This window comes from Actinopolyspora xinjiangensis, assembly GCF_900104475.1.
Lineage (GTDB): Bacteria > Actinomycetota > Actinomycetes > Mycobacteriales > Pseudonocardiaceae > Actinopolyspora > Actinopolyspora xinjiangensis.
The window spans coordinates 1-86,693 of record NZ_FNJR01000018.1; the positions used below are offsets into that span (position 1 = coordinate 1).

The window sequence follows — 86,693 nt, forward strand, 5'->3', positions numbered from 1 at the left end:
GACAACGCCGCACCGACCTCCACCACGACTTCCACACCCTGCCCACCAGCCTCACCCGCCGGCGCCGACTCCCCAACCAAATACGTTAGGGGCTCCAAGATGGCATTCTTGCAGTTCATTGAGTGCTCATGTATCGATCGTGCCAACACGAGCCCGTCGCAGCGGTGATCGTTGCACGGCCCGATTGGTCCGTAACCATCCGCAGGATTCGGTTTCCAGTCGATCCATGCAGGTACAGGATATCTCCGATGAGGTCGTATGCGGTAGGGAGCACGATTGGTTGGTGGTCAGTGGTAACAACGGAGTGGTACACGAACGTCGAACCGGTTATTTACAGGAAGTCGGACAACTGGGGTCGGCTGCGTTCAGGATTTCGGCGAACTCGAGTTTGTTCGGTTGACGGCAGGTGGTGGTTTGTTGTGGTCACCGCAATTCCTTTCGGTTTGAAGCGAGTTGCTGTCCGGTCGATTACTGACCTCTATTTGAGAGGGGCAACTATGCAAGCCACGCTGGTCACGTTCCCGAGTCGCACTGCTGGGACGAGCACAAAGAGCGATGCTCAGCTGACTTCTGCAGGGTCCGACTGGCCAGGACTCTCATTTTCGGCGCGCCGGCTGAGGCGTGTGCCAATGCCTAGCTGTGCCCCTGCCGCTACCAGGCCGACTGTCAGACAGCCGATCCAGAGTGGATCGACCCCCCAGGAGTGGATCACCCATCCACCCAGCAGGGGTGCCACCACCAAAGATCCCGTCCATGCCAGTTGATAAGCACCTTGATAACGACCGCGCAGGTGTTCTGGCGAGATGCGGGCCACGATTGCGAAGCTTGTCGGTGTGTTGCCGATCTCGCCGAGGGTCCACACTATGACAGAGAGTCCGTAGATCCAAGCGGAGTCGCCCAACGGGAGGATGGAGTAGCCGATCCCGATCAGTGCTGAGGAACCGGCGAGCACCCACGACTCCGGAAACCGTGTGTAGATCCGGGTGAGTGGAAGCTGCAAGACGGCGATTACGATTCCGTTGAGCGCGGCCACCTGTCCGAACGTATTAGGAGAAAACCCGTCCTGAACCATTGCGATCGGCAAGCCGCTTTCGTTCTGGAAAAGGATCGTGAGTACCAGAAATTCTGCGACGACGAACGCTATGAAGGATCGATCGCGAAGGACTACGCTGAATCCTTCACTCTTCTCGGAGGGATTTTGCGATCCTGTCGGGCGGCGTCCTGGGACTCCGATGCCGATTAATATGGCACTGATCATGATCGTAGCAGCGTTGAGCCAGAAAAGTGCGGTGTATCCGGTGTAAGAAACGATACCGACCGAGAGCATGGCCACGGAGTATCCGATGTTAATTGCCCAGAAGTTCAGCGCGTAGGCTCTGCTCTGGTTGGCTGAGGGAACCGTATCCGAGATGAGTGCGTTATGCGCGGGTCGTGTGGCGTTGTTGGCTAGGCCGACAGCGAAAGCTCCGAGCAACAGGGCCCACGGCGAGTAAGCGTAGGCGAGCACAGTCATGCTTACACCGGTAGCGACCTGCGCACCGACAAGCGTTGGCTTGTGGCCGTATCGGTCGGCCAGAATTCCGCCGAGTGGCCCCGCTGCGAGCGACCCGATGCCAGTCGCGGCTACGACGGTGCCTGCGAAGGCCGCATCGAGGTGTAGTTCATCGGTGACGTAGAACGCGAGTAGTGGCATCACAAAGCCGCACGCGCGGTTGATCAGCTGAGCGGCCCAGAGCCACCAGAAGCCGCTCGGCAAGCCTCCGAAAGTCGCGACCAGAGACGCCTGCGCCCTAGTCAGTGGCCTGAAACACATGCATGCCCCTCAGTCGTAACGATGTTGATCAAGAAGGATGCTACGGCACCTGTCTCCTGGTGACCAGATGGAGGTGGGGAGACAACACTGGGAAAATGTGAATTTCTATACTTTTGTCGTTTTTACTGTAGTGGGGTTGCCCCGGGAAGATCTGTTCAGAATGCTCCGAATGGTGGTGCGATGTACGGCCGGTAGGACGGTGGATTTGCGTTGACCTGTGGATTCTTGGATTCGCTCGTTTGTAGGTATATTTGTGATCGAGAACACTTTTGCGGGGTTGACTCTGCCTGATGGTTGCGTATGGCTACGGCCCGTGCTTCCATGATCACGAGAGCTTTCTCCGGGGTGTCGATGTGACTGCCAGAAATTGAGTCTGGTTGATGTCATTGAATGCAGCTGGTGAAGGCGACTGGGGGCTAGTCGATGGTTCCTGGACCGTTGAAGGCCCTACCTGGTAGTCGCGATCTGAGGGCGGAGACGAAGTGCGCATGACAACGACGGCACACGGTCTGCAGATGGGGAGCACCGTCGGATGAACCCGTTGACTTACTCACCGCGCCTGGTGAGAACGCTCTCGCCGGTGGAGGTGCGTGGTCGTGTATGGAAGACGTACACGATGTTCGCGAATCCGCATGATTCCGCGGTCCTGCCGGATATGGAATGGCTCCGAGAGAGCGTGGCCTCGGTGTTGAGTGAGTTGCCCCCACATGGGAGGGACCACGAAGTTGGCTTTCTGATCCTGCACTACGGGATGGAGGATGCCTACCTGTTGCTGAGCCAGTGGTATGACGCCGACATGCTCAAGCACTGGGTGCGTGGCTCGGTGATCGACGCCGACGGGAATACAACGTTCGTCCCGTTGGCCCAGCAAGATTTGATCGCCTGTGTCTGGGAGCTCGAGGTCATCAAGTTCGAGCGCGATGCCTGGGTCAACACCGTGCTGACACATGGTCAGCTCGACAAGACGTCACTCGACGCGTACCTGGATACGACCTTCTCGGGGTGGGTGTGAGTCACGAAATCAAGGTCCAACCGATCGAACCGGGTCAGCTGGACGGGCTGCTGGAATTGTGTCGTGAGCACGCGGCGTACGAGGGGGCGGAATTCCATGAGAACGGGCAGGTCGAGCGGTGGCGTTCGGCACTGTTCGAGGGAAGACCGTCACTACATGGATGGATGGCGCTGGACTGCGGGAAGCCGTGTGGCTTCATGACCGTAACGACTGATTTCGCCACGTGGAGCGCTGAACGGTTCGCTTATATGGACTGTCTTTTTCTTCGAGACGGGTACCGCGGTATGGGGATCGGGCGTATGTTTCTCGACCGATTGCGGGAGTTTTCGGCTGCCGAAGGATGTGGATGGGCCGAGTGGCAAACACCCACAGATAACGAACTCGGCATCGGCTTCTACCGACGTATGGGCGCCGAAGCCAAACACAAGATCCGCTTCCACTACGATGTTGGGATGCGTGGCGTTTCGTGACGAAGCATTCGGTACGGACAGGCTCACCGACTCCACTGCCGCCGTGGTCGATCGACCCGGTCGACCAGTCCGGCCCAGCTCCGGCGCTCGGGGACCTTGTCCATGCGGCGGCGAGCAATTGGCCGGATCGACTGGCGCTCCACGACGGACGAGGTGGACTCACTTTTGACGAATTGGAGCAGCAGGCGCGGACACTGGCGGGCTGGCTGATCGAGAAAGGGGTCGCTCCGGGGGATCGTGTTGCGATTCTAGCTGAAAAAAGTACGATCATGCCCGCCCTGGCAATCGGCATATGGAAATGCGGTGCCGTCTACGTGCCGCTCGATGGTACGCAGCCCGGCACGCGTTTACGTGGTCTACTCAGTCGATTGCGGGCGCGTGTAGTGGTCGCGCTGGACAACCGAGACCCATTGCTCGACGATGCTTATTGGGTTGACCGGATGCAACTGGACAATATTCTGTCGGGTTCAGCTCCGGACCAGCGGACAGTGGCACACCGGCCCGATGACACCGCCTACATTATCTTCACGTCAGGATCTACCGGAGAGCCCAAGGGAGTCGAGATCACCGCCGCCAACCTGGTGGCATATTTCGGAAACCACAATAGGGTACTTCGGTTCACGCCGGAATCGCGCGTATTCAGTTTGTCGCCGTTTCACTTCGATGTATCGATTGAGGATACGTTGCTGCCCTTGTCTCTTGGGGCCTTCGTGCACCAGTTTCGGGGTGTGCATGCCGGTGCCATCATGCGTGCTGTCATCATGCGCGAGCGAATTACGCACCTGATCGCGGTGTCGACATTACTCACGCTGATCACAGAGGATGGGAAACAGATCAATAGAGAGAACTTCCCGGAACTGGAGATGGTGATGACGGGCGCGGAGGTTTGCGATCCGGACGTCATCAATGCCTGGAAGAATAGCCTCCCCGAGGTTCGCGTCATCAATGTCTACGGACCGACCGAAGCGACGATCGTCTGTGTCGCCCATGAAATCGAGCGAGTCCACTCTGAGCGGTTGAGCTCGTACCCGATCGGTCGCCCCCTGCGGGGTGTAGCAGCACGAATAGTGGAGGACGATACCGAGGTCCACACACAGGGTCAGATCGGTGAGCTCTGGATTGGTGGCGAGCAGGTGATGCGCGGCTACTTCGACCAACCAGAGGAAACCGCCCGCCGTGTGGTCGAGGTGAATGGCGTCCGCTACTACCGCACGGGCGACATGTGCAGCTATGACGAGGACGGCAACATCGTTTTCCATGGCCGGAACGACGACGAGGTAAAGCTGGCCGGCCGCCGCATCCACCTGGGCGAGGTTCAGCAGGCCGCACTGGGTTGTCCGGGCGTGGAACGGGCAGCCGCCGGGATCGTCCCGCGGCGCGATCACGACGTGATCGCGCTCGTGGTGGTGGCTCGAGACAGGATGGTAGTGGCGGGTGTCGAGAAGCGGTTAGTGGAAGTGCTGCCCGAGTACATGCGCCCGACCGTCGTCGCCTGGTCACCCGAACTCACTGTGTCGTCGACGGGCAAGACGAACGAGAAACTGCTACTGCAGCGGCTCTCTGAAGTGACACGAGAGGCGAGTGCGACCCACTTCGCATTCACATCAGACGGTGACATTGAGACCGTCGAGGAGAGCCATGCCTGACATGGAAACGTGGGGCCTGAACGAGGAGTTCGGCCGTCTGGCCATGGCTCGAAAGATCATGGCGGTGCCAACGTCCACTGGTTCATATGTGGAAGATCGCGACAACGCTGCACGCTGGATCGCTCGCTTCGGAAGTGGGGCCGAGGCAGACGCTGGCACGTGGGTCGACAGCGGCGAGCACTCGGTCGTCATCCGACCGACACAGGAGTCCGTGGACAGCCCTTGCGTCCTATACATCCACGGCGGTGGGATGGTCTACTATTCGACTGCGGTCTTCCGACCATTCCTGTGTATGCTGGCCGAGGCTCTCCAAGCGCCCGTGGACGCTTTCGATTACCTAAAAGCCCCGGAGCACACTGTCGAGCAGTCGGTTGAGCAGTTGGCCCAACATATCACGGCACGGTGTCGCGGCTGGACGGATCGTCAGTTGGTCCTCGCCGGGGACAGCGTTGGCGGATTGCTCGCGCTCTACATCAGCCTGCGGATCTTACCCGAGATCTTCTCACGTATAGTGTTGATTTATCCGGTACTGGACCTGCGGACGGAGCGTGAATCCTACCGTACTTACGGAGAGGGCCACTTTCTCGACCGCGACAGCATGCGATTCTTCAAGTCGATAATAACCCCTTTCTTCTTGGCCCGCGACTTCGATCCGATGGCCCTTCAGGGGAGCGATCTGTCCAGGCTTCCGGACTGCTCGATCGTAACGGCTGGCTGCGATGTGCTCCGTGATGAGGGACTCGTATGGGCGGAGCACATGGCCGATCGGTCGATCGACTTGCGGCACCAGCACTTCCCGGATCTTCCACATGACTTCTGCCTGTATGCCGGACAACTGAATTCGGCTAGGAGGGCCGTGGCAGAAATCGTCAGGACTGCGTTTCCGATGAAAGGACAGAGTTAAGCATGGCCGCTGATGCCGATCCTGTAGCACTACCACCGTGGTCGATCGATCCTGCCGCCAAGAGCAGCACGCCACCTGCTCTTGGCGACCTGTTGGCGGCTCCGTCGCTCAAATGGCCGGACTGCCTCGCGATCGATGACGGAGAGGTCAACTACACGTTCGCCCAGCTCGAGCAGAGCGCTCAGACTGTTGCAGCCTGGTTGACCGAGCAGGGGGTCGGTGCGGGGGATCGCGTAGCGGTCCTGGCAGAGAAGCGCGCTGTCATGCCCGTGCTCGCCGTCGCAATCTGGAAATGCGGTGCCGTCTACGTCCCTCTTGATTCGACAGAGCCGAATAACCGGCTTCTGGGACTGCTCAAACGGCTTCAGCCGATGGTAGTCATCACGCTGGGCGACCAGGAGCTCGGCTCTCCCGTCGGCCGTCGGTTGGGCAAGGAGCAACTGGCTGAGATTCTGTCCGGACCGGCGGTAAGCCATGCCACTGTGGCGCGTCGGCCGGATGAGGCCGCCTACATCGTTTTTGCCTCTGGCGCGACTGGTGAGCCGCAGGGAGCTGAGATCAGCGTCGCCAACCTACTCGCCTACTTCGGCAACCACAACGAGATACTCAGGATCACCCCGGAGTCACGCGTACTGAGCATGACTCCGTTCCATTTCGACGTTTCGCTCGAGGACACCCTGCTCCCATTGTCACTGGGAGCCTTCGTCTATCAGTTCCGTAGTCTCTCGGCTGGCGCCGTGATACGATCCGTGATCGCCCGTAAGGAAATCACGCATCTGATCGCGGTCACGATGCTCCTGAACATGATTACAGGCGACGGGCGGCAGATCAGCCGGACAAAGTTGCCCAGTCTGGAGCTCGTGATGACGGGCGCCCAGGTCTGTGATCCGGGCGTATTGCAAGTCTGGACCCGGGGAATGCCGGATACCAGAATTGTCCAGGCGTTCGGCCCGCCAGAGGCGACGATCTTCAGTTTTACTTACGAGATCGAGCGCGAGGAAGCGGAACGCATGGCGGCTTGTCCTGTCGGCCGGCCACTGCGGGGAATGCAGGCGAAGATCATCCGAAATGGAGTTGAAATTCACGATTCCGGTGCGCAGGGTGAGCTCTGGGTGGGCGGAGTACAAGTAATGCGCGGCTATTTTGACCAGCCCGAGGAAACTGCCCGGCTTGTTGTCGAGATGGATGGAACCCGCTTCTTCAGGACTGGGGACATCTGCAGTTACGATGGTGATGGCAACATTGTGTTTCATCAGCACGACGACGAGTGCATCGCCTGGCTGGCCGGACGTCGTACTCACCTGAGTGAGGTTTACCGGGCCGCCTCGAACTGTTCCGGCGTTGACCGGATCCTGACGTCCGTGGTTCAGCGTGACAATCGTGACCTGGTCGCCCTGGTAGTCGAGTCGGCGAAGCGGCAGGTCGTTACTAATGTGGCGGACCACCTGCGCGGAATACTGCCCGAGTACATGTGCCCGACCCTGATGGTCTGGTCGCCCGCGACATCGGATAAATCCACCGAAAAACGCGACGACCGAAAAGTGCTTCAACAGCTCACAAAAGTAGCTCAGCAATCGAACTCAAACTATTTCGTAGTGTCGTCCGATGGTTCCCTAGAGATCATTGATGAGGTGTAAGAATGCGTGTAGTTGTTAAGGACAAGGTCGCCGGGTACCTGGAGGAAGCGCTGGGTAAGTCGGTGGAGCTTTCTTCGCTGTCCGACGATACGGAGCTGAACACCCTCGGTCTGGACTCCCTCTTGACTGTCAATGTCCTGGTTACACTCCTGGAGGACTGCGGCGTCGACCTGGGCCAGCACGCGGACTCGCTGGTAACTCCGAGTACCCTCGGCGACCTGTACGCCATCGCCGATCGGTTCGTGGGGGAGCCGGACGCGTCATCGGGAGAGACTGACCGGTCCGGCGAGTCCTCGAGGGCGAGTGACCAGTCCGAGGGACAGAGTGACCAGCTCGCCTACTACCAGGCGAAGCTTGCCTATGAGACTGATTCCGCGGATCTGAGGGATGCCCTGGCGGAGGGCCGGGATGTGGTCGTTATTGATGGCCGCAGCAGCGAGTCCTACGAGGCCGAACATATCCCCGGTGCGGTCAGCATCCCACACCGCTCGATCTCCCAGGAATCGTTGGCTGCTCTCTCCAAAACACCGTTGTATGTCGCCTATTGCGATGGAATTGGGTGCAATGCCTCCACCAAGACTGCCGTCAAGCTAGCGACCGCAGGATTCCGGGTCAAGGAACTTATCGGCGGGCTTGACTGGTGGAAACGAGACGGACATCCAACCGAAGGCAAAGCCGTTCAGGAGCATGTCCACAACGCCGAATGCGGATGCGCCGGTTAGTCGACGCGACGTGAGTGCGGAAGTAATGCAGAGAGTTAGCCCAAGAAAATGGATGGTAGTCACTCTGTGAACACTCAGAAGTATGATGATTCGTCGGTCGACGTCGCGGTGGTGGGGGGAAGTCTCGCCGGCTGCGCCATTGCGATTCACCTCAGCAAAATGGGGTATAGAGTCGCGGTCTTCGAGAAGAAGGTCATGGCCGAGCAGTCTTACAAAAAGCTGTGCACTCACTTCGTGCAGCCCCATACGGTGCCGCTCTTGGCTGGACTGGGACTGGACCACCTTTGTGAGCCCGCCTGGTCGGTGGCCACCAAGGCAGTTTTCATCACGCCAGGAGGCGTGGTCGAGACGCCGGGCAGTGACTACGACCCCGAACAGCCGGGTTCTTATGCGCTCAATCTGGAACGGCGGATTCTGGACCCTGCCATACGCGCCGCCGCCCAGCGGCAGGGCGTCGAGTATATCGAGGGCACCAGTGTGGAGAGCCTCGAGGAAGACGATTCGGGCTGGACTCTCGACACCCGCAGCCGGAACGGATCCCAACTTTACCGTGCCCGGATGGTGGTGGGTGCGGATGGACACCGGTCACGGTTGGCCCGGTTGCTGGGAAATCCAACCGAAAGCCGTCCGAATGAGCGAGCGGCTCTCTTTGGGTATTTCACGGGTATCGAGGCTCCTGAGGGGAACCGATCGATATTTGTCATGAATGACAGGGACCTGGCCTGCACGTATCCGCTCATCGACGGCAGAACAGAGCTCGTCCTTTTCGCTGAGAAATCCCGGGTCGAATCCTGGCATGGCCCGGAAGGTCGGCTCCAGGAGTTCCTGAAGTACTTCGACGGCCTGGACCAGGCGCCGTCAGTGGCCAACGCGGTCCCGGAGTCACCTCTGTTGGGGTACAGCGATTACCCGAGCCAGCTTCGCCAGCCGGTGCTGGGGTCCGTCCCATTCGTCGGTGATGCTGCTCTGTCCCTGGACCCCATGAGCGGTGTCGGGTGTGGATTTGCGTTGCTTTCTGCGGATCTGCTGGCTCGCTCGCTGGCCGACCGATCTCTGGGCGGGGCCAGTTTCCGCGAGGCAATGGATGACTATCGTCAGCGGTTCGAATCCACTGTCCTACCGCATGTCGAGGGAATCTGTGGAGACTCCCTCGTCGATAAGGATCAGGCGTCCCGTAAACGAATGTTCGAGACTATCTGTGAAAGTCAAGAACTGAGTCAGAAGTACCTGGCTCTGACTGGCCGTATGGTACTTCCCGAAGAATTTCAGCGGGCTTTTATGCGTGGTCTTATGACTCGAGGTGTGGGTGCCGTGCGGAAATAGGTACGATCTGTCCGAGGAAAAACAGGGGAAGTCTGGGCGGCCAAATCAACGAAACAGGGAAGAAAATACCTATGTCACGCGTCGCGTTCACAACTTTCGCGATATTGAAGAAACCGTACGGGAACCCTGAGGTTCAGGAGTTTGACGATCTTACACCGCCCACGTTCGAGGAGGCGGAGCGAAGCCCGGGATTCATTGCTCGGGCGAAAGAGATACCTGGTCAGGAGCACCTGACCAACTTCGAGCGAGACTGGGGGGACTGGGGGAAGTTCGACGTCCCACGCTTCTACACGGGTGGTCGAACCAACGAGACCGACAGCCGGGCCTCTACCCTGTCACTGTGGGTCGACCTGGACTCCGTTGTTTCTTTTGTCTATAGTGGACTACATCGGTCGACTCTGAGGAGGCGGCACGAGTGGTTCCTGAAACCCGAGTGGCCGACTTACGCGGCTTGGTGGGTCTCCGACGACACTATCCCCACTTGGTCGGACGCCTGCAGACGACTGGAGTATCTGCATGACCACGGCCCGACTCCATTTGCGTTCTCGTTTCGTAAACCCTTCGCTGCTGACGGCACTCCGACTCGGCTGCGCGGGAAGTCCGAGAATTGAGTGATCGATGACTGACGACAGGTCATCTCGTCCATTTCACACTATCTAGGGGATCGCTTTGATCACGCGTGCCTTTGACCGGTCGGCGATGAACTGGTCATACGATATGTACCTGCAGTCCATGCTTTCTGCGGCTGACATCGAGGGGCTTCCGTTCGGTTCCGTCTTTGGCAGCGTTCCGGCGCACACCGTCTCGAAGAGACACGCCCACCAGGACGGTGAGATGTTCATCGTCCTGGCCGGTAGAGCCGTCGTTGTGCTCGAAGACGACGAACGCGAGCTAGGACCGGGCGAGGTCGTCCACCTGTCGCCCTTCGGCTTCCATGAGATCCGCAACGAATCCGACGATTCGTTCGACATCGTTTCTATCTATTGGGAGCACATTCCCAGCGCAGTCGCCGCGCTCGACCAAGCTCCCCCGCGCAACCAACTGGCTGAGCGAACACTGGTGTTCTGCCCTCCGCCGACGCCCAATGGTGGGCTGCACTTGGGTCACCTTGCGGGCCCGTACGTCAGGGCCGATATGTTGGTGCGTGCGCTACGCAGCATGGGCCGAGACGCCCGCTTTGTCACCGGTACCGACGACCACCAGTCTCATATTGCCGCTGCCGCTCGACTGCGCAGTACGAACGCGGCTGAGTTGGCAACGGCCGAAGGTGACGCCATCGTGACGACCCTGCGCGCGGCCAGCGTCGGTTGCGACCTGCTTACCCGTCCGGTCGGCGATCCGGAGCACACCGACCGTATTCGTGAACTGTTCGCCCGCGTGGCCTCTTCACCCGCGGTGAAGGAAGAGGAGCGCGAGACGGCTTATTGCCCGACGTGTGACCTGTCGCTGCACCAAGCCTTCGCCCACGGGTACTGCCCGCATTGCAGCGAGTCCAGTGATGGCGAGATCTGTGAGTCCTGCGGCCGCCCCAATGAGGCGCGGGAGCTCGATGACTTGCGGTGTCGGATCTGCGGGACCTCGGCGGAGACCCGTTCGGAGCGGGCGCTGTGGCTGGATCTCAATGCCTATGCGGAGCAGCTTCGGAATTACCTGCAGGACTCCTACACCTCACCCGATTTGCAGACCCTGGTCGAGCGGCTGTTGGATGAGGGGCTACCATCGTACAGGCTCGCCCGATCCACCGACTGGGGCGTTTCCCTGGGGGAGGGCCAGAGTGTCGACGCGTGGGTGGACCTCGCGCTCACTTTCCTGAACGCCGCCCACAACGAGTCCGAGCACAATGGACCCGCGAAGATCACGCTCTTTCTCGGCTGGGACAACAGCTTCTATTATGCGGTTCTTCTCCCGGTCTTGGCCTTCGCCGTAGGACTCGCCGAGCAGTTGCCGGCCGCGTTCGTCACCAACCAGTTCCTGCACTTGGACGATGAGAAGTTCTCCACCAGCCGGGGCCACGTGGTCTGGGCCGACGGGGTTCTCGACGCGGTAGGGGCTGATGTTGTACGCCTGGCCCTGCTGCGCAACGCCCCGGAGGGGCGAGTCACTCGAATCACTCAGGAGCGTGCCGACCAGCTCACGGAGGATCCGCTCTATCGGAATTCGCGGGAGTGGCTGAGCGGCTTCTCGGAGCTGACCGAACGAACCGATGGCTTGGTGCCCGGTACCGGTGCCTGGACAGACGCACACCGTGAGTTCTACCGGTACCTCAACATGGCCACTCGTCAGTTCGACGGTCTGCTGTTGCCGGAGTCGTTCAGTGCACGCGGCTACATCGACTTGCTGGAATGTTTTGTGACCCGCTGCACCGAGTTCCGAGCTACTGAGGAAGTGATGCGCAAGGTTCCGTCACTGGCGGAGGAGACGCGAACAAGTCTGGCGCTGGAGTATCTGGCTGCCAAGGTTTTCGCTGCACTGGCCTGGCCGGTCACGCCTGAGCTGTCCCAGCGGGTCTGGGACTGGTTGGGTCTTCCGGCACAGCCAGTTCGCGAGGCCGACTGGGCCTTCCTGCCTTCGGGGACCCAGTGTATGTCGCCCGCACCCAGCTTCGCGCCAGTGGCTGTCGGCGATGAGAGCGGGCGGTCGTGAGCCAGATTGGTACGGGAGCGTCCTGGCGCGGTGGGGACATACCCACCCGTGTGGACGTGGTGGTGGTGGGCGCCGGCATCACCGGCGCCGCCGTCGCGCACCATCTCGCACACTGGGGTGTGTCTGTCCTCGTGCTGGAGCAGGCGTCGCAGCCGAGCGCCGGAGCCACCGGCCGCTCCGGCGGTATGGTTCGGGCCTACGATCCCGACCCCGCGATCGCAGAGTTGGCACAGTTGAGCCTAGCCGCATATCGGGACGCCGGACGATGGACGTCGGGGCGGGCTCCGCTGCACTCGGTCGGCGCGGTGACCGTGGCCGACCCCGCCGAGGAAGCTGCCCTGCGAGAAGCCGCCGAACGGATCAACGGTGCGCTTCGCACCTCGGCACACGTGGTGGCGGGGCATGCCGAAATGGCGGGCGCGCGACTGGCCGGCGGCGTCGCGCTGGTCGAGCCGGCTGCAGGCTGGGTGGCGCCGACGGAGGTCACGGCGGATTGGCTGGAACAAGCGGTCGCCGACGGTGCTGTTATCGGCTGCGGAATGCGCGTACAGGGGGTGGAGGAACGCGGTGGACGTCCGGAGGTGCTGACGGACAGGGGTGTCGTCCAAGCCGGAGCCGTCGTTTCGGCGGTGGGGCCCTGGGCAGCGCATCCGGTGCCCGGCTTGCGCCCAGCTTCGCCAGTGCGGTCGCGGTCGATCCAGGTGAGCATCGTCGAGCGTCGCCCGCCTGCATCGCCCCACTCGACATTCGTCGACCTGCGCACCGGTCTATACGCCAAACCTGTTGGGCTGGACCGGACGCTTATCGGCATGCCACACCTCGTCTGGGACGCTCCGTTCGACTCGCAACCGGACCCCGCGCACGCGCAGGCCACCGTTTCCGCGCTCACCGCTCATTTCCCATGGCTCGCGACGGCTCCGTACGTCAGTACGGTCCGCGCCGCGGACGCCTACGGCACACCGAAGGAAGTAGAACCGGTGTCCGGTCTGCTGGAGGCCACTGACGTGCCGCACGTGTGGTCCGTCCGGAGTTGGAACGGTGGGGGTGTCAAGACGGCGCCGGCGGCGGGCCACCGCATCGCCGCCGCGGTCGTGGCTGACGTCTGTTCCGATATCCGCTGACAGTCGTCGACCCGGCAACGGAAGGCCGTGGTCTTCCCACTTGTCTGGAAAGACCGTACTCAACAACCGAACGTACGACGTTTTCTGCACGAGGCCGCAGATCCTAGGCGCCTTCAACTGGATTCGACTATTCATGCTCGCCTTCCATCTAGGGAGAACTATGACCCGCTGCCACGACGTTCTGGGTATTGGATTTGGTCCGGCCAATCTGGCTCTGGCAATCGCCCTCGAGGAAGAGGGATACGATCTCGACGTGCGCTTCCTGGAAGCCAGGCCGGGACCCTCCTGGCAGAGTGCGATGATGCTCGATGGGTCGGACATTCAGAACCATCCTGTGCGCGACCTGGTGTCGCTGCGCAATCCGCGCAGTCGTTACAGCTTCATCAATTACCTCTTTGAAAACGGATGGTTGATCGAGCACCTTAATGTCCCGATGGAGTTCCCATTACGAAAGGAGTACGCACAGTACGTCACTTGGGCGGCCGATCATTTCAGTCGACTGGTGGACTACGGCGTGGAAGTTATCGGCATAGCTCTAGACCGAGATACTGATGGCAGGCCACAATACACTGTCACCACCTCAACTGGCGAAACTCTCTTGGCCCGCTCTCTCGTGATGGGCACCGGGCGTACCCCCTTCATCCCGGAGCCGTTCAACGCGGTGGACTCGCCCCGCGTCTTTCATCTGACACGGTATCTGCCGGCCCTTCAACAGCTGGAGGAATCGGGCGTGGTCCGACAGGACGAACGGTCACCGCGTGCGGTGACGGTCATCGGAGGTAGTCAGAGCGCGGTCGAGCTCACACTCGACCTCGCGCGGCGCTTCCCTCGAGCCAAGGTGAACACTCTGGTGCGGTCGCTGACACTCCGTGAGAAGGATGCCAGTCCATTCAGCGAGGAAGGGTACTTTCCTGGATTCACCGACTACTATTATCACGCTCCCCGTGAGCGAAAAGAAGTCATCGATTCGTTCACACGGCTGACGAATTATTCGTCAGCCGACGGCGATGTACTTCGTGAACTGTACCGGCTCATCTACGAACAGCGTTTGGACGGTGACCAAAGAGTGTTCGTCAGGGGCAGTCGTCAGGTCCGCGGCCTCGATGTCCGTGAAACCGGTGTTCGGCTCAGTGTCGAGGAGCTGAATACCGGGGAGTTCGAGGAGTATGAGTCCGACTTCGTCGTCCTGGCTACAGGATTCCGCGATCTCGGGCCAGCCGCTCATCAGGAGCATGTCCCCGCCCTCATGCGCGAAATCGCCGATGACTTTGCCTTCGACAGCCATGGCCATTTGGCCGTCGGGCCGGACTACGAAGTTCAATCGAAGCATCCTGATACGCCCGCGCTCTTCCTGAACGGTCTGTGCGAATCGAGCCATGGCATTGGCGATGCCGGCTCATTCAGCTTGTTGTCACTCCGAGCCGGGACCATCGCGGACAGTCTCAGGAAGCGACTTCCGTGATGGATGGAGTGGAAAACTCTGCTTCTGGCCGGATTCTCGCGCCGGGTGGGCAGGGAACAGATACCGGGGGCCGAACGGCGCGGAAGCCGGAGCTGGAGATCGGTTCCCATGTATCTCGGGCTGTCCTGGGCGCCGGGATGGTGCTCATGCCTCCTGTTGTTGAGGCGCTGACGGGTCAGCACAGCATCCTCGTCTGGTCGGCCCACATCCTACTTGGTGGATTGGTTTGCTTCATGCTAGCCGGCCTGGTTCGTGCGAGGGGTCGATCGAACTCATTGGCGGGTGCCGTTGGGGCCCTGCTGGGTCCGTGGGCGGAGCGGGTGGTGGACGGTGCCTTTACCATCGCCTTCGCGGCCGGGCAGGCGGCGATAGCCTGGTTCGTCTCCGCTTGCCTGCTCACGGCTTCCACCGGTTCGTTGCCGCGGCCGGGGACAGCGGCTTTGCTGCTCGCGCTCGGCGTGCTCGCGGTGGCTGTGCTGGCGGCGCTCAGTCCGATCAAGCCATCGGACACGGTGCTCCGAATGCGTCGCTGGGGCACCGGAGTCCTAGCGCTGGCCTGCGTTATATCGGGCTGGCCTGCTGTACCGGCGATGGGATCACCAACACCCCTGGCGCCATCGGGGCTCTCTCCCGATGCTGCTCAGTGGTTGGCGCTCGCGGCGTTGTTTTTCGCCGGTGTCGGTTGGGAATCGGTCACCAACGTTGTTCCAGCTGGCGTTACCAATCTGCGGCGCATCACCATAGGTGTCGCTCTAGGAGTGACCTGCGTGGCTGTCGTCTATCTAGGGTTGGCGTCTCTCTTGCGGCTAAGTGCCGGAGCGGCGGTCGTACCTGAGCAGCTCTCGGCGCCGCTGAACTGGGGGCTTGCCGGAGTGACGGCTATCGTACTGACCTCCTACTGCTGGACCAACCTTCGCACCGCCGCACGGATCGCGCAGCGGCTGTACGGCAGTGGGCGGCGCTCGGCTGAACGAGGGCCTGCCAAGGCAGTCGTGGCGGTCGTCGGTGCCGCTTGCTGTGCGTTCGTCTGGGTGGGGGCTCGCGATGGCGCCGTCCCCCTGCTGCTGCTTGGGCCAGCCGCTGCCGCGCTGATCGGCTACGGCCTGGCCGCTCTCGCCGCCGTGCGCTGTGGCGGGCCGTTCCTTCGGTGCTTCGCGGCGGTGATCCTATCGGTGCTTGTGTTCCTGGCGGCCCCCGCCGTGCCGTTTCTGTTCGGTGTCTGAGTAGTGGAAGCTGTTCCCACACCGATGACCTCTGATTGTCCTTACTGATTTACTGTTCCAGCTCATCTCTGAGGAGAATACTCATGAGTTTGTCCGCCATCGAATCCGAAGTGCGCAGCTATTGCAGGAACTGGCCCGTTGTCTTTGAGGGGGCGCGCGGCAGCCATATATTCGACCGCGACGGGCGTGCGTACCTGGATTTCTTTGCGGGCGCAAGCGCGCTGAACTACGGTCACAACCACCCCGTGCTCAAGCGGGCGCTGCTCGACTACATCGAGCAGGACGGCGTCACCCATGGCCTCGACATGTCGACTAACGCTAAGGAAGACTTTCTCACCGAGTTCTCGGCGCGGGTGCTCGACCCTCGCGGACTGGATTACCGAGTCCAGTTCCCCGGTCCCACCGGCACCAATAGTGTTGAGGCCGCGCTCAAGCTGGCTCGTAAGGTGACTGGGCGTCAGACAGTCGTCGCTTTCACCGGTGGCTTCCACGGGATGTCGTTAGGAGCCCTTGCTGTTACCGGTAACCGTGCCAAGCGTGCGAGCGCCGGTGTGCCACTTGAACACACCTGGTCCATCCCCTACGACGGGTTCGCTGAAGATCGGATGTCCGGGCTGAAGTTGTTGGACAGCATGCTTTCCGATAGCAGCAGCGGATTGAATCTCCCAGCAGCCGTCATCGTGGAGACGGTGCAAGGTGAGGGAGGTGTGAACCCGGCCAGCCCGAGCTGGCTCGCTGATCTCGCGGAGTTGTGCCGTCGTCGAGGCATCCTCTTGATCATCGACGATGTACAAATGGGATGCGGTCGGACAGGCCCATTCTTTAGCTTCGAAGTTGCCGGGATCACCCCAGACATTGTCTGCTTGTCCAAGTCGATCAGCGGCTATGGTTTGCCGATGTCCCTTACACTGTTCCGGACTGAACTGGACGTCTGGCAGCCTGGAGAGCACAACGGTACGTTCCGCGGCAACAACCCAGCCTTTGCTACGGCGGCCGCCACCCTGCGGGAATTCTGGGCGGACAGCGCCCTGGAGAAACAGACAGAGGAACGGGGCCACTTGTTTGAGCAGCGCCTTGGCGAACTCGCCGACCGGCACGCGGCGCACGTAGCTGCCTTGCGCGGTCGCGGCCTGGTATGGGGTCTGGCTTTCCGGGATCCGCACATGGCCAGGAAGGTCGCTGACATGGCATTTACCCGAGGGCTCCTTGTGGAGACGGCCGGTTCCAGTGACGAGGTGGTTAAGCTTATGCCACCCCTGACCACCACAGACGAAAACTTGGCCGAGGGGATTTCTGTTCTGCAGGAGTCGATGAGCTCAGCCGTCGCCGATTGAAGGAGTGCTCTTATCGGTCGGATCCGGTCGAGAACATTTCGACGCATCCTCCGAAGCACGAGAAGGTAATGTATTTCTGGTTTGGTGGCAGCCCGGTGAGTATTCGATGTCTGCGTGGGAGAGAGTCGGCCGAACGGAATCATGTTCAGGCTGACTGTATGTGCCTATATTGGAAGTGTGGATCGTGGCGTGCGGACCACTGAATACCGTAATGTTAAGCTGATACTGCACAGTAGGCGCCACGCTACGGGGGGTTAGTAGACATGGAGCGATTCAGAATGGAAACCCAATGGTCGGAAAGGTGGGAGGTTCGGTTGGATATTTTTTGATTCGCTCTTGTATTTATTGTGTTGATGTAGGTGTGGCGCTTGAAGCCGATTGGGCATGAGGTGCGCCACATCCCCACGGCATCGTAGCCGCATCGGGTGGCGTCGAACTGGAGGAATCCTGTTGAATTATTACAGTGACCGCTCATCCGCCGTAATTGTCATGAGTGACTTGGCGGCTTTGGCGCGTCAGCACCGTCTGATCACTGACATTGCAGAACGTGGGTTGGCTCCACTTGTCATCGTAGGACCGACCACCGATCTGGCGAAATTGACCAGCCACATGGAGGACAACACGCACCCGCTGTCCCGGATCGCGGCTGTCCGTCAGCTTCCGGACGCCGGGGTTTCCGGTGTACTGGCATCGGTGCAGGATTGGCTCAGGGACTTCGACGTAAGTGGTGTCATCTGCAGCGGCGAAGTCTTCGTTGATCCTGCCGGGGCCTTGTCCGAGGCACTGGGCCTGCCTGGCCCCGGATCCTGGGCGTCGCGGGTGTGTCGGGACAAGGTAATGCAGCGGGTCATCTTGCGTGACTACGGTCCATCGTGGCGTGCTTTCGCTCCTCACGAGCGGGACACCGCAGCGTCCAGCGTGTACCCGTGCGTCGTCAAGCCAGCGGGCCGAATGTTCAGCTCAGGGGTCGTCCGGGTCTCGGACGACTCACAGCTTCGAGCTGCGCTGACCGCTTACAAGCCAGACGAGACGATTTTGGTGGAGGAGCTAGTTACCGGGCCGGAGTTTTCGGTCGAGGCCCTGGTTCACAACGGTGAGCTGCTGTGGAGCGGCGTCACCGCCAAGATGACCAACGAGGCAAGTAGTCGATACTTCACAGAGGTCGGTCATACCAGTCCTGCTGACCTCCCACCTTCCCAGCGTGAAGCGCTCGTGGCGGCGAATGCCGCAATTCTGAAGGACTTGAGGTTCGAGAGCGGCATCACACACGCCGAGTTTCGAATGTGTGGCGGGCAACCGGTGTTGATGGAGGTAGCGGCCCGCCTTCCCGGGGATGCAATTACCATGCTTTGGCACCTTGCCACCGGGCAGCCTCTCGAACCGGCAATCGTAGACCTCGCTCTCGGGGTGAGGCCGGAGTACCCAGTGCCGACCCGACGAGCTGTGCAGCACTTCATTGAGCACAGCCCGGGGCGTCTAACGGATGTTCGGTGCGAGGGGCAGACGGTGTCGTGGATAGCCGATGACGGATACTGGCCGACCGTAGCGCCATCCAGCGCCAACGCGCCGGCTCGGTGTGCGTCGGTCATGGTCGGACTTCCACGGGGAGCGGAGCTTGGTCCTTTGAACGACTCGAGCGGGCGTTCTGCGTCCGTGATCGTCGATCTGCCATGGGATGCGGAGCCTGACAGCAATGTAAGCGCTTACGCGGATCAGGTCGAGTTGGTGATCGACCGAGAAGCTGAGCTCTTTTCAACTTGATTTCAGCTGGTTCGGTAAGCACGCTGGCGGCCTTGATCAGGTGAGTTGCCTGTTTTCGTGAACTGTGGATCTCACGGAGGTCCTTCCACGACTCGAGCTGGGTGATCGACCGTTTTTCCCGGGAGCTGCGGGAGAAGGGGGCATGGGGGCGGGCTCCGTGTGGTCGGGGAGCGGTGGGTTCTCACTGCTGATCGGGGCCGGTTGCGCTGTCGAGGAGAACGTCGAGGGTGTCGAGCTGTTCGGACATCGGGGGGCAGGGGTGGGAAGGTCACTCATCGGCGGTCTCCTCGCTGGGGGAGTTCTGGGGAGTAGGGAGAACATGACAACGCGAGAATTTTTCGGAACGAGCGTGACTCGCGGGGTGTGTCTCTGGGGCGGGTCAAAGGAGTGTGGGATGGGTGAGTATGGCGTGGAGGAGGTCGCAGCGGCGCCGGGCGAGGCGGAGTAGGGCTTGGTTGTAGCTTTTTCCCGGGGGATTTTTGGTGTAGTAGAGCGCGTGAGGGTGGGTGATTCGGGGAGGCGAAGGTGGCGAGGAAGAAGGCGCGTTTGAGCTGTTTGTTGTTTCGTCGGGCGGGGTGTTCGCCGCGGATGCTGCTGCCGGAGTGGCGAGTGGCTGGTGTTTAGGGTCTGTCTGGTAGGCCTGTGGTGTGGTCAGACGGCATGAGTTGACGGATGCGGAGTGCGTTGTTGGCGCCGTTGATGCCGGGTAATCCGGTTCAGAGGCACCAGCGAAACGATCCGTCGGACGATCAACGGGATTTTGTGGAAGGTTCGCGTCCGGGGCGCTGTGGTGGGATCTGCCGGAGCGTTACGGGAATTGGAGATCCGTCGGTGATCGGCACCGTCGCTGGTCACTTGATGGGATGTGGGACCGTATCGCTAAGGCGTTGCGCATCGATGCCGACACCGGCGACGCGTTGGACGCGCCCACGGTCGAGATCGACTCGGCCAGTGTGCGAGCCGGTCATCACGCTGCCAAAGCTCCGTACGAGCCTCCGGCCGAATCCCTACCAAAAGGGGCTCGTCAGCCGGAGCGGATCGTGATGGCCGCGAAGCCCCGGGGCGGTCCCAGGACGGGTTGGCCACCACGATCCCTCTGGCCGCCGACCTGCGCTGCCGCTCGATCGTGATGTTCATCAGCCCGGGCCGGCGGGACGACTCGCTGATGTTTCCCGCCGTGTCGGGCATGATCCGATCTCCCAAACCGCGGCCAGGCCGGATACGCGCCAGACCGCGCCGGGGAGCCGACAGGGCCTGCTCCAGTCGCGCTGTCCGCATCGAGTTACGGCGCGGTCATATCACGGCTGTGGCGTCTGAACACCGTGCTCACCGCGCCCGCACAGGCTCGCTCGGCGGTTGCCCAGCGAGCTTCGACGCTGCGGATTACCGACAACGCAACACCGACGACTGCTGCTGCAACAAGCTTAAACAACACGGCGCCGCGGCCACCCGCTATGACAAATGCGATTCCATCCAGCAGGGCACCCTGACCATAGCCGGCATCCGCACCTGGATCAGACACCGTCTAGAGACGGTCACGAGAAATCGCGTCTACGGCGGCGCTGACCGAGTTGGCGGCGATCGTTGCCTGGCGGATCTTTTTCAGGGCGGCGACGATCTTGTATATCTCGTTCCGATCCAATCCACGCAGACAGTCGTGGCTGACTTGATTCTCCAGTGTGATGAATTCCTGCCAGGCTGGCCTGATCTGAGGCGCTGGAGCCGGAAAGTAGTCGCCGGCCTCCTGGGCGATCCGGCCGAACTCGACGCACACGGGGCGGAGACCTGACAGGATCACGGCATCGCCGTCCGCGGAGCGCTTTGCCTCGGCCGCGAGCGCACCGAGACGGTTGACCACGTTCCTGTGGCGGGCTAACAGATCCTGTCCACCGTGGCTGTACCAGGCGACTACCTGTGTCGCCTGGATCTTGGCGGTCAGAGTCGGGTTCTTGACCTCGATGTTCGGGCGCGCTGTGGCTGGCGCTGGGACGCTCAACAGGGCCGTGGTGATTCCCACCGCGCCCGTGCACAGCACGCCCACGATCCAGCGGCTGAGGGCCAGCTTGCGATGTGGCGCGGGGATCACGTGTCGTGCGCGGGGACGCCGCGCTGCGGCTACGAGCGCGGCAGCGATGGTGGCGACAGCGGTGGAAAGAACGAGGATACCCGAGAGGGGGAATTGAAAGGCTCGCCATATCGCAACGGGGCGCCAGCCGCAGGTGGAGCTGAATGTGGTCAAGGCCGGAATGCAGCCGTCCGTCGCGGACAACAGGAACAGACCGCTGTAACCTGCCAGGACCGCGAACTGCGCGGCGATGAGGGCGACAATGAGCCGGTAGTGCTCGGCCGACATGCTCGCGACGAGCGCTGCCACGGCGGCACCGACCACCACGGTGGCCGACGTCCATCCTTGGAACATGAGGGCAGCACTCAGCCCTTGGTGTGAGGGCGAGGGCTGCCACGTGTGCATGTACGCCTTTACGGCCGCGATCGCGATCCAGCTCAGTCCGCCGCCGAGTAACGCGGACAGCGTCACGCGCCGTAGCCGAGGTAACGATGCTCCGGGGGTGGAAACTCCGTCAGCTTCCAGTGAGACGCTGGGTATCCAGCGGGCGACGCGTAGTCGAGTCGTCCACGCCAGTAGCGGTACGACCCACAGGACGGTGACCGCGGGCAGCATCAAGGGAACCGCGAGGACATGGCCCATGTTCGCCGACACGACCGTGACAGCGAACACGGTGGACGAGTGGTGTTCTGCCGGAGCACCCGGAATCCCGGGAGCGGTACCACCGAATGGATCAGCCCACAGCCCGGCAATATGAGCGAGCACGATCCCGGAGGTCTGCCACCACCAGAACCATGCGGACAAAGCCAGGAACGCCACGGCGAGTACCAGCAGCGTCGGCGGACGGATCGTCCGCCCCTGCCAAACGCTGACCCATAGGCGGGCGCACTGCGTGACCCATCCGACGAACACGATGCCCACAAACACGAGCAGCACTACGACGACCGGATCACCAGCGAGCCATTGACTGATGGTGATCCTGTTCAAGAACGATTCACCGAGAACCATCCCGGTTCCCAACCACAATCCCGACCGCAGGCTGGAGTGCACTGCCCGCGCGGTCAGCAGACCGTGAACCACGGCACGTGCCACCGCGCTCCCGGCGATCCCCGTGATCAGTGCGGCAGGTGGGAGTGCCACCACAAGATTCCACAGCGGCTGACCGACCACACCGTATTCGGGACCGAGGGCCCCCAGGTGCCCGTTGATCAGGATGGCCGCGGCCCCGCTGAGCACCATCGGCAGTGCGGGCACGCCGAACAACACTCCGGAGTTGGTCAGGGCAGCTCGGCGCAGTTCCCACCGCGGGTGTGTGTGCCACAGCTCGGTGAACAGACCCAGTGCTCGTCGTAACCGGCCGGTCGTGGGGTGGGGTGCGCCGGAGCTCCAGTTGATCGGATCCGCGCCCCACCGAAACGCCGTGACGTCAGCGTGGAGTTCGCGGGTGCGCAGCACGTCGGACCGTGCGAGATACACGAGCACAACCATGAACAGCGGGAGCAGTAGGTTGCGTGTCGTCGCGGGGACCACGAGTTCAGTGCGTGCCGGATCCTGGAGGAACGTGCTGACGACCAGCCCCGCGTATCCCACCGCGTAGGGAACCAGCACGACGGCGATGAATGCTCGCCACAGGGCGACTGTGGTGTAGGTGAGGGTGATATCGTGGTTGTGGATGTGGGCGAACTCGTGCAGCAACACAGTCCGGAAATATTCTGGGGATGTGCTCCTGCGGGCGAGTAGAGCACCATGCAGACATACCGTCGGACGTCGGTTGCGGCCGAACACCACCGCCCCTGATGAGACCGCCCCGGGGTCGACGACGAACCGCGGCACCCGCGACAGACCTGCCACCTGTGCCAGATGCTCCAGTTCCCGCAGGATCTGACCATCGTGGTCCAAGGTCTGCAAGGGGATACCCCGTCCACCTCGTTCCTTCCAGCGGGGCAGACAGAAGAACAGGACGCCGGCCGTGACCAACAACACGCCTGGCACCGCTAAGGGGAGCCATCCAGACAGCGACATCAGTGTGTAGCGGGCGACACAGGCCTGGTACGCGGTGCTCTGCGCGAGATCAGCGGGGGGTTGTTGGAAGGGGGAGTTGCCGGAAGCGAGCAGACATCCCTTTCCATCGCTGACCCCGGTGGTGACAAGCGTCGTCAGGCTCATCGAGCTGCTGCTGACCAGGATGAGGATCACCAGCGAGGTGAACCGTGTCGTTGTGCCCGCAGGCACGGCCCGTTCATCAAGCCGTATTGGGGAAGACGCTGCCGTCATTCATCGCCCTGATCGGCGGTCAGGGCGCTGCCGTTTCCCGGACCGTCTTCTCTAGTCGTGGCCAGCACCAGCCTGGCCACGACCGCGTCGGCTACCGTTTCAGCCCGCTCGGGCGACAAACCTCGCTGGATGGCTGTTTCCAGCACCCGCTTCCTTACCTCGTCGAGCTGCCCGGGGGTCAGCGGGGGGATGCGCGCAGGCGCGGTCTTCCGACGAAACACCTTGCGCAACGCCGCCTTGGCTCCCTTGACTGATCCATCCACTGTGGATGTGGCGATCCTTTGCGCCATCTGGTCCAGCGTTAGCCACACCACCGGAGTCACCGCCACCAGGACGTCGGTCCATCCGAAGCCCAACGGTTCTCGCCTGCCACGGCGACTACGCAACCGTCGCACCGCGGTGGCGTCGTCAGACTGGGTCAGCCCGTCCACCAAGGGCAGCTCTTCCGGAGCGACCTCGGCCATTACCTCCCGGACCACGTCTCGCACTCTGAGCTCGGCTGGTGCGTTGGTGTTTCCGGCGGAAGAAGCTTTCCCAGAACTCACTACGACTCCTGCGCTTCATCGTCGACGGCTACACACACGAGTGTTGCACCACCCCGATTTGTCCAGGAGAGCCTTGGTAAGAAGTCACTCGAATAGACCAACTCCCGCCAAGCTGGGGTCACGCCAGGTGTGCCGTCCGATGTTACGGTGAGGCCACCGAGGCGGCGGCGCAGCAGAGACCATACCGAAGTGTCCGCTTGTGTACTCCGCGACGGCGGCGGTGACTTCGTTGGCAGCTTCGAGCCCGCGTCGAGTTATCGTTGCTCGCAGGGAGGTCGGTGAACCGTGCTGTGGCCTACCAGGGTTTCTCGCGTCTGTGCCCACCGCTGATCGTGACGACTTCTTCCACAACCGGCGGATGAATCCGCCGGTCAGCTGGGAGCCGTGGTGGCCGAGGAAGGCCTGCGGTTGAGCAACAAGGGCCGCCGTTATGAATGGCAGGTATCTACCGGGTTGGCTGCGGCGTCGTAGGACGAGGTCGATCCGAACCGGCGTCGTCGGCGTTGCGTTGTTGTCGACGCCGATCTGCCCGGTATGGTTCGGCGTGCCCGGCGGATCACCGATGACCGGCGATTCCTTTCATCGATGATCAGCGACGGACCCTTTCACAGGCCAGCGTGACCTTCCTTCACTCCACCACTTCCGTGGCGAAACTCGCGCGGTGGCCGGCGTCTGCTGTCCCGTAGCCGATCACAAGACGGAAACCCGTATTCGCAGTCTGAAGCTGACGTCGTCGAACATTGGGTAGCTCGCCGAAATCGTGCGCAAACTTCACCGAGCGGAGCGAGCTGGTCCAGCGTGCGTCGCGGTGACACGTTTCCGACGTCGCTCCGGACACGCGGGCCGAATGTCGACTGAGGCGTATCGCGAGAGAAGCCTTGGGGGAACACGAATGTCGATAGCCTGGGTAAGTCTACTGTCAATGCCTCCGTTCAGCGGGTATCTTGATGGGTGAGGTGGAGGCGCTGGCATGGTGATCGCCCGTGGATGATCACTGTGCCACCGCTCCCAGACCACCCGTCAAGACACCCTCTTGACCCACTCGCCCCCGTCTGAAATCAGCCGCCTGTTCTAGGATCTACTGGGCATCTCGCCCGAGCGGATTACTCATATTCTGGCCTGTCCCACCCGGCGACGAGGTCACCGATATCGTAATCGCAGAGCTCACTGCCAGCGGAAATCTACAAACGAACCATGATCATCGAGAACTACGGATGCAGTGCTAGTCTAACCGAGTGAACATTGCTCCTCTTGAGTTGACCACGCTTCTCCGGTTCGATAGAAATATGTATTAGATCCACAAAATTGGAGCGGGTTTGCTTTGTCGAACTGAGAGCGAAAACATTTTGGCGCCGTAGAGCTGCTGTACAGGCGGATTGAATCCTGGGGTTCGACGCGAAAAGCAACGGTTTTTCCTGTGTGAGGGTTTTCGGTTTAGATCGAGGAGTGCTGGAGCATGTACACGATATCCGATCAATTGATAAAAACAGAGAAAATCGAGTTACTCGACTGTACGCTCCGGGATGGCTCGTATTCTGTCGATTTCCAATTCGAAGAAGATTTTGTCGTCGACCTGCTCGAGCGGATCAATGAAACACCTATCTGCAAGGTTGAAATCGGTCACGGCTTCGGTGTCGAGGCAGAAAAATCTGGAATCAGGTCATGCAATATTGACCACTACAAGTGGAGTGAAATAGCTTGTTCGGTTCTTACTGAAAAGTCTTGGGGGATGTTCGCGCAGCCAGAATTCACGCAACTGGATACCGTGGCGAAACTGTGCGATCGCGGCATGTCATTTGTTCGGGTCGGCATGGAACCAGATAGAGTTCCTGAAAACATCGAGTATATCCAGCAGGCAACTGACGTTTGCGAACAAGTCTACCTGAACTTGATGAAGTCAAGTGCTACTCCAGTAAACGATCTACTTAGCTTGCTCGATGGAGTCAGTCCGAGTATTGCTGGATTGTACATTGTAGACTCGTATGGTGCGATGCTTCCAAGAGACGTCCACGAGTACGTCAATGCGGTCAAGAAGCACTTCTCGGTGATCGGGTTCCACGGTCACAACAATCTTGGTATGGCCAACGTAAACAGCATCGCAGCTATCGAAGCTGGCGCGACAATTGTCGACGGTACGCTCAACGGTATTGGCCGAGGCGCTGGAAACGCGGAGATCGAGTCACTGGCTGGCCTTCTGACTGTCCTGGACACTGATAGATTCGACTACAAGAAGCTAGCCAAGCTTGCTGAACTCTGCCGGGTAAACATGGCTGCTATCCCAGAGGATCGAGAAATGCAGGTGCTCGGTAGTGTGATCGGGATCCACTCGGGCTACTTTTCACTGGTCGAAGAGCTTTCTGCTGAGTACGACACCGACCCCGCTCATATTATGGAAGTCGCGGTCGATATAGCAGCGCAAAGCCCGAGCAAGGCCGATATGCGGGCCGCGGCACGGCGGATCGCCGACCGTTCTGAAATGCGATCTAACTCTCACTCCGGCCAGCCGACACTAGGAGGAACACGGTGAAGCTGGCGAAGATCAAATCCGATATAAAAGGTAATCAGCTAGTAATAGGACATCATAACAGATGGTTTCCGCTCGGCGATTTCTCAGGCTATGAGAACGTTACTCGTCTCAGTGATATCGTAGCCGATCAGCAGCTACGTGAATTGACGAAGCTCGTCGAGTCTCACGGGAGTGAGCTCGATATGACGGACTTCAGCCCGGAACAGGTCGCCACAATCGCCGACCGCGACGCCAATATTTGGGGAGCCGGACTCAACTACCAGCGTCACTCCGATGATTTGGGATCCGAGCAGCCTGATTCAGGACCGGGATCTTACTTGAGGCCTGCCAGCTGTCTCATCGACAACGGACAGTATATCGAGTTGCCGAGCCAGTCCGGTCGAGTAACTGCGGAAGCAGAGCTGGGGCTGGTCATCGGTGCTGTATGCAAGAACGTGAGACGTGAACGCTGGCGATCAGTTATCGCGGGTATCACGGCGGTCCTGGACATGACTGCGGAGGACGTCATACGCGAGAATCCGCGTTACATACCTTGGGCGAAAGGTTTTGACACATTCTGTAGTATAGGTCCCGTATTGGTGACTCTGGACGAGTTCGACGAGAAAAGTCTCGACTCTCTCTGCATAGCCACCGTTCAGAACGGCGAGACCATCGCTTCAGCGGCTCCTTCCGAGATGAAATATGATCTCGGTTATCTCGTTGAATATTTCACTGCAGGTAGGACGCTTGAGCCGGGAACGGTGATTTGTACCGGAACACCAGGAGCTGCGGTAATCAGTCCCGGAGACTCGATTAATTCAGTTGTCGAACAGGTCGGAACTCTCACGCATGCAGTTCGATAACAAGATTGAATGAACACGAGCAAGAAACTGTAGGTATCAATGTATTGTCTTGATAAAAAACAAGCGCTCGTGTTGTGCGGCACCAGAGGAATTGGTTTAGGTGTCGCGCGATCGTTGGCGGGGTACGGCTGTGCCGTGACCATTTCTGGCAATGACCGAGCTCGTGCCAAGGAAGTCGCACAAAGCCTTCCCGGCTCTGATAATAGATCTTTTGCTTGCGATTTCCGAAACTCTGCCAGCGTTGGTGATAAAGTCGCCGACACGGGACCGTATGATATAGTACTGCTCAACTCGCCAGGGTTCGATCCTGGCACGGTCGACGAGCTTTCCAGCTTGCAGATCCAACAAGCGATGGAACTCATGCTGTTCTCGATTCAGCGTGCTGTCGAAGCAACTTTGCCGGCGATGAAAAAAAACCGGTGGGGTCGTTTCATCGGTATCACCTCAAGTTCTTTGTCTACTCCGGTCGATGGTCTTGCTGGATCCACGATCGCAAGATCAGCGGTGCAATCTTATCTGAAACTACTGGCAAACAGTGTGAGTCAGTTTGGTGTAACGGTCAATCATGTAATTCCGGGAAAAATTGATACTGATCGTCTACGTTCGATCGATGTCGTTGCAGCCGAGAAAACCGGTAAAAGTGTTGAATCGATAAAAAATGGAACCCTGGAAGAGATACCTTTGAAGCGTTATGGGACTCCGGATGACGTAGGAGAGTTGGTTTCTTTTCTGGCGAGCGATAAGGCGGAGTACATCACCGGTGCCGGCATTCGATGTGATGGAGGATATATGAAGTCAGTTTGATCGAGAGGTTGATAGCGGCATGTATAACCCAGTGCCGTATCAATACGGCCTTTTTGTTCAGAAAGTAGACGAGGAAGCGAGAATTCGGCAGATGTCGATCGTGGATCTTATTGACAACTCCGTGAAAAATTATCCAGACAACGATGCGGTGGATACATCCGGAGGGATTATTAATTATCGGAATTTCGGTGAAAAAATCCAGGATTTCGTGCGTCAACTCGAGGGATGCACCTCGCCCGGAGAGTTTGTCGGAATCGAGGCTGATCGAAAATTCGGTGCGATTGTTGCGATGGTCGGTGCGTTAAAAGCCAGACGTCCGTTTGTCTTTATCGATACCCGTGATAGCGAGTCGTCAAACGCGGAGAAAATTTCCTCTCTTGGTATTAAGTTTATTGCTCGAAATCATACTGGTGAAAACAGGGCGTATCTAACCGGAGTCCCAGCGGGATGGTACCTATCTTCGAGCGACCAGACGGTCGGAATCCCGTCTGTCGAAGACGAGATCGGCTACGCGATCCATACGTCAGGTTCCACCGGTGATCCCAAATGTGTTCTGGTTCGCACGGACCCACTAACTTCGGTGATCCAATACCACATGGATCGCCTGTCCGTGGGGTCGAAATCCAGGACGCTGCAGTTTGCCCGTCTAACCTTCGACGGATGTATCACCGAAATTCTCTGGACACTGGCTGCAGGAGCGTGTCTCGTCGTGCTGGACGAGGCTCAGTTGGTCCCGGGAACCGTACTCCAGAACACGTTGGAAAACTTTCGGATCACTCACCTCAAAACAACGCCCTTCGCGCTGACCGCGACAGAGCCCAGCAGTGCGATGAGCCTCAGTCATGTGATCAACGGTGGTGGAGTATGTCGACCCAGCGTAGTGCAGAAATGGTCCGAGGTGGCGAAATTCCACAACGCTTACGGGACAACTGAGACCACAGTATGCAACTTCCTAAGCGGTGAGCTGACACCTGGCGAGTGCACTCGAGCTGTACCGCTCGGGGACATCGTGGGAGACTGCGACTACTATATCCAGGGATTGGCACCAGCGGACGAGCAATCTTCCTCGGAGGAAGTTACGAGTCGAGGTGAACTCGTCATTACAGGAGAGAGCGTCGCAGTAGGCTATTTTACCGCGCAGGGCGTGCAACGGTTTACCGACATAGAAGGACGTAAAGTCTACCATACCGGTGACATCGTCGAACGTCGAGAAGATCAGCTCTACTTCGTGGAGCGATTGGATCGGCAAGTGAAAGTGCGAGGTTATCGGCTCGATCCGGGTGAGATAGAGATCGCGGTGTGCGAGATCGGCTCTATTAAGGATACGGTGGTGACCGTCGAGTCTCACGAGGGTGATAAAACTTTCGAGCCAGATGCTTTGGTGTGTTACTATCAAGGTGACGTGGAGCCTCGCGCGGTGCGGCACCATCTCGAGGACGTCCTTGATTCGTACAAGATCCCCTCAGTCATCAAACGGATTGATGCCTTTCCCTACACGCCAAACGGGAAAGTTGATCGCGATGCTCTTCAAACCATTCGCCTTGAGGTCGACTGTGTCGATGAAAAAATGTCGTCTGCTCAACAGGTTTTGCATCTTGCGCGTCAACTTACCGGGGTGGACGACGCTATGCTGCACGACAATTTCTTCGATCTTGGTGGCGACTCGGCATCGGCAGTAATCTTGATTAACAAGATAAAAGAACTAGGTTGGGTGGATGCTGGGGTGCGAGACGTGCTTCGAGCTGAAAACCTGAAGGTCCTCGCCGACCAGCTACAAGAACGGAGCGTGTAACTTAATGTGCGGCATTTGCGGGACCTTCGCTCCGGACGGCCGCTTGGACCGCACGGTCGTGACGGATATGAATTCCCGACTGCTCCATCGTGGACCTGACGAGACTTATTCTCTGGATACACCGACGCTGTCGATGAAACTCGGACGTCTTAGTATGACCGGGTTGATGGACGGCTGGCAGCCCGTAGAGGACCGTAGTGGTCGGTTCGTAGCCATGACCAACGGTGAGGTATTCAACTTCGAGGATCTTCGCAGGAGGTTCGGGGACGTCCGATGGGCCAACGGTGTCGACGTAGCGGTCATCCCGGAACTCGTCGCGCGTCACGGACTCGAAGGTCTCGAGTTGATAGACGGACAGTTCGCAACTGTGATCCACGATCGTGCGGAGAACTCGCTGTATCTTGCCAGGGATCGTTTCGGAATCTGTCCGATGTACTACACGGTGCTGGATCACCGTGTTCACTTCTGCTCAGAGCTCAAGTCGTTGGTGCACTGTGTTCCTCACATGTGGCGATTGGATATCGGTGCAGTCGACCAATATTTGGCGTTGGGGAATATAGTCGCGCCGCGGACACTGGTCGACGAAGTGCAAGCCGTCCCACCAGGATGCGTGGTCCGGTTCAGTGAGAACAGTCAGAAAACCACTCGGTATTGGCGATACGGTGAATTCGTTGCGGTGGAAGACGCTGTCGAAGCAGGGGACGTACGTGACCGCTTACAGCAGTCTGTCCGCGACCGTTTGTGTGCGGATGTGGAGATCGGTTCTTACTTGAGTGGTGGTTTCGACTCCACCGCTCTTGTCATGGAAGCGGCTCGTGTCCTGGAGAAACCGGTCAGGACATTCTCTGCGGCATTCGACAATGCCGCATTGAATGAGGGGCATTTTCAGCATGAGGTTTCGGAAGCTGTCGGAAGTGAACACCGGCGGATCCAGTGCAACCCGGTTGACATCGCCTCGGATTTCGAGAAGATGGTGCGCTACTGCTGTTACCCGCAGCGCGAGACGTACAATGTCGCGGCTATGATGTTGTCGCGTGAGGTTCAGCAGACCGGGATCAAGGGTGTCATTTCCGGGGAAGGTGCTGATGAGCTATTCTTCGGCTATGATTCCTACGCGTTCGATAGTGCGCGCAAGAGGCCGCGGGAGGCTTGCGCTGAGAATGAGCAGGCATGGGGAAGAGCAGATTTCAGCTGGGAGGTAGACTGGAACAAGGTCGCGCTACGACGAGACCAATGCCTTACTCCCGCCGCCAGGGAAGCTGTTTCGGGTAACGAGTTCTGGCGGAATCGACTAATTCCTTTTGCTGAACACGAAACCAGGTCGCTGTCGCACATGCAGCTCCGTTCGATCGCTGACGTGTATGTCCAGCTGTCTGGTCATCTCCTCGGTGACCATGGCGACGCAATGCTCATGGCCAATTCAGTTGAAGGACGCTATCCGTTCCTGGCGAACTCTGTGGTTTCCCTGGCGCTGCAGGTTAGAGACAGTGAGAAGGTGTCCGATTTTGAAGGCAAGGCCTGTCTGAAGGCAGCTTACGCAGATATCGTTCCTCAATCGGTTCTGCAACGTGCGAAGCAAGGATTCACAGCATACGAGTTGTCCACGGTCGTCGACGATTCTATCTGGACAAGTTGGCGAGAACTCGTCGCGACCAGCGGCATCTTTTCGCTGGATTGTCTGGATGATCTGAATACAAACCGTGCATCGGACAAGTGGGACCCTCGACTGAGTCTAATCAGTATCAGTATGGTGATGGACGAACTGGGGCTGAAAGTATGAATTATAACTGGAGCGACGTGATTCACGGTGACCGTTGGAACTCCCTGGAAACACTGTGGATCGAGAGCGGTACCGAGTACAGCTGGAAGCAGGTTGACGAACTGGCCCAGTCGATCGAGGAAGTCATTGACGGTCAGGACGAGATCCGGGTCGTGCTGGTCCGATCTCCCTCGAAACTGGGATGTTTTGCGGGACAGTTGGCCTCATGGCGAGCCGGTTGTGTCGCAGTGGCAGACGATGGTGATCTCGGACAGGGCGAGCTCGAGCATGTTCGTCCAGATCTCATTGTGTCTGTTGACGGTGACCGACCGAACGGGGTTGAACGCGAAACGCATGCAGCGGAACGTTCCCCCAGAAGTCGATTACCCGACGAAATTGTGGCTGTAAACTTCACTTCCGGAAGCACCGGTAGCCGGAAGGCTGTCGGAGTAACCCGGGGTAACCTGCAGGCGCTCTTTAGATGCCGTGATCTGGAAGTACCGACGAGCGGTGGACCGGTTTCCGGGAGCTTCGCGACGCCCACTTACGACGGCTGGTGGTTCGATACCTGGAAAGCAGTGGCAGCGGAAGGTGCCGTCGTTTGCATGCCGAACGTGAACGAAGACGTCTTCGACTGGCCAGAACTGTCGAAAAAGTACGGTATCGATCGTATGCTGCTTCCCGCCGCCGTGCTCGCCACTGTTGTCGAGTCTCTGCCTGGATGCATCTCGGATATTCCTTGGTTGTACAGCGGTGGTGAGCGGTTCCGAGTGTCAACCTATCAGCAGGCTCGCCGTGCCAGACTGACGAATCAGTTCATCAACCTCTACGGCCCAGCCGAAGCCACGTTCGCCACACACAAGTACGAGTTGTCCGACGACATTACTACCGGTCCCGTTCCGATCGGGAGGCCGTTGGAAGAGTGCAAGCAGATACTGGCAGACCCTGGAGATCGTGCGGATGGCTATCACGAACTCGTCATCGGCGGGCCGTTGCTCTGTCTGGGATACATCGAGCGCGGCAGTCTCGGCACCCGATTCAGTGCGGGCGACGGAGAAGCGTCTTTCCGAACGGGCGATGTTGTACAAGTCGACAACGACGGAAGTCTCGTGTTCGCTGGCCGGTTGGACAGCCAGATCAAGGTGAACGGGATGCGAGTCGACTCGGCTGCCTTGGAGCGCGATGTGGCGGCTCTCCCAGAGGTTTCCGACTGTCGAGTCGTCCAGAACGAGAAGCACACCTTCGCTTTCGTGCGAGTTGACCAGGACCAGCTAGCCGATTCCTCCGTCAGATCTCGGATCGAATCTGTTGTCAAACAGTTCTCTAATGCTGTCAAGGTAGAGCTGATGGACCGGTTTCCGGTCAAACCTGGCGGAAAGATTGACACCACTGCCCTGGTGAGTGCGAGTTTGGTGAAAAATAAGGAGCAGGAATAGTGGTTGAGATTACGGCCGAAAAAATAATAGAGTGCGTCCAGGAGTTCTCGGAAGCAGAAATCGCAGAAGATACCGACATATTCTCTGCGGGGGTCGACTCTTTGACGATCTTACGGTGTCGAGCACGTCTAAAAGAGCGGACAGGTGTAAAGATCCCTGGTCATGTCTTCTTCGGAGGGCGCACCCCGGCAGGTATAGTCGATCTGATTGGAGAAGAAAATGCTGATCGTTGAGAATAGTCCACTTTACTCGGCGGAATTTTTTGCGAACGACGATCCGTGGAAGTACCTGTCTGATCTCCGTGAGAACCATCCTGTCTCGATTCATCGTCGATCTGACGGTTATGAGTTCTACGCGCTGACGCGTTACGAAGACGTGTACTCGGCTTACATCGACTATGCCAGATTGAGTTCCTCGTACGGGACCATGATTGATGGTTCGTACCGGCCAGAGAAAGACTCTGCTTCTGGACGTATGCTGATTGTGGCGGACCCTCCTTCACACGGTGCGCTCAAGAAGCCGATCAAGTCGGCCGGGTTTAACCGGGCGATGCTCATGAAGATCGGTGACATCGTCCGTAAGAACATTCGTAGTGTACTGAACGATCTTTCGGTCGGTGATCAGATTGACTTCAGTCAGGTGGTAGCCCCGGAGTTGCCGAAGGGGGTTTTGGAGGCACTTTTCGGGATTGGTACGGACGATGCGCAGAGGCTTTTGGAAGCGACGAGAACAATGATCGGATACAGGGATGAGGTGTATGCTGGAAATTCTCCGCTTGACTCGCTGGTGGATTCGCAACTTGACGTTCTCGACTTTATGAGTGAACTAATAGATCAACGTATCAGGACAGAATCGTCCGACGACATGATTGGTTTTCTCGCTCAGTGTGTCGCGACAGGTGAGATGCCGCGTGATGTCGCTCTGCTCAACGGGTTGAATGTCGCGGTCGGTGGAAACGAGACCACGCCCCACACGGCCAGTCTGACCGTCGATACCATCAATAATGAACGGAAAGAATGGCGAAAGCTTGTCGACGGTAAGGTTTCTTGTGAAGTTGCTACACAGGAGTTCCTGAGGTGGACTTCGACTAATAGCTATGTACAGCGTCTGGCGGTGGATGATTTTGTGGTCGGCGATCATGTAATTCCTGCCGGTAGTTTCGTGACTCTGTGGAACATGTCAGCGAACCGGGATGCTTCAGTGTTCGAGCATCCCTCGTCGTTCTTGATCGATCGAACCAATAATAAGCAAATCGCTTTCGGTGCTGGTATCCACCGTTGTATCGGTGCTCCTGTAGCGACACTGGAGATTCAAACTTTCATTGAGGAACTGGCCTCTTGGGACAAGGCGTTCGTGGTGGTCGAGCCACCGCAGCGACTTCATTCCAACTTTATGCTCGGGTTGACAGAGCTGCAGGTCGAGGTAGCCAAAGCAGAGGACCTGAAATCGTGACTGAATTCGGGAAAATCGAGAGCTTGATAGTATCCTTCCCGGCCGCTGGAGCTGGCAGCACCACGTTCCAGTGGCTGGAAAGTTGTGCTGCTCGGCGCGGTGCGGTATACGTCAGCATGCTGAATGCGGATTCAGTTGACGCTCTCGTATCACGAGACTGGCATGAAGGTACTCTTGACGAAATTCAGCAGGTCGTGGATCGAACGCGCCCAGAGCAGGTAGTCCTGGTCGGGCACAGTATGGGGGGACTGTCGGCATTCTGTCTGTCCCATGACCTCGGTTCGCGGATCGCTAGACCAATCGGGACACTGTTAATAAACACGCCGTGTCCCGACGCTGAAGGACGAATACCGACGATGTCTGAATGCTCAGATTCAGAAATCGGGGAAATGCTCGCCGACGATGGATTTCCAGAAGATTTGATCAGTGATAAAGAAATGCTTTCCGAGGTGTCCGCCGGTCTGCGATCGGATGCCAATGTCGCTGATTTTCTTGCTGTGTCTGTGAGCGAAACCAACACTATTGGAAATCTGCACGTCCTTGCGACGCGCGATGATAGGTTTATCGGGACGAGTCGGTGCGCCATGTGGCGAGACTGGGCCTCGCACGAATTTCACCTGATAGTGGAGCATGGAGGTCATATGCTCAATGGTACGCCGTTTGCTACTCTGGAAAGAACTGTCGGTTCGGTGATTGCGTCTGTACGAGGAGCATAGCGTGGACAAGCTACAAAAAACTATGGGTGGGACCGTAGGCACATTCGTAGCGTTGTCTACAATTCTGGGCAGTGGGATGATGATCCTTCCTGGGACGAGTTACCACCAGCTTGGTAAGTCAGCGTGGCTACCCTGGGCAGCTGCTGCGGTTTCTGTTGTTCCGTTGCTTTATTGCTATGCTTGGCTCGGTAGACGCTATCCATCGGCATCGGGTGTTGCTTATTATTCCGAGGTGGCTCTCGGGGGGACTACCGGACGTACCTCAGGATTGCTCGCGACTTTTGCGCTGACCACCGGAATTCCGGCAACAGCCATAACGGGGGGACGTTACGTAGCGGAGTTTTCTGGTATAAGCGCCTTGGCATTGGTCTTCCCAATTATGGTCCTGGTCGGTGCTACTGTGGCCGCGTCCGCCGGCGCGAACGTGTCGGGAAAGCTGCAGGTAGGTTTGATCCTCGGTTTGTTCGTGATGGTCTCTTGTACGGCGGTGATCGTACTGAGTGTTCACGGGATCGAACCACCGAATTCGAGTATGGAGCTGCTCTCATTGAGCAGCTTTGGAAGTGTACTCACCGCTGTCTATGTAGCATTCACCGGTTGGGAGACGGTATCTTTCACCTTCGAGGAGCACAAACGTTCCGATCTTATTCCGCGTATTTTCGTGTCCTCTTACGTGATCGTGGTTGCCCTGTACTCGCTTCTGCTGTTGGGGCTGTTCGCCGCCGCGGACTCCACGGACAGCACGCTGAAATCGGCACCACTTTTGATCATCGCAGAAAAATCACTGGGTGATTTGGCACGTCCCGCAACTCTGTTGTTGGTGATCGCTTGTATTTCGGCGAATGTGTTCGCTTCGGTGCTGGCACTGTCTCGCTTGGTGTTTGGTCTTTCGCGTAGTGGCTACCTTCCAGCTTTGCTGAGCAAGGTGCGTGATCGGGATCTTAACCCAGTGACGTCAGTAGTGGTGGTCGGCTCGATATTGGCAATGATCGCGCTTCTCGGATCCAGTGGTCTCTTTCGGTTCGAGCTGTTGTTCGTCTTGTCTGGCGGAATCTACTTCGTCCTGTACGGTGTTGGTGCTGCATCGTTCGCCAAGCTCGCACGTGGGAGCATGGCGCGAGTAGTCAGCTTGATGTGTGCTGTGACGGTTCTGCTGGTGACCATCCTTGCGGGGCCGTCTATGTGGTTTCCCTGGATATTGTTCTTTCTGGTCTGGATAGGAATCAGCGTCCTTAATCGCTGGACGTCGAACGTTGAGAAGAAAGACGTGCGCGTGTGAGCTTTATATTTTTTGGAGGAAACAGTGGGTGAGATTTCTGGAGATACGATTTTCTTTCCGGGTGCAGGTTCGTTCGGTGGCGAGCTTCGGCCAATAATTCGAGAACTTGAACCGATGGCATGGCTCGTCAAGTACCCTGGCCGTTTTGGCAGTGACTTCGGTACGGTCGCTGAGTCCTTCGAGGAGATCGTGCAATCATGTACCATGCAGGCGAGCTGTCGAGCATCGATGAGTTCAGTGCTGTTCGGACACAGTTTTGGTGCTTACGTTGCGTATGCTACTGCGGCGAAGCTGGAAGAGCTTGGTATGGAGATCTCCGCGTTGGTGGTCGTCGGTGCCACAGCACCCATGTGGCTCGAGGTGTCGGAAGCAGTTTCGAGTACATCATCCGGAACGGCTGCGTATCTCGACAGTGTCGATCCCGCTGTGTTGGCCGATCTGCCGTCAGATGAGTGGCGAGAGGTCATTATCGATACCGCGATGCATGATCTGCGTCTGCTCAGGCAGTTCACCACCTTGCAGTGCGGGCCGGTGAACTGCTCCATTTTGGCGGTCCATGGGGATTCGGACCCGTTGACCTCGGATACCGGAGTTGGTGATTGGGAACGCACTACCCACGGCGGGTTTTCCCGACACGTCTTCTCTGGTGGGCACTCCGACTTTCTTCGATCATCGGACTATGTGTCATGGTTCCGTGCTGTTCGGGCTGATCTGGGCTAGGTAGTTACCGATGGATTTCATAGTTGTCGGTTGGGTGTGTCATACGAAGGAGGGCGTACCAGGAATTGGACCTGTTGGAATCGTTGTTGCCGCAGGTCACGCCGCTAAGAAAGTGGCTAAAGGCGCTTCGGTGGTCTCGAGAAGGATTGAGCAGCAGGATTTACCTGCTCGGCGAGGAGGAATGGTCGTCTGAGCCTGCCGGTGGCTCCGGGGTAAGCTGGTGACACTCCGCAGTTTCTGTCGTTGTTGGTGGCCATCCGAGTCCCCCGGTCGTGGAGATCCGCACAGTAGCTCGGTGCGGGGTATCGCCGACAAGGCTTACTCGTCTCGTGCGATCCGCGCTCACCTACGGCATCCCTCTGCGGGAAACATTTTACTACGATGGCAGTATCGGAGCTGCTATGCCGTTGCAAATCCTCTCCCGTGCTGATGTCCAGGTGATCGAGGAGACCGCCTCTGCCCAGTGGCGTGAGTTGACGTTGGAACCGTATCGGCACGATTCCCTGCCTGGCGGTCACTTCTACGCATCTGAGATGTGGCGGGCTCTGCCAACCCACATCACCGTGATCGATCGATAGGCGTGGTTCGACCGGGAAAGTCTCAAGAGAACCTGATCATGACCGATCATTTCACGGCCAAGGCCACCTATGCTCAGGTCTTCGCGGTCGCTCAGTTCCGCGTCATATTCGCAAGTCGGCTGCTTGGCGTCATGTCGGATACGCTGCGGTCCGTCGCGCTGGCGGCGCTGGTGTTCAACCAGACCGGCTCTCCGTTGTTGACGGCGATGGCGTTCACGATCAACTTCCTTCCTCAAGCCGCGGGTGGTCTGTTTCTCGCCGCGATGGCGGACCGGTCCTCACCGCGGACCCTCATCACCACGGGCTACGCACTCCAGTGTGCGGTCGGGCTGCTGGGGGGGGCACCTTCCGGTCGCGGCGAGTCTGTTGCTTGTCGCAGCCGTGGCCTGCCTGACACCGGTCACTACCGGTGCCACCGGCCGCTTCCTGTCCGAGGTGCTGACCGGGGACGTTTACGTGCTCGGCCGTTCGCTGCACTACCTGGTCGTCGTCGGGGCGCAGCTGGTGGGCATGGCCGTTGGTGGGGTGCTGATCGTGTGGCTAGGTCCAGAGTGGACGGTGTTGGTCACCGCAGGTGGGCACCTGCTCGCGGCGTTGATCAGCCGCTTGTTCCTGCCGTACACCGAGGTGGTTGGCGCGGACGGGTCGATCGTGCGTAAGACCTTGCGAGGTAACGCCGCGCTCGTCGCTACCCCCGAGCTCATCAAACTGATCATGGTTCAGTGCTTGCCCGCCGGGTATTTGGCCGCCGCGGGAAGCCTGGTCATCCCGTACGCCGGACAGCGTGCGTTCAGTCCGGCGGAGACCGGCCCTGTGCTGGCGGCCATCTCGGTCGGCATGCTCATCGGCGACCTCGTGATCGGGCCGGTGTGCACACCTGCCACCCGAGAACGACTCGTCCTGCCGTTGCTGTTGGTCATGGGCGCGCCTTCGATCGCGCTCGTCCTGGATCCGCCGTATCCGGCGGTCCTCGCGGTGTACGTGATCACCGGTATCGGACCCCGCCGCACGTTCGGCTGTCACCGATGGGTCATCGAACGCAGCCCGGCCCGACTGACCGGCTACCGACGATTGACCACCCGCTACGAACGCACAGCCCACCACGTCGCCGCCTTTCTCACCCTCGCCGCAGCCCTCACTTGCTACAAAAAACACACCACATGAGACAATCTCTTAACCTTCTGAAGACTATCGATATAAATATCCTGGAAGAGCTGGATCTGCATCTGGTTTGTGATCGCTATGTCACCCACGAAACAGCGACCCTCAAGAAACGGCTCTTGCGGCAACCGCGCTTCCACATGCTTTTCACGCCGGCCAGCGCTTCGTGACTCAACCTCGTGAAACGCTGGTTCGCCGGACTCACTCCCCACGAACTCCGCCGCTCGGCCCACTACGGCGTTGCCGAATTCGGAGCCGACGTACCTGGTCAGAGGCCTGGAAGGCCGTTCCCGGGCCCTTCGTCCGGACCAAGACCGCCGACGACATCCTCGACACCCTCGCGACCTGCTGCCAACGAATCAACAACGCAGCACACTAGGACAGGTCCCAGATCTGCCGGGGCAGCCCCGTGAGGTAGTCGACCAGGTGGCGCAGAGCGGTTTCACTCGACTCGATGGTGGGAGCGGGTGGGCCGGCGGGAATCCGGCCCAGCGAGGTGGGGAACGGCTCGGCGTTGTCGTAGGCGGCCATGAGGTTGGCGGCACGTTCGATGACGCTGGGGGCCGCGGAACTGGAGGAGCGGGAGAGGACGGCGGTGAGCACCGTGGAGGCCACCGCGGGGTCGATCAGCCGGGTGTGGAAGATCGTCTGGTCGATGTCGCGCAGTTCTTCGTCGTCCTGGGCACGGGCGGCGACGGCGTCGGTGGCGATCTCGATGACGCGTTCCATCGGTAGGGCGGCCGGACCGGCGGTGAGCCAGTGGTCACCGTGCGCGTCGTGGTCGTGGGCGAGAGCGGCCAGCGCGGCGGCGACGGTGTCCCGGGAAACGAGGTCGACGCGAGTACCGGGCGTGCAGGGCAGGAAGGGGAGCTGGCCGGACAGCGCGAAGCCGAGCAGGTAGTGGAACGCCTGGAGCCGCGGGACGTCGCCGATCACGGTGGAGATACGGGCGATGCAGGCGGGCAGGCCGGATTCGCGGACCAGGGTCTCGCCCGCGGATTTGGTGGCGGCATACGCGTCGATGGGGGTGCCGTCACCCGCGCGGGTGATGAACGCCGTGGAGCCGTGCACGAGGCGGGCTTCGGCGTCCGCGACGAACCGCAGGACGTGGCCGGTGCCGACGACGTTGATCCGGTGCAGGTGCTCGTGCGAGGCCGAGAGGTTCACGGCCGCCGCGCAGTGCACGACCACGTCCACCTTGGCCGCGAGCTCGCGGTACTCGGCCGGGTGGAGACCGAGCCAGGGCCGGGTCACGTCGCCGCGCACGGAAGCGGTGCCGACCGGTTTGTGATGGGTGAGCGCGATGACCTCGTCGGTGCCGTCCAGCTCGCGCAGCAGGGCGGAGCCGACGGCGCCGGAGGCTCCGGTGATCAGGATCATGGGGTCCTCACGGTGGCGGAGTCCTCGTCCCAGCTGACGTCGTCGAGACTGGTCACCTCGACCGTGCTCGGGTGGACACCGGTGGTTCGGGCGACGTGTTCCTTGAGGGCGATGTGGGGCAGCCATTCCGTGCTGCGGGCGCCTGCGGGCAGGCCGTAGACGGCGTTGGCCGTGCCCGGCAACGTGTCGATCCGCTCCACGTCGTGCCGTCGCAGCACTCCGTCCGAGCCGGTCAGCAGGAGGCGGGAGTCGGGCGCGCCGTCGCGCAGGTAGGCGCGTCGTTCCGGACCGGGAACCTCGGTCAGGGGTCCGGCCGGGATGTGCACGACGACGGTCCGGAACGCGACCAGCACGTGTTCTCCCCGGCACATCTGGATGTCGATCGCGACGAGGTCGTCCGGCAGCGTGCCGGCGAAGCGGGCCTCGACCTCGATCTCGCCGTGGTCGGGCAGCGGCTCGTGCACGGCGAGGTGGCTGAGCCGGTGCGGGAACGCCAGCCGGTCGGACCCGATCGCCGGATCCCACCGGTGCAGCGCGTCGTGCGGGATGGTGTGCAGCGCGGCGTCCAGCAATCCTTGGTGCAGCGCGCCGTGGGGTACCGATCCGCGTTCGGCGTCGAGGATGCCGCTGGCCCCGGTGGAACCCATCCTCAGCGCCGTCAGGTACTGGAAGCTCGGCCCGTGGAAGAGGTTGGCGTTCTCGTACGGGTCCGGCACGTCCACGAGGTCCGCCAACGGGGCGAAGCGAGCCGGGCGGGGTGGCGGCTCGAAACCGACCGTGGTGGTGGCCACCGGCACGAATCTGGAGAGCGAGCCGGCCTCGTGCCACACCGCGAGCCGCGCCTGCTCGTCGGTGCAGGTGGCACGAAGCCGGACCGGCTCAGCGACGGGCAGCCAGCGCTGCATGCTCAGGTCGCGCAGCACTCGCGCCGGGCGTCCGGCACGGTCTCCGGCGGACCGGGCGAGGAGTTCGGCGATCGACATCAGCGGCACGGCGGGGACCGTCCAGGTGGGGCAGTGGTCCGCCAGCCACGTGTCCGCCCCGGGGTCGAGTACGGTGTCGACCGTGGAAGGCGAGTCCGGTGTGCCGGGCACCACGCGCACCCGCAGGCGGGGCACGTGGTAGATCTTGCGACCGTCCACCCACAGCCAGGCCTCGGCCTCCGCGTGCCCGCCACCGGGCCCCAGCTCGATGTCCAGCACGTCCAGTTCGACGGTGACGAGCGAGTCGGAGGGCAGGATCTGGCCGCGATACGTCCACGAGTCGGGCACGACGGGCTCGAAGCGGAACCCGTCGTCGACGCCGCGCTGGATCAGGTAGCAGGACAGCAGCTGGCACATCGCCTCGACACCGAGGGAACCGGGCTGCACCGGGTCGTTGAAGAAGTGCGCCTTGAAGTACCAGGCCTCGGCCCGCACGTCGCACTCGGCGCGTAGCTGTCCGAGTCCGGCCGGGCCGCCGTCGGGCCAGTAGCCGGTGAGCCGGTCGAGCATCAGCAGCATCTGGCCGGGCAGGCGGGCGGAGCGCCCGAAGAAGCGGGCGGGGCGGGATCGCAGGTCGACAACGGGGTGCTCGCAGGGGCGGGTGACACGGGAGCGGTCGTGGTCGGTCACCGGCAGACCGGTCTGGATCGTCAACTGCTCCGCCGAGGTCAGGGCGAAGACCGTGGTGCCCTCCAGGGCGGTGACGCCGTCGGCCTCGCAGTGGATCCGGAACGTCTCGATCGTCGTGCCGTCCCAGTGCTCGATGTCGGTGAGCTCGACCGTGGTGCGTAACGAGCCGACGTAGGGGGGCACCTCGCGGACCGTCGAGAGTCGACCGTCGAGGTTGCGGATCCGCGGTTGCCTCTCGGCCGTCCCGTCGTCCATCAGGGCGCTCAGGAAGCCGCAGGGCTGTAGCGCGATCTCCATTAGCACGGCGACCGGCACCGTCCCGCTCTGCTCGCGGAACCACACCTGCCGGGGCACGTCGTACTCGGCTACCAGGCTGCTGCCGAGGCGGAACTCCCCATGGGTGACGCACAGCTCGATGACCCGGGTGAGGAACAGGTACGGCGGTCCGGGAAGCCGGAACGCGTCGTCGCTCGCACCGGGGAGGATCTCGGCGCGCGGTCCCCAAGCGGCGGTGAGCATCGTGGCGTGGTCGTAGCGGATCCGCCCCATGGTCGCAGCGGCCGGATCATCGTGGCCACGAAGACCGGCGAGCGCGCTGAGCGGGACCGGATCACCGGTGTGCTGGACCGCGGGGGGACCGAGAAGTTTCCAGTGCGGCAGGGGCGTGTCGGCGACCAGGTGCACGGCGAGCCCCTCGGCGCAGAGCACCACCCGCTCGTCGATCGTGCCGACCACGTCCGCGTGCGCGGTCGTGCCGGTGACCGACCGTACGGTGAGGTGGTAGCGGGGCGTGCCGCTCGGAGCGTTGAGCATGATCCGCAGGCGGGTGGACGCATCCGGCAGTGGCTCGAAGCGCCAGCCGTCGTGGTGGATCGTGCGGCCGGTCGCGGCGAGGTGGAACGCCATCGCTTGGAGGCCACCTTCGAGCAGCGCGGCGGGCGAACGCCACGTGGTCGGCGGGGTGCGGCCGGTCGCGGTGAGCCCGCGGTCGGGATCGAACGCGGTGACCTCGCGCAGCAGGAGGGTGCGTCGTGAGCCGATTCCGGGGCTTCGGACGTGGGCGCGTGTGATCTCCCACTCGGGACCGGTGAAGCAGTCGGCCGGGCGGCCCTCGGCGAACGCCGTGACCGCGTCGGTGCCGAACGTGGCACCGGGGCGCTCCGTCGGCAGGGGCACGTCCAAGCCGTCCGAGAGGCTGCCGTGCAATGACAGGTGGCCGTCGACCTCGCCTCGCAGTGCCGCTCCGGTGACGGTCAGCGAGCTGAGCAGCTGATCTCCCGGTGCGGGCAGGGCGTGGTGGAAGGTGAGTTCGCCGTCGAGCACGCCGTCGCGCTGCGGCCACAGCGCCAGCAGTTCGTCCAGCACGGCTCCGGCCGTCATCCGGCCGGCCCGGTCGAGGTACCAGCCGTCGAGCTCGACGGTGGCGCGGGCCGTGCGGGGCGGTTCGGTGGCGGGCTCGACGGACGTCCCGGTCGCCGTTCCGGTGGCCCTCCCGGTGGTGGACGGGTGAAGGCTCGCCTGTGTGGCCAGGAAGCGCTCGTGGAGCTCGGTGGCCTGCCGCAACTGTTCGGAGATCAGTGCCGCCGCGCTCCTAGGGGCCGGTGTCGGCTGGTGGGAGCGCGGAGCGCGAGGCATGACCTCGAAGTCCTGGTCATCCATTGGTGGCCTCCCCGAGTCGCGTCAGCGCGCGGCCGGCGGTGAGCAGCACGCGCGGGTCGCCGGCAGGGGCGCTCAACTCCTGGGCGAAGACGCGCGCTCCGTCTCGCAGGGGGATCAGGTCGACGCCGCCGAGACGGAACACCTCGGCCAGTTCGGGGGTGACCATGCCGCCTTCCCACGGTCCCCACAGCAGCGAGCGGACCACCGCGTCCGGCCGAGCGTTCTGTTCGGTGGCGAGTACGTGGTTGAGGGTTTCGTTGGCCATCGCGTAGTCGCACTGTCCGGCGTTGCCGGTCGCGGCGACGACCGAGGAGAACACGCACAGCAGTCGCAGTGGGTCCTCTCGGGTGGCGTCCAGCAGTGCTCGCAGCCCGTCGACCTTGGTGCTGAACACGGCCTCGAACTGGTCCTCGGTCTTGTCCTCCACCCGCTGGTCGTGCAGCACCCCGGCCGCGTGGACGATGCCGGTGATGGGGCCCCACCGCTGCCGGACGTCGGCGAGCGCCGTCCGTACGGCGTTTCCGTCCCGGACGTCGACGCGCAGGTAGTGGACCTGCTCCAGCCCTTCCACCTCGCGGCCGGAACCGCGGCTGAGCAGGACGAAGCGTGCGCGGTGCCGGGATCCGAGCTCTCGCAGCGCCGCCGCCGTGACGGCACCGGTCCCGCCGGACACGACGATCACCGGGTCGGTTTCCCATCCACCGGCCCATCCACCGGCCCAGCCATCGGTTGCGGTCGGTTCAGGGGCCTCCGTGGCGTCGAGCGTCCACCGGGTGCCGTCCGCGCCGAGTGCGACGTCGAGGTTCGGGCCTCCGGTGAGCAGTTCGTCGACGAGGGCGGTGGCGGTCTCGGTCGCCGAGCGGTTCGCACGCTGGCAGTCGATGGCCTTGACCGTGGCGAGCGGCCATTCCCAGCGGACGGTGCGAGCGAGCGCGGCGAGGCCGCCGATCCAGGGCCGTCGCGCGTCGCGGTGGCCGAATCCGCCTCCGGTGTCCTGCACGGTGACGAAGACACCGCCAGCGGCGCGCAGCCGGGGCGCGATCGCCTGTGCGGTTCGGAAGGCGTCCCGTTGGGTGGCCAGGGCCTCGTCCGCGGACGCGGTCTCGGCCAGTCCGCCGAGAAACACCAGACCGTCGGCCTCCAGCGTGGTGATGTCGGCCGCCGTGCCGACCCGCGCGTGGACGCCGCGCTCGGTGAGCAGTCGTGCGGTCTCCTCGGCGACTCCGGTTCCGTCCTCGGTGACCAGGACGGTTCCGAGCTCCTGCATGGCGCTGCCCGCTGCGGGCGCGCGCCGCAGCGTCGGCACGTGTCGGCGGATCGTCCCGTCGGGGGCGGTGGTGACGGGCTGGGCGGGTGCGTTCAGCAGCTCGTGTAAGCGGTCGGCGATCTCGCCGAGGGTTCGCAGCGTCAGCAGCGGGGAGAGCCGTTCCCGGTCCATTCCTTCCAGCTGCGGGAACATCGGGCGCAGGGCCGAGAAAACCTGGGCGCGGGTGATCGAGTCCAGGCCGAGGTCGGCCTCCAGCTCCATGTGCGGTTCCAGGATCTCCACCGGGTAACCGGTCTTCTCGGACACGGCGGCCAGCACTTGGGATTCCAGTTCCTCGAGGCCGCGTGACGGCAGGGGTTCCGAGGGCGTGGCGGTCACCGGGGCGACGGAGGCGGTGAGCGGTTCGGAGATCGCAGGGGGGTCGGGGGACGCGGGTGGTTCGGCCGATGCGGGTGGTGAGGTGGTGGTCTGGAAGGTCGGCGAGGGAGCGGCGGTCCGCCCGAGGCCGTGGCCCGAGTCCGGATCCAGCGAGGTCAGCGCGTCGATCGACTTCTCGGCCATGCTCAGGTACGCCGCGTGGGCGCGGGCGACCTCCTGCTGGGCTTCGGCGACCGCGCGCAGCGTCTCGTCATCCCGGTTGCCGGATCCGGTTCCGGACAGCGTCGGGGCCGGTGTGGTCGGCGCGGACTCCGAGCTCGGCGGGTAGGGCCTGCCGTGATTGCCTCCGTTGATCATGATGGGCGTCGCCGGTCGTGCGGGTTCGGGCTCTTCCGGACCGTGCCACAGCCCGGCGAAGTCGAGCGGGACGCCGAGTGTGGTGAGCTGTCCGAGCGCGTCGAGCAGCCCGGTCACCCCGTTGGAGCTCGCGCGGTCCAGGGCGATCGCATGGCCGTCGGAGAGGTTCTCCTTGACCAGGCTGGTCAACGCGCCTCCCGGGCCTACTTCCAGGAAGATCCGCACTCCGTCGGCGTGCATCGCGTGCACCATGTCCACGAACCGAACCGGTGAGGCGACGTGGTCGGCGATCGCCTGCCGGATCTCGGCCGGCCGCAAGGGGTGCACGGCTGCCGTGGCGTTGCCGTACACGTTCAGCAGCGGTGCGCGCACCGTCTCCGTGGACAGGAAGTCCCGTAGCGGTTCGCTCGCGGGAGCGACGAGGGGACTGTGGAATGCGGCCGAGGTGTCGAGCGTCCGCGCGGTCATTCCGGCCCCGCTGGCGTGCTTGCTCACCAGCGCGCCCGCCTCGGCTGTCGCGGCGACCACGACCTGGCGCGGGCCGTTGTGGTTGGCGATCCAGGCTTGACCGAGGTTCTGCCGCTCGAGGAGGTCGGTCACCTCGTCCACGCCCGCGTCCAGGGCGATCATGACGCCGGAGCCCTCCCGCATCAGTTCGCCCCGCCGGGCGGCGAGCCGCATCAACGTGTCCTCGTCGAACGCGCGTGCCGCGTGCAGCCCCACCAGCTCGCCGAAGCTGTGCCCGGCCACGCAGTCCGGCCGCACCCCCACGGTCTCCAGCACGTTCAGCAGCGCGAGGCTGTGCGCGGCGATGGCGGGTTGCGCGACGCCGGTGTCGGTGAGCGCGTGCTGTTGCGCCTGCCGCTCGGCGTCGGTGAACACCGGTGGCGGGAAGACCAGCGGGGAGACTCCGTGCCGGTCCCACACCGCGTGGGCCTGGGGGAAGTGCGTCGCCAGGTCGGCCCCCATACCGACGTACTGGGCTCCCTGACCGGGGAAGAGGAACGCTGTCCGACCCGGAGCGCGCCCGACACCGTAGTGCAGACCGGAGGGCGTCGAGAACGGCTTCGTGCCGACCAGTTCCCGGGCCTGCTCCAGCTTCCGCTCGAGGTCCTCCGTGGACGAGGCGACCACTGCCAGCCGGTGCTCCCGCGTGTGCTGGAAGGCGTTCTGGGAGCGCCGCGCGACCGCCGTGAGGCTTCCCGACAGGTCGAGCGAGAACAGCTCCCGCGGCGTCGCGGCGGACAGCACCACCAGTTCTCCCGGTCGTGCTTCGCAGCGCACCGCGGGGCGGGCTCCCACCGTTTCGTCGGTGTATTCCTCCAGCGTGACGTGGAAGTTCGAGCCGCCGAAGCCGAAGCTGGACACCGAGGCCCGCCTGGGATGCTCGGTCGTGTTGATCCACGGCCGTGCCCGCGTGTTGAGGTAGAAGGGACTGTTCTCCAGGTTCAGCGCGGGGTTCGGGCGGCCGATCTTGATCGTCGGCGGTAGCACCTTGTGCCGCAGTGCCAGGGCGGCCTTGAGCAGGCTCGCGGCGCCGGCGGCAGCCTTGGTGTGTCCGATCTGGGATTTGACGGACCCGAGCGCGCACCACTGGCGGTCCGTCCGCCCGCTCGCCTCGAACACCGAGTGCAGGGCGGCTGTTTCGGTGGCGTCGCCGACGGCGGTGCCGGTGCCGTGCGCCTCGACCAGACCGACCGTGTCCGGTCCGTAGCCGGCGGTCTCGTACGCCCGGCGCAGCGCCCGCGCCTGCCCGGTGTCTCGCGGCGCGTACACCGAGGTGCCGCTGCCGTCCGATGAGGAGCCGATGCCGCGGATGACGGCGTGCACCCGGTCGCCGTCGCGTTCGGCGTCGGCCAGTCGTTTCAGGGCGAACAGGCCCAGGCCCTCGCCCAGCATGGTGCCGTCCGCGTGCTCGTCGAACGGGCGGCAGTCGCCGGTGGGAGACAGGGCCGGGGTCTTGCTGAAGCACTGGAAGGTCATCGCGTCGTTGAGCGTGTCGACCCCGCCGGTGATCACCATGTCGGAGCGGCCGAGCAGCAGGTCGTCGACCGAGACCGACAGGGCGGCCAGCGAGCTCGCGCAGGCGGAGTCGACGGTGAAGTTGGTGCCGTGCAGGTCGAAGCGGTTCGCGATCCGCCCGGCGACCACGTTGCTCAGCATGCCGGGGAACGTCGCTTCCTGCCACGGTGACGAGTACTCGAGGATCCGGTCGCAGACGGCGTCGGCGTCCGCTTCGGACAGTCCGCTGTCCAGCAGTGTCCGATGCCACTGCGGGCGTCCGGACCGTATCGCCATCTCACCGAGCAGCTGCAGGGAGGCGCAGCCGAGGAACACGCTGACCCGTTCGCCGTCGATCTGGCCGAGCCCGGCGTCGGAGAGCCCGGCCAGCAGGCGTTCCGCTGCGACCAGGGCCAGCAGTTGGGCTGTGTCGGTGGCGGGCAGGTTGCGGGGCGGCACCCCCAGGGCCATCGGGTCGAACTCGACCTCGGGCAGGAAGGCCCCGCGGCGGGCGTAGGTCTTGTCCTGCGCGTCCGGGTCGGGGTCGTAGAAGTCCTCGATCAGCCAGCGGTCGGCCGGCACATCGGTCATGAGGTCGCGTCCTTCGACGACGTTGCGCCAGAAGGAGTCCACGTCCGGCGCGCCCGGCATGATCGCGCTGACGCCGACGATCGCGATCCGGTGGTCCATGTTCGTTCTGCCGTTTCTCAAACCAGTGGGCGGGGGCGGAAGTCGAAGGCATCGGAGGGGAGGCGGGCCCCGAGCGCGCGCAGCTGGTGCACGCGGGTGAGCACGGCGGCTCCCTGGAGCAGGTTGCGGGCGAGCTGCGTGACCGTGCGTCCGCCGGGTTCGGCCAGGAAACTGCCCGCGGTCCAGGTGTTGAACGCTCCTGCGGCGGGGCCGCACCACAGCTGGTAGTCGCTGCGACGGCCGGGCGTGCCGTCGACCGCCCAGGTGACCGAATTACCCAGGTACCAGCGGAAGACCAGCGCCATCCTGTGCTTGGGGTCCGCCTGCGCCCGGGTGATCTCGCTCGGGCGGCGCTGCGCCCAGTACTCCTCGGTGCGTCGCCACACCTCGTCCAGGCCGGCCCCGAGGACCTCGCGCTCCAACGATTCCCTGGTCTCGGCGGGGAGCGATTCCAGCGAGGGGTGCTCGAGGTAGAGCTGGTACAGCCGGGCCGCCCGGCCGGCGAACATGGTGCCGCGGCGCAGCACCTGGACCTTGGCGCCGAGTTCGAACATGTCCCCCGCCGGCGCCATCGCCACGTCCGCCACCCCGGCCTGTGCGAGCATGGTCTTCGCCTCGTCGCTGACCGCGGCCTCACGCGACATCTGGTTCACCGAGCCGGTGAGCACGTAGGCCGCGCCGAGGGCGAACGCCGCGGACACCGCGGCCGGGTCGCCGAGTCCGCCCGCCGCGCCCACCCGCACTCCCGGGCTCTTCCGCCGCGCCAGGGACAGGACCGCGGGCAGGATCGACACCAGCGGTCTGCCGTCGGTGTGCCCACCGCTGTCCGCCTCGACGGTGATGTCGTCGGCCACCGGTATCCGGCTGACCAGACGGCCCTCCTCCTCGGTGATCTCGCCGGTGTCCACGAGCCGACGAACCAGGCCGGGAGGGGGCGGCGACATGAACAGCTCGGCCGTCTCCGGGCGTGAGACCTTGGCGAACAGCGCGGTCTTCCGAATGATCCGGCCCGTCGTGTCGGTGCGCAGTCCGGAGGCCGCGCAGCGCACCACGGCGGGGGTGATGTCCAGGAACGCCGACAGGGAGATCTTCGGTACTCCGGCGCGTAACAGGCGCGCCGCGACCGCGTCCTCCATGGCCGCGTCGTCGGGGTGGTGGATGAGGTTGACGCCCCAGTTCCGTCGTCCGGCGAGACGGGTCCGCAGTCGTTCCAGTTCCCGGTCGAGCCGTTCGAGGCCGAGCCCTGCCGTCCCGAAGAAGGCCAGCATCTCCGCCCGCGCCATGGCCTCGACCAGCTCGACGCCGGTGATACCGTGCGCCATCTCGCCCGCGACGTAGGGGAACCGCACGTCGTGCGCCTCGGTGAAGCTCTGGTCGCCCAGCCACTCCGGGTACAAGGCCGGCACCGTGCCCACGGCTCCCGGAATCGGCCGATCCGAGAGTCCCAGTGCGCCGTCCCGCTCGTGTGCCACCAAGTGCGCCGGCTTCGTCACCCGCTGGGCGAGCTCGACGAGACCGGCGCCGTCGAACACTCCTGTCACGGCGTCAGACGCGTCCGAACGCCCGGTTGCCCAGTGCCTGCGGGTCGGTGCTGATGATGAAGTCGGTGACCGCCATCAGGATCTCGGGGTAGCCGAGGTAGCCGTTCTCGTCGGAGTCCAGTACCGACCACGCGTGCTCGGCGTGCTCCCGCTCCACGCGCAGCACCTCCGTGACGAGCCGGAGTCCGTCGTCCCGGGCGATCCGTCCGTCGTTGTCCTCGTCGGCCATCGCGAAAGCCAGGTTCGTGACCACGCCGATGTACTGCAGCGTTTTGTCCGGCTTCTCCGCCACGCTGTTCGCCATCACCGTGACGAACTGCTCCCTGTCCAGTCGTTCCTGGGCAGGTACCCACGCGGGTTTGACCACCAACGAGTGCCAGATCCGGTTCACCGTGGCTTCCAGCTGCTGTGCCCGCGGTGAGTTCTCGGTGTGGCCGGTCAGCCGTGCGAGGCGGTGCGCGAACCGCATCGTGTCGGCGGGCGTCACCGCGCCGTCGCCGTCATCGTCCAGCACGTCGAACATCCACAGCTGCTTGCGCCGCAGGTACGGGTCCTGGTTCGCCGCCAGTCGCTCCGCCGCGGCGATGGTGGTCGCCGCGTCCGGTTTGGACTCGGCGGCTGCCGCGCCCGCCATGGCCATTCCGGACACGGATCCGGCGGCCAGACCCGCCGTGCCGCGCAGTACCGACCTGCGGGTCACCTCTGCCGTTTCGTCGTCCTTCGGTATTTCCGTCACCACGAGCCCTTCGAATTCACGACATGATCACTGTCGGAACGTCGTTCGCGATCTTGCGTGCGGGATATTAGCAACTCTGTGCGCTATTGATCTTAAAAAACACTCGATCCAGCTATATGAGTGAAGATTTTTCCGATAATTCGATGTGTGTTGTAGCGCGAGGCGCTCGTGGGGTTCGCGTGTACCGGCGTCGCGTCGAAATCGTCGACTCTCGTATTTTCAGACACTGTCGCGCACGGGCGAGCAGCGGGCCGGTGTGATGCGGTCGATGGCTGCCCGGGTGGTGTGTGGCGGCGGGGTGGAGCGATTCCGAGGGGTGTGCTTCCAGCGCGGAGCACGACGAGGTGAACCCGGCAGGCCGCGCACCGACGAGGGGTACGGTCACGACGAGTTGCGCGGTGCGCTGTTGACCGGGCAACGGTTGGTGTCGCCTGTGTGGAAGGCATCGGCGAACAACACGAGCACCGCGCCGAAACGAGGGGCGAGCGTGCTGCGAGTCAGCATCTCGCAGCACGCTCGTACGTTCGGAGATCCCGCCCCGGTCGGAACCCGACGACACCAGCCGCGCGTCGAGGTGTCAGAAGGGCATACCGACTGGGCGGTATGCATGTTGGTGTTCGGCGACTAGACTCGGGCGACCTTCGTGCTGCAGCGAGTGCTGTCGCTACGAAAGTCCGACTACGAAAGGGAGTTGTCGATGGCAGTCGATCCTACGGGGGACGATCTCGCACGCGTGCTGGAGGAAGTCCCGGACGGGCCCTTCGTGATGCTCAACCTGCTGCGGTTCGCCCCGGACGGCCGCGCCTCGTACGAGGAGTACTCGCGGCGGGCGAGGCCCTTGCTGCGGCGTTACGGAGGTGAGGTCCTCTATGCCGGCGATGGAACGACACCCTTGGTTGCCGAGGAAGGGCAGGATTGGGACGCGGTGCTGCTCGTCCGATACCCCGGCCCGGAGGCGTTCAGTCGTATGGTCGCGGATCCCGACTACCAGGAGATCACCGGTTTGCGCTCCCGTGGCCTCGCCGAGGCCGTGCTCCAGCCGACTCTGCCCTGGGGAGCGCGTCGCGAATCCTGACGAGCTCGGTCGGAGAGTGAACGTCGGGCAGACCTCCGGCCAACCACCGGATCGCGAGGCGGATCCCCGGCAGGTGTCAGCTGCACGTCGGGCTGTCGGCCATTCCGGGGCAGCCCGGCGACGCCGCCGACGAGGCGATGTGCTGGGACTTCGGGCACGTCGATGTGGACACGGGCGAGTCCCTCCGCCGTGTAGGCCACGTGCCCGGCTACCGTGCCCGTTCCGGGGTTCGTCCGCGTGAAATCGTCGTCCTCCCAGCGGATCGCCCAAGAGACGGTGGTTTCACGTCGGAGGGATCAGACGGTGGAGCGCGACGTGTCGACTCGAGGACACGATTCGCACACCGACGCTCGTGGACACGCTCAGCTCTCGGGCACGTCATCGGCCGATCGCCGCAGCCAGGTGATCGTCGCTTCGCATGCCCTGGTTTCGGCACGCTCCGTTCCCACACCTTCCGCGACACCCACTCCGTGTTCCCAAACCCCTCGGGAACACCGCGTCTCCGCGGATCGTTGACATGACGAGGCGTAATCGCGGCTGCTCATGAGTGCGGAAGGGGCGGCGGGTTTAACAGGCCCGTGATCAGGGTAGAGCGGTGGCAACGTCCGAGGAACTCGAGTGGGCCGTTCACCGACTCGGCGAAGGAGAGATCGACATGAGCATGATGGACAAGCTGAAGGGGCTCGCCGGCAAGAGCCCCGACAAGGTCAAGCAGGGGATCGACAAGGCGTCGACGTTCGCCGACGAGAAGACCGGCGGCAAGTACCACGACAAGATCACCAAGGGGACCGAGCAGGTCCGGAATTTCGTCGACAAGCAGGGATCGCAGTCCCAGGGCGGCCAAGAAGATCGGCAAAATCCCGGACAGCAGGGACCCGATCAGAGTGGTGACCAGTCCCAAGGTGGCCAATCCCGCCAGTAACGGTTTTCGCGGAAGAGCCGGGCAGGATCGAACGCCCCGCTGGTCAGGCGGCAGGATCGACCGGATTCACGCCGGTCACGCGCTCGTGCCCGATGCCGCGACCAGCAGCGGCACTCGCAAGCGTTCGATTCCTCCCGTGTTCTTCCTTCCGAGCCCGACTCGTCGGTGTCGAGCTGCTCCAGCGGGATGCGCCGTGAGCTCGACCCGGCGATGACGCTGGTGACGGGCCGGTGCGGTGCGACGTCACACTCGACGACCACTCGGTGTCGGTTCTCGTCCGTGTCCGCCGCATGATGGGCGGCGACGAGTGGGCGCCGGTGCTCGACTCGCTCGGGGCCCTGACCGAGAAGTCGCTGTCGGTCTCCGACAGCGGGGACCGCTACCGGATGATCGACACGACCCGCACGAACGCCTCCGTGATCGTCGTGCTGGTTCTGACCTCCGACCACGATGGACCGACTACCAGGCCTTGGAGTGGATCCACGCTGCGCTCGGTCAGCAGGGCGCCCGCAAACAGTCCGTCGAGCACCTCCGGGCTATCCGATGAGAACACCACGGGGAAGTACATGACCTCGCCGTGATCGAGTACGGCCGGTGCTGTGTCCGGAGTGGAAAAATCGCGGATCGACGATTTCCAGGCTGATTACCGGTCTTCCGAGGAACTGCCGCAGCTCCTCGTGCCTTTCGGGGCTGGAGCGGATCCCGGATCCGCCGAGGACGGTTTCGCCGGAGAAGAGGAAGTCGCCCTCGCTGATGTTCCAGGCCTGGCGCACGGTCGCCCAACTCTGCTCGGGGAACCAGTCGCGGAGATCACGTGTCGCGTGGTGCGAGTTCCTCAGGTCAATCCCCATGAAGGTGGTACCTCGTCTGGAGCGCTCGTGCGAGCCTGTTGATCATCCGTACGCCCCAGACGGTAGGCATCGACGGCCCGGACCGGGTATTGGAGAAGCATGAACGTTGCGGTCTCGATGGACAGCCTGTTCACCACTGCGAGTCACGACCGTCTTCGTGATGAGGTGCGTCGCTTCGCCGAGACCGAGGTGCGTCCGCACATTCCGGAGATGGAGCACTGCCGGTCGGTCCAGTATGAGCTCTCCCGTCTGATCGCCGAACAGGGCTGGATCGGGGTGACGATCGGGCCTGAGTACGGTGGCATGGGCTTGGGGCATCTGGCGAAATCCATCATCATCGAAGAGCTCTCGCGGGTCAGCGCGGCGATGGGTGCCATGGTGCAGGCCTCCCAGCTGGGGGTGGCCAAGATCCTGCACTTCGGGAACACGGATCAGCGGCACCAGTGGCTTCCGGAGATCAGCGCGGGACGCTGCTTGCCGACCATCGCTGTCACCGAGCCCGACTCCGGCGGCCACGTACTCGGTATGACGGCGACCGCGCGCCGCGAGGGCGACGAGTACGTGCTCAACGGACACAAGGTCTTCGTGGGCAACAGTCACGTGGGCGACCTGCACGGTGTGGTGGCTCGCACCGGGGAGGGATCCCGGGGGTTGTCGGCGTTTCTGGTGGAACCGGACCGACCCGGGTTCTCCCTCGGGGAGCACCAGGCATCGATGGGGTTGCACGGGTTCAGCTACGGCGAACTCGTCTTCGACGAGTGCCGCGTCCCGGCCGAGAACCGACTCGGCGACGAAGGGCAGGGCCTGGCGGTGGCCTACAGCTCCAGCATCCTCTACGGGCGGCCCAACCTGACCGCCGTCGCGCTGGGAATCCACCGCGCCCTGGTAGAGGAGACCGTCGCCTTCGCGGCGCGGCAGTACCGTTACGGACAACCGTTGTCCCAGCTGCCGACGGTGCAGCAGAAACTGGGGCAGATGCAGTCCCAGTTGATGACGGCCCAACTGACCGCGTATCACGCCGCGCACTCGCTGGACAACGCCATGCCGTGTGACGCGGAGCTGATCAATGCCAAACTCGTCAACGTGGAGTACGCGCTCGATTCGGCGCGGACCGCGATGGAGGTGCACGCCGCGTACGGGCTCGGTACCGACAGCCCGGTGGAACGTTACCTCCGCGACGCGCACCACATCTTCGCCCCCGCCGGCACCTCCGACATCCAACGGTTGCGGCTGGCCGAAACGGCCCTGGGGACCTCGCATACCCCATGGTCGGAGCGACTGGCCTCCCAGCTCGGTGTTTTTCCACACTCGGGCTGACATGCGCTGCGGAGGGGGTCCGTGCCCGCCAGTATCTACCCACCGCGGCGGACACGGATCCTCAACGGGGCGACGTGTGGACCGGCGTGTCCTGGAGATGTCCCCGCATGAGCGCTACGCCGTGCGCTCCTCGGACGTCACGGGCGCTCGCGGCCGTGCATCAACTCCATCACCTCGGCCGCGAAGCTTTTGATCGTCTCCAGTTCGGGGCGGCCCCATGACTGGGTCTCCGGCGCGACGGTGCAGACCGTGCCCAGCGCGAGGCCGGTGTGGTCGATGAGCGGGGCCCCCATGTAGGACCGGATCCCGATCTGATCCACTACGGGATTGCTGGTGAACCGCGGATAGGAGCAGACGTCGCCGAGGACGAGTGGCAGCCTGCGGGCCACCACGTGCGGGCAGAATCCGTGATCTTTCGGCATCTCCCGCCCCGGCGACACAGCCGTTTGTGCCGCTTCCATCGCGGCGCTGGTTTGGGACTCGGCTCGAGTGTACAGCCCGGTGAAGTACTGCCGCTGGCCGCTGATGATGTTCACCATCGCGTAGGGGGCGCCCGCGGCCTCGGCGAGTCGGCGCGCGACGGCATCGAACTGTGGGTCCGGTTCCTCCCGGATGCCGAGTTCTCGTAAACGTTCCATTCGGTGCTGAACGTGCGGATCCGGTGGTGTGCCTACGAGTCGCATATTGGTGGCGGACATCATGCCCTTCCTGGGGTTAGCCGATCGGGTGCTGTGACGACGTCGTCGATACGTGTTCGAGTAGTGTGATGAGTGTCCGCGTCGCGGAGTGGGCGTCGCGGGCGTCGCACATCACCAGCGGAACGCTCAAGTGCAGCGCCAGAGCGTCGCGCACCTCGTCGGGGGTGTAGTACATCGCGTTGTCGAATTCGTTGACGGCGACCAGGAAGTAGATCCCGCGTTGCTCGAAGAATTCGATCGCTCCGAAACAGTCCTGAAGTCGGCGCGTGTCGGCCAGCACTATCGCACCGACAGTGCCGCGGGACAACTCGTCCCACATGAACCAGAACCGCTCCTGGCCCGGTGTGCCGAACAGATACAGCACGACGTTGTCGTCGGGGAAGGTGATGCGGCCGAAATCCATGGCCACCGTGGTGGTGGACTTGCGTTCCACACCGGCCAGGCTGTCCGTGTCGAGACTGGCCGTGGTGAGGTGTTCCTCGGTGTTCAACGGCTCGATCTCGCTGGACGCGCCGACGAAGGTGGTCTTTCCGGCGCCGAATCCACCCGCGATGAGAATCTTGAGCTGCCAGGGGAACAGGTCAGAGTCGGCTTCTAAGCCCATGGAGTACCTTCTCGATCAAGTCCGGGGTGACGTCAGCGGTCGCGGTGGGATCGTGAGTGGTTACCGCACCGGTGCCGATGAGATCGGAAAGCAGAATCTTGACTACCACGGCGGGCTGCCGCAAGTGTCCTGCTACCTCGGCGACTGTGGTCGGGGAGCGGCACAGACGTAACGTCTGGGAGTGCTCGGGACCCAGCACGTCGTGAGGAACCTGCCCTGTGCTGCGGACCATGGACAGCAGGTCCAGTGGCGCGCTGGGGTGGGTGCGTCCGTTGGTGACCAGGTAGGGACGTATCCCCTGTTCCCGCTGCGATCGACCGTCGAATGCGTTCATACCGGCCGACTCTCCTCAGTCGGGGAACGTCGGGACGGTGTGGCCAGACTGCTGGGTACTTTCCTGCCGAGCTGTTGCATCTCGTAGCTGAGAACCCCGGCGTTGACCGTGCTGTCGGCCAGGACGGCGAGAATGCTGCCTGCGCTGGCGGCCGTGATCGCCAGGATGCTGCCGTCACCGAGCTCGGCGTTGGCTTGGCGCATCCCGTGTCCACCTCCGAAACACTTGCCCACTTCCTGGACCAACGAGCACAAGGGACTGGCCAGGGAAGCCAGCCGGTCCGCGTCGTCACGCTCCAGGCCGTAGTAGAACCGCGGGATCGCATCGGTGGACAGTAAGAGGGCGCTTCGGGTGTGGGGGACCTGGTTGACCAGGTTCGCGAGTAGCCAGGTCAGATCCTGTGGTTGGGTCACGATCGACTCCTTGGGGGTCAGGTGGACGTCGAGGGGTCTTTCCGATCTTCCGAGGACGCCGACTGATCGGTCTCGGACTGGCCCAAGGCACTCAACAACCCCGTATTGTGGCCGGGGATCGGGGTGACGCTTTCCCGCGGTGTCCGCAACGGTTCCGGAAGATTGTCCGTGCCGGGCCTGCGTTGCGGAAGCTGTGACGCGTCGCCTCGGCGGCGGTGTTTGCCCGCGGGTGAGCTCATCGTCTCTGTCGAAGGGGGAGCGGCCGGTGCCGGCTGTGGCGTCGATGCGGGTTCGGAAGTGGGCGGTGCCGACGCGTCTTCTTCGGGCCAAGGTCCGGCGACCGGCTCCGCTACCTCGCCGGTCCATTGCATACGGCTGGCAGAGTAAGAACGAGAAACCCTCGGTGGTGGTCCGCTGGCCGGCGGTGTGGGCGTCAGATCTTGGGCGATGTGACCGGGCTGCGCGGGTTCCCGGGGCGAGGTGCTGAGCAAGCTGTCCGGCAGCAGGACGACCGCCTCCATCCCTCCGTAGATGCTGGTCTGCAGGCGGACCCTGATGTCGTAGCGCTGCGCGAGGACCCGGACCACCGATAGTCCGATCCGTCCGTCCGCGAGAAGTTCGTCGAGGTCGACCCGATCGGCGTCCTCGAGCAGGCGGTTGTACCGGTGGATCTCCTCGCTCGTCATACCGAGACCGCGGTCTTGGATCTCGATGGCCACGCCGGCCGTGACGGTTTCGGTCCGCACCACCACAGGAGTGTTGTCACTGGAGAATTGGGTGGCGTTTTCCAGCAGCTCCGCCAACAGGTGAATCACCTCAGCGGTGGCGGGGCCTTTGAGCGTTCCCCCGACCGCGGTCATCTTCACTCGGGAGTAGTGCTCGATCTCAGCCACGGCTGAACGCAGCACGGTCTGGAGGCTCACATCCTCCTGCGTCTGCCGCTGCGGTGCTTTGCCGCCGAGTATGGCCAGACTTTCCGCCTGTCGGCGAGACAGGTTGACGAGGTGGTCCACGCGGAACAGGCGTGCGAGAAGATCGGGGTCTTCTACCTGATGTTCGGCTTCGTCGATCTCGGTGATCGCTCGGTCGGCCATGGCCTCCAGACCCCGCGCCAGCTTGGCGAACGCGGTCTGGAGCGCGTCGTTGCCGTACGACGGGGAGGGACGCCCATCGGAAGTGGAAGCCGCGTCGGAGGAGGGGACGGCAGTGCCATCCCTGACCGCGTCGTGCCTTCGCAGGAGGCGCCCGACATCGTTCTTGGTCCGCTTGAAGACGATGAGACCGATCAGCAGGGCCGAGACGATCGCCAGAGCACAAAGCGTGAGCGCTGCTCCCAGAAATGAACGATCGGCGATCACGAGCATAGTGGTGACAGTGCCAAGCACGACGAGCAGAGGCACCACCGGCAGCAGAGCAGGCCACAGGATGCGGTCCCGTAGATCCGTGGCAGCTTGATCCCGACAGCCCTCAGGGTTGTCTGCCTCAAGACAGCCGGCAGTAGGTAACAGTGCAGACATCAAAGTCCTCAACGCAGTGATGTACAAAGGACGGGTGGCATGGCGTCACACTCGAATCAACGAACGTGGCATCTCCAGCTCACCCTGTTCCACGCATCCACGGACGGTGCCACCGACCATGCCCGCCACTCCTCGCAGCTCCATCAGGTGGATTATCCTGTGTGGTCTTGCGGATACAGATCGTACCTCAGCCAGTTGTACGTACTCTGATCCTCCGTGAGGAGCAACCCTGAACTCGTGACCGAGCAGGCCAGGGTGCACACCCCGACAGGGGAGATCGGCAAGGCGCCGACCGTGCGGGTACCGGGAGAGGGCTGGCGTGACGTGCTGTGCGGCGTCGGGCCGCGCGTCGCCGATACCGCGGGCTACGCGGTGTCGGTCATCCACATGAATTGGTCCCTGAAGTCCGGGCGGCCGGCGACCAGCGGCGAGACGATCGCGGCGATGTGTCTCGCCGCGACGATCGCCCGGGGCGGGCCGACCGACCGAGTCGGATGGCGCCACCTGTGGGGCGCTGTTCGGCGTTCTCCGGGCGATTCCGATGTTCCTGCTGGCCAAGCGTCGTTGACCGCCATCATGATCATCGTGGGAATCTTCCGAGCGGTGTGTCAGAACGCCCTGGCTGGGGCGCAGGCCGCGTGGTTTCCCGACCCGCGCCAGGCGCCACCGCTCCGCCGGTGCGTCGCCGATCTTGTTGGATATTGGCGATGATCTCCGGCGCCACGCCGTTCGTGACCACCCTGATGTCCATGTGGCCGGACCGGTTCGGACCGGCCGTGCTGTGTTCCCGCTCCGCTCCGCATCGGGCCCGTTGTCTGCCCCACTGGTGCACGAGGCGTGAGGCCACGGGGAACACAGCGCCGCACAGCGCGCCACCGAGTAATCCATCGCCCCGAAGGGGAGTCCAGTAAGTGGAACCAGTGCGACTGGCTTGAGTCGCTTTGGGTCGACAAGGGTGACAGCACGTTGCTCGCGGGAGAACGGCTCGGTCGTCGGCCGCCGACGAAAAGCGGTGAACGTGGGTGCGATCCTCCGCGAGGGCGCGGTGGAACGAACGGTTGCGCCGTAGGGTCCGGTGGTCGACGGAAGCGCGTCCGCTCGAACTCGGCCTCGAGCGCGACGTCGCTGTTCATGTTGTCCGCGTAGCGGATGAGTCTCGCGGAGCACATTACTCTAACAGAGTCTTTCTTTCCCTCCGCGGAGGTAATCTCGGCGCTCACCTTAGACGGTCGTTTTGATTACCAGTAAGCTCTCCTCAGTAGGGTGTGATCAAGATCACAAACAGGGGGCCGCTATTTCTTTGATCCGACCAGAGGGCCTGTACACGGACGAAGTGGTCTACCGGCTCTTTACCAACGGCTTGAACGCCCGCCCCTGGAAGGTGAGCGAACTTCTCAGCAGTCCGGAAACCGAAGATCCACGCACGGAGGTCGCCTGGAAATTCGCCTCGAGGGGCTACTACGCGGAGCAGGCTGGTCTGGTGACAGCCGCGGCTCTCGCGGCGGAAACCGATGATCTCGCGTATCGCTTCGACATGGCGACAGCCGCCTCGGACGAGGCAAGGCATGCCGACGCTTTCCTGAGGTTCGCGCAACACCTCGGCGGCGACGCGGAGGAATGCTTCGAAATGCTGGAGCCGCTCGACGAAGCCCTGACTTCCCTGCCGTACCCCGGCAAAGTGCTGGCGCACACGGTTCTCGAGGGATTCGCGGCCGACGAATTCCACCTGTTCACCGAGTATTTCAAGGGCCACCCGGCAGCGCGCATCTACGAACACGTCCGCCACGACGAGAACCGACACGTCGCTATGGGCGTGTCCCACCTGGCACGTGCCTGCCGGGACCCCGAGTTCAGCGCCGCCCTGCGGGAACACGGCGATGCCTGGCTCGAACGCATTCGCGAGCACGCCGATGTCACGGCCCTGTCGGCGATGTTTTCCGAACTCACGGGAAAGGATCCCGCTGACTTCGAGCGGTGGTTCACCGCCCGTCATCGCCAGCGAATGGCCTCGGCCCGAGTCGTGATCGAGGGGAGGTGAGCATTATGGCCATCAAGCGAGTCGAGATCAAGAACCGCACCCGCGGTGTGTGCCGGTACGTCATCCGCACCAGCGTCTCGAAGACGAAGACGTCCAGCTGACGGAAGACGTCGGATCAGGCGCCGGGAGGCCGAGCGAGTAGCCCGGCTCCCGGCACCTGCCGGGGAGCGAGTTGTCCGGAACCGCCACGAATCGGAAGGGGTAACCATGCGGATAACGCTTGCGTCCATGCCATGGCAGGCACTCGAGTCACCGTCCTTGCCCATCGCTTTGCTCCGTTCCGCCTGCCGTCGCGAGGGCCTCGAAGTACCGAGTGGTTATCACGGTGGCATCCACTGGTGCGAGTACCTCATGGAGAGAACCGATGGCGAGTTGGGGGTTCCACAGTACACCGATATCGCCGAGAACGGTCTGTTCGACGAGATCGGCGACTGGATCTTCGCCGGAAACCTCTACGGAGCGGACTTCGGGGTCGAAGCGTTCCGGGAATACGCGCGAGGACGCACTATCGACCTCGAACTCGCGTTCGAGATGCGAGAGCTCACCGCCGGTTACCTCGAGGAGGCATACAGCGCGGTGATGAACACCGCCCCGGACATCGTCGGGTTCACGACGACGTTCATGCAGAACGTACCGAGCCTGGCGCTCGCGCGGATGATCAAGGAGCGACACCCCGATGTGACGATCGTCTTCGGCGGGGGCAACTGCGACGGTGCGATGGGCCCGGCGCTGCATCGGAACTTCGAGTTCATCGATCTCGTGGTCAGCGGCGAGGCGGAGATCGCCTTCCCCGAGCTCATCCGCCGTCTCCACGCCGGCTCGGATCTCACACCCGTTGCCGGGCTGAGTTGGCGCGACGGGGCCGAGCTCCGTGCGAACCCACCTGCCAGGGGGCCGGTCCAGCCGGATCAACTGGTGGTCCCGGACTACGACGACTGGTTCGAGCTGCTGGAGACGTCGCCGGTGGCGGAGCACATCGAACCCCAGCTGATAATCGAGACCTCGCGCGGCTGTTGGTGGGGTGAGAAGCATCAGTGCACCTTCTGCGGCCTCAACGGATCACTGATGAAGTTCCGAGCGAAAACGCCGGAGCAGGCAATAGACGAGATCTCGACATTGGTCGAGAAACATCAGGTGTTGGACGTGATCACCGTCGACAACATCATCGACAACGGCTACTTCTCCACGGTTCTTCCCGAGATCGAGAAACTGGGGTGGGACGTCCGAATCCACTACGAGACCAAGTCGAACCTGACCCGCGAGCACATAGCCCGGTTCAAAGGCGCTGGCGTCGCGCATGTGCAGCCGGGGATCGAGTCGCTGGTCTCTCCGGTGCTGAAGCTCATGGACAAGGGCGTCGCCGGTATCCGTAACGTTCGAACGCTGCGGGACTGCGAGTCCGCCAGCCTGACGGTCTCATGGAACTGGCTGTACGGCTTCCCCGGAGAACGGCTCTCCGATTACCTGCCCGTCTTGGAACAACTCGACCGACTACACCATCTGCAGCCACCCGCGAATGCCGCTCGCATCCTCATAGAGCGGTTCAGCCCGTACTTCAACGACTCGGCACTGGGCTTCAACGAGCTTCGTCCCGCCCAGCAGTACAAGTACGTGTACAACCTTCCGGAGAAGTCCCTGGAGGACATGGTGTATTTGTTCGATGCCGAACAACGCGGTCTCAGCGAGCAGGAGATCTCCGGGCTCAAAGAGGCGATCGAGCGCTGGATCGAGCATTACCAGGACAGTTCGCTGGAGGTGAGTGGTGACGACGAGCTGCTGTGGATCTCGGATCGGCGCGTGGGGCGTGAACCCGCGGATCACGAGATCCGCGGTAGAGAACTCGTGGCGCTGTACGGCGAGCTCGAGCACGGCCGGACCACCGGTGGTCTACGCAAGATACGCGACAGGGAGGGGTTCGGCATCACCGACGGTGAGCTCGACGCGTGGCTGTCGGAATTGGACGCGCGCGGGCTCGTGTTCGTGGAGCACGGTCACTATCTGGCGCTCGCTACCCATTCCGTCCCCGTCAAGCTCGAGACACGGCGTGCCTGACCGTCCGCCCGCACGAAGGGAGCCGACTTGACCACCACAATCGCAGTCACTGACGACACCAGTGATGTCCGCACCCGTCTCGAGGATTTCGTCTCCTCCGGAGCGCGCGGCTTGGTGATCACCGACCCCGTTGACCTCACTCTCCCGGATCGAACTTCGGTCGATACGGTGCGCCTGCTTCGGGACGCCGTGGGACACGGGCTGAGGATCGACTGGCGAGCCTCACCGGTGGACGGCCTCTCCGTCACGGACTTCACGCACTTGCCGCCACCGGCGAACCTCGACGAGCTCAGTTTCCTGCCGGACAGCGACGCGGAATCGTGGTTGGACCTGTACTCCTACGGGCAGCTCTTCTATCGGGTGGGCCCCGGATTCGTCTCCATCAAGGACGTTCGTCCGACCGTACCGGCCGCACGGATGACCCTCGAAGAAGAGGAAGCCAGGATTTTTCTCGAACTCGCTGAGGGGGGCGGTGAAACGGGGAATTCCGAGTCTTTGCGCTCAGAGCTCGTGGAGTACGGCTTGGGTATTGCCGCTGAGGGCGGGTTTCTGGTGCTGCCGTACCGGATCAGGCAATGGCCGATACCTTTCTCGGCCATCTGAGGGTGTCCGGAGGCTCGCGTCTCAGTGCTGACTACGACACCGGTTCGTGGGAGTCGTCCTCGGAACTGGATGCTCACAGTATCCCCCGTGACGCATGCCGAGGTTGTGCTGAGGAACAACGTGGCGCACTGTCACCGATATCACCGATTCCAGCAGAACGACCTTGGTCGGCTTCCCGGGGAAATCATGATCATGCCACGTACAGCGCGCCGACCAGGGCGGAGTTTGCCACAACGCACAGTTCCGCTGTTGATTACCTCGCGCCTCATCGGACAGACAGGCGACAGGTTCACCTTGCTGGCGTTGCCTATCTTCACTGTGGCGGCGGGAGCGACGCCCGCTGAGGCCGGTCTGGTGTTCACCGTCTACGCGGCCCCTGGAATCGGCGCCTTTCTCATCGGCCGCCCGCTCGATCGAACTCACCGCTTACGCGGCATCTGCGCGTCCGCCGAGCTTCTTCGCGCCGTGCTACTGCTCGGCTTGGTGCTGATCATCCCGCGGATCACCAGCGGGGGATGGTTGCTGGTGCTCGTCGTGACCTTCGCCTGCGGCTGCTGCTCCGCCGTGTTCGACGTGGGGTTGCAGGGGTATTTGCCTCGCGCCGTGAGCGGGCTGGAGCTGCGGAACGTGAACTCGTGGTTCGCTCGTGCGCAAGCGGCCGCTGATGTCGCGGGTCCGCCTGCGGCGGGGGCTGTGGTGGCAGTCGCCGGCAGTGGAACAGCGCTCCTCGTTGACGCCGCGAGCTTCCTGCTGTCGGGGTTGTTGCTCTGCGGGGTGAAGAAACAACTGGCCCCCGCCGTCCCGGAGCAGTGCAAGCCGACCATCGGATGGTCGTCGGGTATGACGAGGCTGCTTAGCGACACGGTCCTGCGCAACGTGGTGCTGACCATGCTCGTACTCAACTTCGGCGGGGCGATGATCGGTTCGCTGTGGGTCGTCTACGCGACGGAGAGCATCGGCGTCGGCCCCACAGCATTGGGGGCCATCACTTCGTTCGGTGGTATCAGCGCGCTCGTGTCCTCCGTGTTCATCGGTAAGCTCACCAAAGACCGAAACATGGTGCGGTGGGTAACCGGCGGCTTCGTTACCTCCTTGCTGGGGCTTCTGTGCATCCCCGTCGCTTATCTGACCGCGCCGGTGGTGTTCTTGATCGGTTTCCAAGTCCTGTTCTCCGCCAGCGGCCTGTTGGTCGCCGTGGGCGCGGCTGTGATACGTCAGGAGAGAACTCCGAACGACCTGCAAGCGAACGTTTACGGCGTAGTCCGAACCGGTCAGGACATCGTGTTACCTCTCGCCGGCGGGGCGGCGACCGTCGTGGCGTCGGCTGCTTCGGTTCCACTGGCGGTACTGGTGGGAGCTCTGACCGCGACGATCGCGCTTCCGTGCGTGTACACCGTGTACCGGTCGCCGTTCCCGGCGGCCCCGCCCCGTGCTGTCTGAGGGATTCGATGACTGAGTGGACCGGACGACGCGCTGTCGTGGTCGGAGGTTCGAGCGGGATCGGGACGGCCGTGGCCGGGATGCTCGCGGGGTCGGGTGCCCGGGTTTTGATCACCGGACGGGAGCTCCCGACGATCGAGCCCACCGCGGCCCAGCTCGGTCGGGATGTGCTCCCGGCTGTCCTCGACCTGACATCACTCGACAGCATTCGCGATCTCACGAACCTGATCTCTCGGGAACTGGGCGGAGTCGAGTGCCTCGTGGTCACAGCCGGAGCCAGCAAGGCGCAGCCTGCGCGGTCGGTGACGCCGGAGGATTTCGACGAACAAGTCGCCGTCAACTACCGTGGTCCCTTCTTCCTGGTACAGGAGATGATTCCCCTGTTCTCACCAGGCGGGGCGATCGTGTTCGTCGGCACTGCCATCGACAACGTGGGTACACGAGGGCAGGCCGTCTACGCGTCGAGCAAGGCCGCCGTCGAATCCCTAACGATGTCGCTGGCCTCGGAACTCGCCGAGACCGGCATCCGGGTCAACTGCGCGGCTCCCGGCCCGACCAACACGAAGTTCTTCGAAAAACTCGGGCTTCCGGCGGACGACACCGCCGCGACCGTCCAGTACCTGGCCGACGATCTCCCCGAGCGTCGACTCGCCGAGCCGGCTGAGGTGGCCTCCGTCGTCAAGTTTCTGGTCTCACCGGAGTCCTCATACATCAACGGTGCCAGAATTCCGGTCGATTCGGGGTGGAGACGGCTCTTCTGAGACCCCGGTTCCAGTTCCGGTCGGCCGACAACTTTCGTTCGGCCGGAGTGGGCTCTCTGTCGACCGGGGTGGTGACCGCGTGCTGTGGATCGGCGAATCGCCTGGATGCCGTCAAGGGCGTGTCCGGGGAGGTGTCCCAGGTGGCGCGGGCGGGGCAAACCGGACAGGGCCCACGGTCCGTTGATCCACTCCATCGCCCAGCGGGGGTGAGGTCGTGGACAGTCGCTTGATCGAGGCGGTGACCTCGTCCCGGCGCCGGGCGCGTCCGGCCGCCAGCTGCCGCGCCGGAGCCTTCGGTGTGGCGAAGCTTCGCGGGCGTCGTCCCGGTGGGGCCGCTCCCGTGGGCGCGTGAGTGGGACAGCGGGGCTGCCTCGTCCGGAAGCTGTCGCCGGCCGCGCCGTGAGCGATGATGAGGTAAACTCGAACTCGAATCGACTTTTTAATCTACGAGCGCGGAGTTGAGCGCGAATGAGTGCGACGCAACACGTACGCGAGGAGACCCGTGAGGTCGTCGTCATCGGTGCGGGTATGGCAGGCCTGATGGCGGCGACGACGCTCGAGGGCGAGACCGACGTTGTTGTGCTCGAGGCGGCGGACCGGCCGGGTGGACGCGTCGAGACGGTCCGGAAGGGCGACTACTGGATCAACGTGGGGACACAGTTCACCGAGGGGACCGGGCCGTTGATCGACGCGCTCAACCACCACGACATCGAGATGGGGTCGCTGGCCGGGAAGAGCGTGGGGCTGGACCTCAACGGCAAAGTGGTCGACACGGCCAACCTGTTCGATCTCGCGTTCCGCACCCGCATGAGCTTCATGGATCGGCTCGGTATGGCGATGGTCGGCGCGCGCATCCTCTCGGCGGCCCCGTTCCTGGAGTCGGACAGCCGCATGGCGAAGAACGTGCGTGCCAAGCTCGACAAGCGTCTGGCCTCGGACCTCCTTCGCGGCGTCCGCTCCGAGTTGACGCGGGACGTGGTCCGCTCCTGGTCGGGGCAGTGGATGGGATGTGACCCCGCGGAGACGGCCGCGAAGCAGCTCGTGACGTCGATCGGGATCGCCCTGACGGACCCGACCAAGGTGCCGAACTTCGCCCTTCCGGTCGGGGGTAACCAGACGTTGACCGACATTCTCGCCGCCGATCTCGGAGAACGCCTTCGACTCGGGTCGGCCGTCCGGTCCGTGGAGCACAGCGAAGACGGGGTCGTGGTGAACTACCTCGGTGAGGACGGTCCGGCGCGGGTGCGTGCGAAACGTGCCGTCGTCGCGGTTCCCAGCGACGTCGCGGCGCGGATTCTTCCGGAACTCCCGCAGGCCTACCGCAACGCGTTCGACGACATTCGCTACGGTCGGTACGTGATCGTCGGTTTCTTCACCGAGGAGGAGGGGCCGCAACCCTGGGACGACTACTTCGGGGTGTCCACGCCGCAGCTCTCGTTCCAGGCGATGTTCAATCACGCTGCCGCCCAGCGTAAGGGCGGTTCACGGAAGCCGGGCGGCGCGCTGGCGTGCTTCGCCGGTGGTTCCGTGGCCGACGGCTTGTTCGAGCTTTCCGACGACGAGATCATCGGGCGTTTCAGCGAGGACTTGCTCTCGCTCTATCCCCAGCTCGAGGGCAAGCTCGGGGAGAGGGTCGTGCGGCGCCACCGTCGCGTCGTGCCGTTCTGGGCTCCCGGTAGGCGGGAATCGCTGCCGACGCTGCGCGAACCCCTCGGGGCGATCCAGCTGGCCGGTGATTACCAGCTCGAGATGCCTTCGCTCGCCGACGCGGCCACGTCGGGGAGGAACGCGGCGAAGGCGGTTCTCGCGAGCGTGAACCGCTGACCAGCGGACACGGCGTCGCGGCCTCTTTCTTCGGCGAAGACCCCGTGGGGTGCTGATCTCGCCAGTTCGAATCGCGCCTCGACGGCCGGTACGTGACAGCTCGGAACTGGCTCGCGCGGGTGCTGGATCGACGTCCACAGGCGTCGGGCGATCCGCATCGGATCCTTCCCGAACCGGCCGGGCTCGTCGAGTACCGGCTTCAGGTACTCCACCGGGCGGGGCTCGCCGGAGAGCCCCGCCCCGCCTCGGCCGTACACGGTGCCGGGAGTGGGGTCCGCGGTGGGGAGAATCCGCGACAGCGTTTCGATCTGATCGAACGCCCGCCTCACGGTGTTCCGCTTCAACGTTGCGCCCCGTTCGCGGAGCGGAACGGCACGAGCCGCTGGTGAGCGTGTCCACCGCCCTCGCTGAACCGGGGGCTTGCTCGCACGGGCCCCGAGAGGTGCCGAAGCGCCGCCAAAGCAGTGAGATGGGTGCCGGTCGGCGAGCTGGGCACGGCATCGCTGCCGGTGACCACGAGGTCGAAGGAATCGCCGTATCGGCGCTACGTCCGAATGCCGCCGCTGTCGCGGTGACGTGCGGGAGGACGCGGAGTTCGGGAGGGGTCCGTTCGATCGATTCTCAGTCGCCGCGCCGTGGGGTCACGAGGCGTACGTTTCGATGTAGGCGGTGATCAGGCGTCGGGCTTCGTCGATGGTGGTCTCGTCGCCCGTCGGGGAGTGGCGGAACGCGACGTCGAAGAGTCGGTTGCCCGCTTCGAAGGCGAACCGCAGGACGAATCGGGGAGTGTCGGCGGGAAGGAGTTCGCGCTCGACGAGGACGTGCCAGAGCCGCTCGGCCTGTGACTCGTCGAACGCGCGGACCAGCTCGCTGAGCACCGTGTGGCGGTCCGCGAACCACAGCTCCACGCAACTGGGATGCTGGCGGAAGTAGTCCCGGTAGCGGTCGATGACCGCGTCCGTGAGGTCGTGCAGCCCGCGCGACGCGGGATCCTCCAGGGCGGTACTGAGACTGGCTTCCAGCTCGTGCAGATGGCGCTGCAGCAGCTCGGCGTCGACCTGCTGGCGATCGGAGAAGTAGTGGTAGACGGACCCGACGGGAATGCCCGCCCGCTCGCTGACCGCCTTGAGCGTGGCGGCCTCGTAACCCTGTTCGCCGAGCAGTGCCTCCGCGGCGTCGAGGAGGGCCTGCACGCGCTCGACCCCGCGGCGTTGCACCGGGGCCGGGCGCTCGGGGGCCAAGGAAGTCCACTTTTTCTCGAGCACGATTCGAGACTGTATCAATCCTGCCCCGGGAACGGGTGTGGGTGTGTCGCGATCTTCGCTGGCCACTCGGGGTTGGTCGGGTATCCGGGTTTCGGCCGGTTCGGTCGCGGGTGAAGTCGCCCTCGGCCGCTCGGGGCCGCGCCACGAGCGCGGATCGACGCTTTCTCGGCCGTCCAGAATCGTTCACGGCGAGTTCCGCCTCGACAACGTGCTCGGTTCCACAGGCGTGCGGGACGGCACGTGGTGGGCGGGCCGCCCTCACGGACTCGTCCGCTTCCGTGGACACCTGTGCCACCGCGGTATCGTAGATGGTCGATGATGCTGGGGACGTGATGTCCCCTCGCTTTCCCTCCCGTGTCCACGGGCACCGAGGGTGAGGAGAAGCTCGTCGCTCACGTGAGCGACCCACCTCCCCGCACCCGATGCGGAATCCGAGCGGGACGGGAACTTCGTCCGTGGGAAACGTGGGGCACGAAGCAGTCGAACCCGCCGGGTGAACTCGGGGCCCGTGAGTCGCTCGTGCCTCGGCGTCGGCGTCGAGAGACCCCTCAGCGCCGCTGACTGAAGCGGTCCGAGATCCGGTCGGTCGCCCACGCGGCCCGCAAGATCGGGGTGCTGAGGGCGGATGAGGGCAGGTGTGGTGGACGCGGGCGCCATACCGTGCGCAGATCCTCGTGGAGCTCGTCGCCGGCGAGCCGGTCGGCCAACAGTGTGCCGAGGTAGGGCGACTGGGCGAGACCGTGCCCGTTGCAGCTGACGGCGTAGAAGACGTTCTTCGCGACTTCCCCGGCGACCGGGAGGAACGACGTCACCGCGACCCATCCGCCCCACGCCCGCTGCGGTGCGACGTAGCGCAGCGACGGGAACCGCTCGTGGAAGCCGCGGACGAGATCCTCCACCACGGCACGGTCCGGCTCGCGGGCACCCAGTGTCCTCGGTGCCGCCTGGAGCTGTCGGGTACCGAACAGGATCGTGCCGCGGGCGGTGCGCCGGTAGTTCTCAAGAATCGTGTGTGGCGTGATGATGCCGGTACGACTCGTCCAGCCGATCGCTGCCAACCGGTCGGGATCGACCGGTTCGGTCTCGACCACGCTGGTCCATACGGGAGTGATCCCACCCGGTGCGATCGCGAGGTCTCGGGAGTGGGCGTTGGTGGCGAGCACGACCCGTTCGGCGTGGACGCGGCCGCCGGGAACATCGAGCACAACTCCCGTGTCTTCGGGCTCGACGGCTCGCACCGCCGTCCGCTCGAACACCTTCGCTCCTGACGCCAGCAGCGTGTCGCGAAATCCGAACGCGAGCTTGCCCGGGTTCAGCAGGCCCCCGCCACGCTCGAAGACACCACCCAGGAAGGTCTCCGGAAGGCCGAAGTCACGGCCGTCGACGAACTCCACATCCGCCCCCGCGTCGCGGAGGATCCGCATGCTCTTCCTCAACTGTTTGAGCTGTCCGGTGGAGACGGCGGCGTTGACGTTGCCGGTGGGGTCGTACTCGCAGTCGATGCCGAGTCGCTCGATCAATCTCTCGGTGAAGCGTGCCGAGTTCTCGGCATAGCGAGTGAGATCTCGGAGTTGGCTCCGGTACAGCAGGCGAAGCAGCTGCGGATCACCGGCCAGCGCGTTCGACAGGTAGCCGGCGTTGCGTGAGCTGGCACCCCAGCCGCAGTACCCGGCTTCGAGCAGGACCACATCGGCTCCGCGTTCGGCCAGCCGCAGTGCCGATGCCATTCCGGCAAGGCCACCGCCGACGACGGCGACATCGCACTGGACCTCCCCTCCGAGCGCTGGCGCGAAATCGGTGGGCCGCTCGCACCACCCGGTGCACGTCGAGTAGCTCACACTGTCGGTTGTCCTCGTTGGCATGGTTGTCTCCTCTGCTCATGTCCCCACGTGCGAGGGGGGCGAACGGGGTATCGGGACGAGATTCGGTTCGGGTGGTGTTTGGGCAGGCCCACGTGTCGGAGCTGTTCGCGCTTGGAGGGACGACTCGCCGTCCAGCTGCCGTGTAAGCGCGCGGGAACGCGAACAGCGCCCCGGTTGCCTCGCCGATGTCGAGGCGAGCTCAGAGTCCAGGAGTGAGCGCAGCGGCACCCCATCGCTGGCGGCGGCGATCAACGTCGCCAGTGCGGGTGGTGAGCCCGTGACATCGGCGCCCGGGCAGCTGTTCGGCGTGCGACAGCCGCGCGAGCGGGTGAGGTCACCGGCACGGCGGATGGCCCGGCACCTGTGCCGAAACCTCGGGCTGCTCGGGAAGGAGCTTCGCGTGCCGCTTCGTCCTGCTCCGGGGTTCGCTTGCCGGATCGGGTGGGGGCGGCGCTTCTTCGTCGTGACCAACCGGGCGGCGACTCCCCGCTCCCCGGCGCACCGCAGCGCGTTTGGTCTCGTCGCGGTCACGGCCAGGGCAGCTACGAGAGTCACGGGACCGTTGTTCGCGTCGCTGATCCGTGCGGCCGGTCGGTGACCGACGGGTGAACCGGTATGGCAACCGGTGCCGCGGCCAATCGGGGCGAGGAGATGTCGGTGTCGAGGAGGTCGGCGGTGAGAGGGTCCGCCACCACCTGCGCGGCGGACCCGTCACCGCGGGCGCCGGTCCGGGCGGCGGGAACCCGGAGTACGAAGTCGACCTGTGCTGTGGCGTGATCGCGATGTCCAGCATGGTCGTGTACACGCGCAGGATCAGGATCACCAGTGCTAGGCACTGCTTGGTCGCCACGTGGGTCGAGTGCGCGGTCGTACCGGGGATCGCGGAATGTTCACTCATGGTCCGGTGTGGTTCGCGACCGGGGCTCGGCTGTGGGGGAGTCGGGTTGACGTTTCGAGGTCGCGGGCTGCGTGCCCAGCAGTGCGTGCAGGGCTCGGGTGGCTTCGACGACGTCGAGTTCGGGGTCCAGCAGCGCGTGCAACAGCAGTCCGTCGCAGGTGGCGAGGAGCAGAGTTGCCAGCGCTGACGGTGCCGGGCCCGTGGCGACGGTGCCGCGGTGCTGCTCGGTGTCGACCAGCTCGGCCAGCGATCGCCGGTATTCGGCCAGCAGAGCGGAGAGGTGGTGGCGCAGCGCCGGGTCTCGCTCGGACTCGCGCATGGCCTCCAGTAGCACTCCATTGCTCACCACGTCGAACGCGCTCTCGTCGTGCATCCAGCCCGTGATGAGTGACAGCAGTCCTGCCAGCGTCTCGGTGGTTTCGAGTCGCTAGTCTCGCGGACTTCGAGGCCTCGATGCGCCGGTGCCGGGAGTTCGACGCGCGGGCACGTCCCACCAGAAGGGGGTGATCGAGGGCGCCGCGGAGTTCCGGCGGCGGCTCGACGCTTTCGTCGGTGTCGTGCGGCGGCGGGAGGAGACGTTGCTGGCGTTGCTCAGCGAGCCGCGGACGAGCGAGGAGATCGTCGAGCACAGGCTGGTCTACCGGCCCCACGTCGAAGGACCGCACGTGAGGCCGGTAGAGCGGAGAACGGCGGTGCGGCATCTGGAGCGGTTGATGACCGAAGGGCGTGTCGCGGAGGTCGAACCGGGCCGGTTTCGTACCACGTAGACCAGTACCGGCTGCATTCCCTGTCCTGCTGGCCGAGCGTGCTGTTGAACGGAATACCCCAGCGAATGGGTGACCGTGTTGGCGTCACCGAAGGCAGTGCCGCCGAGGGGACACGAGAGCCCGCAGATCGACATCGACGCCCGGCGGACGGGTGGCCTCGGACGCGGGGTGCGGACGAACCACTCGGGCGAGGAAGCGCGATCCGGTTCGAGGTCCTGCTTGACTACGGAGCCTGCGCCGCGTCCACCTCCTGGATCGGGGAATGGCTCTTCCGGAATCGGACACGGAGCTGCCCCACCGCTGCGAGACGCCGTGGGCTCCGCGCTCGCGCGGACGGCGGTGGAGAGTGGGTTGTGCGGTGGTTTGGGGGTTCGACGGTGAAGCCGAGTCCGACGTATCGACGAGGGAGCGATCACCACAGATACGCGGACAAGGAAAGCAAGGAACGGAGAAAAGGAGCCGAAGCGGCCGACCGAACGCGGACGAGGGGATCGTCGAGCAGCGAACCGAGAAGTACGTCGGCTGGGTGGCCCGCATGTTCGAACTCGGACCGGCAGCCACCGGTGCCTTCCGGAAAAGTTTGTGGGAGGCACTTTTCGACTCACCCATCGGTGTGGGGAGCATTCGCCCGCACGGGCCCCGGTCGCTGCCTGTACCGGCGTGAGCCTCGGCGAGGGGCCGCTCCACCGTTGTCCGTCCGAAACGCTCCGCTGGTCGACAGGGTGCCAGGGGCGCGGTAAATGTCTCCTGAGCGCCGTCCGGGCCCGATCCACCACCGGTCACGATCGAGCGAGCCACCCGCGTTCCGCACCGCACGAGACACGATCTCAACATCATTCGTTTTCGCTCTCGTACGGTGGGTATCGTTGACTCTCTCCTTTCTCGTGTTGCTGTCGTTCCGCTCTCGTGCCACCCTTCGAAACGAGCGGTTTCCCCATGATGAGCAGTGGCCACACGACAACCTGAATCTATTTCTCATGCTCGTCGCTCGCGACATGATGATGAAAAATTATTTTTGAATTGTTTTCGCTGTGAGTGCCAGGAGGTAGACGTCATGGACGGCCGAACACGATATCGTGGCAGTGCGCCTCGGAACACATTTCGACGGGGGTCACGGGGCAGGAAGTCTTTGCTCGCCAGCGCCGTGGTGGTGACTCTGTCGCTGGTGTCGCCGAGCCCGGTTCAAGGACAGCAGGAGATCACCATCAACAACGATTTTCGGTCCAATATGGATCAAAATCAGGCCAACGTTGACGCCATGTACGGTGTCGATCTGTGGCGGAACGCCCCTTATGGGAAAGAGGAGAAGTACCGCGATAAGCGCTATATCGAGACACTCGCCCAAACAAGGGTTACGGGGCCGTGGCCATCCCCCCAGGAGTCTGGTAACTACGATTATTACCTCGCCGAACGGAACCATAGTACCAACAAGCCTACGGGACAGTATAAGCGCATCTCGTACGGAGGGCCTTTTGAAAATCGAAGTTACACGAACAAGTACAAGAACAAAAATTGTCCCACGAGACGTGGCTCGCCGTTCGTGATCCCCCAAGGGGTCCGCAACACGCTGCAGGAATACGATGCGCAACTCCGGGGGGCGAACAAAGGAACCCGTATGGACAGGCGGCTCGTCCGGGACACGGCGACCGGGAATGTGTTTTATAGTCCCGATCACTACTGCACATTTATTCAAGTCCCCAACAACTTGACCCCTCCGTAGTCGCTATCGCCGTTCCCGGAATGATGGCGTATGTCGCAACGGTTTTCTCAGTGGACACGCGAAACGCGCCATTTTCCACTGTCATCCTCATAGTGGGAGTCGTCCGGGAGCCGGGTCTGATCCGTACCGATACCGGGAGTGGTCGAAACGTGACCGGGGAATCGTCCGGTGATACTCGACCAAGTATTCGAGAACGAGTTAGTGAGGTCCAAAAAACGATCGACGGACTGCTGGAGGGTAGTGACAAGGGATTCAAGGAGGCAGTGGGATCCGGCCTCAAGGCCGCGCTCAACACTCTGCTGGGCAACTACGGAGTGAGAGTGTTCGATCAGATCGAAAATTCGGTCACAGTCATCGACGAAGTCATAGTGCGCGTCGACACGTACTTGTGGAAGTACAATTTTGAAAAGACTGCGCTGACGCAAAAGTGCGAGAACGCGATGTGCTATTGCGTGGTGCTGTCGTACGTGCTCCCCGAGGAAGTGCCGCTTCCGCTGTGCTACCTCATGGTCGGAAAGATGGTGGAACGAAGAAAAGATCTGAGCGAGCAACAGAAGAAAAATTTGAAAGAGGAACTCAACAAGAAGGTGGAGGAAGCTCACAAGAAAGGAGGGGAAACGCGGAATCGAATGGTCGATATCGCCGATCTCAACAAAAAGATTGCCTACCCGGAAGCACTCGCCGTCGGATCAACGGGCAACCTGTTCGTCATCGACAGTGGTAAAGACGCCGCGGTTTGGAAAAAAACGCCCTCCGCTCAGCTGACCAAGGTTACCGGAGGCGGTACGAGCGATGAGGACGATATCCCGGCCACCCAGGCGCGGCTGTACTATCCGTTCGATGTGAGCGTGGACGGGACCGGCGTGGTGACCGTCGTCGACAGCAACGCGCAGGCTGATGGTGGGCGATTTCGCCCCGGAGCAGTGTCTGGTGCTGTCGCGGGAGAAGAACGACGTGGTTGCTGGTGGCGGTCGGTCCTGTCGTGCGGCGAGTGCGGGAGCAACGCGGACAAGAGGGTGCACATGTTTCCCCGGGATGGTCGGGTGCCGAGCTGTCGCGGCGGGACAGCGTTGGCGCATCGACGCTACGACCACTTGTGGCACCGGCTGGGCCGGTATCTGCCGTGGGTGGCCACATAGTGGGTCAGTCCCCACTGGCTGCGGCACATCACCCTGACATGGGTAGAACGCCACTTCAGCTACGGGTGACCCCGGGCCCTCGCCGGGCACACCGACAGTGCGGGCGAGAACGGGTGACGGCCGTGTACGTGGGCGCGGACTTCCCGAGATCGCCACCGCTCCACGCGGCCAACATGTTCAACCCTCCCCTTATCCGGGGCGAGGTCGTTCCGCGAGTTCCTCTGAATGTTTGGCTTCATTCTCTGGTGTGATCTGTATGGACCGGAGTTCATCGGCACGACTACTCTCCACGTCGGTGATCGTGCTCACACGGGCACAGTCTGAGGCCGAACCTGTGAGGAGGCGAGCTGAATGCCGGAAGACGGGACGTCCACGCGTACGGAACAAGCGCGGCATGACGGTAAACCCGAATCCGACAAGCGAATGATTCTTTACTACCAGACGCACTTCGCCACCAAAGACGAGCAGGAAACGCTCGTTCCTCCGGCGGAACTGGTGCGCAACGATGCCGGAGTGACGGACATCAATCTTGGTGCCATCCATCTCAACAACCTGGATGACGATCAGGAGAGGGACAAGCCGCTCACGATCAACGACACTGTTCCGCAAGACCCGAAGCTCCTGCCCATGTGGGACGAGTTGGCGTTGATTCGTGAGGAGGTGGATGTCCACGCTTTCGTCGGAGGTGACGCACCGGGAACGTTCATCCGGCTCGAGAACGAGTTTCGACGATACTACCCTCTGCTCAGGGATTTCGTGGCCCAGTACCGGATGAGCGGTGTCGATCTGGACATCGAGAGGGAAGGAAAGGAGATGAGAGACCCCACCGGAACGGTGCGGAAGGTGATCGACGCGCTGCGGGAAGACTTCCCCGAGGACTTCACGATCTCACTGGCCCCGGGGGCGAGCGAGCTGACCCAGGACGAGGGCGGAATGTCGGGTGTTCGGTACCGGGAGCTGTACCGGACCCACGGGGCGAAGATCACCAGGTTCCACGCGCAGTTCTACTGCGGCTGGGGTGACATGTCCTCCAAGGACAACTACCTCGATGTCGTCGACAAGAGCGGTATACCGGCGGAAAAGATCGTGGCCGGGGTCGTTACCCACAACAAGCACTGCAAGGACTACATCGAACTGAGCAAGCTGCGGGAGATCGTTCGGGATTTGCGTTGGGAGCGTCCTGAATTCGCCGGTATCTTCGGCTGGGAATACCATCTTGCGGGTGGAAGTGAGAACGATCCGAAGTATGAGGACGCTCCCTGGAGGTGGGCGAAGGAGATCTCCACGGCCCTACGAGAGGCTTGATCCGCCCGAGTCGCCACTCGCCGGAACCCGTGACTGCTACATCCGGTTCGGTGCCCGAGATTCCCGGTGCAGCGGCATTCCCGATCTCGCCGACGAGCAAGTCGCGCGGACGAGGCAGCAGAACCGGTTCCGATTCAGCGTGTGAGCCCCTTTCCGGTTCGTTCCACGGTGGTGCGGGGCGCCGTGTCGCGCCCCGAGCCGTCGGGATGCTCCAGCGTTACAGCCGGGTCAGCACCGTCAGTGCGGGGAGTTCTCGCGGAGCAGTGCGTGCCGTTGCTCGGGAGGGCGGCCGGGGCAGGAGGAGCACTTGTCCTCGCCGGGTGCCCGGTAGAGCAGGCAGCACGAGGTCCGCTTGGTGAACAGCCGGGAAGTCCCCGAGGGAGAGTCGATCTCGGTGTAGCGCGGTGCGGGCATCGGAGCGTCGATGGCCGCGACCAGTGGTTCGGCCAGGGCGGTGGCGCTTTCCGGCGTACCTCGTGCACGTCCGGCCCAGAGCAGGCATCCGGCGATGGCGTCGGTCGCGATCGCCCAGAGGGGGCGGTGCCGGATCCGGGCGGTGGCGGCTACCGAGGTGATGCTCCGTTCGAGGGTCCGCCGCAGTCCTGCGGCCAGGGGTTCCAGAGCTGGGCTGCCGGTGAGCACGTTCACCGAGGTCACGCCGGACAGCCTGCTGTCCGGGTGCCAGTGCAGCCACAGGTCCTCCAGCCGGGGTGACAGCGCCTCACCGGTGACCACGAACGAGGCCACCGATGGTGTGATCAGTCTGGTCGATGTCGAGAACCACCACAGGGTGGCCAGGACACGCGCGTCGTCGGTGTTCCAGATCCGACCACGCAACCGTAGCTGCTCGCTCATCCAGTCGGGGTCCTCGATGAGGGACGCGGGTACCTGTCCGCAGTTCTCGTCGGTGAGCAGCCGAGCGTGCTCGGCTGGGTCCATTCCGTCGAGCGTGCGGGTGAGCAGTTGGTTCGCGTGTGTACTCATGTCTCTCCTGGAGAACAACGGCAGGGGCCGGGCACCCACGGTGACGGGTGAGTCAGTTTCCGAAGAGGACGGTCGGAGCGCCCGTGCGGGGATGGGTGCCGATCTCGGCCCGCACGCCGTACACCTCGGACAGCAGTGATTCGGTGAGCACCTCGGCGGGAGTTCCGATCGCCGCCACTTCGCCCGCGGCCAGCACGCACATCCTGTCGCAGAACCGGGCGGCCAGGTTGAGGTCGTGCAGCGCCGCGAGGGTCGTCACGTTCAGCCGCCGCACGAGTGCCAGCACATCGAACTGGTGACGCATGTCCAGGTGATTGGTGGGCTCGTCGAGTACCAGCATTCCCGGCTCCTGCGCGAGTGCTCGGGCGATGAGCACCCGCTGCTTCTCCCCGCCGGAGAGCTGGTCGAACGAACGGTGGGCCAACTCGGCCATCTCGACCATCTCCAGCGACACCGTCACGATCCGCTCGTCGCCGAGGCGGTCCCGGCCGATTCTCCGCCGGTGCGGTGTTCGTCCCATCGCTGCCACGTCGTGGGCGGTCAGCTCGAACTCGGCGGGGAGCTCCTGCGGCAGGGCCGCCAGTCGTCGTGCCAGTGACCGACGCGGTGTCCGGAAAACGTCCGTGCCGTCGAGGAGAACCCGCCCGTGGGTGGGCCGCAACTGACGGTAGGCCGTGCGCAGCAGGGTCGACTTTCCGGCTCCGTTGGGGCCGACCACACCGACCACTTCGCCCGGTGCTGCCGTCAGCGACACGCGCGAGAGGACTTCACGGTCCCCGGCGGTGTGGGTGACTTCCCTGATGTCCAACTCGGCCGGGTGAACTTCGTGATGGCTCATCGGACCGCCCTTTCCCGACGCGCCTGGCGGCGCAGCAGCCACACGAAGAAGGGGCCGCCGCACAACGCGGTGAGCACCCCGAGCTGGATCTCCTGCGGCGCGGCCACGGTCCGGGCGGCGAGATCGGCGATGATCAGGAACGTCGCTCCCAGCAACGCCGCTGTCGGCAGCACGCGCCGGTGATCCGCCCCGACCAGCATGCGCACCGCGTGCGGCACCATCAGGCCGACGAACCCGATGGAGCCGCTGACCGCCACCATCGCGCCGGTCATCAGCGACACCAGCACGAACATGCCGGTGCGGAAGCGGTGCACGTCCAGCCCCAGGGTTCCGGCCGACTCCTCGCCCGCGACCAGCAGGTTCAGTGAGCCGGCTCGCCACAGCAGAGCGGCCAGGCCGAGCAGTACGACGGTCGTCGGTATCGGCAGGGTCCGCCACTCCGCTCCGGCGAGGCTGCCCAACGTCCAGAACCTGATCGAGGACAACAGGTGCGGATCGGCGGCGGTGCTCAGCAACAGGTCGGCCAGCGCGGACAGCACGTAGGACACCGCCACACCGGCGAGCACGAGACGGGTGGTGGTCATTCGTCCACCCGAATTGGCGAGAGCGTAGACCGTGACCAGGGTGATCATCGAGCCGACGAACGCGGCCACCATCGGTGTGGCGAGCGTCCCGAGAACCATGATTCCGGAGACCAGTGACGCCACGGCGCCCAGGGACGCCCCCGAGGAGATCCCGAGCAGGTAGGGATCGGCGAGAGGATTGCGAACCAGTGCCTGCAGGGCCGTCCCGACGGCCGAGAGCCCGGCGCCGACGATTCCGGCGAGCAGCACCCGGGGCAACCGCACGTCCAACACGATCGTGTCGTAAGTGGCGGGCCAGCCGGGATCGCTCCATCCCGGCACCACCTGGCGCACGAGGATGGCGGCCACATCGGTCGGGGGCAGCGACACCGAACCGACGGCGAGGCTGACGACGACGGCCCCCGCCAGCGCGGCGCCGAGCAGGACCAGCACAATCGGGTAGGGAAGCCGCCGCTCACGCGGCGAGACGCGTTCCGGGGCGGGGCGGGGCGGTTCCGCTGACGGAGCCTTTCCCTGCGGTACGGTGCTCGCCGAGCTTCGCACCTCGCCGCTCATCGGTACTGCCCCGGATGCAGTTGTTCACTCAGCTCGGCCACGGCGCGGGGTACGCGCACTCCGGCGACCGCGGAGGACAGCGGCAGTACCGCGAACCGCTGGTGCTTGACGGCGGGGATGTCCGCCAGTGCGGGCTTGTTCAGCAGCGCGCTCTTCTTCTGCTCGACCGTGGTCGATCCGTAGTCCAGGATCACGATCCACTCGGGACGTCGCTGGAGCACCTGTTCCCAGGAGACGTCCACGAAGACCTCGTGCTGGTCCGCGAAGACGTTGTGGCCGCCGGCCATTCGCACGATCGCGTTGGCGATCCCGTCACCGCCCGTGGTGTAGGCCGACTTCGTGCCACTGTCGTAGACGAACACGCTCACCGGCTTCACAGCACCCCGCTCGCTTTCGGCCTTCGACCGTGTCGTCTTCATACGGTCGATGAGCTCCGCGGCGCGTTCCGGCACATCGAAGATCTTCGCGATCGTCCGGATCTCCTCGTAGACCTCGGAGAGGCCCACCTGCCCGTCGGTGCAGTTGGCGACGTTCAGGTGGGTGCTGATGCCGGCCTCGCGCAGTCGTTGACGCGAACGCCCCTCCTGTTGGCTGAACGCGGAGGTGTAACCGCCGTAGACGAAGTCGGGAGCCTTCTCAAGTAACACCTCGTAGGAGGGGTAGCGCTCGGCCAGCACCGGGATTCGCCGGTAGTCGTCGCGGTACTCCGGCAGGATGCGATCGTCCAGGTAGGCGGTGCCCACCATGCGGTCCGACAGACCGAGAGCGAGCATGATCTCGGTGGTGTGCTGGTTCATCGTCACCGCGCGCCGCGGCGGACGCTGGTAGGTCGTGGTCTCCCCGCAGTTGGTGACCGTGACGGGGAATCCGGCGGGAGCCTCCTGTGGTCCCCCGGTGTCCGTGCGCGTTCCGGTGGTTCCGCATCCGGCGATCAGCGCTGTCAGCGTCAGCGCGGCGAGCATCGTGGCAACGCGTCGTGACCGGTCGCGTCCGGCGCGGGGCCGGGCGGCGATACATGTCGCCGAGTGGCGCATCTGTCCTCAATCCATCGTCGAGCGATACCTGCGCCGCAGCCGGTCTCCTGGCTTCCGGATCGTCGCGTTCACGCTGCCTTCCCGGCGCTTCGGCCAGTGGCGTGGTGGTGCGGGAACGCTCCCCGGTCACAGTGGCGAGGACCACGCCGGACTCTCACCGGCTTCCCGAGCACTGCGGCGGAGGCTGAAGCTACACGCCCGGAGCACGGTGTTGGTGCATCGCATGACATACCCCACTGACTCGACCTCGCCGTCACCCGAGCCGACGACAATGGCCGGCGGGCATCGACAGAGCCTGTCACCAGGTGCTGTTCGTGGTGGCCTGTGGGGGAGGTGGGCCGGTGTCGTCGGTGTGATGCCCCGGTTGGGGATCACGAAAAAATAACGGAAATTGGTGACGCAGCGTGTTCGAGAGAGCACGAAACGCCCGAAGGTAGTCACCGCCTCGTATGCTTCCTTCAGGCCGTTGGGCATCTTCACCAGGGGTGTACGCCGCCGTAGAAGGTGTTCTCGTTGAGCTCGTGCCTCTTGCGCATGACTCGGTCGGGGTCGTCGCCGGTATTGCCCTCGATCAGGGTCACGGTCTCGCCCCGGATCTTCTCGACCACACCGATGTGGCGGCTGGACTGGGGGGTCGCCGGGCCGGAGCCGAACAGCAGCACGTCACCAGGTCTGACGTTGTCGAGCTGCCCGCTGTCGTAGGCCGTGCCCTTGGTCCGTCCGGTGCTGTAGACGTCGCCGGTGAAGGCGAACTCCTCGTGCTCGACGTCCACGCCCGCCCGCTCCCAGGTCGACATGGCGAACAGGGAGCACCAGGGCACGCACTGCTCGGAGTACTCGTGGCAGTTCTTCCCCGTCTCCTCGGTGCCGAGCTCGGTCCGTGCCGCCGTGACGATCTCCGCCCGCACGGTGCCGGGGTCGGCCTTGATCACCGGCGGTGCCCTGTCCCCGGGTGGGGGTTCGGGTGGGGAAGGCGCGAGGACGGCGACCGCGGTCGCGAGCGCCACCGACACGATCGTCACCACGCCCAGTACGCGCGTCCTGCCGCGCGGACGGTGTGCGTCCGGTTCGTCGGTCCGATCACCACGTTGAGTCACGCCCAGCTCCTCCTGCTCGGTGTTGACGGGGTCACCACCCGATATACCCCTCTTCCGGGGGCCGGAAGCACCTCGCGGACTGAAGACGGTGTCAGCGTTCGTCGGCCGCACGAGTGGAGCCGGGAACCGGGGACGCCGCCGAGCTCGTCCACGGCACGGCGCTGCCGCCGGAAGGGACTACCGTGCCCGGTGGTTCCCTCGAACCGCGCCCCGCCGCACACCCCGACGAGGTCCCTTGGCTTCGCCGTCCCCCGGCGGCGCTCCGCGAGGTGCCTCCGGGGCCTCGCCGCTCGTCAGCGCCTCGGATCGACACGGTTCCCGTGCTGAGCATCTTCGAGTTCGTGATGCTCGGCAGTGCCCCGATCGGTCAATGGATCATTTCCGGCTGTTCTGGAATTCTGCGCGGCGGAGTGTCAGATGTCCGGCCGGTACATCGCTGTGGGGAAGGAGATCGTTGAGTTGCCGCGACCGGGGAGTGTATATCAGGAGGCAGTCAACGAGGCCACAGTGCTGGGAGACCGGTACCGCGCGTGTGCGAGCTCTGCGAGATGGCCCCCGGACCGGTCGAAGAGTGCCTGGTCTGGGGTCGGCAGGAACCACATGATGATCCGGGGTGTGCGTTCCAGCTCGGATGAAGACGTCGTTGAGCTGTGGAAACCGCCACGCCGTGACTCAGCTGTTTCCTCCGGTCGGTGCGGCGATGGTGGCCACCTGTGTGTGGCCGAGGTCTACGCCGATGATCGTTCCTACGGACATGACGAGTACTGTCGTGTGCTGTGACAACGGCGCATCGTCCGGTGATCGTTCACTGAGATGCGGTTCACGGTTCCGGAGTCGGCTTCGTCCAGTGTGTGGTTGGACGCGACCTCGGCCGGCCGCACTGGACTCGTCGGCCGTGCGCTCGTTGGAGGCACCATGCCGACATTCACGAAGCCTCTCTCGGCTCGTCACCTCCCTCCCATGCTGTGACGCGACCGACGGTAAGAGCCCGGTGGTCACTTGTCACGCACGTCGGACGATGACCGGAACGGCATTCCTCGAAGAGTTCGCGTGGGTGCTGGCATCTAGTGCTCACTAAACCAATTAGAATATTGTTGCCCACTGAAAATGTCAATTGGAACCAGTTTGTTTCATCTGATCGTGTTAGTTTGTGACTGGTTTTCACTCTTTGGGGTGTGTTGTGTGTGGAAGCGTTGACCGGAAACGGTCTTGTGTATAATTTGTCTATTGCCGCGCAAAAAGTAGCGATGCGATATTCTGGTGGTTTCGTTTGCTGTGATCCGAATCTTGTCGAGTGTTCGGTCCTGCTTTAGGAGCGTGCAAGGTTGCCGCTCGGAGGTAGAACCAGGAAGTCGCCAGTTGCGTCGCCGGCGATCATGCTCCGAACGGAGTGGTTGTTCGGTGATGTTCCATGGCGTTTCGGAAAATATGGGTAACCGGGTTGTGAGGTAGTAGGACTCGATTCGGAATCGGGAAAATGTGTCCACGGGAAAATGTCGACACAGGAAAAGATATCTCTTTCTGTCCGTGCGGCGATCGGAAAAACGGAAACCCGTTGCGCGAACAGATCGGCGGAATGGACAAGAGCACTGACTGAACCCGACTGGTAGGACCGGAGGGATGAGTGATGCCCCAGAACGTTACTCCTGGGGAGAACCGAGGAGAGCGCGATGCGTGAACTGGCCGGACGGAAGCTGGCTTCCATCCCCGTCGCACCGAAGCGCGAGCCGGCACTCGGTCATCTCGTGCCGTTGTTGCGTGATCCGTTGACGTTCCTTTCCAACCTGCCACGGTACGGACCCCTGGTACGTATTCACCTGGGGACGGCCACGGCCGTGGTGGTATGTGATCCCGGGATGACCCGTCACGTACTACGTGATGACCGCTCCTTCGACAAAGGTGGTCCTTTCTATGCACGAGCGCGAGAAATCGCTGGCAATGGGCTCGGAAGCTGTCCTTATGGAGATCATCGTCGGCAACGACGCTTGATCCAGCCCGCATTCCATTCCCAGCGTCTTCCCGGATACGCACAGGTCATGACCCGGGTGGCCACGGAGGTGACCGGCTCCTGGTGCGATGAGGAGATCCTCGACCTGCCCAGGGAGATGTTCACGGTGAGCTCCCGCGTCCTGCTGGACATGATCGGAGCTGACGCGCACTCGTCGTCGGCCCGTGGCCACATGCTGACCGACGTATCGACGCTTTTCGCAGGCATGTATCGGCGGATGCTCCTCCCCGCTCCACTCGGGAGGTTGCCCACCTCGGGCAATCGCCGCTACCTCCGGGCTCGCGCACGCCTGCGCGGAATCCTGGCGGGGATCGTGACCGACCGTCGGCCGCGTGACAGCGATCAAGGCGACCTGCTGTCCGCGTTACTGCGTGTCAGTGATCCCGGGAACGAAGAGAAGAAGTTCTCCGAATCAGAACTGGTTGATCAGCTCTTGACGTTTTTCGTTGCCGGAACCGAGACTGTCGCTTCCACCCTCGCCTGGGCGATGTACCTCCTGGACCAGCACCCCGATATCGACCAGAAGCTGTACGCGGAGACCAGCGGGGTGCTGGATGGCTCCGCGGCCCGTTACGAACATCTTCCCGAACTGGAGCTGGTCTCTCGGGTGGTCACCGAAACGCTGCGGCTGTATCCACCAGGTTGGCTGTTCACACGAGTGACAACCACCGACGTACGCCTCGGCGTGTACGACATCCCCCGCGGTACCCATATCGTCTACAGCCCCTATCTTGTCCACCACGACCGAGATATCTACAGCAGACCGGAATATTTCGATCCGGATCGCTGGGACGGTAACCACAAGCCGTCCTCTGAATCATTTATCCCCTTCGGGGGAGGGGCTCGTAAGTGTATCGGCTCTGAGTTCGCTCTGACAGAGGTCACCCTGGCGCTGGCGACCATCGTGTCTCGATGGAGGTTGCAGGGGGTGTCGGGCCAGTACGTCCGACCTGCTCTGGGGGTTTCACTATCCCCCCGTGCGCTGCGCGTGCGTGCCATCGCCCGCCGTTGGTGAACACCGCGCGAGAGCATCAGGGCCTCGTGGGGGAGGCAACGAACGAAATGGAATCAGAGAAGAATGATGTCAGATGTTCCCCCTTTTTGGTGTCCTCCCGAAATTTCATCGGCGATGAATCCAGCTGTGGAGCAAGCAGAGCGCAGGATCAAGGTGTGGAATGCTTCTTTCGGGATCGATTCCTACTATGCCGATATCGTGCGCTCCGCGATGTTCATGGGGCGGTTCGCGCCGACGGCGACTCCCACGCGATTGAAAGCGATATCGTGCTGGAATTCATGGGGGTTCGCTTTCGATGATTACCTGGACACTCAACTCCCCCACGCGTTCCCGGTCGTTGTCGCCACCACGCAACGTGCGTTGACCTGTCCATCCCCGCCCATCCGTAGCAATCCTTGGTCCGCGGCGCTGCAGGACGTTGGAAACCAACTGCGAGAACTGGGTAGCAGCGCGCAGTTCCGTCGGTTCGTCGATGCGCATCGGGCATGGCTGTTCGCGGCGTGCTGGCGACACAGCAATCACGTGAACGAACGCTTACCTTCCCTGGACGAGTACGTGCACCTCCGAGAGCAGGACAGCGCTGGTGAGGCGGTCTATCATCTCGTCGCCCTGGCTGAGCAGATCCACCTTTCCGACGAGGAGATCAATGACCCACTTGTCCAGGCGATGCTGGAAAGCGCGGTCACGGTTCTGATTCTCGACAACGATCGGTATTCGTTCCAGAAAGAAGACAAGGAGCGCTCGTTGTCGCAGCATCTGTTTTCCGTGCTGATGCGGGAGAAAAGTATCGGTCTTGTCGAAGCGCTGCGACAAGGAGTGGCGTTGCGGGATCGCATCCTCCGCCTCTTTCTCGCCTGTGAGCGGAAACTCGAAAAAATCTCTATCAGTAATGATATCGTCAGGTTCGCTCGGCTGGTGAAACAAGGAATCAGGGCAAACCTCGATTGGGCGTCGGAAAATGGGAGATATGGTCGGAGAAAAACATCTTTCGCGATCTGTGACACCCCGTCGGATGAGAGACTGGAACCCCCGCCCGGTCTCCCCTCGATCGCCTGGTGGTGGTACGTGTAACCCTTGTGTTCCCAGAAATTCGGTTGTTCGGGCCGATCGATCGTGGTCAGACGCGGAGGATGGGATTCGTTGCCAGGAAGGTAATCTGATAGTGCGCAGAAGTGGGAAACAAGATTTCACTGAAACGATGGTAGGTTTTTCGGGACGAGCGTGTAGTACTGTCACGCTGGTTGCGCTGCGGTGACGGTCCTCGGTGGTCGGACATCGTTCCTAGATCAGAGAGTATTGACTTCCTGGTCGGATCACGTTACCGATCCTGGATCGGTTCGCTTGCCTTTATCGTGTCGTCAACGAGGATTCGAGTCGGAGTTCAGCACATGCCACAACGCTGTGGCATCCCATGGATCGGCTTCGGCGACCTGGAAATCAGCTTATCAGTATTCGAAGAGCGTTCGAACTCAAGCCCGTGATGCGCGCGATCCGCCGGGTAGATGGTGCTCGGTCAGCGGATACGTTGATCCTGAACACCCCTTTGGCTCGGATTCGGTGGCCCCTTCATTTGATCACCGGAAGAACCGGCCCCGCGAGGGCGCACCCGAAACGACGGGTGCGCCCGGATCAGCTAGAGCGTGACTGGTGGATCAGGTGCGGAGCCAGAGGAGGATGCTGGCTAGGGTCAGGGTGGCGTGGAAGTAGTGGGCTTTGGTGTGGAAGCGGGTGGCGATGCCGCGCCATTGCTTGAGGCGGTTGATGCTGCGTTCGACGATGTTGCGCTGCCGGTAGACAGTGGGCTCGAAGGCGGGTGGGTGGCCTCCCGCCGAGCCTCGCCTGTGGCGGTGTCCGGCCTGGTCGGCTGGTTCCGGGATGGTGGCGGCGAGGCCGCGACGCCGTAGGTGGGCCCGGATTGCTCGTGAGGAGTAGGCCTTGTCGGCAATGATGCGCACCGGTCTGGTGCGCGGGTGCCCACGCCCTGGGCGGGGAACTCGGATGGCCGCCAACAACGGCAGACACTGCGGAGCATCACCGGCTTGTCCCGGCGTGATCAGCAGACTCAGCGGACGGCCTCGTCCGTCGACAGCGAGGTGAATCGTGGTGCTCAGCCCTCCTCGGGACCGGCCCAGTGCTTGCGGGTGCCCCCCTTTTGCTCCGGCGGCGTGCTGGTGGGCGCGCACCACGGTGGAATCCACACTGACCGTCCAGTCCACCTCACTGGCGGCCTCGGCGGCCCGCTGCAGCTCGGTCAGGATCCGATCCCAGGTGCCGCCGGCGGCCCACCGGTAGAAACGAGACTGCACTCCTCTGCCACGGACCGAACCGCTCCGGCAGGTCCCGCCACGGGCAGCTGGCGCGGTCTGTGACGATCATGCCCTCGACCACCTGCCGATGCTCCCGCCACCGACCACCCCGCTGCGGCGTGACCTGCGGCAACATCGGCTCCAACCGCTCCCACTCCCGATCGGACAACTCGCCATACGACACACCTGACCAACGACCACAAGATCCACCAGTCACGCCCTAG

General features: G+C 63.0%; 67 protein-coding genes, 4 pseudogenes and 1 riboswitch. Of the genes and pseudogenes, 45 read left to right on the forward strand and 26 right to left on the reverse strand.

The annotated features are described in order from the left end of the window. Window positions 1–115: 115 nt before the first annotated feature. Window positions 116–313 carry a pyridoxamine 5'-phosphate oxidase family protein gene (locus tag BLQ75_RS24790; protein WP_170837612.1) on the reverse strand — a complete coding sequence of 66 codons (198 nt, stop codon included), beginning with the start codon at window positions 311–313 and terminating at the stop codon, window positions 116–118. Window positions 314–559: 246 nt separating this feature from the next. Further along, window positions 560–1,756 carry an MDR family MFS transporter gene (locus BLQ75_RS21190; RefSeq protein WP_211481525.1) on the reverse strand — a complete coding sequence of 399 codons (1,197 nt, stop codon included), beginning with the start codon at window positions 1,754–1,756 and terminating at the stop codon, window positions 560–562. A 589-nt stretch (window positions 1,757–2,345) separates the two neighbouring features. Between BLQ75_RS21190 and BLQ75_RS21195 the strand changes: the two genes are divergently transcribed. The 15 genes and pseudogenes from BLQ75_RS21195 (at window position 2,346) to BLQ75_RS21260 (ending at window position 19,071) form a co-directional block, all read left to right on the forward strand. Beyond that, the gene (locus BLQ75_RS21195; protein WP_092604439.1) at window positions 2,346–2,825 is read left to right on the forward strand and encodes a hypothetical protein; all 480 of its coding nucleotides are present in this window, start codon (window positions 2,346–2,348) and stop codon (window positions 2,823–2,825) included. Continuing rightward, a complete protein-coding gene (locus BLQ75_RS21200) occupies window positions 2,822–3,295 on the forward strand; it encodes a GNAT family N-acetyltransferase (RefSeq protein WP_092604440.1) in 474 nt (157 codons plus the stop codon). The genes BLQ75_RS21195 and BLQ75_RS21200 overlap by 4 nt, the downstream gene beginning before the upstream one ends. Continuing rightward, window positions 3,292–4,941 (forward strand): amino acid adenylation domain-containing protein, encoded by a 1,650-nt coding sequence (locus BLQ75_RS21205; RefSeq protein WP_092604441.1) that lies wholly within the window; start codon window positions 3,292–3,294, stop codon window positions 4,939–4,941. The genes BLQ75_RS21200 and BLQ75_RS21205 overlap by 4 nt, the downstream gene beginning before the upstream one ends. Then, on the forward strand, window positions 4,934–5,845 hold the full coding sequence (locus BLQ75_RS21210) for an alpha/beta hydrolase fold domain-containing protein (protein WP_211481526.1): 912 nt from the start codon (window positions 4,934–4,936) through the stop codon (window positions 5,843–5,845). Before BLQ75_RS21205 ends, BLQ75_RS21210 begins: the two co-directional genes overlap by 8 nt. 2 nt (window positions 5,846–5,847) lie before the next feature. After that, a complete protein-coding gene (locus tag BLQ75_RS21215) occupies window positions 5,848–7,482 on the forward strand; it encodes an AMP-binding protein (RefSeq protein ID WP_092604442.1) in 1,635 nt (544 codons plus the stop codon). 2 nt (window positions 7,483–7,484) lie between these two features. Then, window positions 7,485–7,595, forward strand: a pseudogene (locus BLQ75_RS24795) (rhodanese-like domain-containing protein); the annotation flags it as partial. 267 nt (window positions 7,596–7,862) lie between these two features. Beyond that, window positions 7,863–8,204, forward strand: a complete 342-nt coding sequence (locus tag BLQ75_RS24800; RefSeq protein WP_425286478.1) for a rhodanese-like domain-containing protein — start codon at window positions 7,863–7,865, stop codon at window positions 8,202–8,204. Window positions 8,205–8,270: 66 nt separating this feature from the next. Then, window positions 8,271–9,527: an NAD(P)/FAD-dependent oxidoreductase gene (locus BLQ75_RS21225; protein ID WP_092604491.1), complete on the forward strand. Its 1,257-nt coding sequence runs from the start codon at window positions 8,271–8,273 to the stop codon at window positions 9,525–9,527. Between the two features lie 71 nt (window positions 9,528–9,598). Further along, window positions 9,599–10,138, forward strand: coding sequence for a DUF3291 domain-containing protein (locus BLQ75_RS24805; protein WP_092604444.1), 540 nt, complete (start codon window positions 9,599–9,601; stop codon window positions 10,136–10,138). Between the two features lie 58 nt (window positions 10,139–10,196). Beyond that, complete coding sequence (locus tag BLQ75_RS21235; RefSeq protein WP_092604445.1) at window positions 10,197–12,170, forward strand: class I tRNA ligase family protein; 1,974 nt, start codon at window positions 10,197–10,199, stop codon at window positions 12,168–12,170. A gap of 50 nt (window positions 12,171–12,220) precedes the next feature. Continuing rightward, a complete protein-coding gene (locus BLQ75_RS21240; protein WP_211481527.1) occupies window positions 12,221–13,291 on the forward strand; it encodes an NAD(P)/FAD-dependent oxidoreductase in 1,071 nt (356 codons plus the stop codon). A gap of 160 nt (window positions 13,292–13,451) precedes the next feature. Further along, a complete protein-coding gene (locus BLQ75_RS21245) occupies window positions 13,452–14,753 on the forward strand; it encodes a lysine N(6)-hydroxylase/L-ornithine N(5)-oxygenase family protein (protein WP_092604446.1) in 1,302 nt (433 codons plus the stop codon). Window positions 14,754–15,076: 323 nt separating this feature from the next. After that, window positions 15,077–15,976: a hypothetical protein gene (locus BLQ75_RS21250; RefSeq protein WP_211481528.1), complete on the forward strand. Its 900-nt coding sequence runs from the start codon at window positions 15,077–15,079 to the stop codon at window positions 15,974–15,976. Window positions 15,977–16,059: 83 nt separating this feature from the next. Continuing rightward, on the forward strand, window positions 16,060–17,310 hold the full coding sequence (gene ectB, locus BLQ75_RS21255) for a diaminobutyrate--2-oxoglutarate transaminase (RefSeq protein ID WP_092604447.1): 1,251 nt from the start codon (window positions 16,060–16,062) through the stop codon (window positions 17,308–17,310). A 489-nt stretch (window positions 17,311–17,799) separates the two neighbouring features. Beyond that, entirely contained in the window at window positions 17,800–19,071 is a 1,272-nt protein-coding gene (locus tag BLQ75_RS21260; protein WP_425286479.1) for an ATP-grasp domain-containing protein, read from the forward strand. Window positions 19,072–19,450: 379 nt separating this feature from the next. Here BLQ75_RS21260 and BLQ75_RS24330 read toward each other — a convergent pair. After that, window positions 19,451–19,688: pseudogene (locus tag BLQ75_RS24330) on the reverse strand (IS110 family transposase); the annotation flags it as partial. 165 nt (window positions 19,689–19,853) lie between these two features. Here BLQ75_RS24330 and BLQ75_RS24810 point away from each other — a divergent pair. Then, window positions 19,854–20,201, forward strand: a pseudogene (locus tag BLQ75_RS24810) (hypothetical protein); the annotation flags it as partial. A gap of 395 nt (window positions 20,202–20,596) precedes the next feature. Here the strand turns inward: BLQ75_RS24810 and BLQ75_RS21275 are convergent. Further along, the gene (locus tag BLQ75_RS21275; RefSeq protein ID WP_170837613.1) at window positions 20,597–23,332 is read right to left on the reverse strand and encodes a M48 family metalloprotease; all 2,736 of its coding nucleotides are present in this window, start codon (window positions 23,330–23,332) and stop codon (window positions 20,597–20,599) included. A gap of 74 nt (window positions 23,333–23,406) precedes the next feature. Further along, window positions 23,407–23,889, reverse strand: coding sequence for a hypothetical protein (locus tag BLQ75_RS23650; RefSeq protein WP_211481529.1), 483 nt, complete (start codon window positions 23,887–23,889; stop codon window positions 23,407–23,409). A 1,522-nt stretch (window positions 23,890–25,411) separates the two neighbouring features. On the opposite strand from BLQ75_RS23650, the gene BLQ75_RS21285 reads away from it, so the two are divergent. From BLQ75_RS21285 to BLQ75_RS21335, 11 genes are read left to right on the forward strand one after another with little or no spacing between them, the layout of a single operon-like run. Next, complete coding sequence (locus BLQ75_RS21285; protein WP_092604452.1) at window positions 25,412–26,482, forward strand: beta/alpha barrel domain-containing protein; 1,071 nt, start codon at window positions 25,412–25,414, stop codon at window positions 26,480–26,482. Beyond that, window positions 26,479–27,324, forward strand: a complete 846-nt coding sequence (locus BLQ75_RS21290; RefSeq protein ID WP_211481530.1) for a fumarylacetoacetate hydrolase family protein — start codon at window positions 26,479–26,481, stop codon at window positions 27,322–27,324. Before BLQ75_RS21285 ends, BLQ75_RS21290 begins: the two co-directional genes overlap by 4 nt. Window positions 27,325–27,363: 39 nt before the next feature. Continuing rightward, window positions 27,364–28,128 carry an SDR family oxidoreductase gene (locus BLQ75_RS21295; RefSeq protein ID WP_092604453.1) on the forward strand — a complete coding sequence of 255 codons (765 nt, stop codon included), beginning with the start codon at window positions 27,364–27,366 and terminating at the stop codon, window positions 28,126–28,128. A gap of 19 nt (window positions 28,129–28,147) precedes the next feature. Then, window positions 28,148–29,920, forward strand: a complete 1,773-nt coding sequence (locus BLQ75_RS21300) for a non-ribosomal peptide synthetase (protein WP_211481531.1) — start codon at window positions 28,148–28,150, stop codon at window positions 29,918–29,920. Window positions 29,921–29,924: 4 nt separating this feature from the next. Next, on the forward strand, window positions 29,925–31,700 hold the full coding sequence (asnB, locus tag BLQ75_RS21305; RefSeq protein WP_092604455.1) for an asparagine synthase (glutamine-hydrolyzing): 1,776 nt from the start codon (window positions 29,925–29,927) through the stop codon (window positions 31,698–31,700). Further along, the gene (locus tag BLQ75_RS21310; RefSeq protein ID WP_092604456.1) at window positions 31,697–33,115 is read left to right on the forward strand and encodes an AMP-binding protein; all 1,419 of its coding nucleotides are present in this window, start codon (window positions 31,697–31,699) and stop codon (window positions 33,113–33,115) included. Before asnB ends, BLQ75_RS21310 begins: the two co-directional genes overlap by 4 nt. Beyond that, window positions 33,115–33,348, forward strand: a complete 234-nt coding sequence (locus BLQ75_RS21315; protein WP_170837614.1) for an acyl carrier protein — start codon at window positions 33,115–33,117, stop codon at window positions 33,346–33,348. The genes BLQ75_RS21310 and BLQ75_RS21315 overlap by 1 nt, the downstream gene beginning before the upstream one ends. Beyond that, entirely contained in the window at window positions 33,323–34,567 is a 1,245-nt protein-coding gene (locus BLQ75_RS21320; RefSeq protein WP_170837615.1) for a cytochrome P450, read from the forward strand. Before BLQ75_RS21315 ends, BLQ75_RS21320 begins: the two co-directional genes overlap by 26 nt. Next, on the forward strand, window positions 34,564–35,283 hold the full coding sequence (locus tag BLQ75_RS24815) for a thioesterase II family protein (RefSeq protein WP_170837616.1): 720 nt from the start codon (window positions 34,564–34,566) through the stop codon (window positions 35,281–35,283). The genes BLQ75_RS21320 and BLQ75_RS24815 overlap by 4 nt, the downstream gene beginning before the upstream one ends. 1 nt (window position 35,284) lies before the next feature. Beyond that, window positions 35,285–36,562 (forward strand): APC family permease, encoded by a 1,278-nt coding sequence (locus BLQ75_RS21330; protein WP_211481533.1) that lies wholly within the window; start codon window positions 35,285–35,287, stop codon window positions 36,560–36,562. Between the two features lie 24 nt (window positions 36,563–36,586). Further along, window positions 36,587–37,282: a thioesterase II family protein gene (locus BLQ75_RS21335; RefSeq protein WP_170837617.1), complete on the forward strand. Its 696-nt coding sequence runs from the start codon at window positions 36,587–36,589 to the stop codon at window positions 37,280–37,282. A 669-nt stretch (window positions 37,283–37,951) separates the two neighbouring features. Here BLQ75_RS21335 and BLQ75_RS24540 read toward each other — a convergent pair. Beyond that, on the reverse strand, window positions 37,952–38,077 hold the full coding sequence (locus BLQ75_RS24540) for a hypothetical protein (RefSeq protein WP_280137864.1): 126 nt from the start codon (window positions 38,075–38,077) through the stop codon (window positions 37,952–37,954). Window positions 38,078–38,226: 149 nt separating this feature from the next. On the opposite strand from BLQ75_RS24540, the gene BLQ75_RS23985 reads away from it, so the two are divergent. Continuing rightward, window positions 38,227–39,024 (forward strand): MFS transporter, encoded by a 798-nt coding sequence (locus BLQ75_RS23985; RefSeq protein ID WP_139183055.1) that lies wholly within the window; start codon window positions 38,227–38,229, stop codon window positions 39,022–39,024. A gap of 372 nt (window positions 39,025–39,396) precedes the next feature. On the opposite strand, the gene BLQ75_RS24545 is transcribed toward BLQ75_RS23985, so the two are convergent. The 6 genes from BLQ75_RS24545 to BLQ75_RS24550 all read right to left on the reverse strand — a co-directional run bounded on the left by BLQ75_RS24545 (window position 39,397) and on the right by BLQ75_RS24550 (window position 51,147). Beyond that, the gene (locus tag BLQ75_RS24545; RefSeq protein WP_092604461.1) at window positions 39,397–40,401 is read right to left on the reverse strand and encodes an SDR family oxidoreductase; all 1,005 of its coding nucleotides are present in this window, start codon (window positions 40,399–40,401) and stop codon (window positions 39,397–39,399) included. Further along, a complete protein-coding gene (locus tag BLQ75_RS21350) occupies window positions 40,398–43,673 on the reverse strand; it encodes a hotdog family protein (RefSeq protein WP_092604462.1) in 3,276 nt (1,091 codons plus the stop codon). Before BLQ75_RS21350 ends, BLQ75_RS24545 begins: the two co-directional genes overlap by 4 nt. Next, complete coding sequence (locus BLQ75_RS21355) at window positions 43,666–48,366, reverse strand: type I polyketide synthase (RefSeq protein ID WP_092604463.1); 4,701 nt, start codon at window positions 48,364–48,366, stop codon at window positions 43,666–43,668. The genes BLQ75_RS21350 and BLQ75_RS21355 overlap by 8 nt, the downstream gene beginning before the upstream one ends. Window positions 48,367–48,383: 17 nt before the next feature. Continuing rightward, complete coding sequence (locus tag BLQ75_RS21360) at window positions 48,384–49,898, reverse strand: PfaD family polyunsaturated fatty acid/polyketide biosynthesis protein (RefSeq protein ID WP_092604464.1); 1,515 nt, start codon at window positions 49,896–49,898, stop codon at window positions 48,384–48,386. 13 nt (window positions 49,899–49,911) lie between these two features. After that, a complete protein-coding gene (locus tag BLQ75_RS21365; RefSeq protein WP_139183056.1) occupies window positions 49,912–50,643 on the reverse strand; it encodes an EF-hand domain-containing protein in 732 nt (243 codons plus the stop codon). Between the two features lie 381 nt (window positions 50,644–51,024). Further along, window positions 51,025–51,147 (reverse strand): hypothetical protein, encoded by a 123-nt coding sequence (locus tag BLQ75_RS24550; protein ID WP_280137865.1) that lies wholly within the window; start codon window positions 51,145–51,147, stop codon window positions 51,025–51,027. Window positions 51,148–51,340: 193 nt separating this feature from the next. Between BLQ75_RS24550 and BLQ75_RS21375 the strand changes: the two genes are divergently transcribed. The 4 genes from BLQ75_RS21375 to BLQ75_RS21390 all read left to right on the forward strand — a co-directional run bounded on the left by BLQ75_RS21375 (window position 51,341) and on the right by BLQ75_RS21390 (window position 54,808). Further along, window positions 51,341–51,718 carry a DUF1330 domain-containing protein gene (locus BLQ75_RS21375; protein ID WP_092604497.1) on the forward strand — a complete coding sequence of 126 codons (378 nt, stop codon included), beginning with the start codon at window positions 51,341–51,343 and terminating at the stop codon, window positions 51,716–51,718. Between the two features lie 595 nt (window positions 51,719–52,313). Then, a complete protein-coding gene (locus BLQ75_RS21380) occupies window positions 52,314–52,640 on the forward strand; it encodes an antitoxin (protein WP_211481534.1) in 327 nt (108 codons plus the stop codon). A gap of 263 nt (window positions 52,641–52,903) precedes the next feature. Continuing rightward, window positions 52,904–53,221 (forward strand): hypothetical protein, encoded by a 318-nt coding sequence (locus BLQ75_RS21385; protein WP_139183057.1) that lies wholly within the window; start codon window positions 52,904–52,906, stop codon window positions 53,219–53,221. A gap of 387 nt (window positions 53,222–53,608) precedes the next feature. After that, a complete protein-coding gene (locus BLQ75_RS21390) occupies window positions 53,609–54,808 on the forward strand; it encodes an acyl-CoA dehydrogenase family protein (RefSeq protein ID WP_092604499.1) in 1,200 nt (399 codons plus the stop codon). 137 nt (window positions 54,809–54,945) lie between these two features. Here BLQ75_RS21390 and BLQ75_RS21395 read toward each other — a convergent pair whose 3' ends face one another. The 5 genes from BLQ75_RS21395 to BLQ75_RS23995 all read right to left on the reverse strand — a co-directional run bounded on the left by BLQ75_RS21395 (window position 54,946) and on the right by BLQ75_RS23995 (window position 58,374). Further along, on the reverse strand, window positions 54,946–55,446 hold the full coding sequence (locus tag BLQ75_RS21395) for a GAF domain-containing protein (protein ID WP_211481536.1): 501 nt from the start codon (window positions 55,444–55,446) through the stop codon (window positions 54,946–54,948). Window positions 55,447–55,522: 76 nt separating this feature from the next. After that, on the reverse strand, window positions 55,523–56,110 hold the full coding sequence (locus tag BLQ75_RS21400; RefSeq protein ID WP_092604469.1) for a GTP-binding protein: 588 nt from the start codon (window positions 56,108–56,110) through the stop codon (window positions 55,523–55,525). Next, window positions 56,088–56,444 (reverse strand): DUF742 domain-containing protein, encoded by a 357-nt coding sequence (locus BLQ75_RS21405; protein WP_092604470.1) that lies wholly within the window; start codon window positions 56,442–56,444, stop codon window positions 56,088–56,090. Before BLQ75_RS21405 ends, BLQ75_RS21400 begins: the two co-directional genes overlap by 23 nt. Continuing rightward, window positions 56,441–56,857 carry a roadblock/LC7 domain-containing protein gene (locus BLQ75_RS23990; RefSeq protein WP_211481537.1) on the reverse strand — a complete coding sequence of 139 codons (417 nt, stop codon included), beginning with the start codon at window positions 56,855–56,857 and terminating at the stop codon, window positions 56,441–56,443. Before BLQ75_RS23990 ends, BLQ75_RS21405 begins: the two co-directional genes overlap by 4 nt. A gap of 17 nt (window positions 56,858–56,874) precedes the next feature. Further along, window positions 56,875–58,374, reverse strand: a complete 1,500-nt coding sequence (locus tag BLQ75_RS23995) for a sensor histidine kinase (protein WP_139183058.1) — start codon at window positions 58,372–58,374, stop codon at window positions 56,875–56,877. A gap of 216 nt (window positions 58,375–58,590) precedes the next feature. On the opposite strand from BLQ75_RS23995, the gene BLQ75_RS21420 reads away from it, so the two are divergent. The 7 genes from BLQ75_RS21420 (at window position 58,591) to BLQ75_RS21450 (ending at window position 67,092) form a co-directional block, all read left to right on the forward strand. Then, the gene (locus BLQ75_RS21420) at window positions 58,591–59,085 is read left to right on the forward strand and encodes a hypothetical protein (protein ID WP_170837618.1); all 495 of its coding nucleotides are present in this window, start codon (window positions 58,591–58,593) and stop codon (window positions 59,083–59,085) included. A gap of 523 nt (window positions 59,086–59,608) precedes the next feature. Continuing rightward, window positions 59,609–60,412, forward strand: coding sequence for a ferritin-like domain-containing protein (locus BLQ75_RS21425; protein ID WP_139183059.1), 804 nt, complete (start codon window positions 59,609–59,611; stop codon window positions 60,410–60,412). A gap of 207 nt (window positions 60,413–60,619) precedes the next feature. Next, window positions 60,620–62,464 carry a RiPP maturation radical SAM C-methyltransferase gene (locus BLQ75_RS21430; protein WP_092604475.1) on the forward strand — a complete coding sequence of 615 codons (1,845 nt, stop codon included), beginning with the start codon at window positions 60,620–60,622 and terminating at the stop codon, window positions 62,462–62,464. Between the two features lie 27 nt (window positions 62,465–62,491). Then, window positions 62,492–63,067: a DUF5825 family protein gene (locus BLQ75_RS21435; protein ID WP_092604476.1), complete on the forward strand. Its 576-nt coding sequence runs from the start codon at window positions 62,492–62,494 to the stop codon at window positions 63,065–63,067. Window positions 63,068–63,154: 87 nt separating this feature from the next. Next, window positions 63,155–64,507: an MFS transporter gene (locus BLQ75_RS21440; protein ID WP_170837619.1), complete on the forward strand. Its 1,353-nt coding sequence runs from the start codon at window positions 63,155–63,157 to the stop codon at window positions 64,505–64,507. An 8-nt stretch (window positions 64,508–64,515) separates the two neighbouring features. Continuing rightward, window positions 64,516–65,268 (forward strand): SDR family NAD(P)-dependent oxidoreductase, encoded by a 753-nt coding sequence (locus BLQ75_RS21445; protein WP_092604478.1) that lies wholly within the window; start codon window positions 64,516–64,518, stop codon window positions 65,266–65,268. Window positions 65,269–65,736: 468 nt separating this feature from the next. After that, window positions 65,737–67,092 carry a flavin monoamine oxidase family protein gene (locus tag BLQ75_RS21450; RefSeq protein WP_092604479.1) on the forward strand — a complete coding sequence of 452 codons (1,356 nt, stop codon included), beginning with the start codon at window positions 65,737–65,739 and terminating at the stop codon, window positions 67,090–67,092. Between the two features lie 641 nt (window positions 67,093–67,733). On the opposite strand, the gene BLQ75_RS21460 is transcribed toward BLQ75_RS21450, so the two are convergent. The 3 genes from BLQ75_RS21460 to BLQ75_RS21470 form a co-directional block, all read right to left on the reverse strand. Continuing rightward, a complete protein-coding gene (locus tag BLQ75_RS21460; RefSeq protein ID WP_092604500.1) occupies window positions 67,734–68,357 on the reverse strand; it encodes a TetR/AcrR family transcriptional regulator in 624 nt (207 codons plus the stop codon). Between the two features lie 548 nt (window positions 68,358–68,905). Next, window positions 68,906–70,219, reverse strand: coding sequence for an NAD(P)/FAD-dependent oxidoreductase (locus BLQ75_RS21465; RefSeq protein WP_092604481.1), 1,314 nt, complete (start codon window positions 70,217–70,219; stop codon window positions 68,906–68,908). Between the two features lie 890 nt (window positions 70,220–71,109). After that, window positions 71,110–71,523: a TetR family transcriptional regulator C-terminal domain-containing protein gene (locus tag BLQ75_RS21470; protein ID WP_425286480.1), complete on the reverse strand. Its 414-nt coding sequence runs from the start codon at window positions 71,521–71,523 to the stop codon at window positions 71,110–71,112. 55 nt (window positions 71,524–71,578) lie between these two features. Between BLQ75_RS21470 and BLQ75_RS21475 the strand changes: the two genes are divergently transcribed. From BLQ75_RS21475 to BLQ75_RS21490, 4 genes are all read left to right on the forward strand, one after another. Then, window positions 71,579–71,884 (forward strand): hypothetical protein, encoded by a 306-nt coding sequence (locus BLQ75_RS21475; RefSeq protein ID WP_211481539.1) that lies wholly within the window; start codon window positions 71,579–71,581, stop codon window positions 71,882–71,884. A 1,129-nt stretch (window positions 71,885–73,013) separates the two neighbouring features. Then, complete coding sequence (locus BLQ75_RS23200) at window positions 73,014–73,604, forward strand: hypothetical protein (RefSeq protein ID WP_139183061.1); 591 nt, start codon at window positions 73,014–73,016, stop codon at window positions 73,602–73,604. A gap of 149 nt (window positions 73,605–73,753) precedes the next feature. Next, entirely contained in the window at window positions 73,754–74,743 is a 990-nt protein-coding gene (locus BLQ75_RS24345) for an NHL repeat-containing protein (protein WP_244515838.1), read from the forward strand. A 423-nt stretch (window positions 74,744–75,166) separates the two neighbouring features. Continuing rightward, window positions 75,167–76,048 carry a glycoside hydrolase family 18 protein gene (locus BLQ75_RS21490; RefSeq protein ID WP_170837620.1) on the forward strand — a complete coding sequence of 294 codons (882 nt, stop codon included), beginning with the start codon at window positions 75,167–75,169 and terminating at the stop codon, window positions 76,046–76,048. 237 nt (window positions 76,049–76,285) lie between these two features. Here BLQ75_RS21490 and BLQ75_RS21495 read toward each other — a convergent pair whose 3' ends face one another. From BLQ75_RS21495 to BLQ75_RS21515, 5 genes are all read right to left on the reverse strand, one after another. Continuing rightward, window positions 76,286–77,032 (reverse strand): (2Fe-2S)-binding protein, encoded by a 747-nt coding sequence (locus tag BLQ75_RS21495; protein ID WP_092604485.1) that lies wholly within the window; start codon window positions 77,030–77,032, stop codon window positions 76,286–76,288. A 52-nt stretch (window positions 77,033–77,084) separates the two neighbouring features. Continuing rightward, window positions 77,085–77,870 (reverse strand): ABC transporter ATP-binding protein, encoded by a 786-nt coding sequence (locus tag BLQ75_RS21500; RefSeq protein ID WP_092604486.1) that lies wholly within the window; start codon window positions 77,868–77,870, stop codon window positions 77,085–77,087. Continuing rightward, a complete protein-coding gene (locus BLQ75_RS21505; protein WP_244515839.1) occupies window positions 77,867–79,009 on the reverse strand; it encodes a FecCD family ABC transporter permease in 1,143 nt (380 codons plus the stop codon). The genes BLQ75_RS21500 and BLQ75_RS21505 overlap by 4 nt, the downstream gene beginning before the upstream one ends. Next, the gene (locus tag BLQ75_RS21510) at window positions 79,006–79,971 is read right to left on the reverse strand and encodes an ABC transporter substrate-binding protein (RefSeq protein ID WP_092604487.1); all 966 of its coding nucleotides are present in this window, start codon (window positions 79,969–79,971) and stop codon (window positions 79,006–79,008) included. Before BLQ75_RS21510 ends, BLQ75_RS21505 begins: the two co-directional genes overlap by 4 nt. Before the next feature lie 92 nt (window positions 79,972–80,063). Beyond that, a riboswitch (cobalamin riboswitch) is annotated at window positions 80,064–80,235 on the reverse strand. Between the two features lie 284 nt (window positions 80,236–80,519). After that, complete coding sequence (locus BLQ75_RS21515) at window positions 80,520–81,140, reverse strand: CHAP domain-containing protein (protein WP_092604502.1); 621 nt, start codon at window positions 81,138–81,140, stop codon at window positions 80,520–80,522. 1,670 nt (window positions 81,141–82,810) lie between these two features. Here BLQ75_RS21515 and BLQ75_RS21520 point away from each other — a divergent pair. Continuing rightward, window positions 82,811–84,163, forward strand: coding sequence for a cytochrome P450 (locus BLQ75_RS21520; protein ID WP_092604488.1), 1,353 nt, complete (start codon window positions 82,811–82,813; stop codon window positions 84,161–84,163). A gap of 114 nt (window positions 84,164–84,277) precedes the next feature. Further along, entirely contained in the window at window positions 84,278–85,234 is a 957-nt protein-coding gene (locus BLQ75_RS23205) for a terpene synthase family protein (protein WP_170837621.1), read from the forward strand. A 581-nt stretch (window positions 85,235–85,815) separates the two neighbouring features. Here BLQ75_RS23205 and BLQ75_RS21530 read toward each other — a convergent pair. Further along, a pseudogene (locus tag BLQ75_RS21530) lies at window positions 85,816–86,605 on the reverse strand (IS5 family transposase). Between the last annotated feature and the right edge of the window lie 88 nt (window positions 86,606–86,693).

Coding starts and splice junctions, on each gene's coding strand:
- BLQ75_RS21495 (WP_092604485.1), bottom strand. CDS start 77,032: ATGAGTACACACGCGAACCAACTGCTCACCCGCACGCTCGACGGAATG.
- BLQ75_RS21405 (WP_092604470.1), bottom strand. CDS start 56,444: ATGAACGCATTCGACGGTCGATCGCAGCGGGAACAGGGGATACGTCCC.
- BLQ75_RS21375 (WP_092604497.1), top strand. CDS start 51,341: ATGGCAGTCGATCCTACGGGGGACGATCTCGCACGCGTGCTGGAGGAA.
- BLQ75_RS21505 (WP_244515839.1), bottom strand. CDS start 79,009: ATGAGCGGCGAGGTGCGAAGCTCGGCGAGCACCGTACCGCAGGGAAAG.
- BLQ75_RS24550 (WP_280137865.1), bottom strand. CDS start 51,147: ATGCTGACTCGCAGCACGCTCGCCCCTCGTTTCGGCGCGGTGCTCGTG.
- BLQ75_RS24805 (WP_092604444.1), top strand. CDS start 9,599: ATGTCACGCGTCGCGTTCACAACTTTCGCGATATTGAAGAAACCGTAC.
- ectB (WP_092604447.1), top strand. CDS start 16,060: ATGAGTTTGTCCGCCATCGAATCCGAAGTGCGCAGCTATTGCAGGAAC.
- BLQ75_RS21195 (WP_092604439.1), top strand. CDS start 2,346: ATGAACCCGTTGACTTACTCACCGCGCCTGGTGAGAACGCTCTCGCCG.
- BLQ75_RS21465 (WP_092604481.1), bottom strand. CDS start 70,219: ATGCCAACGAGGACAACCGACAGTGTGAGCTACTCGACGTGCACCGGG.
- BLQ75_RS21500 (WP_092604486.1), bottom strand. CDS start 77,870: ATGAGCCATCACGAAGTTCACCCGGCCGAGTTGGACATCAGGGAAGTC.
- BLQ75_RS21300 (WP_211481531.1), top strand. CDS start 28,148: ATGTATAACCCAGTGCCGTATCAATACGGCCTTTTTGTTCAGAAAGTA.
- BLQ75_RS21295 (WP_092604453.1), top strand. CDS start 27,364: ATGTATTGTCTTGATAAAAAACAAGCGCTCGTGTTGTGCGGCACCAGA.
- BLQ75_RS21310 (WP_092604456.1), top strand. CDS start 31,697: ATGAATTATAACTGGAGCGACGTGATTCACGGTGACCGTTGGAACTCC.
- BLQ75_RS21285 (WP_092604452.1), top strand. CDS start 25,412: ATGTACACGATATCCGATCAATTGATAAAAACAGAGAAAATCGAGTTA.
- BLQ75_RS21260 (WP_425286479.1), top strand. CDS start 17,800: ATGAGTGACTTGGCGGCTTTGGCGCGTCAGCACCGTCTGATCACTGAC.
- BLQ75_RS23995 (WP_139183058.1), bottom strand. CDS start 58,374: ATGTCTGCACTGTTACCTACTGCCGGCTGTCTTGAGGCAGACAACCCT.
- BLQ75_RS21355 (WP_092604463.1), bottom strand. CDS start 48,366: ATGGACCACCGGATCGCGATCGTCGGCGTCAGCGCGATCATGCCGGGC.
- BLQ75_RS21245 (WP_092604446.1), top strand. CDS start 13,452: ATGACCCGCTGCCACGACGTTCTGGGTATTGGATTTGGTCCGGCCAAT.
- asnB (WP_092604455.1), top strand. CDS start 29,925: ATGTGCGGCATTTGCGGGACCTTCGCTCCGGACGGCCGCTTGGACCGC.
- BLQ75_RS21350 (WP_092604462.1), bottom strand. CDS start 43,673: ATGGATGACCAGGACTTCGAGGTCATGCCTCGCGCTCCGCGCTCCCAC.
- BLQ75_RS21450 (WP_092604479.1), top strand. CDS start 65,737: ATGAGTGCGACGCAACACGTACGCGAGGAGACCCGTGAGGTCGTCGTC.
- BLQ75_RS21400 (WP_092604469.1), bottom strand. CDS start 56,110: ATGGGCTTAGAAGCCGACTCTGACCTGTTCCCCTGGCAGCTCAAGATT.
- BLQ75_RS21430 (WP_092604475.1), top strand. CDS start 60,620: ATGCGGATAACGCTTGCGTCCATGCCATGGCAGGCACTCGAGTCACCG.
- BLQ75_RS21395 (WP_211481536.1), bottom strand. CDS start 55,446: ATGGAACGTTTACGAGAACTCGGCATCCGGGAGGAACCGGACCCACAG.
- BLQ75_RS21215 (WP_092604442.1), top strand. CDS start 5,848: ATGGCCGCTGATGCCGATCCTGTAGCACTACCACCGTGGTCGATCGAT.
- BLQ75_RS21510 (WP_092604487.1), bottom strand. CDS start 79,971: ATGCTCGCCGCGCTGACGCTGACAGCGCTGATCGCCGGATGCGGAACC.
- BLQ75_RS24545 (WP_092604461.1), bottom strand. CDS start 40,401: ATGATCCTGATCACCGGAGCCTCCGGCGCCGTCGGCTCCGCCCTGCTG.
- BLQ75_RS21390 (WP_092604499.1), top strand. CDS start 53,609: ATGGACAGCCTGTTCACCACTGCGAGTCACGACCGTCTTCGTGATGAG.
- BLQ75_RS21520 (WP_092604488.1), top strand. CDS start 82,811: ATGCGTGAACTGGCCGGACGGAAGCTGGCTTCCATCCCCGTCGCACCG.
- BLQ75_RS21490 (WP_170837620.1), top strand. CDS start 75,167: ATGATTCTTTACTACCAGACGCACTTCGCCACCAAAGACGAGCAGGAA.
- BLQ75_RS21445 (WP_092604478.1), top strand. CDS start 64,516: ATGACTGAGTGGACCGGACGACGCGCTGTCGTGGTCGGAGGTTCGAGC.
- BLQ75_RS21210 (WP_211481526.1), top strand. CDS start 4,934: ATGCCTGACATGGAAACGTGGGGCCTGAACGAGGAGTTCGGCCGTCTG.
- BLQ75_RS23205 (WP_170837621.1), top strand. CDS start 84,278: ATGAATCCAGCTGTGGAGCAAGCAGAGCGCAGGATCAAGGTGTGGAAT.